Origin of the sequence: Asticcacaulis sp. YBE204 (assembly GCF_000495855.1) — a bacterium.
In the GTDB taxonomy this organism is placed as follows: Bacteria; Pseudomonadota; Alphaproteobacteria; order Caulobacterales; family Caulobacteraceae; genus Asticcacaulis.
Window position 1 is genome coordinate 1 of the sequence record NZ_AWGF01000003.1, and the last position, 114369, is coordinate 114369.

At 61.6% G+C, this 114369-nt stretch carries 106 protein-coding genes and 1 tRNA gene (1 of these 107 only partly in view); 30 read left to right on the top strand and 77 right to left on the bottom strand.

Annotated elements, in window-relative coordinates; all coding sequences use genetic code 11:
• The 12 genes from AEYBE204_RS26015 to AEYBE204_RS39390 all read right to left on the bottom strand — a co-directional run.
• Window positions 1-348 (bottom strand): DUF805 domain-containing protein (locus AEYBE204_RS26015; protein WP_023461361.1); only part of this gene is annotated, 348 nt, incomplete at its 3' end.
• A gap of 327 nt (window positions 349-675) precedes the next feature.
• Entirely contained in the window at window positions 676-2436 is a 1761-nt protein-coding gene (locus tag AEYBE204_RS26020) for a pilus assembly protein (protein WP_023461362.1), read from the bottom strand.
• Window positions 2437-2656: 220 nt separating this feature from the next.
• Window positions 2657-4063 carry a pilus assembly protein gene (locus AEYBE204_RS26025; protein WP_162148394.1) on the bottom strand — a complete coding sequence of 469 codons (1407 nt, stop codon included), beginning with the start codon at window positions 4061-4063 and terminating at the stop codon, window positions 2657-2659.
• Window positions 4064-4253: 190 nt separating this feature from the next.
• A complete protein-coding gene (locus AEYBE204_RS26030) occupies window positions 4254-5141 on the bottom strand; it encodes an RluA family pseudouridine synthase (RefSeq protein ID WP_023461364.1) in 888 nt (295 codons plus the stop codon).
• A gap of 39 nt (window positions 5142-5180) precedes the next feature.
• Window positions 5181-5639: a DUF805 domain-containing protein gene (locus AEYBE204_RS26035; protein ID WP_023461365.1), complete on the bottom strand. Its 459-nt coding sequence runs from the start codon at window positions 5637-5639 to the stop codon at window positions 5181-5183.
• Window positions 5640-6158 (bottom strand): hypothetical protein, encoded by a 519-nt coding sequence (locus tag AEYBE204_RS26040; RefSeq protein WP_023461366.1) that lies wholly within the window; start codon window positions 6156-6158, stop codon window positions 5640-5642.
• Entirely contained in the window at window positions 6158-6385 is a 228-nt protein-coding gene (locus tag AEYBE204_RS26045) for a hypothetical protein (RefSeq protein ID WP_023461367.1), read from the bottom strand. Before AEYBE204_RS26045 ends, AEYBE204_RS26040 begins: the two co-directional genes overlap by 1 nt.
• Window positions 6386-7741: a replication-associated recombination protein A gene (locus AEYBE204_RS26050; protein WP_023461368.1), complete on the bottom strand. Its 1356-nt coding sequence runs from the start codon at window positions 7739-7741 to the stop codon at window positions 6386-6388.
• A 95-nt stretch (window positions 7742-7836) separates the two neighbouring features.
• Window positions 7837-8259, bottom strand: a complete 423-nt coding sequence (locus AEYBE204_RS26055) for a hypothetical protein (protein WP_023461369.1) — start codon at window positions 8257-8259, stop codon at window positions 7837-7839.
• 196 nt (window positions 8260-8455) lie between these two features.
• Window positions 8456-8728, bottom strand: a complete 273-nt coding sequence (locus tag AEYBE204_RS26060; RefSeq protein WP_235068084.1) for a hypothetical protein — start codon at window positions 8726-8728, stop codon at window positions 8456-8458.
• A gap of 153 nt (window positions 8729-8881) precedes the next feature.
• Window positions 8882-9442, bottom strand: coding sequence for an HNH endonuclease (locus tag AEYBE204_RS26065; RefSeq protein ID WP_023461371.1), 561 nt, complete (start codon window positions 9440-9442; stop codon window positions 8882-8884).
• A gap of 173 nt (window positions 9443-9615) precedes the next feature.
• Window positions 9616-11544 (bottom strand): M48 family metallopeptidase, encoded by a 1929-nt coding sequence (locus AEYBE204_RS39390; RefSeq protein ID WP_023461372.1) that lies wholly within the window; start codon window positions 11542-11544, stop codon window positions 9616-9618.
• Window positions 11545-11624: 80 nt separating this feature from the next.
• Here AEYBE204_RS39390 and gluQRS point away from each other — a divergent pair, with 80 nt between their 5' ends.
• Window positions 11625-12458, top strand: coding sequence for a tRNA glutamyl-Q(34) synthetase GluQRS (gene gluQRS, locus AEYBE204_RS26070; protein WP_023461373.1), 834 nt, complete (start codon window positions 11625-11627; stop codon window positions 12456-12458).
• 122 nt (window positions 12459-12580) lie between these two features.
• Here gluQRS and AEYBE204_RS26075 read toward each other — a convergent pair whose 3' ends face one another.
• Window positions 12581-12784: a cold-shock protein gene (locus AEYBE204_RS26075; RefSeq protein WP_023461374.1), complete on the bottom strand. Its 204-nt coding sequence runs from the start codon at window positions 12782-12784 to the stop codon at window positions 12581-12583.
• A 451-nt stretch (window positions 12785-13235) separates the two neighbouring features.
• On the opposite strand from AEYBE204_RS26075, the gene AEYBE204_RS26080 reads away from it, so the two are divergent.
• Window positions 13236-14327: an alpha/beta hydrolase gene (locus AEYBE204_RS26080; protein WP_023461375.1), complete on the top strand. Its 1092-nt coding sequence runs from the start codon at window positions 13236-13238 to the stop codon at window positions 14325-14327.
• A 395-nt stretch (window positions 14328-14722) separates the two neighbouring features.
• Here AEYBE204_RS26080 and AEYBE204_RS26085 read toward each other — a convergent pair whose 3' ends face one another.
• Window positions 14723-16324 carry an AbgT family transporter gene (locus tag AEYBE204_RS26085; RefSeq protein ID WP_023461376.1) on the bottom strand — a complete coding sequence of 534 codons (1602 nt, stop codon included), beginning with the start codon at window positions 16322-16324 and terminating at the stop codon, window positions 14723-14725.
• Window positions 16325-16536: 212 nt separating this feature from the next.
• Here AEYBE204_RS26085 and AEYBE204_RS26090 point away from each other — a divergent pair, with 212 nt between their 5' ends.
• The 3 genes from AEYBE204_RS26090 to AEYBE204_RS26100 all read left to right on the top strand — a co-directional run bounded on the left by AEYBE204_RS26090 (window position 16537) and on the right by AEYBE204_RS26100 (window position 18056).
• The gene (locus AEYBE204_RS26090; RefSeq protein WP_023461377.1) at window positions 16537-16950 is read left to right on the top strand and encodes an RcnB family protein; all 414 of its coding nucleotides are present in this window, start codon (window positions 16537-16539) and stop codon (window positions 16948-16950) included.
• A gap of 194 nt (window positions 16951-17144) precedes the next feature.
• The gene (locus AEYBE204_RS26095; protein ID WP_023461378.1) at window positions 17145-17510 is read left to right on the top strand and encodes an RcnB family protein; all 366 of its coding nucleotides are present in this window, start codon (window positions 17145-17147) and stop codon (window positions 17508-17510) included.
• A 141-nt stretch (window positions 17511-17651) separates the two neighbouring features.
• The gene (locus AEYBE204_RS26100; RefSeq protein WP_023461379.1) at window positions 17652-18056 is read left to right on the top strand and encodes a hypothetical protein; all 405 of its coding nucleotides are present in this window, start codon (window positions 17652-17654) and stop codon (window positions 18054-18056) included.
• 24 nt (window positions 18057-18080) lie between these two features.
• On the opposite strand, the gene dxs is transcribed toward AEYBE204_RS26100, so the two are convergent.
• From dxs to AEYBE204_RS26125, 5 genes are all read right to left on the bottom strand, one after another.
• The gene (gene dxs / locus AEYBE204_RS26105; protein ID WP_023461380.1) at window positions 18081-20021 is read right to left on the bottom strand and encodes a 1-deoxy-D-xylulose-5-phosphate synthase; all 1941 of its coding nucleotides are present in this window, start codon (window positions 20019-20021) and stop codon (window positions 18081-18083) included.
• 122 nt (window positions 20022-20143) lie between these two features.
• The gene (locus tag AEYBE204_RS26110; protein WP_023461381.1) at window positions 20144-21472 is read right to left on the bottom strand and encodes a hypothetical protein; all 1329 of its coding nucleotides are present in this window, start codon (window positions 21470-21472) and stop codon (window positions 20144-20146) included.
• A gap of 74 nt (window positions 21473-21546) precedes the next feature.
• Complete coding sequence (locus AEYBE204_RS26115; protein WP_369751806.1) at window positions 21547-22410, bottom strand: polyprenyl synthetase family protein; 864 nt, start codon at window positions 22408-22410, stop codon at window positions 21547-21549.
• Window positions 22411-22464: 54 nt separating this feature from the next.
• Window positions 22465-22716 carry an exodeoxyribonuclease VII small subunit gene (locus tag AEYBE204_RS26120; RefSeq protein ID WP_023461383.1) on the bottom strand — a complete coding sequence of 84 codons (252 nt, stop codon included), beginning with the start codon at window positions 22714-22716 and terminating at the stop codon, window positions 22465-22467.
• A gap of 22 nt (window positions 22717-22738) precedes the next feature.
• Window positions 22739-23341: a histidine phosphatase family protein gene (locus AEYBE204_RS26125; protein ID WP_031230026.1), complete on the bottom strand. Its 603-nt coding sequence runs from the start codon at window positions 23339-23341 to the stop codon at window positions 22739-22741.
• A gap of 216 nt (window positions 23342-23557) precedes the next feature.
• Here AEYBE204_RS26125 and AEYBE204_RS26130 point away from each other — a divergent pair, with 216 nt between their 5' ends.
• Window positions 23558-25501 (top strand): hypothetical protein, encoded by a 1944-nt coding sequence (locus tag AEYBE204_RS26130; RefSeq protein ID WP_023461385.1) that lies wholly within the window; start codon window positions 23558-23560, stop codon window positions 25499-25501.
• On the opposite strand, the gene AEYBE204_RS26135 is transcribed toward AEYBE204_RS26130, so the two are convergent.
• Genes AEYBE204_RS26135 through AEYBE204_RS26150 form a run of 4 tightly spaced genes read right to left on the bottom strand, consistent with a single transcriptional unit; the run spans window position 25502 to window position 28543 of the window.
• Window positions 25502-26725: a cyclopropane-fatty-acyl-phospholipid synthase family protein gene (locus tag AEYBE204_RS26135; RefSeq protein ID WP_023461386.1), complete on the bottom strand. Its 1224-nt coding sequence runs from the start codon at window positions 26723-26725 to the stop codon at window positions 25502-25504.
• Window positions 26726-26782: 57 nt separating this feature from the next.
• A complete protein-coding gene (locus AEYBE204_RS26140; protein ID WP_023461387.1) occupies window positions 26783-27208 on the bottom strand; it encodes a DUF2177 family protein in 426 nt (141 codons plus the stop codon).
• A gap of 22 nt (window positions 27209-27230) precedes the next feature.
• Entirely contained in the window at window positions 27231-27884 is a 654-nt protein-coding gene (locus AEYBE204_RS26145) for a ChrR family anti-sigma-E factor (protein ID WP_023461388.1), read from the bottom strand.
• Window positions 27881-28543 carry a sigma-70 family RNA polymerase sigma factor gene (locus AEYBE204_RS26150; protein WP_155908272.1) on the bottom strand — a complete coding sequence of 221 codons (663 nt, stop codon included), beginning with the start codon at window positions 28541-28543 and terminating at the stop codon, window positions 27881-27883. Before AEYBE204_RS26150 ends, AEYBE204_RS26145 begins: the two co-directional genes overlap by 4 nt.
• Before the next feature lie 127 nt (window positions 28544-28670).
• On the opposite strand from AEYBE204_RS26150, the gene AEYBE204_RS26155 reads away from it, so the two are divergent.
• On the top strand, window positions 28671-30032 hold the full coding sequence (locus tag AEYBE204_RS26155; RefSeq protein ID WP_023461390.1) for an NAD(P)/FAD-dependent oxidoreductase: 1362 nt from the start codon (window positions 28671-28673) through the stop codon (window positions 30030-30032).
• A 169-nt stretch (window positions 30033-30201) separates the two neighbouring features.
• Window positions 30202-31035, top strand: coding sequence for a DUF1365 domain-containing protein (locus AEYBE204_RS26160; RefSeq protein WP_023461391.1), 834 nt, complete (start codon window positions 30202-30204; stop codon window positions 31033-31035).
• Between the two features lie 143 nt (window positions 31036-31178).
• On the opposite strand, the gene AEYBE204_RS26165 is transcribed toward AEYBE204_RS26160, so the two are convergent.
• Together AEYBE204_RS26165 and AEYBE204_RS26170 are read right to left on the bottom strand one after the other, a co-directional pair.
• Window positions 31179-34046, bottom strand: coding sequence for a TIM-barrel domain-containing protein (locus AEYBE204_RS26165; RefSeq protein ID WP_023461392.1), 2868 nt, complete (start codon window positions 34044-34046; stop codon window positions 31179-31181).
• Between the two features lie 158 nt (window positions 34047-34204).
• Complete coding sequence (locus tag AEYBE204_RS26170; protein WP_035441715.1) at window positions 34205-35860, bottom strand: DUF5597 domain-containing protein; 1656 nt, start codon at window positions 35858-35860, stop codon at window positions 34205-34207.
• Window positions 35861-36242: 382 nt separating this feature from the next.
• Between AEYBE204_RS26170 and AEYBE204_RS26175 the strand changes: the two genes are divergently transcribed.
• Window positions 36243-36953, top strand: a complete 711-nt coding sequence (locus AEYBE204_RS26175; RefSeq protein ID WP_023461394.1) for a FadR/GntR family transcriptional regulator — start codon at window positions 36243-36245, stop codon at window positions 36951-36953.
• Between the two features lie 232 nt (window positions 36954-37185).
• On the opposite strand, the gene cckA is transcribed toward AEYBE204_RS26175, so the two are convergent.
• The 8 genes from cckA to flgB all read right to left on the bottom strand — a co-directional run bounded on the left by cckA (window position 37186) and on the right by flgB (window position 44861).
• Window positions 37186-39336, bottom strand: coding sequence for a cell cycle histidine kinase CckA (gene cckA, locus AEYBE204_RS26180; protein ID WP_023461395.1), 2151 nt, complete (start codon window positions 39334-39336; stop codon window positions 37186-37188).
• 103 nt (window positions 39337-39439) lie between these two features.
• Window positions 39440-40507, bottom strand: coding sequence for a flagellar biosynthesis protein FlhB (flhB, locus tag AEYBE204_RS26185; RefSeq protein ID WP_023461396.1), 1068 nt, complete (start codon window positions 40505-40507; stop codon window positions 39440-39442).
• A gap of 3 nt (window positions 40508-40510) precedes the next feature.
• Window positions 40511-41236, bottom strand: a complete 726-nt coding sequence (fliR, locus tag AEYBE204_RS26190) for a flagellar biosynthetic protein FliR (protein ID WP_052019313.1) — start codon at window positions 41234-41236, stop codon at window positions 40511-40513.
• 306 nt (window positions 41237-41542) lie between these two features.
• Window positions 41543-41806, bottom strand: coding sequence for a flagellar biosynthesis protein FliQ (fliQ, locus tag AEYBE204_RS26195; protein WP_023461398.1), 264 nt, complete (start codon window positions 41804-41806; stop codon window positions 41543-41545).
• Between the two features lie 92 nt (window positions 41807-41898).
• Window positions 41899-43470, bottom strand: coding sequence for a hypothetical protein (locus AEYBE204_RS26200; RefSeq protein WP_023461399.1), 1572 nt, complete (start codon window positions 43468-43470; stop codon window positions 41899-41901).
• A 223-nt stretch (window positions 43471-43693) separates the two neighbouring features.
• Window positions 43694-44002, bottom strand: coding sequence for a flagellar hook-basal body complex protein FliE (fliE, locus tag AEYBE204_RS26205; protein ID WP_023461400.1), 309 nt, complete (start codon window positions 44000-44002; stop codon window positions 43694-43696).
• 3 nt (window positions 44003-44005) lie between these two features.
• Window positions 44006-44428 carry a flagellar basal body rod protein FlgC gene (gene flgC / locus AEYBE204_RS26210; protein ID WP_023461401.1) on the bottom strand — a complete coding sequence of 141 codons (423 nt, stop codon included), beginning with the start codon at window positions 44426-44428 and terminating at the stop codon, window positions 44006-44008.
• A 19-nt stretch (window positions 44429-44447) separates the two neighbouring features.
• Window positions 44448-44861, bottom strand: coding sequence for a flagellar basal body rod protein FlgB (flgB, locus tag AEYBE204_RS26215; protein ID WP_023461402.1), 414 nt, complete (start codon window positions 44859-44861; stop codon window positions 44448-44450).
• A 132-nt stretch (window positions 44862-44993) separates the two neighbouring features.
• On the opposite strand from flgB, the gene AEYBE204_RS26220 reads away from it, so the two are divergent.
• Together AEYBE204_RS26220 and fliP are read left to right on the top strand one after the other, a co-directional pair.
• Window positions 44994-45308, top strand: a complete 315-nt coding sequence (locus AEYBE204_RS26220) for a flagellar biosynthetic protein FliO (RefSeq protein ID WP_023461403.1) — start codon at window positions 44994-44996, stop codon at window positions 45306-45308.
• Between the two features lie 2 nt (window positions 45309-45310).
• Entirely contained in the window at window positions 45311-46099 is a 789-nt protein-coding gene (gene fliP / locus AEYBE204_RS26225; RefSeq protein ID WP_023461404.1) for a flagellar type III secretion system pore protein FliP, read from the top strand.
• Here the strand turns inward: fliP and AEYBE204_RS39860 are convergent, their stop codons facing one another.
• The 4 genes from AEYBE204_RS39860 to AEYBE204_RS26240 form a co-directional block, all read right to left on the bottom strand.
• On the bottom strand, window positions 46100-46267 hold the full coding sequence (locus AEYBE204_RS39860; protein WP_023461405.1) for a type II toxin-antitoxin system RelE/ParE family toxin: 168 nt from the start codon (window positions 46265-46267) through the stop codon (window positions 46100-46102).
• A gap of 112 nt (window positions 46268-46379) precedes the next feature.
• On the bottom strand, window positions 46380-46643 hold the full coding sequence (locus tag AEYBE204_RS26230; RefSeq protein WP_023461406.1) for a type II toxin-antitoxin system ParD family antitoxin: 264 nt from the start codon (window positions 46641-46643) through the stop codon (window positions 46380-46382).
• A gap of 134 nt (window positions 46644-46777) precedes the next feature.
• On the bottom strand, window positions 46778-47695 hold the full coding sequence (locus AEYBE204_RS26235; RefSeq protein WP_023461407.1) for a hypothetical protein: 918 nt from the start codon (window positions 47693-47695) through the stop codon (window positions 46778-46780).
• Between the two features lie 136 nt (window positions 47696-47831).
• On the bottom strand, window positions 47832-48713 hold the full coding sequence (locus tag AEYBE204_RS26240) for an SPFH domain-containing protein (RefSeq protein WP_023461408.1): 882 nt from the start codon (window positions 48711-48713) through the stop codon (window positions 47832-47834).
• Between the two features lie 481 nt (window positions 48714-49194).
• Between AEYBE204_RS26240 and AEYBE204_RS26245 the strand changes: the two genes are divergently transcribed.
• Complete coding sequence (locus AEYBE204_RS26245) at window positions 49195-49854, top strand: thioredoxin domain-containing protein (RefSeq protein ID WP_023461409.1); 660 nt, start codon at window positions 49195-49197, stop codon at window positions 49852-49854.
• Between the two features lie 2 nt (window positions 49855-49856).
• On the opposite strand, the gene AEYBE204_RS26250 is transcribed toward AEYBE204_RS26245, so the two are convergent.
• The 7 genes from AEYBE204_RS26250 to uvrC form a co-directional block, all read right to left on the bottom strand.
• Window positions 49857-52931 (bottom strand): lipopolysaccharide assembly protein LapB, encoded by a 3075-nt coding sequence (locus tag AEYBE204_RS26250; RefSeq protein ID WP_023461410.1) that lies wholly within the window; start codon window positions 52929-52931, stop codon window positions 49857-49859.
• Between the two features lie 263 nt (window positions 52932-53194).
• The gene (locus tag AEYBE204_RS26255; RefSeq protein WP_023461411.1) at window positions 53195-54040 is read right to left on the bottom strand and encodes a MotE family protein; all 846 of its coding nucleotides are present in this window, start codon (window positions 54038-54040) and stop codon (window positions 53195-53197) included.
• 21 nt (window positions 54041-54061) lie between these two features.
• Entirely contained in the window at window positions 54062-54883 is an 822-nt protein-coding gene (locus AEYBE204_RS39395; RefSeq protein ID WP_023461412.1) for a DUF6468 domain-containing protein, read from the bottom strand.
• Complete coding sequence (gene fliM / locus AEYBE204_RS26260; RefSeq protein WP_023461413.1) at window positions 54883-56055, bottom strand: flagellar motor switch protein FliM; 1173 nt, start codon at window positions 56053-56055, stop codon at window positions 54883-54885. The genes AEYBE204_RS39395 and fliM overlap by 1 nt, the downstream gene beginning before the upstream one ends.
• A gap of 36 nt (window positions 56056-56091) precedes the next feature.
• A complete protein-coding gene (locus AEYBE204_RS26265) occupies window positions 56092-56736 on the bottom strand; it encodes a flagellar basal body-associated FliL family protein (RefSeq protein WP_023461414.1) in 645 nt (214 codons plus the stop codon).
• Between the two features lie 399 nt (window positions 56737-57135).
• Entirely contained in the window at window positions 57136-57765 is a 630-nt protein-coding gene (gene pgsA / locus AEYBE204_RS26270; RefSeq protein WP_023461415.1) for a CDP-diacylglycerol--glycerol-3-phosphate 3-phosphatidyltransferase, read from the bottom strand.
• Between the two features lie 109 nt (window positions 57766-57874).
• The gene (gene uvrC / locus AEYBE204_RS26275; RefSeq protein WP_369751807.1) at window positions 57875-59782 is read right to left on the bottom strand and encodes an excinuclease ABC subunit UvrC; all 1908 of its coding nucleotides are present in this window, start codon (window positions 59780-59782) and stop codon (window positions 57875-57877) included.
• A 204-nt stretch (window positions 59783-59986) separates the two neighbouring features.
• Between uvrC and AEYBE204_RS26280 the strand changes: the two genes are divergently transcribed.
• Window positions 59987-61144, top strand: a complete 1158-nt coding sequence (locus AEYBE204_RS26280) for an acyltransferase (RefSeq protein ID WP_023461417.1) — start codon at window positions 59987-59989, stop codon at window positions 61142-61144.
• On the opposite strand, the gene AEYBE204_RS26285 is transcribed toward AEYBE204_RS26280, so the two are convergent.
• Complete coding sequence (locus AEYBE204_RS26285) at window positions 61077-61550, bottom strand: NUDIX domain-containing protein (protein WP_023461418.1); 474 nt, start codon at window positions 61548-61550, stop codon at window positions 61077-61079. The genes AEYBE204_RS26280 and AEYBE204_RS26285 overlap by 68 nt on opposite strands.
• Before the next feature lie 77 nt (window positions 61551-61627).
• Between AEYBE204_RS26285 and AEYBE204_RS40245 the strand changes: the two genes are divergently transcribed.
• Together AEYBE204_RS40245 and AEYBE204_RS26290 are read left to right on the top strand one after the other, a co-directional pair.
• Window positions 61628-61768 (top strand): hypothetical protein, encoded by a 141-nt coding sequence (locus AEYBE204_RS40245; RefSeq protein ID WP_155908274.1) that lies wholly within the window; start codon window positions 61628-61630, stop codon window positions 61766-61768.
• Complete coding sequence (locus AEYBE204_RS26290) at window positions 61761-62537, top strand: SDR family oxidoreductase (RefSeq protein WP_023461419.1); 777 nt, start codon at window positions 61761-61763, stop codon at window positions 62535-62537. Before AEYBE204_RS40245 ends, AEYBE204_RS26290 begins: the two co-directional genes overlap by 8 nt.
• Here the strand turns inward: AEYBE204_RS26290 and AEYBE204_RS26295 are convergent.
• Window positions 62513-63538 carry a polyprenyl synthetase family protein gene (locus AEYBE204_RS26295; protein WP_023461420.1) on the bottom strand — a complete coding sequence of 342 codons (1026 nt, stop codon included), beginning with the start codon at window positions 63536-63538 and terminating at the stop codon, window positions 62513-62515. The genes AEYBE204_RS26290 and AEYBE204_RS26295 overlap by 25 nt on opposite strands.
• Before the next feature lie 124 nt (window positions 63539-63662).
• Between AEYBE204_RS26295 and AEYBE204_RS26300 the strand changes: the two genes are divergently transcribed.
• A complete protein-coding gene (locus AEYBE204_RS26300) occupies window positions 63663-64433 on the top strand; it encodes a tRNA1(Val) (adenine(37)-N6)-methyltransferase (protein ID WP_023461421.1) in 771 nt (256 codons plus the stop codon).
• Here the strand turns inward: AEYBE204_RS26300 and AEYBE204_RS26305 are convergent, their stop codons facing one another.
• The 8 genes from AEYBE204_RS26305 to AEYBE204_RS26335 form a co-directional block, all read right to left on the bottom strand.
• On the bottom strand, window positions 64434-64715 hold the full coding sequence (locus tag AEYBE204_RS26305; RefSeq protein ID WP_023461422.1) for a type II toxin-antitoxin system RelE/ParE family toxin: 282 nt from the start codon (window positions 64713-64715) through the stop codon (window positions 64434-64436).
• Window positions 64702-65007, bottom strand: coding sequence for a type II toxin-antitoxin system RelB/DinJ family antitoxin (locus AEYBE204_RS26310; protein ID WP_031230043.1), 306 nt, complete (start codon window positions 65005-65007; stop codon window positions 64702-64704). The genes AEYBE204_RS26305 and AEYBE204_RS26310 overlap by 14 nt, the downstream gene beginning before the upstream one ends.
• A gap of 162 nt (window positions 65008-65169) precedes the next feature.
• Window positions 65170-67749, bottom strand: coding sequence for an ATP-dependent chaperone ClpB (gene clpB / locus AEYBE204_RS26315; RefSeq protein ID WP_023461424.1), 2580 nt, complete (start codon window positions 67747-67749; stop codon window positions 65170-65172).
• 129 nt (window positions 67750-67878) lie between these two features.
• Window positions 67879-68259 (bottom strand): type II toxin-antitoxin system VapC family toxin, encoded by a 381-nt coding sequence (locus AEYBE204_RS26320; RefSeq protein ID WP_023461425.1) that lies wholly within the window; start codon window positions 68257-68259, stop codon window positions 67879-67881.
• Window positions 68252-68431 carry a hypothetical protein gene (locus tag AEYBE204_RS0120010; RefSeq protein WP_155908276.1) on the bottom strand — a complete coding sequence of 60 codons (180 nt, stop codon included), beginning with the start codon at window positions 68429-68431 and terminating at the stop codon, window positions 68252-68254. The genes AEYBE204_RS26320 and AEYBE204_RS0120010 overlap by 8 nt, the downstream gene beginning before the upstream one ends.
• 124 nt (window positions 68432-68555) lie before the next feature.
• Window positions 68556-69527, bottom strand: coding sequence for an alpha/beta hydrolase (locus AEYBE204_RS26325; protein WP_023461427.1), 972 nt, complete (start codon window positions 69525-69527; stop codon window positions 68556-68558).
• 62 nt (window positions 69528-69589) lie between these two features.
• Window positions 69590-70111 (bottom strand): translation initiation factor IF-3, encoded by a 522-nt coding sequence (gene infC / locus AEYBE204_RS26330; RefSeq protein WP_023461428.1) that lies wholly within the window; start codon window positions 70109-70111, stop codon window positions 69590-69592.
• A gap of 205 nt (window positions 70112-70316) precedes the next feature.
• A complete protein-coding gene (locus AEYBE204_RS26335) occupies window positions 70317-71492 on the bottom strand; it encodes a glycosyltransferase family 4 protein (protein WP_023461429.1) in 1176 nt (391 codons plus the stop codon).
• A 43-nt stretch (window positions 71493-71535) separates the two neighbouring features.
• Between AEYBE204_RS26335 and AEYBE204_RS26340 the strand changes: the two genes are divergently transcribed.
• Window positions 71536-72309, top strand: coding sequence for a carboxylesterase (locus AEYBE204_RS26340; protein ID WP_035441741.1), 774 nt, complete (start codon window positions 71536-71538; stop codon window positions 72307-72309).
• Between the two features lie 37 nt (window positions 72310-72346).
• Window positions 72347-74089 carry a gamma-glutamyltransferase gene (gene ggt, locus AEYBE204_RS26345; protein WP_023461431.1) on the top strand — a complete coding sequence of 581 codons (1743 nt, stop codon included), beginning with the start codon at window positions 72347-72349 and terminating at the stop codon, window positions 74087-74089.
• 33 nt (window positions 74090-74122) lie between these two features.
• On the opposite strand, the gene AEYBE204_RS26350 is transcribed toward ggt (AEYBE204_RS26345), so the two are convergent.
• Genes AEYBE204_RS26350 through AEYBE204_RS26365 form a run of 4 tightly spaced genes read right to left on the bottom strand, consistent with a single transcriptional unit; the run spans window position 74123 to window position 77022 of the window.
• Complete coding sequence (locus AEYBE204_RS26350; RefSeq protein ID WP_023461432.1) at window positions 74123-74977, bottom strand: hypothetical protein; 855 nt, start codon at window positions 74975-74977, stop codon at window positions 74123-74125.
• A gap of 6 nt (window positions 74978-74983) precedes the next feature.
• Window positions 74984-75244, bottom strand: a complete 261-nt coding sequence (locus AEYBE204_RS26355) for a hypothetical protein (RefSeq protein WP_023461433.1) — start codon at window positions 75242-75244, stop codon at window positions 74984-74986.
• Window positions 75245-75300: 56 nt separating this feature from the next.
• Entirely contained in the window at window positions 75301-76581 is a 1281-nt protein-coding gene (locus AEYBE204_RS26360; protein ID WP_031230051.1) for a DNA-directed DNA polymerase, read from the bottom strand.
• A gap of 42 nt (window positions 76582-76623) precedes the next feature.
• On the bottom strand, window positions 76624-77022 hold the full coding sequence (locus AEYBE204_RS26365; protein WP_023461435.1) for a hypothetical protein: 399 nt from the start codon (window positions 77020-77022) through the stop codon (window positions 76624-76626).
• Window positions 77023-77197: 175 nt separating this feature from the next.
• On the opposite strand from AEYBE204_RS26365, the gene AEYBE204_RS26370 reads away from it, so the two are divergent.
• The gene (locus AEYBE204_RS26370; protein ID WP_023461436.1) at window positions 77198-78505 is read left to right on the top strand and encodes an MFS transporter; all 1308 of its coding nucleotides are present in this window, start codon (window positions 77198-77200) and stop codon (window positions 78503-78505) included.
• Window positions 78506-78638: 133 nt separating this feature from the next.
• Window positions 78639-78715, top strand: a tRNA-Arg gene (locus AEYBE204_RS26375).
• A 132-nt stretch (window positions 78716-78847) separates the two neighbouring features.
• Here AEYBE204_RS26375 and AEYBE204_RS26380 read toward each other — a convergent pair.
• Entirely contained in the window at window positions 78848-81400 is a 2553-nt protein-coding gene (locus AEYBE204_RS26380) for a DEAD/DEAH box helicase (protein ID WP_023461437.1), read from the bottom strand.
• A complete protein-coding gene (locus AEYBE204_RS39400) occupies window positions 81397-83250 on the bottom strand; it encodes a site-specific DNA-methyltransferase (RefSeq protein WP_023461438.1) in 1854 nt (617 codons plus the stop codon). The genes AEYBE204_RS26380 and AEYBE204_RS39400 overlap by 4 nt, the downstream gene beginning before the upstream one ends.
• A gap of 177 nt (window positions 83251-83427) precedes the next feature.
• On the opposite strand from AEYBE204_RS39400, the gene galA reads away from it, so the two are divergent.
• The 3 genes from galA (at window position 83428) to cobB (ending at window position 88432) form a co-directional block, all read left to right on the top strand.
• Complete coding sequence (gene galA / locus AEYBE204_RS26395) at window positions 83428-85929, top strand: beta-galactosidase GalA (protein ID WP_023461439.1); 2502 nt, start codon at window positions 83428-83430, stop codon at window positions 85927-85929.
• Between the two features lie 77 nt (window positions 85930-86006).
• Entirely contained in the window at window positions 86007-87725 is a 1719-nt protein-coding gene (ggt, locus tag AEYBE204_RS26400) for a gamma-glutamyltransferase (RefSeq protein ID WP_023461440.1), read from the top strand.
• The gene (cobB, locus tag AEYBE204_RS26405; protein WP_023461441.1) at window positions 87722-88432 is read left to right on the top strand and encodes a Sir2 family NAD+-dependent deacetylase; all 711 of its coding nucleotides are present in this window, start codon (window positions 87722-87724) and stop codon (window positions 88430-88432) included. The genes ggt (AEYBE204_RS26400) and cobB overlap by 4 nt, the downstream gene beginning before the upstream one ends.
• On the opposite strand, the gene AEYBE204_RS40250 is transcribed toward cobB, so the two are convergent.
• From AEYBE204_RS40250 to AEYBE204_RS26445, 10 genes are all read right to left on the bottom strand, one after another.
• On the bottom strand, window positions 88429-88851 hold the full coding sequence (locus AEYBE204_RS40250) for a hypothetical protein (RefSeq protein WP_155908278.1): 423 nt from the start codon (window positions 88849-88851) through the stop codon (window positions 88429-88431). The two genes, cobB and AEYBE204_RS40250, sit on opposite strands and share 4 nt — an antisense overlap.
• A 96-nt stretch (window positions 88852-88947) precedes the next feature.
• Window positions 88948-89505, bottom strand: a complete 558-nt coding sequence (locus tag AEYBE204_RS26410; RefSeq protein ID WP_023461443.1) for a hypothetical protein — start codon at window positions 89503-89505, stop codon at window positions 88948-88950.
• A gap of 19 nt (window positions 89506-89524) precedes the next feature.
• Window positions 89525-90688, bottom strand: coding sequence for a rod shape-determining protein RodA (gene rodA / locus AEYBE204_RS26415; RefSeq protein WP_023461444.1), 1164 nt, complete (start codon window positions 90686-90688; stop codon window positions 89525-89527).
• Between the two features lie 7 nt (window positions 90689-90695).
• The gene (mrdA, locus tag AEYBE204_RS26420) at window positions 90696-92678 is read right to left on the bottom strand and encodes a penicillin-binding protein 2 (RefSeq protein ID WP_023461445.1); all 1983 of its coding nucleotides are present in this window, start codon (window positions 92676-92678) and stop codon (window positions 90696-90698) included.
• The gene (locus AEYBE204_RS0120015) at window positions 92675-93295 is read right to left on the bottom strand and encodes a hypothetical protein (protein WP_023461446.1); all 621 of its coding nucleotides are present in this window, start codon (window positions 93293-93295) and stop codon (window positions 92675-92677) included. Before AEYBE204_RS0120015 ends, mrdA begins: the two co-directional genes overlap by 4 nt.
• A 4-nt stretch (window positions 93296-93299) precedes the next feature.
• Window positions 93300-94445, bottom strand: coding sequence for a rod shape-determining protein MreC (mreC, locus tag AEYBE204_RS26425; protein WP_023461447.1), 1146 nt, complete (start codon window positions 94443-94445; stop codon window positions 93300-93302).
• Between the two features lie 150 nt (window positions 94446-94595).
• Complete coding sequence (locus tag AEYBE204_RS26430; protein WP_023461448.1) at window positions 94596-95639, bottom strand: rod shape-determining protein; 1044 nt, start codon at window positions 95637-95639, stop codon at window positions 94596-94598.
• 328 nt (window positions 95640-95967) lie between these two features.
• Complete coding sequence (locus AEYBE204_RS26435) at window positions 95968-96738, bottom strand: TVP38/TMEM64 family protein (protein ID WP_023461449.1); 771 nt, start codon at window positions 96736-96738, stop codon at window positions 95968-95970.
• A 68-nt stretch (window positions 96739-96806) separates the two neighbouring features.
• Window positions 96807-97175, bottom strand: a complete 369-nt coding sequence (locus AEYBE204_RS26440; protein ID WP_023461450.1) for a hypothetical protein — start codon at window positions 97173-97175, stop codon at window positions 96807-96809.
• Between the two features lie 221 nt (window positions 97176-97396).
• On the bottom strand, window positions 97397-100639 hold the full coding sequence (locus tag AEYBE204_RS26445) for a TonB-dependent receptor (protein WP_081724590.1): 3243 nt from the start codon (window positions 100637-100639) through the stop codon (window positions 97397-97399).
• An 800-nt stretch (window positions 100640-101439) separates the two neighbouring features.
• On the opposite strand from AEYBE204_RS26445, the gene AEYBE204_RS26450 reads away from it, so the two are divergent.
• The gene (locus AEYBE204_RS26450) at window positions 101440-102645 is read left to right on the top strand and encodes a pyridoxal phosphate-dependent aminotransferase (RefSeq protein WP_023461452.1); all 1206 of its coding nucleotides are present in this window, start codon (window positions 101440-101442) and stop codon (window positions 102643-102645) included.
• A 166-nt stretch (window positions 102646-102811) separates the two neighbouring features.
• Entirely contained in the window at window positions 102812-103891 is a 1080-nt protein-coding gene (locus tag AEYBE204_RS26455; protein WP_023461453.1) for a glycosyltransferase family 4 protein, read from the top strand.
• Here AEYBE204_RS26455 and arfB read toward each other — a convergent pair.
• The 3 genes from arfB to AEYBE204_RS26470 form a co-directional block, all read right to left on the bottom strand.
• A complete protein-coding gene (arfB, locus tag AEYBE204_RS26460; RefSeq protein ID WP_023461454.1) occupies window positions 103888-104319 on the bottom strand; it encodes an alternative ribosome rescue aminoacyl-tRNA hydrolase ArfB in 432 nt (143 codons plus the stop codon). The two genes, AEYBE204_RS26455 and arfB, sit on opposite strands and share 4 nt — an antisense overlap.
• Window positions 104316-105020: a DUF2459 domain-containing protein gene (locus AEYBE204_RS26465; RefSeq protein ID WP_023461455.1), complete on the bottom strand. Its 705-nt coding sequence runs from the start codon at window positions 105018-105020 to the stop codon at window positions 104316-104318. Before AEYBE204_RS26465 ends, arfB begins: the two co-directional genes overlap by 4 nt.
• A 103-nt stretch (window positions 105021-105123) precedes the next feature.
• Window positions 105124-105588, bottom strand: a complete 465-nt coding sequence (locus AEYBE204_RS26470) for a Dps family protein (protein ID WP_023461456.1) — start codon at window positions 105586-105588, stop codon at window positions 105124-105126.
• 276 nt (window positions 105589-105864) lie between these two features.
• On the opposite strand from AEYBE204_RS26470, the gene nadA reads away from it, so the two are divergent.
• The 5 genes from nadA to AEYBE204_RS0120020 all read left to right on the top strand — a co-directional run bounded on the left by nadA (window position 105865) and on the right by AEYBE204_RS0120020 (window position 110516).
• A complete protein-coding gene (nadA, locus tag AEYBE204_RS26475; RefSeq protein WP_023461457.1) occupies window positions 105865-106980 on the top strand; it encodes a quinolinate synthase NadA in 1116 nt (371 codons plus the stop codon).
• A gap of 523 nt (window positions 106981-107503) precedes the next feature.
• Window positions 107504-109048, top strand: a complete 1545-nt coding sequence (locus AEYBE204_RS26485) for an L-aspartate oxidase (RefSeq protein ID WP_023461459.1) — start codon at window positions 107504-107506, stop codon at window positions 109046-109048.
• The gene (nadC, locus tag AEYBE204_RS26490) at window positions 109048-109896 is read left to right on the top strand and encodes a carboxylating nicotinate-nucleotide diphosphorylase (RefSeq protein ID WP_023461460.1); all 849 of its coding nucleotides are present in this window, start codon (window positions 109048-109050) and stop codon (window positions 109894-109896) included. The genes AEYBE204_RS26485 and nadC overlap by 1 nt, the downstream gene beginning before the upstream one ends.
• Before the next feature lie 111 nt (window positions 109897-110007).
• A complete protein-coding gene (locus AEYBE204_RS26495; protein WP_023461461.1) occupies window positions 110008-110265 on the top strand; it encodes a type II toxin-antitoxin system Phd/YefM family antitoxin in 258 nt (85 codons plus the stop codon).
• Complete coding sequence (locus AEYBE204_RS0120020) at window positions 110262-110516, top strand: Txe/YoeB family addiction module toxin (protein WP_031230067.1); 255 nt, start codon at window positions 110262-110264, stop codon at window positions 110514-110516. Before AEYBE204_RS26495 ends, AEYBE204_RS0120020 begins: the two co-directional genes overlap by 4 nt.
• Here AEYBE204_RS0120020 and AEYBE204_RS26500 read toward each other — a convergent pair.
• From AEYBE204_RS26500 to AEYBE204_RS26515, 4 genes are all read right to left on the bottom strand, one after another.
• Complete coding sequence (locus AEYBE204_RS26500) at window positions 110458-111597, bottom strand: acyltransferase (RefSeq protein ID WP_023461462.1); 1140 nt, start codon at window positions 111595-111597, stop codon at window positions 110458-110460. The two genes, AEYBE204_RS0120020 and AEYBE204_RS26500, sit on opposite strands and share 59 nt — an antisense overlap.
• A gap of 179 nt (window positions 111598-111776) precedes the next feature.
• Complete coding sequence (locus AEYBE204_RS26505; protein ID WP_023461463.1) at window positions 111777-112766, bottom strand: efflux RND transporter periplasmic adaptor subunit; 990 nt, start codon at window positions 112764-112766, stop codon at window positions 111777-111779.
• A gap of 14 nt (window positions 112767-112780) precedes the next feature.
• The gene (locus AEYBE204_RS26510; protein ID WP_023461464.1) at window positions 112781-113509 is read right to left on the bottom strand and encodes an ABC transporter ATP-binding protein; all 729 of its coding nucleotides are present in this window, start codon (window positions 113507-113509) and stop codon (window positions 112781-112783) included.
• Window positions 113506-114369, bottom strand: partial view of an ABC transporter permease gene (locus AEYBE204_RS26515; protein ID WP_023461465.1) — the 3' portion only. The gene runs 267 nt beyond the window's last position; the window shows 864 of its 1131 coding nt (coding positions 268-1131); its start codon lies beyond the right edge, outside the window — the gene reads right to left on this strand; it ends in the stop codon at window positions 113506-113508. The genes AEYBE204_RS26510 and AEYBE204_RS26515 overlap by 4 nt, the downstream gene beginning before the upstream one ends.

The window sequence follows — 114369 nt, forward strand, 5'->3', positions numbered from 1 at the left end:
GGGCATCAGGGCCAAGTCGATGATTGCCCAGCCCAGCACCAGCACGCCGACGAAATCGAACAGACCTTCGGGTCGCGGCCACGCCATCATGAAGCCCAGCAGGATCACCGCCGACCACCAGCCGGAGCGGCCCCGGTCGTGCAGGCGCTTCGACAGGACGCAGGCGGCGCAGAACAGCAGCACCGGATAGACGATCCAGCCGGTCAGAACGCGCGGCGCGCCGGTAATCGCCGAATCGTAGATGAAGAAAGCGATCAGCAGGACGGCCATAGCGATCAGAAACGGCAATTGACGCACGCGCCCCGTCGAGGAGAAGAACAGTTCGCTCCAGTCGATTTTCTGGTTCATGCGGCGGTATCCTGACGAAAAAAGCGCGGACACGTGCCCACGCTTTTCCGCTTAACATTCCTGCCCGTGACGGAAAAGGAATTACTTTGAATTTGTTCGCCGCGACGGACTGACGTGAAGGGGATATGCCACCTTTCATACTCCCCCAGTAAACTGGGGGAGGTGGATTTTTGAGCGACAGCTCAAAAAGACGGTGGGGGGCTCGCGTAGAATCCGAGCGTGAATCTGCGGGCCCATTTATCCGCTGTAACGACAGCGCAGGCCCCCTCCACCCCGCCCTTCGGGCGCGGTCCCCCTCCCCGGTACACCGGGGAGGCATTAGAGGAATTACTTCGTCAGCCGCGTCTTCTTGATCGCCTCGAACACGTCCTTGAGCGCCTGATTGAGCTGCGCCGCATTGGTCAGGTCGTAGTAATATTCGGGCTTGGTCGCGCACTCGCTGAGCAGGGTCGAATTGCCTTCCATGACCCGGATGACGAAGACGGTGATGCCCTTGGCCTTGGCCGCCTGACAGGCCAGCTTGGTGCGGGCATCGATCTGCGTCGTGGTGCTGGTCCAGCGGTTTTTCGTGTTCTGCCCGTCGGTGACGACGATCATGTATTTCAGCGTCACGTCGTCCTGAAACGCCACCCCGCCGGTCATCGGTTCCGTCGGCGACAGGACTTCCATGCCCCACTGCACCCCGATGGTAATATTGGTATAGGAGTTCGTCCCGCCCTCTTTCAGGGCCTGCACATAGGTCCGCGCCCCGGCGATATCAGTCGACAGCGGCCGGACGGTGCCGAGCGTCGAGGTGACGCAGGGTCGCGCCGGATATTGCGAGGCCAGCGCGGCACCGGGCGAGTCCGCCGACACGTCGTAGGGCTGGGTACGGTCAATGACGCAGCCCGTCCAGGCGGCGCGATTGGCCGGCACGGCGGGCCAGTAGATGGTGCGCGGCTTGCCGTTGGTTGTGGTCGTGGTCGTCGTCGATGGCTTGCCATCATAGCCGTTCGAGTAGCTGGCCGGATAGGTCAGGACGCTTGAAGCGGCATTGGTATAGCCCGCCGGGGCCGTATTGTAGTCGGTCAGGTTCGACTTGACGACGCTGGTGCCGCTTTCGCCGTTATAGGTCGTGGTCGTCACGTCGCGTGTGCCGCCGGTCGTGGTCGTACAGGCTCCGGTTTCCGAATTGCAGCTCGTCCCGCCGGAATAGGCCTGGCTCGTCGTGGTGGTATAGGTGCCTTCGGAATAGGTGCGGATCGTGTAGAGCGAGCCCACCTGCTCATAGGCATAGACCTTGACGTCGTAATTGGTTTTGCCGCCGCCGGTCGACGTCTTGTAATAGAGCTTCACCGTCGCCTTGCAGGCCTCGACATTGAGCGCGCCGGTGCAAACCTTGTCCGCCGCGTCGATCATGATCGAGCAGTAGTTGCCGTTCAGACCCGAACAGGACTGCGAGCTGGAGGCCTGTCCCCAGTCGATCCACGAATAGCCCGTCCCCGGCGCGACGCGGACCTGCGTATCGAACGGCACCATGCCGACCTTGGTTTCCGAGACATTGACCCCGCCTTCGAGCAATCCGGCCAGCACGGCATCGACCGACGAGCGCAGATTGACCATGCGCCCGTCCTTGGCCATAGACCCGGTCGAGTCGAGGACGAAGACGATTTCGGATTTGCGCATCTGCGCCTTGGCTTCGGCCATGATCTTGAGGTCGAAGGTGTTCATGCCGATCAGGCCGAGGAACAGGTTCTTGTTCGTCGCGGCGACATTGTAGGTCAGGCTGGTATTGGCGCCTTCGGTGACACGAACCAGGTTGCGCGACAAGATGTTCAGCCCGGCGCGGTTCATACCGACGGCGTTGAGATTGGCGTTGAAGGCCTGATCGGCGGCGGCCTGCTGTGCCGTGGCGGTCGTGCCGCGCGCCATAGTGGCAGCGCGCAAAACGGCCGCGTCCGAGGCGTCCTGAAGCTTGCTGCGGGCATTGAGCGCGCGCGTCACATCGACACCGCCGCCCACCGCCGCGACCAGCACGAAGGCGGTCAGACCAAAGATCATGGCGGTATTGCCGCCGCGGTCAGCACGGAATGTCTTCAGGATATTCATATCGCGCGTCTGCCTCTCACCACAGTTGCAGCGAGGATAACGCGAAAACCTTAAAATTCCGGCAAAACGGAAGCTTTCATCTCAACGAAAGCTTCCGCTTATCTTTTGGTGCGCTTAATCAGTCGCGCACCTGATCCAAAAACCGCTACACACTTTTTGGGGTGCGCTTAATCAGACGCGCACCTCATCCAAAAACCGCTACACACTTTTTGGGGTGCGCTTATTGCGTCAGTCGCGTGCTCTTGATCGAGTTGAATACGTCGGTCAGGGCGCTGTTCAGGTCGCTGGTGCTTTTCAGGTCGTAGAAATAGTCCGTCTTGCTGGCGCAGTTCTTGAGCAGGGTCGAATCGCCCTGAAGCACGCGGACCACATAGACCGTGACTTCCAGATCCTTGGCCCGCTGACAGGCCAGCGCGGTCCGCGCATTGATCGACGAGGTCGAACTGGTCCAGCGGTTCGAGGTGTTTTCACCGTCGGTGACGATGATCATGTATTTGAGAACCTCGGTGTCCTTGAACGCCACGCCACCGGTGTAGGGAGACGACGACGACAGGGTTTCCAGACCCCACTGCACGCCGATGGTGATGTTGGTATTGCCTGACGGATCGAGGTTTTTCACATAGGTGCGCGCCGCGGCGATGTCGGTGCTCAGGGCACTGACCGGCGACAGGCTGGGGCTGTCGACGCCGCTGTACGGATAGCAAGGACGCGCCGGATAAAGCGCCGTCGAACCCGAAGGCGTGGTTTCGTTGACGTCGTAGGACTGATCACGATCGACCAGACAGCCGTCCCACTTGGACTTGGCGTCGGCGATGGCCGGCATGGTGATCGTCTTGTTGTTGCCGTTCGGATTCTTGAGCGTCAGGCTGTAGGCCGCGCGCGCGCCGTAGCCGTTGTCGTAGCTCACCGTATAGGTGGTGTTCGAGCAGCTGGTATTATTGCACTTGATATTGACGTATTCGGCCTGACCGTAATCGACCCACGTATAGTTGGTCGCCGCCGCCACCTTCACGCGGCTGTCGAAGGTCACGATCGACACCTTGGTTTCGGACTTGTTGACACCGTTGTCCAGAAGATCGGCCAGAACGCTGTCGACCGACGATTTCAGGTTGGCCATCCGCGTCGCGTCATTGCCCATCGAGCCGGAATCGTCGAGCACCAGGGCGATCTCGGCCTTGCGCATAATGGTCTGGGCCTTAGCGACGGCGGTGATCTTGAGCGTCGACATGTTGACGAGGCCGAGGAACATCGTCTTGACGTTGGCCGTCCCCGTATAGGTGGCCGTCATCATATTGCCCGACGTCGTCAGGGCCAGCGAGCCGGTCGCGCCGCTGACATCGCTGCCGGCCAGGTTCTGCGTGAAGACCGTGTTGGCGGCGGTCTGAGCGGTGCTGGTCCCCTGCTTCGACAGCAGCGCCCCGCGCAACACGGCGGCGTCGGCAGCGTCCTGAAGGGCCGACCGCTGCGATTCCGCGCGCGAGAAGTCGATCCCCGCACCGGCCGCCGAGACGAGTGAAATGGCCGACAGGCCGAAGATCATGGTCGTATTGCCGCGTTTGTCGCGCCAAAAGCCGCGCCATCCGGCCTGCATGGCCTGCGCGCATTTACCCATGAAAGACTTGTTCATTTTCGACATCCGACCCCGACACACCCAATACACGGCGCTCATGCGGTGAATTTAATGAACAATGCTTAACAATAGGCGAAAGAAAAAAGGTCTTTTCGCGTCAAAATCACGTATTTTTGAATATAATTTTAACATTTGACGCAATCATGATTAACAACTTCATAGTAATCAGTGTTAACCGTCATTTACCTTAACCGGCACTTACCTTGAGCCCCAGCCCCTCGCACAGCGCGCGAATATCGTCGTTCAGGGGCGCTTCCAGCGTCTTGCGACCGCCATTCGGGTGCGGAAACTCGATGGCGCGGGCGTGCAACATCAGACGCGGCACCCTGATGCCGTCGAGGCTCAGCGCGCCGCCATAACGCACATCCCCGGCGATCGGCGCCCCCAGATGCGCCAGATGGACGCGAATCTGATGCATCCGCCCCGTAAACGGCTCGCACAGAACCAGCGCCGAGGTGTCGGTTCGATCCAGCACGCGATAGGTGGTCTTTGCCGTCTGGGCGTCCGGATGGTCCGGTGCGCAGACGCGGGAATAGCCCTCCTTGCCGATTTCCTCGCGGCGCAGCGGCACCTCGATCACGCCGCTATCGGCCAGTTTGTGCGGATTACCGACGACGCACAGATAGGTCTTATGCACGTCGCGACCGGCGATGGCCTTGCCCATGAAGGCCGCACCAGGCTTGGTCTTGGCCGCCAGAATGATGCCCGACGTATCGCGATCCAACCGGTGCAGCAGGCGCGGCTTCTTGCCGTTCGATTTGGCAAACGCCCACAGCAGGTCGTCGAGATTATGGAAATTGCCGCGCCCGCCCTGCGACGACAGGTTCGACGGCTTGTTGAAGCCCATGATCGCCTCGTCTTCATGGACGAGCATGGATTTCACCCAGTCGATAGCGTCCTGAGGCAAGGTGATCGGGCGGTCGATGGCCTTGGGGTTCTTCGGCTTTTGCGGCGGCTTGCCGCCGTTCGCCTCGCGACGCGCAATGGCTTCGGCGTGCTGTGGCGAATTTCGCGACGCCTTCTTGCGGTTGAACTTGTCGATGGTCTTATCGGTAAAGGTTTTACGCGGGCTCATGCGCGGGCTTTAGCGCATTCCGCACATATTGCCCAGACCTCAGTCGAAAACCTCGCTGACGGTCTCTTCGGGCTGTGACGCTGTTGCCCACATGAAGGTCAGCGGAATAATGCCCAGACCGAAACTCAGCAAAACCCACCAGCCCGACCGGTTGATATCGTGCAAGCGCCTGACCCCGACAGATAAGAGAGGGATCGCAAACGGATAGGATATATATACCAACCACGAAAGGTTCGTTAGGGCACCGATACCCGTCAGACCGATATTCAGTCCCGCATAAAACAGATAGAACCACCAGAACTCGGACCGCGACGCTCTGCCGTAAAAGATGGCGGACTTTTTCAGGCAGACCCAGAGCGCGTCGCTAAACTGAAGCGGCGACGGCATGTAGGGCGTGTAGCGATTGACACCGACAGGCCGTTTGATCAGCAACGGCAAAAAGGCCGGCAGGACCATAGTGGCCATTGGCATAAGCTGAAGCAGGGCTGAAAAATCCATCTATATACCGCGCCGCTTGCTGATCGCGTTGCGCAGCCGCTCCAGCCCCGTGGTGATCACCTGCGGGAAAAGGATGAGGATCAGGCCCGCGATCAGACGAATCCCTACGACGGCCTGCACCAGTTCACGAACACTGGGGCGTCTGTCCACGGTGGCGATCGCGCTCGCAATATCCATCCCCAAGCGATAGAGAAGATAAAAGCCCAGCAAAGTAAGAAGCCCATTTTGCCACGAATTTACTGACGGTGGCTCTGAATATTGCGCTTCGCTTTGTGCCGGTGGCACCAGACGCTTAGCCATAAACGGTGCGCCGAACCACGCCAGTGACGCGAAGACAAGCTGAGCCAAAGCCGCCGGGACAAGCACTGCGATCATAGTTTCCCGGTCGCTGTATGTGGGTGAAAAAACCTGCCACACCGTACCCAAAATCTGGAACAGATTGAACGCCGCATAGATCGCAAACAGCCTCAGGGCCACAAAGGCCAGACCATAGGCGGTCAGTGGTTTGGTTTCCGGCATTATTTCCCCTCTTTGCCCGATTTACTAAACGACCCGATCAGCGCCGTCAGGACGATGATCGCCCCGATCAGAAACGCCGCCCAGATGACCAGATCCTGAATGCCAACCGTCAGGTTCATGCCGCGCAAAAGCTTCACCAGAAGGCTCGGCTCATAGAGGGTCAGCAGCACGCCGATGGCAACTATACCCGCCAGAGTCCACATGACGATCCTGAGGATAGCCCGCATCTATTCCCCCCGCTGGCGCTGCTTGGTGTCGCGCAGTTGCGCCCAGTATTCAAGGCGTTGCTTCGTCTTGCCCTCGTGGCCTTCGCCCTTCGGGTCGTAGAATTTCGGGCGTTCCATCCCATCGGGGAAATAGTTCTGACCCGAAAAGCCGTCCGGATCGTCGGGATCGTAGATATAGCCTTCGCCGTACCCTAGTTGCTTCATCAGCTTGGTCGGCGCATTGCGGATGACTTCGGGCGGATCGAGGGTCGCGGTGTCCTTGGCCGTCTTCATAGCCGCCTTGAACGCCGTATAGACCGCGTTCGATTTCGGCGCCGAGGCCATGTGAACGAGGGCCTGAGCGATGGCCAGTTCGCCTTCGGGGGAGCCCAGAACCTCATAGGTTTCGCGCGCCGCATTGGTCATCAGCAAGGACATGGGATCGGCATTGCCGATGTCCTCGCTGGCCATGCGCTGCATCCGGCGGACGATGTAGAGCGGGTCTTCGCCGCCTTGTAGCATTCGCGCGAACCAGTACAGCGCCGCGTCGGGATCGGAGCCGCGCACCGACTTATGCAGGGCCGAGATCAGGTTGTAGTGGCCTTCACGGTCCTTGTCGTAGTTCGGGCGGCGCTTTTGCAGGTTTTGCAGCAGGGCCTCGGCATTGAGCGGCGCTTCGAAACCCATCGAATCCAATGATTCGATCAGGGTCAGCAGGTAACGCCCGTCGCCGTCGGCCAGCCCTTTCAGGGTTTCGCGCGCTTCCGGATCGAGCGGCAGCGGACGGCCCAGATGGTCCTCGGCCCGCGCCATCAGCTTTTCCATCGCCTCGTCATCGAGACGTTTCAGCACGAAGACCTGACAGCGCGACAGAAGCGCGCCGTTCAGTTCGAACGACGGATTTTCGGTTGTCGCGCCGATCAGGGTCACCACGCCCGCCTCGACATAGGGCAGGAAACTGTCCTGCTGGGCGCGGTTGAAGCGGTGGATTTCGTCGACGAACAGCACCGAACGGACGCCCTGATTGCGTCGCAACTGCGCGTGTTCAAAGGCTTTTTTCAGATCGGCGACGCCGGAAAAGACGGCGGATATCTGCTGGAACTCGTAGCCGACGCTGGCCGCCAGCAACCGCGCGATAGTCGTCTTACCGACGCCCGGCGGGCCCCACAGGACCAGCGACGGCAGGAACCCGCGCTCGACCGCTCGCGCGATAGCCCCGCCCGAGCCTAACAGATGGTCCTGACCGACGACCTCATTGAGCGCTTGCGGACGCAACCGGTCGGCCAGAGGCTTGAAACCTTCCGGCGCGGGGGTGAGCGTAGGCGCTTGCGGGGTCAGACCGGCGGCCTGAAACAGGTCATTGGGGGCAGAGGGCATGGGAACAGGTATAGAACAAACCCGTTCAGTGCGAAATAGGAAATGACAGGCATTTACGGCTTATGTCGTAAGAATTTTGACCACGAAACCAAAGACTACCCCGTCTTCCGATAAGGCGTACCGTCGGGCCATTTGCCGGTACGTGCCGCGCGCTGTTCGCGCAATTTCGCCTGTTTGTCGGACCAGCCCTTTTGCCATGCGGGCACGTCTAAAGCGGGCGGGGTTTGCGGCGGTGCCGCCCCCTCCGTCGGCTTCGTCGACACCTCCCCACTGCGTAGGGAGGAGGGAGCGCGATCGTCAGTCTCGGGGGAGACGGGAGCGGAAGGCACCTTGTCAGTAACCTTCGCCTTCGTCAGCGGCGTATGCAGTTGCCGGATCAGCCGCGTCGCGACGCACAGGGCGCTCAGAACGGCGACGATCTCTTTCAGCGTTGAGGGTTTGGCGCGCTCGATCTCGGCGAGCATGCGCTGGGCCTGAATCATCAGGCGGTCGTGTAAGGGGGCATATGTATCGGTCATACGCTCATGATGCGCACGGTTCAGAACAGCGGGGATAAGTGTCTCCCTCCTCCCTACGCCGTGGGGAGGTGGATGCGAACGCAGTGAGCAGACAGAGGGGTAATTACAAGCGTTTCAGCACGCACAAAGGCCTGGAGTCGCACCCCTCCGTCACGCCTTCGGCGCGACACCTCCCCACTGCGTAGGGAGGAGGGAGTCAAAGGCTCTCGAAATCTTCGCTCAGGCGCAGATGTTCCATGATCGTTTCGCGCGCCTCGTCGTCGACCACCGACAGGTCGAGCACCGCATCGCCGTTTCCGAGGACTTTCAACGGGATGATCTCACCGTGGAAGCTGAACCGCGACACCTTGGGGCCGAACAGACGCTCGCGGCGCGCCTCGATATTCACGTCGAGCGCGCGCGACAACGCGGCCTCGACCGGCTTCAGCGAAATGACGGTCTGCCCCTTTTCACGGGGAAACCGGATCACGCCGAAGTCCCGGCGATCCAACTCATAGCGCACACGCGACATGCTCAACTGACCCGAAAATCACCCATATACGACATTGAAGTGGTCGCGCATCTGATTCCGAAAACCGCCTGATACCTAACATAAGATAACAGGGCACTTTTCGGGATGCGCTCAGGGCTCCAATGGCGTATCCCAATACAGGTAGTCTACCCAACTTTCGTGAAGATAGTGAGGCGGAAAACGACGGCCGAGGTCCTGCAACTGATACATTGTTGGGCGGTGTGGGTTTTTTGTCAGGTTCATATGCGCCTGCTGGGGTGTTTTTCCCCCTTTGCGCAAGTTGCAGGGGGCGCAGGCGGTGATGATGTTGGTCCAGCTCGACCGACCGCCCTGCGACACGGGCAAAACGTGGTCGAACGTCAGGTCCGACCGGCACCCGCAATACTGACAGGTGAACTGATCGCGCAGGAAGACGTTATAGCGCGTAAAGGCCGGGGGACGGTTCTGATCGATGTAGGATTTCAGCGAAATGACGCTGGGCAGGCGCATCGACATCGACGGCGAGCGGATTTCCACGTCGTAGGTCGAGACCACATCGACGCGGCCTTCGAAGACCGCCTTGACGACCTCCTGCCACGGCTTGGTCGACAGCGGATAATAGGAGAGCGGCCTGAAATCGGCGTTCAGGACCAGGGCACGCCGGTCGGACGGCGGGTTTTTCAGGACCTGCATGACGTCCCTCCATGAGAAAGGTCAACATCAGGCGTAAGAGGATAAGCGTACCGGAAGACGAAGCTCCTTCTGCTGAAGTTTGCCGCAATCACGGCAAATGATCCACAGACCAAGTAAGAACCTGATTCCGGCAAAAGAATAGTGAAATTTGCATGACGGAAACGAAATTCGCCTCATCGCTTCCGGTCGCGGCGTACCTCCGTACCCTTGATCTTCATCAGCCGCTTGCGCAACCAGTCGCGGTCACGATCGTTTTCAAGCACCATGACCGCGCCCAGAGCCTCAAGAATTTTCAGCACATCGTCCATGAAGGTCTCTCGGGCAAAGGCCCCTTCGCGCCGGTTCCGGCTGACGAACAGGACGATATATTGCGCCACGGACGGGTCTTCCGGCATGGTCCGGCGACCGACCCACAACGACCGGATGCGGCTGTTCATGTCCAGCGCCCGTTTGAGCGCTGCTATAGCCGTATCGGGCAGGTCGGCGGCCTCGATATGCCCCTCCGGCAGAACCCGGGCGAGGAAGGTTTCGATGGCCGCTTCAAAACGCTCAGCCTCGGCCAGCGCTTCGAAGACCAGAGGTAGTTCCGGACTGTCGGGATCGAAGCGGACATAGTAGGCCGCAAGGGTTTGCAAGGCCGTCAGGCGATGCCGCCGCTCACCGCTGTCGCGCAGGGTTTGCAACAAGCCGAGGCCTTTCCGGTCGCCCTGATCGAGGTAGAACTGCGCCACGCGACCGCGCACGTCGAGACGCTCCGGATGAGCCTCGGCCCAGGTTTCGGCGAGGGCGTGGGCCGTGGCGACCTCCCCCTCGGTTTCAAGCAGATTGACGCGCTCCCAGTAGAGCGACTCATCGAGCGGCCCCTGCGTCGCCAGACCGTCGAGTTCGCGCCGCCGCGCCCGCATGAGCTCCGCCTGACGAAAATTCTCCTGCCAGATCGAGGCCACCGCCCCCCACCACTCCGTATCCAGCCGTTCGGTGAGACGCCCGATCAGGGCCTCGCCGAGAAATGCCGTGGCCCCCGACCGTTCCACCGGCCCCAGATCGGGCAAGGCTTCCCCCAGCGCCGTCAGGCGATCGGAGAGGCACGGATGCGTATTGTGGATATCGGTCGTCTCTCTCAGGGCGCCCGACAATATCCGCGCCCGGTCGGCGATTTCGAACGGCTCCGCAAAGCGCAGAGCCAACGCGGTATAGGGGCCCGCCGCAGGCGTCTCGGCCACCCGGTTATGGGCCATCAGGGCCTGCCAGTGCTGCTCGTAACGGTGACCCTCGACGCTGGTCCGGGCCAGAGCGCAGGCGGCGGTGTGGCTGCCGGCCACGCGGGCCGAGACGCGATCGGCCTCGTATTCGTTGGCGCGCGCCAGCACGAAGCTGTAGGCGTTGAACCACGGCCCGTACCAGCGGAAAAACCGTTTCAGAACAAACCCCATGCCGCCGCCGTCGAAGGCATAGGACAGGCGCGCCCAGGTCTGACGCACGCGGTAGACCCAGGCCGACAGCTTACCGTGCGCGCCGACCAGATGCCCGTATTCGTGCGCAACAACGGCCCGCACCTCATGCTCGTCCATCGCCATCAGGAACGGCAGACCCAGCAGCAGATAGTTGCGGTGCCACCCGAACACCCCCAACCGCGGCATCTGCATGATCGCCGCGTTGAAATCCTCGGTGATCAGCACCTTGCTGATGCGCGGGCCTCTGGTTTTCCGCCGGATATCCTTGAGCATGGCGTAGAGGGCGGGCGCGTCGCGCTTCTTTACCGGAATGCCCTTCGGCGGCTCGAACTTCACCCTGAGGGCGCGCAGCACGTCGAAGCCCATGACGAGAAAGGCAATCACGACCTGTCCCAGCACAAGGGCCAGAGACGTCGCGAACGCCACGACGACCAGAGCGACGGTCAGCACCAGAAGCCCGCCCAGCACCACGGCCAGATAGGCGTAGCCCAGCATGGCCCCCAACAGGACGCGTCGGCGATAGGCACCGGGCTTGTCGCGCGACAGGGTCTCCAGTCGCGCGATCATCGGGCGGTAACGGTCCTCGATCGCGGTCCCCCAACCCCACGGCGCCCTAGATGTCGGAATTTCGATAGCCTTGCGCGGCATGGCCGTCCCCCTGTCGCCTTCAGCCCCCCACAGGCCGCTTTTTCTTTAAGCTTAGTGGTTTTTTCTGGTAGATCAAGGGCATGACCTACCGCACGCGTTTTGCGCCCTCGCCGACCGGCTATCTGCACCTCGGCCATGCCTATGCGGCCCTGACGGCCCATGACGCCACGCGGGCCAATGGCGGGGATTTCAGCCTGCGCATCGAGGATATCGACCGCACCCGCTGCCGACCGGAATACGAGCAGGCCATCTATGACGATCTGACGTGGCTGGGCATCCGCTGGGATCGCGAACCCCTCCGGCAGTCCGGGCATCTGGCGGCGCTTGAGGCCGTTCTGGAGACGCTGAAACTGCGCGGGCTGGTCTATCCCTGCTACAAGACGCGCAAAGAACTGGCGCAGGCCGCGCAAGGCGCGCCGCAAGAGGGCGATCCCTTAGCGTCGGAGGATAATGAACCGACCTCTTTAAATCCGGCATGGCGTCTGTCGCTCGATGCGGCGCGCGAACAATTGGGCGCCGAGTGGAACGACCTCGGTTTTATGGAACTTGGGGCCGGTCCGAAAGGCGAGACCGGCTGGCAGGTCGCCCGCCCCGAAATTAATGGCGAGGTCGTGCTGGGGCGCAAGGATATCGGCGTCGCCTATCATCTGGCGGTCGTCATCGACGACGGGTTGCTGGGGATGACGCACATCCATCGCGGCCACGACCTGTTCGAGGCGACCCACACGCAGGTCCTGCTGCAAAAACTGCTGGGGTTGCCGACGCCCGTCTATTGTCACCACGCCCTATTGCTCGATGCCGAGGGCCGCCGTCTGGCCAAACGCAAGGGCTCGAAAGCGTTGCGCGATTACCGGGCGGAGGGGATGAGCGCGGACGAGGTCCGGGCCCTGATCGCAGCGGCGGCGAAAGCTTAACATCCTTCCCCGTTTACGGGGAAGGATGTTAAAGCCTTCTTGGCCCCGTAAACGGGGAAGGATGAAACAAAAAAAGCCGCCCGTGCGGACACGGACGGCTTAATCTCAGGATTTCAAAACCCTTACAGAACCTGGAGGTTCACCGCGGCGGTCTTGCCGCGCTCGGTTTGCAGCTCGTAGGACAGTTTCTGACCGTCGGCCAGACCCTGAAGACCCGCGCGCTGAACCGCCGAAATGTGCACAAACACGTCGTTGCCGCCTTCCGCCGGTTGAATGAAACCAAAACCCTTGGTGCTGTTAAACCACTTGACCGTACCTTCAGCCATATCGCTCTCCTTAGTCAAACAAAGCCAGTATCGAGGTGTTCGGGAGGACAATACCCCCTCTACAAGTCGTATCTCGGTAGCAGCAGTTTGATAGCGAGCGTGTCGGGCGTCCGTGACAGACGTACCTAACCCCGTTTAGTCGGCAGCCAGAATAACGAATTGCAGCTGAGAGTAAGCCGCAGGTTTCAAGAACCGTCAAATAAAAATCCCATATAGATTGCCCGTTAACCGCAAAAAATCGTCGTTATTACCGCTGTTGCGCATCACGTTCCTCGTGATCAAACGACATCGCGTCCATGCAACCGTTTGCACCTTCCGTCCGCAGTATAGAGGCGCATCTGTTCTTGAACCTAAGCTTCCGGACGAGGTATAGATGCAGATACCGTTAGCGGCTTGTCGCTGACCGTAAAGCGGCTTAACACTAAACGGGTTCATTTGGTCGAAGCCCGTCATGCCCCTGCCCTCCCTGAGACAGCCCCTGCCCCGTCAATCCGTCCTGCGTCGCTGGGGGCTCAAGGCGTTGCTGTCGCTGCCGTTCTCAGTGCTGAAATTCCTCTCGGGCGGCGGAGTGATCCATGTGCAGGGCCGAACGCTCGACACCCAGATCACCTTCCTGTGGAAGACCTTTTTCGCGCGTCAGGACCACCGCACGCCGCTGTCGCTCACCGGCACCTCGATCGAGGGTGCGCGCGAAGACTGGCACGAGGCGGCGACGCTGATGGACGATACCTCTGCGCTCAAGGTCAGGGTCGAGACGGTCGGCGACGGCGGCCTGATCAGCGGGCGTCTGGTGCGCCCGGCGCAGGTCGGCCACAATGCGCCGCTGCTCGTCTTTTTCCACGAGGGCAATGGCGTGCTCGGCGGGCCGGAACTGAGCCTCGCCTTTGCCGGAGTGCTGGCCGCCGAAGCGCGCTGCCTGGTGTTTCTGCCGGAATACCGTCTGGCGCCGGAGCATCGCTTTCCGGCAGGCTATGAGGATGCCCGCGCCGCTTTCGATTGGGCGTCGGCCAATCTGACGACGCTGGGCGCGTTGTCGGATCAGATTACGGTTGGTGGGGCTGGGATCGGCGGCAATATGGCGGCGCGGCTGTGCCTGGATCTGCGCCGCGATTTCAAGCCGCTGCCGGTCGCGCAGTTGCTGGTCTCACCTTTGCTCGACCTCGGCGATGCGGAGATTCGCACCAGCCCCTACGCCAAAAGCTGGCCGGTCAGCGCCGCGGGTGTCGACATCGCCATCGGCCACTATGCGGGCGCGGGGATCGATTTGAGCGATCCGGCGCTTTCGCCTTTGCGCGAAGGCCTGATCAGCGGTCAGCCGCGCACGCTGATCGTGTGCGGTGGGCTTGATCCATTGGCCGGTCAGGCCGAGCGCTATGTCCGGCGACTGCTGGAGGCGCGGACGCGGGTCGTCTATCGTCGTTACGACACCCTTCCGCTGGGGTTCGGGCTGTTCGCCGGGGTGGCCGAGCATGCCCTTGAGGCCACACGCGACATCGCCCGGCTATGGAGCGACCTGACGACGGAGATCGTGGCTGAGGATTGAAGGTTCTCCACAGATGGCCACAGATGCACACAGATGGCGTTTGCGACAACGGTCTTGTGTTTCGATCGTCGTTTGAGTTTAGCCCTCTGATCGTTTTGAGAACCACAGATTACACAGATTTCACAGATTATCTGGCGTCTGTGAGGCCGTTTGAGATCAGATGATCGACGCGCCTTTGGCGCATCATTGTCGCAAGACCCTTGGTGGTCGCATGCTTGGCGCGAAAACCGGTTTCCACTTTTTTGCAGCATGCTCTAACGGCCTCGTACGGTGCCGAAGACAAAAAAAATCTGTGAAATCTGTGTAATCTGTGGTTCTCCCCTTTCCAGCCATCAATGCAACGCGCTCGATTCATCTGTGTGCATCTGTGGCCATCTGTGGAGACTCTTCCTTGCTTACGGTGCCGTGTAATGCACTTGCGCACCCGGCCCCAGCGGTAAGTCTAACGCGACCCATGCCGCCGTCATGCCGATCCCCGCGACCATGAAACACAGGGCATAGGGCAGCATCAGGGCCAGCAGCGACCCTACCCCCATCGTCTTGTCCCAGCGCCTTGTAAAGGCCAGAATGAGCGGGAAGTACGACATCAGCGGCGTCATGATGTTGGTGTAGCTGTCGCCCATCCGGTACGCTGCCGTGGTCATTTCCGGCGAAATCCCGACCAGCATGAACATCGGCACCACCACCGGGGCCAGGGCCGACCACTTGGCCGAGGCCGAGCCGATAAACAGGTCGAGGATCGAGGAAAACAGCAGGACGCTAACCAGCAGCAAAGGCGTCGGCAAGGCCCAGGCTTTCAAAATCTCCGCGCCGTTGATCGCCGTGATCGGCCCCAGCCGCGACCAGTTGAACATGGCCACGAAGTGCGCGGCGAAAAACGCGAAGACCAGATAGGGGGCCAGCGAGCGGATACCTTCGCCCATCATCTTGACGACGTCGTTGTCGGATCTGATCGTACCCGCTGCCGTGCCGAAGGCGATACCCGCCGTGACGAACAGCAGGAAGAACCCGGCGATCAGCGCGCCGTAGAAGGGCTGCAATTGCGCCGGGCCCGTCTTGGTCTCGTCGATCAGCGGCGTATAACCCGGCCACAGGGCCAGCGCCGCAAACAGGGCGACGATGACCAGCGCCACCCAACCGGCGCGGCGCAGACCCCTGCGTTCATCGGCGGTGACTTCGGACTTGGCCAGTTCGGCCTGAAGCTCGGTATCGGGCGATCCGCCCCATTTCCCCAGACGCGGCTCGATGATGCGGTCGGTGACGAACCACGCGATCGGCGTGAACAGGCCGACAATAGCCAGAATGAACCACCAGTTGCCGACCGGGTTCATCGTCCAGGCCGGATCGATGATGCGTGCGGCCTCCTGCGTGAAGCCGAACAGCAAGACATCGATCTGACCCGGCGTCAGGTTGCCGGCATAGCCGCCCGATACCGCCGCAAACGCTGCCGCGATGCCGACCAACGGGTGGCGGCCTACCGAGGCGTAGATCAGGCCTGCCAGCGGGATGAACACGACATAGGCGGCGTCCGACGCGTGGTGCGAGACCATACCCGTGACGATGACGCACGGCGTCAGGATGGCGCGCGGGGCATTGCGCAGGGAGGATCTGATCAAAGCCGAGAACAGGCCGGAGCGTTCGGCCACGGCCGCGCCGTACATGACCACGACCACGACGCCCAGAGGCGCGAACCCGGTCAGGGTCTTGGGCATATCCACGAACAGGCGGCCTATATTTTCGGCGGTGAACAGGCTGGTCGCCGTATAGGTCACGACGCCGTTATCGAGCGTCGCCCAGTGCGGGGCTTCTTCACCGGTATAGGGGATCGAGGCCGACCAGCCGAGGCCTGCGCCCACCGTCGAGAGGATCATCAGGCCAAAGATCAGCCAAACGAAAATCATCACCGGATCAGGCAGCAGATTGCCGACGCGTTCTATGAGACCGAGAAACCCTTTGGCGCGGCGCGCGGCATCGTCGGTAAGAGGTGTATCGGCCATGCTGCGCCCCGAAATTCGATCCAGAACACCAGCCTTAGCCAAGGAATTCCGGCTGTAAATGGGGGCCACGAAATGCAATCGATGGCAGGCGCAAAACCGGCCGAAAATTGGTTACCTTTTGATTAAATCTGACAGCATGGTTCATGTCGGGTTCATGCCGAAGGGCGTATATTGCCTGTCACCGGGAGGGTTTAGCCTAAGGAGATTTTGGCATGAAACGCTTTGTTACCGCTTCTATTCTGGCCATGATGGTCGGTTCCGTCGCCATGGCGGATGTGGCTCAGGCCCAGCCGCGTCATGAACAGCAACGTCACGACCGCTACGATAGCCGCGACCGTTATGATCGTTACGACAGCCGCGATCGCTATGACCGTCGTGACGATCGCCGCGATAACCGCCGCTACTATCGCGACGGGCACCGTGACGGCTGGCGCGACCGTTCCGACTACCGCCGTGGCGGCTATGTCGGCTACCGTGACTGGGACCGTGGTCGCTACGTCGAATACCGCGGCCACCGTGGGCTTTACGCCCCGCCGCGCGGCTACGAATGGCGTCAGGTCGATGACCGCTACGTCCTCGCCGCTGTCGCGACCGGTCTGATCGCCGCGATCGTGCTCAGCCACTAAACTGGCCAAGGTCTAACGGAAACGGCGCCTCACAAGGGGCGCCGTTTTTTGTGTGTGTCTATGGCCAAATTGCGGCAATATTTCACCACCTTTACACAAGCAACACACTGATACCTTTAATCATTCATATAGAGTTCAGCGCGCGGGACGCATTCTGGGGATGTCGAAAAGACCTAACCAAAGGAGAGACCCTTATGAAACGCATCGCAACGGCTTCCATCCTGCTGATGATGACGGCCTCGCTGGCCACCGCTAATATCGCCTCGGCTCAGCCCCAGCAAAACCACGACCGCCCTTCGGCGCAAAGTCATGACAACCGCGGCAATGACAACCGCCGTAACGACGACCGCGACAATCGCGGCTGGCACAAGAAGTCCGATTACCGCAAGGGCGGCCATGTCGCCTATAACGACTGGCAGCGCGGTCGCTCGGTCGATTACCGCAAGGTCCGGGGCCTGTCCAAGCCGCCCAAGGGCTACGAATGGCGCAAGGTCGATAACCGCTACATCCTTGCCGCCGCCGCGACCGGCATCATCACCGCGATCATCCTGAGCAAGTAAAGCTGTGGCAGCATAAAACAAAACGGCGCTCTTTTCCGGGAGCGCCGTTTTTGCGTACCTGTCTTAATCCCCTCCCCCCCTACGGGGAGAGGGAATTAAGACAGGCTTGATTGAACGTTCGCTTTGTCGCATCCTATGCCCATGGACAAAGACCTGTTCGATGATGTGAAGCACAGTTTAAAGGAGGTAAAGGAAATGCTTGCCTCAAAGAAAGGCAATCCTCCGGCTCAACGCTCGCCGCAAGAAAAGAAGAAACTCAGCTACGCCAAGGACCGGCGAAATAACTATGGTGAAAGCGACAAAGCGTCTCGCAAAGCTATTCCGCTCCGCAAAGCGCGCGAAAGTCGCGATGATCGACGTAAAACACGCCAGATTGCCGGTCAAATAGAGCGGATGGATAGTGAAACCGCCGATAAGGCTGAAAGCAGCCTGAAACAAGACATAAACCGCGTTGGTGGCTGGACAAAATCTCCGGACCAGCCCCTTGGCGAACATGTTCAGGCGCAGAAGGAACGTTTTAATTTCCGACAGGCACCAAACAAATAGCGCTACGAAAAAACAACGTTTGAATTACCCCTTCACCGCCGCCTTGGCGATATCGGCCTCGCTGAAGCCCAGCGCCTTCATGGCCGACGCCGCGATGCCGTGGGCGTCGAGGCCCGCATCGGCGTACATTTTCTCCGGCTTGTCGTGATCCTGAAAGACGTCCGGCAGGGTCAGGGTGCGGATCTTCAGCCCGTGATCCAGCGCGCCTTCCGACGCCAGATAATGCAGCACAAACGCGCCGAATCCGCCCATCGCGCCTTCCTCGACCGTGATCAGGCATTCGTGGTGCTTGGCCAGTTGCCTGACCAGATCGCGATCGAGCGGCTTGGCGAAGCGCGCATCGGCGACCGTTGTGGACAGGCCCCGCGCCGCCAGCAGATCGGCAGCCTTGAGCGACTCCTGCAAACGCGCCCCCAACGACAGGATGGCGACCTTGGAGCCTTCGCGGACGATGCGGCCCCTGCCGACCTTCAACGGTTCGGCCAGAGCCGGAATCTCGACGCCGACGCCTTCGCCGCGCGGATAACGAAACGCCGACGGCCCGTCATCGTAGCTTGTCGCCGTGGCGATCATCGCCGCCAGCTCCGCCTCGTCCGACGCGGCCATGATCATCATGCCGGGCAGAGTCCCCAGATAGCCGATGTCAAACGTCCCGGCATGGGTCGCGCCGTCGGCTCCGACAAGCCCCGCCCGGTCGATGGCGAAGCGCACCGGCAAATCCTGTAGCGCTACATCGTGGGCCACCTGATCGTAACCGCGCTGCAAAAACGTCGAGTAGAGGGCGCAGAACGGCTTCATGCCGTCCGCCGCGAGGCCTGCCGCAAAGGTTACGGCGTGCTGTTCGGCGATGCCGACGTCGTAGGTCCGGTCGGGGAAGACCTCACTGAACCGGTCGAGCCCCGTACCCGACGGCATGGCGGCGGTGATGGCCACCACCTTCGGGTCGATATGGGCGCGCTTGATCAGTTCGGCGGCGAAGACCTCGGTATAGCCCGGTGCATTGGCCTTGGGCTTGGACTGCTCGCCGGTAATGACGTCGAATTTCGCCACGCCATGATACTTGTCGGCAGCGGTCTCAGCCGGGACATAGCCCTTGCCCTTTTGCGTCACCACGTGGACCAGCACCGGGCGATCGGTGATGTCGCGCACGCGCTTCAGTACCGACAGCAGGTTTTCCATGTCGTGGCCGTCGATCGGGCCGACATAGTAGAAACCCAGTTCCTCGAAGAAGGTGCCGCCGGTGACGTATGTGCGCGAAAACTCTTCCGACTTGCGCACCAGTTCGAACAGCGAGCGCGGCAGGCGTTCGGCGACGGACTTGCCCCAGCGGCGGACGGCTTGATAGGCACCGCCGGAGACCAGATTGGCCAGATAGGCGCTCATCCCGCCGACAGGGGGCGCGATCGACATATCGTTGTCGTTGAGGATGACGGTCAGGTTTTTCGTCGTCTCGGCGGCGTTGTTCATCGCCTCATAGGCCATGCCCGCCGACATCGAGCCGTCGCCGATGACGGCGATGACGCGGTTGTCCTCGCCCTTGAGGTCGCGCGCGGCGCAGAAGCCCAGCGCCGCCGAAATCGAGGTCGCCGCGTGGGCCGCGCCGAATGGGTCGTAGACGCTTTCCGAACGCTTGGTGAATCCGCTTAGGCCACCCCCCTGACGGAGCGTCCGGATGCGGTCGCGCCGCCCAGTCAGTATCTTGTGCGGATAGGTCTGATGCCCGACGTCCCAGATCAGGATATCGCGCGGCGTCTCATAGACGTGATGCAGGGCCACCGTCAATTCGACGACGCCCAGAGCCGAACCCAGATGCCCGCCGGTCTTCGCCACGACCTCGATGGTTTCCGTGCGCACCTCCTCGGCCAGCGTCTTCAACTGCGCGGGGCTGAGGTTACGGATGGCGGACGGCGTCTCAAGCGTGTCGAGAACCGGCGCGCCGGGAACGGAGGTATCGGGATGCGGCATAGACGGGTGCACTCATGCGCCGGCTCACCGGCAATCTTATTGTCTCTATAGCAACGGACATAAAACTGTGACGCTGTTTTGTCCAGAGCGCGCCGTCACGGGTAATTAAATCATGTCCGGGGTCAGCCCTTCGGTTTCGCCGGGGCACCGGACGCGCAGAGGTTTGACGACAGGTCCTTTGTCTGGGCGATCATGGTGCCGAGTTGTTTCCGACTGCCATCCAGCATCGTTTTGTCCTCGGCGCTCAGATGTTCGCCATCCAGCACCATGGCCTCACGCATGACCACATCGAGGCGCGTAAGACTTTTCAGGGCGCGCTGGCTGGCATTACAACCGGCCACCCGGTCCTTTGCCTTCACCGCGATTTGCAGGTCGGCCATCGCCTTTTCGTAATCCTGCATCAGTTGATCGCCCTCGGCCATCAAAGCCGTGGTGCGGCCGTCATTGGCGGAAACCTTGCAAGCCTTTTCCTTGGTTTGCGACATCTTCTGGCGCATTTCCATCGACGAGGTCTGAAGCGAACGCAGGGACGACACGTCGTGACCCTCACCCTCAAGCCGGGCAATATCGTCCTTGAGACCGGTATTGGCCTCTTCGATCAACCGAACGCTGGTTTTGGCGGCCTCGCACATGCCCGTCGCATCGCCAAGCGTAAACGACATCATCGCCGAGGTGGCTTTCAGCAACCGCTTCGTATAGAGGTCTGCGGCAACCTCGACCGGTGTCTGCGGGATCGGCGGCAAGGGCGGCGGCTCGGGCGCGTTCACCCTGGCGCAGGTCTCCCCGCTCAGGCGCGTGAGTTCGGTCGCCTCGGCTTTGGCGGCCGCATATCCCGGTTTGAACGGCGCCCACGATTCCGGCATCATCAGGCTGTAGACCTGCTCCAGAATCTCATATTTTTTCAGCCTCGCGGCATTTATCCGTTCGGCGCTGCGGATATCGGCACAGGCGTTCAGGTCGTCGCCGCGACCCTGCGACGTCTTGAAATCGGCGCGCGCCACGCTCAACGCCTCGGTCAGGGCCTTGAGTTCGGCACGCGGACCACCCAGTTTGTCGGGGCCTTTATCGACGGTCTTGCCGGCGCAGCTATCCGCTTGGGTTATCACCCCGCCGTCGGCGGCCTCGCTCAGGCCCAGATAGGCGTGGTGGATCAGGTCGGTGGATTTGCCCTGCGCCCGCAACGCCGTCAGAGCCGCGAAAGCCTCGGCCTTTGCCTTGCGATACCAGGCGATATCTTCGGTCGTGACGCGGCAATAGACGCTTGTGTCCCGTGCCTTGAAACCTGCTGTGATCTCGGCCTGTTTGGTCCGCGACGGGCTTTCGATATAGTAACGGTCGACCCGCTCGCTATAGGTCTTGACCTCGTCCGGCGTCAGCGGCGTCTGCGCCTGAACGCCCACGGCCAGCATAGCGCCGACCGTCAGCGCCAAAATCCCCAAAATGCGTTTCATATTCCCCCCGGATACAAGCGATATGCCAAAAAGTGTCAGCGGTTTTTGGCAATAATATCGCGACAAAACATCGCTTAACTCTGCCGTTTCAGCACGAAATCCACACTGTCGCGTAAAATCTGCGCATCGCTGCCGAACAGGTCCAGCCGCGCCTTGCACTGTTCCGACAGGAGTTGCACCCGCGCCTTGGCTTCATCCAGCCCCAGCAGGGTGACGAAATTGGTCTTGCCCTTGGCAGCGTCCTTGCCCCCGGCGGCCTTGCCCAGCAGGTCCGGGTCGCCCTCGACATCAAGCAGGTCGTCGGCGATCTGATAGGCCAGCCCCAGATCCTGCGCGAAGTGGACCAAGGCATTGGCTTCGCGTTCCGACGCGTCGGCGATGATCAGCGGAATTTCAAAGGCATAGACGATCAGGGCGCCGGTTTTCAGGCGCTGCATCCGCGCCACGCCGCCGAGGTCGTCGGACACCCCGATCAGGTCGATCATCTGCCCGCCGGCCATGCCCTGGGCGCCGGACGCCAGGGCCAGCCGCGAGATCAGTTCCACCCGCACCTGAGGGTCTTCGTGGGTGTCTTCCGAGGCCAGAATCTCGAACGCCACCGATTGAAGCGCGTCCCCGGCCAGAACGGCGGTCGCCTCATCGTAGGCGCGGTGGACCGTCAGTTGCCCGCGGCGGATATCGTCGTCATCCATGCACGGCAGGTCGTCGTGGACGAGGCTATAGGCGTGGATGCATTCCAGCGCACACGCGGCGCGCAGCACGGCTTGCGGATCGGCGTCGAACAGCCGTCCGGCCTCCATCGCAAAGAAGGGGCGCAGACGCTTGCCCGGCCCCAGCGCCGCGTAGCGCATGGCCTCGGTCAGGCGCGATTCGAAGCCATCGGCGCGCGGCAAAAGCTCATCGAGCGCCATGGTCACGAGGTCGGCCGTCTCCTGCATCCGTTGATGCAGCGGCGGCAGGTCGGAATTGGCGGCGACAGGGTTCGGCATGCGTCAGTTGAACTCCGCCGGGGCGACGGATTCGACCTGACCGGCCTTGCTCAGGGTGATCTTTTCGACCTGCAACCGCGCGGCCTCAAGACGTTGTTCGCACAGGGCCTTCAGCTTTGCGCCGCGCTCGTACAGCTCCAGCGACTTTTCCAGCGGTGCCTGACCCGATTCGAGCTCCGACACGATGCGCTCAAGCTGCGCCAGCGCGTCCTCGAAGGACAGCGTGCTCAGGTCGGGCGTTGCGGAATCGGTCATGGGAATCTCACTATTTTAAAGACTAGACGCGCTTCTCGTAGCGGCGGCAGCCCCAGTACTTAAACCCCTGCTCGCAGGTTTGGCTATAGCCTAATTTTTTCAGCTCCAGCGAAATGGTGAAGTTGAAATAGCCGTGCGCCAGAAGCAGAACGTCTTCGCCGGTCAGGGCCTTTTCGTGCAGCAGCATTGCCGCCTGACGCGCGCGCTCTTCGGCTTGAGCGCGGGTTTCCTCGCCCTGATGGTGATTGAAGGCCCACCACCACCAACGCGAAATCCCACCCCAGTATTTCGGCGAAAACTTCATGAATTTCGGGAACTTCGGCGGCGGTAGCGGCGCTTCGACGAAGACCGGCAGCGAGACGAACGGCTTGCCGCGCGTCACAGCGCGGGCGGTTTCGATCGAGCGTTGCAGCGTCGACGAGAAGATGTATCCGGCTTCCCTGGCGAATTGCAGCAGCATCGGCGGTGGCATCTGGCCTTCGAGCAGGCCTGCCTTTTCGTAGCGCGCCCACCAGTCGCGGTAGCCGTCGGAATCGAGCTTCACGCGGCGCGACAGGGCCGGTTCGCCGTGGCGCACAAGCGTAATCGCCCCTACTTTTTTCCGCTCGCTTCCACCCGTAGCCAAACCGACGCCCCGCCGCGAAAACCGTGCAAACGATTCCCGCCAGAAGTTAATAGAACAGGTGTGGTAGCCCGCCCGCCAGAGTGAGACAAGTGTTTTTAGGGTCACGCGGCGTGTCGCCTGTTTACGGAATGCCGCCATCATGCCTGACGGCATTTGTAATTGGCCGGGCTCGCACGTCCCGGATAATCTTAGGCCCTCGGCAAAGGGGAATATGACATGCGCCGTATGATCTTCAGTCTGGCTCTGACCGGGACACTGGCCAGCGTCGCCTTGGCAGACGTTCCCGCCAAGCTGGCGCCCGACCGTATAGAGCCGGCCAAGGCCAATTTTGTTGCCTATCATCTGGCGCGACTGGACGGAAACCCGCCCGAAGGCGACCGGGTCGAGGGGCTGGCGCTCAATGTGCTGATGGTCGATCCGGACAATGAACGGGCGATTGCGCGCTATGTCCACGCCGTGGGCGAGGACGCTGACCGCCGGATACTGGAACTCCATGCCCGCCACCCAGACAATCCGGAGATCAATTACGCCACCAGCCGAATCCTGTTCCGTGATGATTTCAGTGTTCTTGCCCTGTCGTATCTGAGGATCGCCGCCGACGCCACGCCGGGCAACCGCGAACGGCTGATGGAAACGGCGCTGATGGCCTATTTTGCCGAAGACTATGCGACCTGCGTCGCCTATTATGACCTCGCTTTTGCAGGCGGTGCGGCCTATTGGGGCGACCGGATCAAGCGCGGCGAATGCCACGCCTTTCTGGGGCACAAGGCCGAGGCCAAAGCCGATTTCGACAAGGTGGTCGCCGACAGCGAGGGGCAGAAAACGGCCTATTCGGTACGCATGTTCAGGGACGGCGTGTTCAACAGCTGTAAGGGCAATCCTGACGGCAAGGTCGACAGCGGCTGGCGCAACCGCCGCAGCGGCAAATATTACGAAGCCTACCGCGACGCGCATCTGGCCCTGATGTGCGATCCGAAACATATCGGCGCGCTGGAACTCAGGCTTGAGATCGAGAGCAATGACGGCAATCTGCGCCGACATCAACTCGCTCACGCGGTGGCGCTTGCCAATGTGAAGGACAACGGTACCACCTACCGCGACCGTACGGCAAAGCTTGTACCGCCCAAGCCGTCGGACACCCTGACCGAAGCCCTGGCCATCGATGTCGCGACCGGCGGGCGTGACGCCAATTTCAGACGCCGAAAGGCCGCCTATCTGGCCACCATCGTGCTTCAGGCTGAACCGGGCAACGCTCAGGCGCGGCTATTGCGGGCACGAGCCCTGACCAATATGGCGATCAGCAATCTGGAACCGCTGGCCTATGCCGACGCCACGGCGGCATTGACGAACCCGGCGACGGCGGCAGGGGCTCACAATGTGCGCGGTGTGCTGTTGTGGCGAAACAAGGCCAGCACCGAGGCGTTGAAAGACTTCGACACGGCCATTGCCCTGTCGCCCGGCTGGCTGCGCCCTTACGGTAACCGCGGGGTGCTGCGCGCCGAACTGGGTCAGACCGATGCTGCCCTCAGCGACCTCAATAAGGTCATCGCCGACGATCCATCCGAAGACTATCTACAGGTGCGGTCTCAGGTTTACCTGAAAAAGAACGAGTCCGCCCGCGCTCTGGCCGATGCCGAGGCCGTGCGCAAACTCAACAGCCGCAACCCCGTCGCCCGCCGCGTGCAGATCGAAGCGCTCGACCGCATGGGTCAGAAGGACAAGGCCGACGGGTGGCACATCGACTTCATCATAGAGGACGAAAAGGCTGCCCGCGCCGACGCCTATCTCAGCCAGCGCGACCCGACCATCTATGCCCGCGCCAAAGACGTCGACACCAAGATGCAGGCCTATCAGGCTGCCGAACGTATCCTGGCCACCACCGACGGCATGTTCGAGGACGTCGGCACCGTCACACGGTATCTTGAACGCGCGCGTTCGGCGACCTCGAAGGCGGGTGCCATCCGTCAGCTCAAGAGCGCGCAAAGTCTGGCGCAAGGCTGCGTCAATCGCGGCAAGTGGCTGCTCGAACGCGACGGCGCCTATTTCACCACCGACGACCGCACCCGCTACGATCAGGCCTTCGGTGCTTGCCAGAAGATGGCGACCGAACTGTCACCGATGATCGACCAGTTGAGCGGTAACGGCGACGATGACGACTGATCAGGGTTTCTGAACACCGTAATGCACCACGTCGGTGCGTCCCGTGCGGAAACCCGCTTCGCAATAGGCGAGATAGAACAGCCACATCTTGCGGAAGGCGGCGTCGAAGCCGGTGATCCGGCCCTCGCCCCACGCCGCCTCGAAACGCTGCGCCCACAATTTCAGCGTATGGGCATAGTCGTGGCCGAAGCCCATATCGGCGGTGACCGTCATACCAACCTTATTGGTCTGCTCGCGCAGCTTTTTCAGCGACGGCAGCATGCCGCCAGGAAAGATGTATTTCTGAATGAAATCGGGCCTTTGGCGATAGTCGTCGAACAGGTCGTCGCGGATGGTGATGATCTGCAAACCCGCCTTGCCGCCGGGTTTCAGGCAGGCCTCGACCTTGCGGAAATAATCACCCCAGAACTGCTCGCCGACCGCCTCGAACATCTCGATCGAGACAATGGCGTCGAACTGACCCTGCACGTCGCGATAGTCGAGCATCAGCACCTCGACCTTATCATCGAGCCCAAGGCGTTTCATGCGGTCCACTGCATAATCATGCTGAGCCTGCGAAATGGTCAGACAGGTCGCCCGCGCGCCGACGACCTTCGCCGCATATTCGGCGAATCCGCCCCAGCCGCAGCCGATTTCCAGCACGTGCTGACCGGCCTTGAGATCGACCATACGCGCCAAGGCCGCATATTTGGCGGTTTGTGCGGCCTCCAGGTTATTCGTATCGCGGAACAGGGCCGACGAATAGGTCATGGTCTGGTCCAGCCATTGACCGTAGAAGGCGTTGCCGAGATCGTAATGGGCGAAGATATTGCGCTTCGACCCTGCCTTGGTGTTCCGGTTGAAGAAGTGCGCCACGCGGTTGATCATCTGCACCAGCGGATTGCCGGTCAGGAACCGCTTCAGACGGTCGATATTGAGCGTGAAGACTTCGAGTAGCTCCGCCAGATCGGGTGTGTCCCACTCCCCGGCCACATAACCATCGCAAAAGCCGATATCGCCCGCCGCCAGAACGCGCTTGAGGAAACGGAAGTCGCTGACCTTGAGGACGCCCGCCGGACCCGGCTCCTGACCGCGGATTTCAAACACCTTGCCGTTGGGAAAGACGATGTCAAGACTGCCGCGATGCCAGTTGTGGCGCAGCACCTTCAACGGCTGCCGTAAGGCGGGCGGCACGATTTTCAAATCCGCCATCAGGCCCGTCGTCTCAAGGGTTTGCGCAACCATCCATCGTCTCCCGCCGTTCTGTTAATATCTATGGGAACGCCACTCGGTATAAAAAATCTATAGGCGGAAGAGTCGCGCGGCAAAGACCGCCGCATGGGCGCTCGCGGTCGTCAGGACCATGCCCCAGACCATATCTATAAGCGTCAGTTTCAGCGACCAGTCGCGGATCACCGCCAGCGCCGTCAAATTATAGGTGCCATAGGCCAGCAACCCCAGCAGAGCGGCATTGATCGTCAGGGCGACGCCTGCCGACAAACCGTTGGTGGGCAAGGTGCCGTTCAGCGCCGGAAAGACGAGGAACCACGTCACGCCGAACCCGTACATCAGGTAGAAGGTCACGGCGGCCACCATGTTGAACTTGTCGGCGAGCAGGTTCCCCATCAGCGGACGGTACAGGCGTCCGGTCATGGTCCCGAGCCACAGGGCGTCGAGAACGGCAACGGCGACAAGAGTGAGTACGAGGGCGATCAGGAACATCTTCATCTCACCTCTCCGAGGGTAAAATCTATATACGTGCGAAAGGCTTGAGCAGTTTACCCAAAAGCGTTTTTGGCGCGATCGGCGCGAGCGCCGCGATCAGGCACAGGCAGTCTTCGCCCGCTGCAATGGCCGGAGCATGGTGGTCGCCCTCGGTGCAGCTGATGCAGTCGCCGGGTTGGTAGACGCCGTTATGGTCGCTGAACGTCCCTGTCAGGACCAGAGTCATTTCCAGTCCCTCATGGTCGTGGACCGGCATTTCCATGCCGCCCTTGACGTGCATCAGATAGGTCAGCGACTTGCCGTCCTTGGGCGTATCGACATGCGCCATCCACACACCGGGCGCGGCCCAGTAGCGCTTCCTGAACGCCGTCTGACGCAGACCTGCCGGCAGGGCGATCCCTTGCAGATAGGCAGGCAGGACCGGTACGGCGGGGGCCGCAACTTCTTCCGGACGCTCGATCCGCGCCAGAGCCAGTTCCAGCGCGTCGGTGCGCATCGCTACCGGCGGCGTATGCTGCAACAGCGCCGCGCCGATGGCGTCGAACAGGCGCAGTTGCGAGCGGCAATGGCTGCACATCTCCACATGCGTGCCAACCAGCAGGCCTTGACCGGCGTTCAGCCGTCCATTGTGATAATCGAGCAGCAGCAACTCGTCAACGTGGTGGTTTATCTTAGTCATACGCGGGTACCTGTATCAAAAGCAGTGCGCAGGCGCATCATGGCCAGCCGAAGGCGCGACTTGACCGTCCCCAGCGGAATCGACAGCGCCGTGGCGATATCACCGTGCGACAAATCTTCAAAAAACGACAGTCTTATGACCTCAATCTGCTCCGGCGGCAGGGTGTCGATCAGGACGGCAACCGTGCGGGCGTCCTCGGCCCCGATCACCGCCACGTCGGCGGCGGTATCGGGCTCCTGAGCCCATAGATCCTCCGGCAAATCGCGGGCGCGCTTGAGCTTGCGTACGCCGTCGATATGCAGGTTACGGGCAATCGAATATATCCAGGTCGTCGCGGCGGCCTTCGACGGATCGAAATAGCTGGCCTTGCGCCAGACATTGAGCAGAGCGTCCTGCGCCAGATCCTCGGCCTCGTTCGGGCTGAGGCCGCGCCCCATCATGAAGGCCTTGAGCTTCGGCGCATAGGTTGTGAACAGTTGCGCATAGGCGTCGCGGTCGCGCGCCTCGGCAATGCGGAGGATCAGGGCTTCGGGCGATGCGGGCTCGTTTCGGCCCGCCGGACTGTGGTCGCTGACGATCATGCCGCCAGATGACCCCAGAAACGGTTCCGGGTCAAAAGCCTTTTTCGGTACAGCATGGGGGCTCGTTCGCGAAGTCATGCCGGTTCTACGCGACAGGGTCGAATATGGATCACAACTTTGAAAACAACTCTGTTATCGTCGCCTCTATGATCTGTCCCCGCCGTAAGGTCGTACCACTCGTATAGAGTCATCAAGAGAGTACCGCATGTACGACGCCCGCCCTTATTCTGGCCGCCCAAAGATCGCTATCGTCGGCACCGGTATTTCCGGCCTGTCGGCGGCGTGGCACCTGCATCCGCACGCGGATATCACGGTGTTCGAAAAAGACAACGCGCCCGGCGGCCACAGCCACAGCGTCAATATCGGCACCGACGCCGAACCGCTGTGGGTCGATATGGGCTTCATCGTCTTCAACACGCCGTGCTATCCCAACCTGACGGCGCTGTTCAACCATTTGGGCGTCAGACACCAGTTGTCGGATATGTCGTTCGGGGTCTCCATCGATGAGGGCGACCTCGAATATGCTTCTGTATCCTTGTCCGGCCTTCTGGCACAATGGCGCAATGTCGCCCGTCCGCGGTTCCTGAAACTGCTGTGGGATCTGCTGCGCTTTTATAAGCAGGCCCCGATCGACAAGGCCTCGACGGCCTGCGACGACCTGACGCTGGGGCAATATCTTAAGCAAAAGCGCTATTCGCGCGCCTTCGTCGAAGACCACCTTCTGCCCCAGGCCGCCGCCATCTGGTCGACCTCGGCAGCGGAAATCATGGACTACCCGTTCCGCGCCTTCATCACCTTTTTTGAGAACCACGGCCTGCTCAAGCTGACCGACCGCATCCATTGGCGCACGGTCACCGGCGGGTCTCAGGCCTATGTCAAAGCCCTGATCGCGCCATTCCGCGACCGTATCCGCACCGGTTGCGGCATTGCCTCGGCCACGCGTCACGCGGGCGGCGTGACCCTCACCGATCAGCACGGCGCGGTGTACGAATTCGATCAGGTCGTCTTCGCCAGCCACGCGCACGATACCCTGCGGATAATCGCCGACGCCGATGCAACCGAACGCGATATTCTGGGGCAGTTTCAATATACCGACAACACGGTCGTCCTGCACACGGACGAGGCCCTGATGCCCAAGCGTAAGCACGCCTGGTCAAGCTGGAACTATATCGGCCGCGAAGACGAGGTGAGCTCGGGCCGGATGCTGTGCGTCACCTACTGGATGAACCTGTTGCAAGGTATAAAGGGCAAAGACCTGTTCGTGACGCTCAATCCGGTGCGCCCGGTCGATCCGGCGAAAATCATCAAGACCATGCCATTCGACCACCCCCTGTTCAATCAGGCCGCCATCGCCGCGCAAGGCCGTCTGGGCGAGATTCAGGGTACGCGCAACACGTGGTTCTGCGGCGCTTACTTCGGGTCGGGCTTCCACGAAGACGGCCTGCAATCGGGCCTCGCCGTCGCCGAAGCGATCAGTGGCGTCGAGCGTCCTTGGGTTTTCGACTGGGGCCGCTCGCGCATCCATTGGCGTCCGGACATGCCGGTGCTGGCGGAGGCGGCGGAATGAAAAGCGTTATCGGGCCTCCCTCCTCCCTGTGCGAAGCATGGGGAGGTGTCAGCGAACAAAGTGAAGCTGACGGAGGGGGCGAAGCTTACAGTGTCCCCCCCCTCCGTCACGTCGCCGCTCACGCGCCGACGCGCCACCTCCCCATGCCTTCGGCACAGGGAGGAGACAGATGATCATCCCCGCCCTCTATGCCGGGCCGGTGATGCACCATCGCTTTGCGCCCAGGGTCCACCACCTCGAATATTCGATATTTCAGATCCTGCTCGACCTCGACACGCTCGACCAGACGATCAAACCGTTGAAAGCCCTCGGTCTGAACCGCTTCAACTGGCTGGGGTTTTACGAGCGCGACCACGGCCCGGTCAAGGGCGACACCACCGCGCCGTTGCGTGAGCGGATCATCGCGCTGCTTGCACCACAAGGCCTATACAAAGCCACCGACAAACTGTTCCTGCTCGCCATGCCGCGCGTGCTGGGCTTCGTGTTCAATCCCATCGCGCTCTATTTCGTGCAGAAGGCCGAGGGCGACCTGCGCGCCATCGTCTATCAGGTCAACAACACCTTCGGCGACCGGCACTGCTACGTCCTGCCGGTGCGCGATGACAAACGCATCCGTCAGGCCGCAGATAAGCGCCTGCACGTCTCGCCGTTCATGGATATGGACATGGCCTATCGGTTCGATGTGACGCCACCCGAAGACCGCTTCAGCCTGCATATCCAGCTGGAGCAGGTCACCGGCGACCGGCGCGACAAGATGCTGACCGCGACGTTTAGGGCGAAGCGCGAGCCGCTCACCGACCGCGTGCTGATGCGCTATTTCTTCGCGATGCCGCTGATGACGCTCAAGGTCGTCTGGGGCATCCACTGGGAGGCGCTGAAACTCTGGCTAAAGGGCCTCAAATACCGCCCCGGCCCGAAACAGACCCCCGAACCGTTCAGCGTGGGCGAAACCTCTCCCTCATACTCCCCCGGCGTGCCGGGGGAGGTGGATCGATGCCGATAGGCGGCGAGACGGAGGGGGGCTCGCGTAGATATCGCGAATAAATCTGCGGCCCGCTGCGAACTGTACAACGACGGCGAAGGCCCCCGCCACCATTCGTTTCACGAATGGTCCCCCTCCCCAGTAAACTGGGGAGGTATAAAGGGTTACGGCCGCTTCACTTTTAACGCATTGCCGGAATAGGCCACGTTGATCGCTGCCGCATCGAAGTCCGTCGTCTTGTCGCCGGCCTTGAGGAAGCGCACCTTGAACGTCCGCGCCGCGACCATTGTGTCGTACTGGCCCGTGCGTGCGCCGATGGTCAGTTCGCCGGTTTTATCGTCATAGTCGAACGGGATACGCGTAAGTTTGCCCTTCACATAGCCGTTCGACACGCCGTCATCCTCATAGAGGCTGTAGTTGCCGTCCGCACCGGTATAGACATTGATCGTCAGCGGCGCGTCAGGCTTTTCATCGACGTACTGAATGACCGGCCCCATCGGCACGATCGAGCCCGCACGGACAAACAGCGGCATCTGATCGAGCGGCGCGGCCACCGTCATGGTCTGCCCGCCCTTGACCACTGCGCCGGTCCAGGCGTTGTACCAGCTTGCCCCCGCCGGGAAATAGACCGCGCGCGACGTCGCCTTGTAACGATAAACCGGCGCGACGAGGAAGGCCTTGCCGAACATATAGGCGTCCTTGACGTCCTTGCCCTTCGCATCCGCCGGGAAATCGAGGGCGAAGCCGCGCATGATCGGGGCGGACTCGTAGTGGCTGTCGGCGGCGGCGCTGTAGATGTAAGGCATCAGGCGGTAGCGCAGCTCAAGGAACCACACCAGATTGGCGCGCATCGGCGACCCCGCCGGAGAAATTTCATGGATCTCGCGCTTGACGCCTTCACCGTGCGAGCGGAACAGCGGCGAAAAGGCCCCGAACTGGAACCAGCGCTGGTTCAACTCGCGCCACTCTTTCAGATCCTCCGCCGTGCCTTTGCCGCCACCGGCGCGGTTCTCCTGCAAACCGCCGACATCCGTGCCCTGAAAGCGCGTTTCCTGCGCGTAGCCGCCGATATCGTGGGTCCAGTTGGGCACGCCGGAAAAGCCCGTCTGAACCCCCGCCGAAATCTGATCGAAGAGGTTGGGCCACGTCCCCACCACGTCGCCCGACCACAGGGCCGCGGCATTGCGCTGCACGCCGCCGAAACCCGACCGCGTCAGGATGAACTGCCGCGTATCGGGCTGATCTTTTTTCAGGCCATCGTACATGGCCTGGGTGTTCATGGTCGCATAGGCGTTATGCACCAAGGCCCCCGGCCCCATCTGGGTCGGCGTGATGAGGGAGGCGAATTCCTCCGGCGAGGTGTTGGAGCGCACGTCCGGCTCGGTATTGTCCATCCACCAGGCGTCGAAGCCGTATTTGACGAGGCCCTCCTTCATCTGGCGGTAATAGATATCGCGGGCTTCCTGATTATAGGGCGAATAGTGGCTGTTGAGATAGCCCTTGCCCACCCAGTCCTTGGCCCCCAGCTCGACGTTCTTGCGCCACATATAGCCCTTGGCGTCCAGTTCCTTGTAGTTGTCGGTATTGGGGTAGAACTTGCCCCAGATCGAGATCATGATCCGCGCGTTCAGGGCGTGCACGCCGTCGACCAGACCCTTCGGATCGGGGAAGCGTTTCGGGTCGAACTGGTGGCTGCCCCACTGGTCTTCGGGCCAGTAGAACCAGTCCTGCACCATATTGTCGATCGGCCATTTGTTGTCGCGATAGGTCTTGAGCACCCCCAGCAACTGGTCCTGCGTCTCATAGCGCTGGCGCGACTGCCAGTAGCCATAGGCCCATTTCGGCATCATCGGCGGGGCGCCGGTGACGTGGTGATAGCCGCCGATAACGCCCTGCATCGAGTCGGCGCTGATGAAGTAGTAGTTAAGCCCCGTCCCGGCTTCCGACGCAAAACGCAGGGAATGTTTATCCGCCGCCGCTTCCGGATCGGAGTGATGCAGCGAGACCATGCCCCCCGACGGCACCCACTCGACCCTGACCGGCACCGGCTTGCCCTTGGCGAAGGTCTGCTCGAAATTGTGGTACCAGGGGTTCCAGCCCTGCCGCCAGATCTTGTCATAGACGACCTTGCCGCCGACGGTGAGCGTGGCGTAGTCCGACGAATAGAGCCGCATTCTGTGGACACCGGGTGTGTCGGACGCCATCGTCCCTTCCCAGACGACGCGAACCGTCTTGCCCTTGGTCGCGGCGGGCGTCAGGGCGGCGTCCTTCGGCCAGTAGGCGTCGACATCGGCGAGGAACTGATAGCGGATATCCGGCTCGACGCGGGTCAGGACCAGCGTGTCGTCGACATAGTATTTCGCCGTCAGACCGCGTGAGCCATCCTGTGCGGTGAGTTTCAGATCGCGCGAGGCCAGACCGAAGCGCACCGGATTGCCGAAGCGCGTGACGGAATTATTGTCCCACAGCACGCCGTAGTTCCTGTCCGACACGACGAAGGGGATGCCGATGTCCATATTATGCTGGCGCAGTTCGACGTCTTCGCCATTGAGGTTCATCTGGGCGTTCTGGTGCTGCCCCAGACCGTAGAAGGCCTCGCGTGTGTTGGTATTGAACTGCGCAGAAGTGGCGACGTAAGACTTGCCTTCGATGGTAACAGGCGTAATGGCGCTCCTGGCCTCGGTCAGGACGGCTTGCCCCTTCGCATTGAAGAAGGTGATCTTGCCGGTAGCGAGATTGACCTGCGCCGAGGCCTTGGCGGCTTTCAGCACCACGACACCCTTGCCGTCGGTGACGGTGAATTTACCTTCCGGTTTGGCGATGGCCATCAGCGACGGCAGTTGTTCACGCGCCGGGTCGTCGACCGCCACGACGTGGATAATCGAGTCGTTGATGACGTCGAGGCGAATTTCTTTGGGGCCGGTGTCGGGTTTGACCACAATGCCGGCGTCGGTCTTCGTATAGGTCCCCGCCAAAGCGGTCGACGCCATCAGCGTGGCAGCGAAAGCGGATGCGTAGATATAAGGTTTCATTGTTTGCTCCCTGATTTTTTTCTTCCCTTCGCCCCTACGGGGAGAAGGTGCCGCAAAGCGGCGGATGAGGGGGAGTCGGGAACTCGGACGGTTGCCCCCTCACCCCAACCCTCTCCCCGAAGGGGCGAGGGGGTTTATTTTTGCGACCACGGGGTCAGTCAATACGTCGCCAGCTTGACCTTCAAAATCGCCGGTTGCCCGATCAGGTTCAGACCGTAGTCCGTCTGGTCACCGTTCCACACGAAATCGACGACCCATTGGCCCTTGTCGAAATGCCCCTGTTCGACGCGATCAAAGATCAGGTTCTTGCCTTTATTCTTGGGCCCCAGCCCGAAATTGACGCGGGCATGGACGCCGGTCAGCAGAAACTCGTCCTCCGACAACTGCGCCACCACGACGCCGCCGTTCGGCTTTTCACGCCCCGGCACCGGATCGAAAGTCCCCAGCCATTTCCAGTCGGTCTGACCGAACTGCCATTCGCCATAGACGATATCGGCCTTCCACTTACCGCCCAGATCGATCGTCTGCGGCTTGCGGTCGTCGGCCTCGGCCACGCCCCAAACCGTGTTCTCAAAGGCCAGCTTCGCCCATTCGCGCGCCATCGGGGCGAAGACGGCGTATTTTTCGCGGAACGGCTTCAACCCCTCCGGCGTGATGTCGCGACCGCCCAGCGGATAGTTGGTATAGCCCGTATAGTCGATGCCGAACGGCGCGAAGCCGATCCCGCCGCGTCCGAAGACCGAGAAGATATAGCGCGCAAATTCGGTATCCGAGCCGGTTTCCGGCACGAACAGCGGGTTGTCGTGCCTGGTGTAAAGGTCGAGCACCGCCTCGTAATTCTTAGAATCGCGCTTGTAGATATCCGGGGCGATGATATCGATGGCGGGCGCCGCCGCCTGATAGATGTCGATGACGTTGTGCGTCGGGCCCCCCGACGAATAGGTCTCCGGCCCGACCTCGACCAGCGGTTCGCGCAGCGCCGCATTGACGTACATGGGCAGGTCGTAGACCTTGCGCCCGGCAGCGGCGACCTCGTTGATATAGCTGGCGATATGCCAGGCGTGGAAATATTCGTCGGCGTTCTTGCCGAAGACCTCGCTCCACGTCCCGCCTTTCGCAATGCCCTTCTTTTTCAGCAGGGCCTGCGGCACCTGACCGGCAAAGACCTTATTGGCCTTCGGGGAATAGTCGCGCACGCTGCCATAGGTGCCGGACTCGTTCTGCGGCTGGATCATGATCACGGTATGCCGGTCGCCGTCGATGGCTTTCAGGTGGGTCATCAGGGCGACGAAGGCCTTTTTGTCGGCCTCCAGAGTCGTGCGCTCCATCGGCGACAGGCAGTAGGACAGGGTCCCGTCCTTTTTGGTCATGCGCGGAAAGCGCTTGTTGTCGAGCTTGACCCACGCCGGCGCATAGTTCGGCGAGGTGTTCTTCCACGTCCCGAACCACAGAAGCACCAGCCGTACATCGTTGTCACGCGCCTGCCTGACCAGTTCGTCGACATAGGTAAAATCGAACTTTCCCTCTTCGGGCTCGATCTGTTCCCACGCCACGGGGATTTCCAGCGTATTGGCGTGGATGTCCTTCAGCGCCGGCCAGACCTTAGGTAATTGCGGGATATAGTTCGACGAATTATTGGCCTGCGCCCCCAGGATCAGGTAGGGCGCGCCATCGACCATCAGCGCCGTCTTGCCGTTCGTCTTGACGATATGCGGCAGGCTTGCGTCACCCGGGGCGGCCCCTGCGGGCATAGCCGCCAAAACCGTTGCGGCGACCGCCAGACACAGCCGTCGCGACATTGCAGATACAGACATAGCCACCTCCCTGAACCTTCGCGCGCCTTATGAATGGCGCGTCAAAACACAGGCCTCGCAAACGCGAAACCCCATTGTCCTTTTCACGGGGATGACAAGGTTCCGCGCGTTACGCGGCGGCGCCTCTGTCCGGCATTGTTCCCTATCCTGTCGGGCGGCTACTCAGGCCGTCCCGTTTATTATGTTATAAAAGACTATCGGCCCCGCCTCAAGGGCGCAAGCCTTAAATGATAACGCTATCAATTAGCGCCGGTGACACCCGATTATCGGGCGCTGCCTGACATAAATCTTTCGCCTTTTGCGTTTGGTACTGGACAATCACGGTAAAATTTGTCGTTTAAGACCAGATAAGAAGACTCATTTGCCTACAGGCTCCCGTTCCATGCGCACTTCTAAAGGCGTCAGCCTCACCTACGGCCTTCTGGAAACCCTGGGGCAATCGATCGTTTCCGGCTTTTACGACGGCAAGGGTTTTCCGACCGAGGCCGAACTCTGTACGCAGTTTTCCGCCAGCCGCACCGTCGCGCGCGAAGCGGTCAAGATGCTCACCGCCAAGGGCCTGCTCAGCGCCCGCCCGCGTCAGGGGACCAAGGTCGAGCCGGTCGGCAAGTGGAACCTGCTCGATCCGGACGTGACGCGCTGGCTGATGGAACGGCCGTTCTCGAACAAGATCTATCGCGAATTCAGCGAAGTCCGTCTGGCCATCGAGCCGACCGCCGCCTATCTGGCGGCCCGGCGCGGCGACGCGGCCGATATTCGCCGCATCCGCGACGGTCTCGACGGGATGAACACCCATGCCGCCGATCCGGAACAATCCCTGACCGCCGATATCGAATTCCACGTCGCCATCCTGCGCGCCTCGGGTAATCCGTTCTTCTGGCAGCTGCGCGAACTGATCAATACGGCGCTGCGCCTGTCGATCAGCATCACCAACCGTATTTCCGGTCATACGGCCTCGGTCCCGGCCCACGAAGACGTGCTGATCGCGATTGAAAAAGGCGACGCCGACGGCGCTCAGGCCGCCATGCGCGCCATCCTGCTGGAGTCTCTGGCCCTGATCGAGATCTACGATCCGACCACGGCAGCGGAGTAGGCAGGGGCAGGGTCCCCATTTTAAGATATTTGGCCCTGCACCCGTCAGTTGTACTCCCTCCTCCCTACGCAGTGGGGAGGTGGCATTTGAGCGTCAGCAAAAATGACGGAGGGGGATGACTCAGAACGTTTGTGCAGGCTGCGATCTTGGTTAGCGCTTCGCGCCCCCTCCGTCGTCTCGCTATGCTCGTCGCCACCTCCCCATGCCTGAGGCACAGGGAGGAGGGAGAGCGTTACGCCGCCAGTTGTTCCTTGACCTTCTCGGCCAGGGTCTTGATGTCCAACGGCTTGGGCAGGAACGACACCCCGATCTCATCTTCCAGCAGGTCCGAGAACTCGGCCTCGGCATAGCCTGAAATGAACATCACCGGCACATTCCCGAGATAAGGCCGCGCCTTTTTCAGCATCGACGGCCCGTCCAGACCCGGCATGATGACGTCCGAAATCAGCAGATCGAACTTGCCGCCGCCCTCGATGATATCGAGCGCCTCTTCGCCATCGCAGGCCTCGGTCACCTCGTAGCCGCGCTGACGCAGCAGACGGGCGGCGATACCGCGGACGATTTCCTCGTCTTCGACGAACAGGATGCGACCCGCGCCCGACAGGTCCTTGGGCGTAACCTTGACCGGCGCGGCGGGCTTGACCTCACCGGCAGGCTTTTCGACGCGGACCTTGACCGGCAGGAACAGCTTGAACGTTGCGCCGTGGCCAGGTTCGGGGGCCACCACCGACTGGATGACGATGTGGCCGTCGGCCTGATTGACGATACCATAGACAGTCGCCAGCCCCAGCCCGGTCCCCTCGCCCAGCGGTTTCGTGGTAAAGAACGGCTCGAAGACCTTGGTCATGATCTCCGGCGCGATGCCGGGCCCGTTGTCCGACACCTCGATCAGGGCTGCGCCCTGAACGGGGGCATCGGCCCAGCCCTGCGCCACCGCCTCGGCCTGTGACAGAGCCGCCGTCTTGATCTTGACGCGCCCGCCGCCCGCCGTATGCACCGCGTCGCGGGCATTGACGACGAGGTTCATCACCGCCATTTCCATCTGGCCCTTGTCGGCGTGGATGTCGGGCAGATCGCGGCCGTATTCGGTCTCCAGCTTGACGTCTTCGCGCATTAGGCGGCGCAGAAGCACTTCGGATTCGGAGATAAGTTCGCCCAGATTGTGCGTCACGCGCTTGACGGTCTGCTTGCGCGAGAAGGCCAGCAGCTTGCGCACCAGATCTTCGGCGCGGACGCTGATCTGGCGGATTTCGTTGAGCCCGTCGTAGGACGGATCGCCGAGCGGATGGTTATGCAGCAGGTCCTCGACGCGCAGCTTGAGGCCGGTCAGAAGGTTGTTCAGGTCGTGCGCCACACCGCCGGCGAACTGCCCGATGGCCTGCATCTTCTGGACCTGAGCCAGGCTCTGCTCCAGTTGTTTTTGTTCGGAAATATCGAAGACATACAGCATGTAGCCGCCCTCAGACGCGGCGAACAACACCTGCAACGGCAGATCCTTGTTGCCGTCGAGGCGCACCTCGAACGGGCCTGCGGATTTCAGGTCGAGCTTGGTCTGCATCTCTTCGCGCGCCGAAGCTTCCAGAAGGTCGCCCCACACCTTCCCCGTCAATTCGGACTGCGAGCGGCCCATCAGGCGGGCAAAGGCCGTATTGACGTGGACCAGCTCGCCGCCCAGCACAGTATCGCCGCGCACCAGCGCCTGACCGAAGGGCGCGGACGTGCCGTCGAAGGCTGCCGGGGCGATCTCAACCACCGGTGCGGGCGTGTCATCCTCGATTTCGGTGTCGAGAAAAGCGGGACCATTGACCGCTGCCGGAGCGACCTCGTGATTGAGCAGAAGCCCCGTGCCCAGAACGCCCTGCGATCCGGCGCGGACCAGTACTTGCTCGTCGCCCAGACGCGAGACCAGCATCTCGAAATCGAAACTGCCGAGACGAACCAGCGCCCGTCCCGCCCCTTGCGAACGCGCTTCGCGCATGGCGGTAAACAAAGCCGGAGCCTCGTCCCCCTGCGGCAGGCGGCGCAGATTGCCGCCCGCGTCGCGCCACGCCGGATTGGCCGACAGGATACGCCCGTCGAACCCGGCGATCGCCGCGGGCTCGGCCAGAGCATCGACCAGGTGCTGCGCCCCCAGACCGGTGTTGTCGTCTTCGGCATCGGTAGAAAAGGTAAACAAGCCCAGCGACACCACGATCCCCATGGCGATCAGCAAAATGGCCAGAATCACGCCCGCCGGAAGCTCGCCCGCGATGACCCAGAAGGCCGCGCACGCCACGACGACGCCCACCGCGACGGCGGCCAAGACCCACGGACTGGCGAACTCACGAATACGCTCGAAAGCTGACGCGCGCGGGACGGAAACGGCAGGAGACGACAGGGACAAGGCGGACCTCAGTGTCAAAGCCCTAAAGGGCAAACGAATCGGTCGATATTAACCTGTTTTGCCGTCCATGACTGCTTATTCTCTAACGCTCTAGAAAGGGTCGTTAAAAACCACGTTTTTTCTTCGCCATGACGAAGGAGATGATCTTGGCCACGGCCTGAAAATGGGCTTCGGGGATGATCTCGTCGACATCGATCGCGGCATAGAGCGCCCGCGCCAGGGGCGGGTCTTCGACGATGGTGATATCGTGTTCGCCCGCCACTTCGCGGATTTTCAGGGCCACCGCATCGACGCCCTTGGCCACGCAGGTCGGGGCCGGCGTTTCGTTATCGTAGCGCAAAGCTACGGCGTAGTGGGTGGGGTTGGTGATGACGACGGTCGCCTTGGGGACGTTCGCCATCATGCGCTGACGCGACTTTTCCATCCGGATCTGCTTGAGACGGCCCTTGACGTGCGGATCGCCTTCCGCCTGCTTGTATTCGTCCTTCAGTTCGGTTTTCGACATCTTCATCCGCTGCATGAAGCGGAACTTCTGGATGAAGAAATCGGCCCCGCCCTCCAGCGCCAGGAACAGGCACACCGCCACCGCCAGCGAGATGAACACCTCGCGCGAATAGGGCAGGATCAGCATCGGCGACGCACCGGTCAGGCCGTTGATATCGACCGCCCGCCCCTTCAGGATCAGATAGGTGATGAAGCCCACCGCGACCAGCTTGATCAGGGTCTTGGCGAACTGGATCAGGGCATCGACCCCGAACAGGCGCTTGAAACCCGACATCGGGTTGAGCTTCGTCCAGTCGGGCTTGAGCTTCTCGGCATTGAACATCAGGCCGGTCTGAGCAACATTACCGATCACGCCGCCCGCCGCCGCGACCAGCATGACCAGCCCGATGATCGGCAGCACGCGGAACATGACGGCGTTGGCGATGGTCACCCCGCCGTCGCCCTGTAGCGAATCCAGCAACTGGTGCGGCATGGCGATAAAGACCGTCAGGGTCTCGGTGAGGGACAGGGCGATCTTCTCGCCGTACATGATGATCACCGCGCAGGCGAAGATCAGCGAGAGCGCCTGCGGTATATCGCCTGACTTGGCGACATCGCCCTTTTTCCGGGCCTCGGCCAGTTTCTGGGCGGAGGCCTCTTCGGTTTTGTCTTCACCTTCCTCAGCCATATCCTACCGACTCCGGACAAATATGGTGAGGAACTCTTCGTAGTGGTCGATGAAGACCATGCCCGTTCCCCCCAGCCCGACGGCGAAGATGAACAGGCCGAAGAGGACGCTCAAGGGCGATACGGCGAAGAAGACCGGAAAGGCCGGCATGATGCGGCCGACGAATCCGGCGGCGATATTGAACACCAGCCCGAAGACGATGATCGGCGTCGACATCTGCAAGGCCAGCATGAAGGTGTCGGCCACGGTGCGGATCATCAGGCTGCCCGCATCGGCGACCATGACGGGCTTGAGCGGCGGAAAGACCGAATAGGAATCGAGCATGGCGGCGATGAACATATGGTGCAGGTTGGTGGCGTAGATCAGGACGAGTCCCAGCATGGACAGAAAGGTGGCCAGACTGGCGCTGGGCTGCGCCTGGGCCGGATTGGCGGTCTGGGCGAACGACAGGGTCGTTTGCAGCGACAGGATTTCCCCGGCGATGAGCAGGGCCGCGATGAAGGTCCGCATCAGCATCCCCAGCATCAGGCCGATCAGCACCTCGTGGATGACCAGCCCGACCATCGCCCCCAGGGTCGGCGGCAGGGCGGGCATCTGGGTCCGCAAGACCGGGATCAGCATCAGCGTAAAGACCAGAGCGAACGACAGACGGATGCGCGGCGGCACGGCCTGATCGCCCATCCCCGGCAACAGGGTCGCCACCGCCCCCAGCCGCACGAAGATCAGCATGGCCGTGAACACGGTCTGCGACGTCCCGAAGAAGGACGCCACTTCGGTAGCAAAATCGGGCGACGGGGCCGTGGGGATCAAAACTATTCTCCTCCCTGTGCCGAAGGCATGGGGAGGTGGCATTTGAGCGTAGCGAGAATGACGGAGGGGGCGAAGCTTACGGTGTCACCCCCCTCCGTCACGCCTTCGCTAAAGCGCCGGCGCGCCACCTCCCCATCGCTACCGCGACAGGGAGGAGAAACGTTCGCATTATATTTTGTGACACGCGCCATGATCGCCACCTATGCCGCGATTCCCGCGGCGGGCCTACATCCCGGCGATCTTGCCGGCGATCTCTTTCATAAAGCCCGTCAGCAGCGCCCCCATCAGCGGCAGAACCAGCAGCAGGGTCACGAAAACGGCGATGATTTTCGGGGCATAGATAAGGGTCTGTTCCTGAATCTGGGTCAGGGCCTGAAACAGGCCGATCACAACCCCGACGACGAGGCCGACGATCAGCACCGGCGCACAGAGCTGAATGGTCAGCCAGATCGCGTCACGCCCTACGCCCAGCACTTCGGTACCCGTCATCGCAAAACACCCTCAACTATCGGCGGCTTTACACCGCACCGTTAGGCATATTTTGCCGACCTCACGGTTAATTTGGCGTTAACCGCGCCGCATCAATTCACCGGCGTCACGCTCAGGGCGACGATATCGTTGGTCTTCATCGGAAGGGTCAGGCGCAATCGCCCCGATCTACCGACCGACAGGGTTGCGTCTGTTTCCGGCACATCGCGCGTCAGCCCGTGCATCTGCGCGATCTGCGCCGGCGACAGGTCTTTCGGTGCCCCCAGATCGATATAGGCCGAATAGGCGTCATTGGCGCGGTAGCCCGTCCGCCGAACCTGAACCCGGTACGTGCCGGGCTTGAGATGTTCAAGCGTCACGTCGATCGGTGCGGAGGGCGCATTCGGCACCAGACGACTGTAGAACGGCTTGTTGCTGACGCTCTGCACCGGTTGGCGGAAGTCCCAGAGGACCGCCGACACCGTCCCGCCCTCACCGGCAGCCCACAGCTGAGGATCGTCGGACGGAATGGCCTTGCCGCGGAGCGCTTTGAGGTACTTGTAGGCGAACCAGGCCGGCTTGCGGATGCCTTCGCGCGTCATCAGGCCGAAGCCGCCGTGGAACGGCGTCGGCGGCGGTCCCGGCTCCTCGAACAGGTCGGTATAGACCCAGTAGCTCATCCCCTGCACCAGACCCTGCGTCCCCTTAAGCTTGCTGAGGATATAGGGCGCGCTGATGTACGAATCGTGGACCAGATCGCGCGGCGTATAGCTGGTGCTCCATTCGGTGAAATAGAGCGGCAGGCCGGGATATTTCGAGGCCTCGATCTCGGCGCGGACCCTGCGCACGTCGCCGATGACGGCGTCAGGGGATGGCGACAGCTTCGTGTCCTGCTTGCCTTCTTCGTCTAGGAAGCCGCCGTCGACGCCATAGGTATGGGTGGTGACGAAATCGACCGCCGCCCCGCTTTTATGGACGTGGTCGAGGAATTCCGGCACCCAGGCTGCGCCCGCCGTCGATGGTCCGCCGACGCGCAGGGCCGGATCGATCGCCTTGATGGTATTGGCCGTCAGGACATAGAGGTCGAAATAGGCCTTCTGGTCGGCTTTTTCCCAGAAACCGTCAAGATTGGGCTCGTTCCAGACCTCATAGAACCAGGTGCGGATTTCCGCCGCCCCGTAGCGCGTCTGAATATGCAGGATGAAGTGGTGGATCAGGTCCTTCCACGCGTCGAATTTCGGGTGCGACGTATTGCTCTGCCACCAGAAAATCTTCTGGTCCGACGTCTTCATCGCCTCCGGCGTAAAGCCAAGCTCGACAAACGGCCTGATGCCTTTGGCCAGCAACTGATCGTAGAGGTAATCGATCTTCGTCCAGTCGTAGACGATCTTGCCGTCCTTTACCGTCACGGTCTTGAGGACATCGTGGAAGATGGCGTGAAAGCGGATATAGCGAAACCCCAGCTCATCGACCGCGGTTTTCAACTGCGCCTGACTGTCGTCGCGGATCAGGGTGCCGGGATAGTCCGAACCGATGGAGAGGTCGAAAAAGCGATCCAGCGGCTGCGTCGCTCTGGACAGGTCCAGCGTCACCTTGCGACGCGGTTCGGCGGCAAAAATCCGACCGGGAATGGCCGCGCCCATCCCGAGAGCCGCCGTCAAAGCGCGGCGCGATATGCTGATCATGATGTCCTGCCCTGATTTGTTTTTTTCAATTGATAACGCTGTCATTGCGCATAAGGCAAGCGGTCAAATGAAAAACAGGGTGTGTTGCAAACCACATATGGGTTTGAGTAAAAATCGTGAGATTTGAGTCAAGTGGCAGGAGGTTAGCGACGCCGGTACATTAGTACCGGCAAGCCCAAGATGGTATTTTGGCGACGCACCAATTGGCCAAAGACCGCGATTTTTAGATCGGCATGCGCAGGATTTCTTGGTAGGCGCTGATCACCTGATCGCGGATGGCGATGACGCTTTCCAAAGACGCTTCGGCCGAGGACACCGCCGTCACGGCGTCGATCAGTTCGGCCTTGCCCTGGGCGTGCATGGCCATCTGGGTTTCGGCGGTCTGGGTCGATTTGTAGGTCTGCTCGATGGCGCCTTGCAGAACCTTGGAAAAGTCCGCACCTGTGCCGGACGCAGCCTTGCCCTCGTCGTTGAGACCGGAAATCTGCTTCTGAACGGCCCCATAGGCGCGGGCGGCGAGTAACGGGTTCATCTATTACCTCTTCAGAATATCGAGGGTCTTCTGTTCCATCGAGCGCGCGGTCTCGATGACGTTCAGATTGGCTTCGTAAGCGCGCTGGGCGTCGCGCATGTCCATGGTTTCGATCAGGCTGTTGACGTTCGGACGCTTGACGTAGCCGTTGGCGTCGGCTGCCGGGTGGCTGGGGTCGTAATCCATCTGAAAGTCGCTCTGGTCCGGTTTGACCGAGGCCAGCTTGACGCCGGTCGCGCCGTCGATCTTCGAGGCTTCGAAGACCGGGATCTGACGGCGGTACGGCGTCGAGCCGGGTGTTTGGCCCGTCGAGTCGGCGTTGGCGATGTTTTCGGCGATGATGCGCATCCGCGCCTGCTGCGCCCTGAGCGCGCTGGCAGCAACCGTCATGGCCGGATTGGTTTCGGGAATCTTGTTAATGGGCATAATCTGTCACTCTGCTTTTTTAACGACCGGGCGGCTTGGCGGCCATGCGCAGCAGGCCGAGCGATTTCTGATAGAAGCCGATGGCGGCCTCGTACTGCATCCGGCTTTCGGCCATCTTGAGCATCTGCTCTTCCAGCACGACCGAATTGCCGTCCATGGTCGTTTCCGAGTCCGGTGTCACCACCGATTTCGGCGCAAACGTCCCCGCCCCTTCGACGTTCATATGTCCTGCACTGGTCAGGCTGAGGCCGAGACCGGTCTGCTCCGCCTCGCCCTTCATCATGCCGGCGAAGTCCATCTGCTTCAGATCGCGCGGCTTGAAGCCCGGCGTCGAGGCATTGGCCACGTTCTGCGCGACCAGCTTCTGACGCTGGGACAGCCAGCCCATCTTGCCCTTGAGCGCGCCGAGAAGGCCGATATCGTCGATACTCATCGCGGGCTCCTTCTGGCTTTGCGCGACTCACCTTAGAGACAGGTGCATCGGCAAATTATGCCCCCTTCTTGGTTAACGAGCCTTTAAGGTTTGCGGCGTAGCTATTTTCTGAGTTTTGTGAGGGGTGGCCCGATGGATTTCTTCCTGAGCCTGTTGCGCGCGGCGTTCGCGCTGGTGCTCGTGATCGGGCTGGTCGTCGGCCTCGCCTACGCGCTGCGCCGCTATGCGCCGCAACTGATGGCGAAGCTTCAGGCCCAACGCGGCGAGCGGCGGATGAACGTGGTGGAAACCCTCGTCCTCGACCCGGCGCGGCGGCTGGTGCTGGTACGCATCGACGACGAGGAACGCCTGCTGTTGCTCGGCGAAGGCCACGAACTGCTGGAGCCGAGACAGTTGCCGAAACCGAAGCCCGCGCCTGTGCCCGCTCAAAGCAAGTCGGTGATCTGAGCATGGACACGGTGCCTTCCGCCAAGCCCTCGAAACGCGCTTACGCCGCTGCTCTGATCGGCGGCATACTCGGCTTTGCCCTGCTGATCTTCCCCGTCGACGTGCTGGCGCAATCGATCAATCTCGATCTGGGGCAAGGCGGCACCCTCACCGCGCGCGTCGTGCAGATGGTCGGCCTGCTGACCGTTCTGTCGCTGGCTCCCTCGATCGTCATCATGACGACCTCATTCATCCGCATCGTAGTCGTGTTGTCGCTGCTCAGGACCGCGCTCGGCCTACAACAGAGCCCGCCCAATGCGGTGCTGATCTCGCTGGCCATGTTCCTGTCGGCCATCGTCATGGCGCCGACCTATCAGGCGGCCTACGATTCCGGTATCCGGCCCCTGATGGATCAGGAAATGGAACTGCCGCAAGCCTTCGATGCGGCGTCGGAACCCGTCAAGACCTTCATGCTGTCGCAGGTGGGTGCCGACGACCTCAACCTGTTCGTGCGCCTGTCCAAGGTCGAAAAGCCCGCCAATAATCTCGACCTGCCGGTGACGGTGATCACGCCCGCCTTCATGATATCCGAGCTGAAACGCGCCTTCGAGATCGGCTTTTTGCTGTTCGTGCCGTTTCTGGTGATCGACCTGGTCGTCGCCTCGGTCCTGATGAGCATGGGGATGATGATGCTGCCGCCGGTGGTGGTGTCGCTACCGTTCAAGCTGATTTTCTGGGTTCTGGTCGACGGCTGGCGGCTGGTCTGCGGCTCGCTGGTCGAAAGCTTCCAGCGCGGCGCTGGCGGGGGGTAATCAAAGGTCGCCGTCGTCGATATGACGCGCGCTGTGCAGGATGCGCAATATCTCAACATCGTCACCGACGCGATAATAGATATTGTAATAGCCGTAGGGTAAGATTCGCGTGCGCGCACTCAGTCCGCCCCTGACCGCACCACGATGGGGCGAATCCGCCAGCGACAAGCACTTTGCTCCAACTCATCCGTAAAACTTAAAGCGCGGCTTTCGCTATCCTCTGCGATATAAAAGGCGATATCTTCAACATCGGCGATGGATTGGACCGAAAACGCGACCTTCATCCGGCTTTGCGCCGCGCCTTATCGGCCAGCTTTTGCCTCAACTCGGCAAAGACCTGCTCGGCGGGAATGAACGGCCCCTCCATGCCCTTCTCGATCTCCGCGCGCAACGCGTCCAGCCGACGTTTCTTCTCGGCCTCGCGGTCTTCGAGCATGCGCAAGCCATCGCGCACGACCTCGCTGGCGTTGTTATAACGCCCCGAAGCCAGCTGATCCTTGATGAACTGTTCGAAATGCGCACCCAGCGCCACGGAGGTCGGCATGCGTGCCTCCACTAACTGTTATTAATAGATAGTAGCACGCCGCCTCGCGGTCGGCAATTGAGAGCGATATGTCAAAAAGTGTGAGCGGTTTTCGACATATCGCGACAAAACAAAAATTTAGATTTTCATTCGATCTAAAACACGCTGGCGGACGCGATCTTCTTGTCGGTCAGGGTCTGATAGGCCGACACCGCCGCGCCGTGCATCACCGCGTAAAACACCCCCGACAGAAGGCCGCCGACGATCAGCTGGATAAGGAAGCCTGGGGTTAGCAGCGCCGACAGGGAGGTTACATCCGGCTGGCTCATCTGCTGGATCGAGGACATGAAATCGCCGCCCGCACCCATGGTGATACCGAATAGGACGCCATAGACGACAATCATCACGATGATCGTGGCGAGGCCAAGCAGCAGATACCCGCCCAGCAAGGTCCAGCCATTGCCCTTGGTCAGTTTGAAGCTACCGAAGATGTCGATCTTTTCTTCGGCATAGCTCTGGATCATGACCAGCGACCAGCGACTGAGGACATACAAAAAGCCTACGAAGGCAGCGACGCCAGCGATGAAGATCAGCAGTCCGCCCAGAAAACCGTTGATCTGCGTGACGAGGCTCAGCAGCCCGACAGATATCCCGACCGCCACGGCGAAAAGGATGTAAAAGCCGATGAAGGCCAGAGTCCACAGGATCGTGGCGAAGATCTGCCGGACTTCGGCGGCGCCCAGTTGCAGATAGGCAAAGCCGCGCGCTTCGGGTTGAAGCTGACTGCGGAAGACGGCGCACTGGATGACGGCGGCCACCGTCAGGCCGATGACGATGCTGAGGATGAGCGCAGGCGCCATAGCGCCGATCTGACCGAACACGGCCATCGGATCGCTCGGCGGCGACTGTTCATAGCCTTGCAGGGTAGCCAGAGCCGAACCGGCCAGAACAATGGTAATCACATTGGTCACCAGACTGACCACCAGAGCGACCGCGCCCCAGGTTAGAACGGCGACGGGATTTTTCCGGATGATCGCGAGGCCCGCGAACGCAAAATCGATCGATAACTTCATGTGCCCCCTCCTTGGCATGCCGGGCCGAAGACGGTCCCGATGGGTAAAGCCTAGCGTAAAGCACCTGCCGCGACAAGCGCATCGCGGCAGGGAATACGGAGGAAGAACGTCTTGTGCTTCCTCCGCCAGTTGCGGATTAGTCCGCCTTTTTCAGGTCGATGAACGGCGTCGCCGAACCGGTGACCTGAGGCAGCTTGCCGTCCCACTTCTCGATCGCACGCAGTTGTACGACCTGCGGGCTCGACGCGATCGACTGAGCCAGCAGACGGTTGGCCTCAGCCTGACCGCGGGCTTCTTCGATCTTGGCGTCGGCCTGGGCCTTGGCGACCGCCACCTGCGCCTGAGCCGCCGACGCATCGGCATCGGCCTTGGTCTTGGCCTGGATCGAGTCGAGGATCACCTGCGGATAACGGATGGTGCCGATCCAGTCGAGCTGGCTGACATTGACGCCCTGCGGCTCCCATTTGCGGTTGACGCGGGCCAGGGCCTTCTGGATCACCTGCTGGCGGCCGCCGCGATAGAGGAACTCGACGCTGACCAGTTCGGTTTCCGCCGCAATGGCCGAACGCACGTCATTGCGGATCGGACCTTCGAACATCTGATCGAAGGTCAGGCGATAGCGCTTGTACAGCGCCGGGGCCTTGGCCTGATCGATGCGCATGACCAGCTGCACGTCGGCCGTCATCGGCAGGGCGTTGTTGTCCGAGAAGGTGACCTCCTCGTTTTCCGGCCCGCGTTCATCCTTTTCGCGCGTATAGGTATAGGTGCGCTGGATCACCGGGAACTCGGCGATGCGCTCGCCCGGCAGATTGATGTGCCAGCCCGACGGCAGCGGCGTCGGATCGACCCCGGCGCTGGGGCCCAGGGTGCGGATCTTGACCCCGACATTACCGGGCTGGATCGTCTGACCGCAGCTGGCCAGACCGAACAGGCCGAGCAGCGCGACGGCGCCGAGCGGGACAAGGAACTTCCAGCGCGTGGGGATCGACACCTTGGGGCGAAGGGTATTCATGTTCATATGGGTTTCCGCGGCGTGATTGCGCGGCCTTTCAGAGGTTAAGGTGGAAAAAACGCAAGGGGTCGCGCGCGTTCCAAATGGAACGTCAAAACGGTCTCAGTTTCGGGGGCTTGATCGCGAGTAAAGCAAATATGGGCTGTGGCCGAGTTTTCGACTACCGGACGGTCTGACAGAGATTTGGTAAACACCCTGACTCTTCGCCTTGATTTTGAGGCCGCGCGTCTAAACTTGCGGCGATGCTTTTTAACTGACGATCATATTCCTTCACTTGGTTCAAATTCTCCAAACCTTGGAGAATGAAGATATAATACATGGCCACATATCCGCCTTAAAGCGAAACCGGACAATGATCACGCGGATGTGATCCCTAACCATAGAGACAACCGTTTGCATGGGTTTTGCCATCCCCCACGTCGCGCCTTAATTCCGCCGCCTTGTTTTCGACTCATCCGATCCACACACCAACTGAGGATTCTCCGACATGAACACCCCGTTTGTCCGCCGCGCCGTCCTGACCGGTTTTACGGGACTGGCCGTCCTGGGGGTAGCTGCCTTGGGCCTGACCGCCTGCGGCCAGTCGGGCAGCACCGGCAAGGTCAGCGTTGGGGAAATCACGGCGGGTAAGGCCGATGCCCCGGTCACCGTGGTCGAATACGCCTCGGTCGCCTGCCCCATCTGCGCCGAGGTCAATGAAACCATCACCCCGGCCCTGATGACAAAATATGTCGAGACCGGCAAGGTGCGCTACGTCTATCGTCCGATGATGACCGGCAATGCCGCCGTGGCCGCCGCCGGACACATGCTGGCCAATTGCGTGGCCAAGGACAAGGCCCTGACCGTGGTCGACGCCATCATGCGCGCCCAGCGTGAGATGGATCAGGGCGGCGCGCCGGAACAATACGCCAATGCCCGCCCGGTTCTACTGCGCATCGCTCAGTCGACGGGGATGAACGAGACGCAGTTCAACGCCTGCGTCACCGATCCGACAGGCCTCAACGCACTCAACGACCTCAATCAGGACGCGCTCAATGCGGGGGTTACCGGCACGCCGACCTTCATGGTCAACGGCAAGATCGTCCAGATCACGCGCAACGACGCCAGCGAACTCGAAGCCGCCATCGAGCCTTTATTGAAGAAGTAGGCTTAGGCCTTCTTCGGCGCGGGTGCCGCCGCCGGGGCTTGCGCCTGTTGCGCGGGCGCGGGCAGAGCGGCGGGCGTCTTGCCCTGCTCGCGGAACTTCTGCTTCATCGAGGCGACCCAGCCCGTGAAGCTGTCGGTCTGCGCCGCCGCCATGGCGAAGTCCGAGGCCCTCAGCGGGCCGTTATCGAGTCCGGCCAGCGCCACCCGCATAGCGTCGCCGTTCTGCGCCGTCTCGGCGAACTTGCCGAAACGCTGCGACAGGCGGTCGAGCGATTTCTGATCGGAGGCCAGGCTATAGGCCACCCCCGCACGGATCAGGTTGGCCTCTTCGGCGAGGCTCAGATTGCCGTCCTTTTTCCAGCGCTCGCCCAGACGTTTCTCCAGCAGCGCCCCGGCCTTGACCCAATCCTTTTGCCGCCAGTAGATGTCGGCGCGCACGTCGAGCGCTTCGGGCGACATGTCGGTCCCCAGCACCTCAAGTGCATTGTCGGTACGGTTCAGATCGTTCAGCGCTCGCGCCTCCAGCACCCGCCGCTCGGCCATGACCGCTTTCGGCAGCAAGGTCGTGCGCGTCTTCCAGATCGCTTGCAAGGCCTTTTCCGGCTGACGGTTCATCAGGTGGATAGCGGCCAGATCGGCGGCGACCTGCGACTTGGCTACGCCCTGAAGGCGGTTTTCGACCTGATAGTCGAGCAGGTCGGCGGCCTGTGACAGCAGATCGACCTCGACCAGACGCCGCGCCATGCGCCGCACCATCAGGTCGCCGTCGGCGCCCACCGGCGTCAGGTCGCGGAAGTCGTTGAACAGGCCCAGCGCCTCGACCGGTTGCAGGCCGTCGGCCATGCCGTCGAGGAACAGGCTGCGGAAGGCGGCATTGAGCTTCTGGTTGATCTCCATCGCTTCGGGGCGATTGAAGAACGACATGCCGCCGCTTTTCAGCACCTCCAGCGCCTCGCGATAGCGGCCCTGGTTGAGGTAAATGTCACCGACTGTGCGGATCAGTTGCAGCTCGGTATCGTCGCCGCGCCAACGGAAACGCAGGCTGTTCATGATGGCGAGCGTCTCGTCGGGCTTGGCTTCACCCAATTCCAGTTTCAGCCGCGCGGCGTTCAGTTGCGCGGGCGTATTGAGGCGGTCCGAGGTCGATTTGGCGATGGCCGCATAGACGCGCATGGCCCGGCGCTTGTCGCCCTGAGCCTCGATGATCTGGGCCTGCACCAGTTGCGCCTCCAGCCGGTCGAGCGGCTGAACGTCCTGCGTCACCGCGTAACCGATGATCTGCGCCGCGCTGGCGATGTCCTTGGTCGCCAAGGCCGCCTGCGCATTGGCCGTGGCGAAGCGCGTGCGCCACACCGGCGGGAAGCCGTCCAGCGCCGGAGCGCCCGCCGCGAAGGCCTTGCGCGCCTCCTCATAGTGGCCGGTCTTTTGCGCGATATAGCCGCGCCACAGATTGGCGGCGGGATCGCTGATCAGGGCCGTCGAGTCGAGATCAGACTGCGCATCGGTCAGGCGGCCGGACATGACCTTGGCCACGACGCGCAGGCCGCGCATCTGCGGGTCGCCCAAGGATCGCGGATTGGTCTTGCCCAGCAGATCGAGGACGCCCTGCGCCTCGAAATTCATGCCCTGGCCCACCAGAAAGCGCGCCAGATCGAGCCGCGCGGTATAGGGCCCTTCGGCGCCCAGCCCCTGCTCGTCGGCGGCGCTGATCTGAAGGGCATTGTATTTCTTGAGAAAGCCCTCTTCCGGCAATTCGCCCCACGAGGCGTCCGGCGCGGTCGGAAACAGGGCGGCGCGGTAACCGGTCTGAAGGGTGCGCGCCTCGGTACCGTTGTCGTCGGACGACATGAGCAGCCCGCCCGGACGCGTCACCGCCACGCGGTCGCCGTCGAGCGTCACCGTCACATCCGGAGCCATGCGCTCGATCATCACGCCCTGCGCGGTCGAGCCGATCGAGGCCTGAACCGTCGAGCGATCGTCGCGGACGGCCTTGACCGGCCCCGGCGCGGTCACCACGGCGATGCGGTCGCCGACCATCGGATCGCGAATCCACGCCACCTTGCGCGCCCCGGCGAGGTTCAGCGTCAGGGTCGCCGCGCCCGACGTATCGTCGCGCTTGACGGCCACTTCGGACAGCGGCGCATCGAGCGCCTTGCCACCGACGCGGACGCGCCACAGCGCGCCTTCGGTATCGACCGACAGGCTGCCGCCGGCGGGGGCGATCAGGCGCAGGGCCGTGAAGCCGTCATTGCGCGCCCAGTTGGCCTGTTCGATCACGACGCCGTCTTTCAGGGTCGGCGGCAGGCGGAAATCGACCTCCTTGTCGAAGACCATCCACACAGCCTCGCCGCGCCGGAACACTGCGGCCCCGGTCACATCGGGGAAAGGGAAATCGATCTGAACCCCGTCTTCGAGCTTGACGTGCTTGAGCGCCACGACGGGGTAATTCGCCTTGGCGGGCGCCTGTTCGGAGACCGATGAAGAACTGCTGGACGACGCGGTTTCGCCCGCCCTTTGCATGATCAACCGGGCCGCATCGCCCTCGACGTCTTTGGTTTCGATCTGGACATAGACCGCGCCGTCCGAGCGCCCGAAGCGCGCCTTGGCCCCTTCGGCGAGGGTCATGACGATCTCGCTGGCGCGGCTGTCCTGACGGAGCGCGACCGCCGTCACGCCCATCGGCGGATTGGCGCGGAAATCGCCGATATCAGGCGTCTTTTGCCCCGGCAGACGGATGACCACCAGTTCTTCCTTTTTGGGGCCTTTTTCGCTGCGCACCGAAGCGCGCGACCCGACGCTGCCGTAGATTTCCAGTCGTCCCATCGAGGCGTTGCGCCCGACGCGGAAATCGATCTCGGACTTGGGGGCGATGATGCCTGAGGCTATTTCGGTCACGGCAGGCGCCGAGACGGCCAGCCCAGCGGCAGCGGCCCCCGACAGGACGGCGATAGCGGCCGTGGATCTGATGGCTTTCACTGACCAGCCTTGCGTCTCGCGCGCATCCTCGCGCCAGCGCGCCTGCGTTTCCGCATTCAACGCCGCTTTCAGACGGGACAGGTCGGTGGGTGGACGGGTCATGACGCCTGAATCCTTGCCTCGATTGGGCTTAAGGCGTGGTTAATAGGGAGGTAACAGGCATTAATTTTCCTGAAATCCGGCAATAATTATACCTCCCTGCGCTTGCGCGGGGAGGGGGACCATTTGCGGAGCAAATGGTGGTTGGGTGCCTTTCGCCAGATCAACTAGCCCTGTCACCCGTAAAAACACACCCCACCACCACATCTCAGGGCTAAAGCCCTTCGTGCGGTCCCCCTCCCCGCACTTCGTGCAGGGATGTATGATTATTTTTGGGGGGGGGTTTGAGCGTTGGCGGCAGGCTTGGGCGCGTTCGCCGCCTGATTGGCCGCGCCGGGCGCCGTGGCCTTGTCCAGCTTGTTTTGCAGGTCGTCGGCCTTCTTCATGCGTTGCGACAGCTTTTCGGTCAGGTCGCGCGCCTTGTCCGGCGTCATCTGCGCCAGAACGGCGGCCAGATTGCGCTCCTTCATCTTGGCCGCGATCGGCAGGCGCACATCGTCTTTCAGCGTCTCGAACACCTTGGCGGCGTCCTTCGGCTTCATCGATTCGTAGACCTTGACCATGCGCAGGACGTCCTGATCGCCGGTCTTGCTGGCCTCGTCCAGCAGCCCCTGCACCTGCCCCTTGAGGTCGGTCAGTTGCTTGATGCGCCCGTCCAGCTTGGCCTCGGCGGTGGCGATCAGTTGCTCCTGCGTGGCGATCTGCTTTTCGCGGGCGTCCAGTTCGGCACGGCGCTGGGCGAGGCTTTGCAAGACCTGCAATTCCGACGGCGACATCCCGGCCTGCTTGGCCAAATCCTCGACCGAAGTCGCGCAGACCGGGGCGGCCTTGGCCGCCGCCGGGGAGGCCATGTCGAGGATGCTCAGGGCGTCGTCGCCTGAGGCCGAACCGGCGTCGGCGGCTTCCTCGGTCGCGCCTTCGTCACCGACAGCCTTGGGCTCCGCCTTGGCGTCTTTTTTCGGTTCGGGCTTGGCCTTTTCCGCGCCTTCGGCCCAGGCGGTGGCCGACTTCAGAAAGGCGGGCATGGCTTCGATCGAGCCCACGGCGCGCACGGCGATAACGCCGCCCACGGCGACGGCGATCAGCGGCAAGAGGCGGAGATTATAGGCCATGAACTCTGTTTACTTAAGAATTTAACGGGTGCGCCGGAAGAGCGGGCGCGGCGGGGTGGGATCGGCGTCCTCGGCCCCCTGCCCTCCGAACAGTTCATCGTCAAGCACGGACGGCTGACGGCTGCGGGGACTGGCGGGGCGCGGGACAGTGTCCGGTCTGCGTTCTGGCAAGGGGTCGCGAGATCGCGACGCACCGGTCCCCTTAGGATCGGCGAAGGCCCTCAACATTTCGTTAATAGCTTGCAGCCCGAATTCGGAAACCTGTTCGGTTTCGGCCTTTGTCGGTGCGGGTTCGCGACGGCTGAGACGGTCGTTCAGATCGCGCAACCGGCGCGAGTCGGGCAGCGGCAATTCGTCGTCCTCGATCTCGTCATCGAAAGCCGGACGGCGGTTCCCGGCATAGGTTTGCCGCGCCTCGGCACCCCGGGCGCGTGACCATTCTTCACGCTGTTGCGTTTCGCGCTGGATGCGTAGTGGCGGCTCTTCGACGGGTTCCGGCTCAACCCGCACCGGCTCGACCCGCGCGGTGGCAATCCCGCTTTCCAGATCGCGCTGGGCCCGTTCGGCGCGGTTGATCTGGCTTTCCAGCTTGTTGAGCAGGTCGCGCGCCGCCATGATCCGCCCGTGCAGCAGTTCCTGCGACTCTTCGGCATTATGGTGCAGTTCGCGCAGGGACGCGTGGGCCTTTATCGCCGCCTGATCCAGTTCCCCCACCGCCTTGATGAAGCTTTCCTGCCCGTTGCGCAGGCTCTTCAGCCGTCCGTTCAGGCGCACGCCGAACCACAGGGCCGCCAGCAGCAGCCCCATCAGCACGACATCCATGATCAGACCGGCAGCGGTCATTATTTCTTCTTAAATTGCGTCAATCGGCGCTTGGTGGACGCCGCCAGGGGCTGATCGACCCGGACGGCGATATTGTGGCCCTTGCGCCCCATCCTTCCTTGCGTCAGCGGAATGTTCCCGCAACGCAGCTGGACCGGAGAATCAGCATTGGCATTGAGCACGATGGTCTCACCCACCTGCAAGTTCAAGACCTGAGACAGCGGCAATTGCTGTTCGTCGAGCACGGCGCGCACTTCCATCTGAGTCGTCCACAGTTCCGTGGCCAGGTGGCTTTCCCAGATATTATCGCGGCCGAACTTTTCGCCCATGAACTGCTGAAGCAGCATCTTGCGGATCGGCTCCAGCGTCGCATAGGGCAGCAGCAACTCGACACGCCCGCCGCGGTCTTCCATGTCGATGCGCAGCTTGACCAGAATCGCCGCATTGGCCGGGCGCGCGATGGCGGCAAAGCGCGGATTGGTCTCAAGGCGATCGAGGTTGAAATTGACCGGGGTCAGGGGCTCGAACGCCATCTTGGCGTCGTTGAGCACGACCTCCACCATCCGCTGCACCAGCACGCGCTCGATCGTCGTATAGGGTCGGCCTTCGATGCGGAGCGCCGCCGTGCCGCGCCGTCCGCCCAGCAGCACGTCGACGATCGAATAGATCAGGTTGGAATCGACGGTCAGCAGGCCGTAATTGTCCAGTTCCTCGGCGCGAAACACCGCCAGAATCGCCGGCAGCGGGATCGAATTTAGGTAATCGCCGAAGCGGATCGAGGAAATATTGTCGAGCGACACTTCGACGTTATCCGACGTAAAGTTCCGCAAAGACGTCGTCATCAGGCGCACGAGCCGGTCGAAGACGATTTCGAGCATCGGCAGACGCTCGTACGACACCATCGCCGAATTGATGATCGCCCGGATGCCGGAGCGCTCATTATATTCGTCTTCCGAGAGGTCGAAACCCAGCAGGCTGTCGATTTCGTCCTGATTGAGGATGCGTTCGGCGCCCGTCGGCACGGCAAAGCGCGCATCGCCGCCCCCGCCGCCGACCATGGCTTCCCATTCGGCGGCCAAATCGCCCGCACCGTCGCCGCCCCCGCCGCCGCCCCCGCCAGTCGAGGCCTCGGCCTCGGCGGCAAGTTCGGCCTCCCACTGGGCCATCATAGCTTCCTGATCGACGTCAGCCATTTACTCTTGTACTCACTCAGTGGGTTGAAGCAGGGTTTAGCTCACAAGCATTTCTTCGATCAGCACCGCATTGATCTTGTGCGGAGCCAGGACGAGATTGACGCGGCGCAGGATTTCCAGCCGCAACTGATAATTGCCCTGCGACCCCGCCAGATCTTCCGGGCGCAGTTCGCGCATGAACCCCTGCAACACATCGTCGATACGAGGCAGGTTTTCGCTCAGCAATTCGACCGTTTCATGGTCGGCGACCTCGAAGGTCAATTTAAGCTTGAGAACGGTCGTCTTGCCGGTCGGGTTTTGGATATTGGACAGACTGTCGGGCAGGGTAAAATAGGTGATACCGTCGGGCCCTTCGGAAATGACCGGCTGGGTCTTGGGGTCGACCTTTTCGCCGCCGCCGCCGTGACCGCCCTTCTCTTCCTTCTTCTTGCCGTGACCGTCGTCCTTTTTCTTCTCGCCGTGGCCGTCCTTGGCCGCTTCGCCGTGCGCACCGGCCTCGGCGGCGGGCTTGGGCTTGAGGAACAGGAAATAAGCCGCCGCCCCGCCACCGCCCAGCAGCAGAACGCCCGCGGCGATGGCGATGATCAGGATGGGCGGGCCTTTTTTAGCCGGGGCTTCGCCGTCGGCACCCTCAGCAGGCGCGGCGTCAGCCTCTTTCGCGGGTTTTTCTTTCTTGGCCATTATGCCGGGTACACTCGATCAGGCGTGGCATGGCCACAGACGTAAGGGATGCCGCATCCTCACAAACTATGGTTAATGAAGTGTTGGGATTTGGCCGCTGGCGTTAACCTTTCGCCAGATTCGCGAACCGGCGCGACTGAAATTCTGACTATGGCTGCTAAAATAGACTCTCCCTCCTCCCTACGTAGTGGGGTATAGCGCCAGCGAAAGTATATCTTTCGCAAGCGATGGGCACGCCGAAGGCGTGACGGAGGGGTACACCTCCGAAAATCCAGCGCGCTGAACGGCTTGGCATTATACCCCTCCGCCTCAACGCTACGCGTTTCGGCACCTCCCCATCTTCGATAGGGAGGAGGGAGACCTACAAGCGACGCCCTCATCGGCCAAGGATGGCGATTTTCAGAGCTGGTGCTTGGTGCCGATAAAGTAAGCTGCTCCGGTCCATACCGAAACCACTGCCGCCAACCACAAGGCGATATAGGCGCTTACGAAGAAGGGATCGTACCACAGCGGCATGACGTCCGTCAGTTTAAAGGCGGCCCAGCTTTCCGTGAGCAAAAGTGCGCCCAGCGCCACCATCTGCAAGGTCGTCTTCCATTTGGACAATAGGGTCACCGGCAGGGTTATGCCGCGTCCGGCGACCGATTCGCGCAGCGACGATACGGCAAACTCCCGGAACAGAATGATCGCGCCCGGCAGGACGAAAATCGGGTCGCCCTTGTGCATGGCGAACAGACCCAGAATGGTGCCGCAAACTAGAATCTTGTCGGCGATAGGGTCGAGGATGGAGCCCCATTTCGATACGGCATTGAGCCTGCGCGCCAGATAACCGTCGAGAAAGTCGGTCGATGCCGCGATGACGAACAGCACGAAGGCCCAGCGCTGAAGGCCGAAAATCATGTCGGGCATGACCGAAATCAGTGGGACCGCGTCACCTGAAATCGCCATGAGCAGGAACATAACAATGCCCAGCAGCAGGCGCAGGCTGGTCAGTATGTTGGGTATCGGGTTGACGTTTTCGTGGGTCATGCCGGATCGCTCCTTCGTCGCACCTCGCCTGAGGCTGCGCCTGTTTGGCACTTTTACCGCCAAATCTCAAAGGCAAAATGCGTTTATCCCATAAAGGGAAGATATCGACCTACCCGTGGAAGAAGTCGTAGATCTTCCGCGCCAGAGCCTCGTTGATGCCCTCGACCTTGCGCAGGTCCTCGATCTGCGCCTTGCCGACCTCGCGGCCTGAGCCGAAGGCGGCCAGCAGCGCGCGCTTCTTGCGCGGGCCGATGCCTTCGATTTCGTCCAACGGGTTCTTGGTGATCGCCGCGTCGCGCTTTTGCCGGTTGGCGCCGATGGCGTAGCGGTGGGCTTCGTCGCGCAGTCGTTGCAGGTAATAAAGCACCGGAGCCTTCGGCTCCATCATGAAGGGCGCGCGGCCCGGCATGAAGAAACGCTCCATGCCCGCGTCCCGGTCGGGGCCCTTGGCGACGCCGACGATTTTGATGTCCTCCATGTTAAGGTCGCGCATGACCTCCAGCACGGCGTCGAGTTGCCCTTGCCCACCGTCGACCAGCACCAGATCGGGCCGCCCGAAGCCCTCGTCGTCGCTGGCATCGGCGGCGCGGTTTTTCAAGCGCATGAAGCGGCGGCGGAAGACCTCGCGCATCATGGCGTAGTCGTCGCCGGCATTCATCTTGTCGAGGTCGCGGATGGTGAACTTGCGGTACTGGCCCTTCATAAAGCCTTCCGGCCCGGCCACGACCATGCCCCCGACCGCATGCGTACCGCCAAGGTGCGAGTTGTCGTAGACTTCAATGCGTTCCGGCGGTGCGGGCAATTCGAAAATATCCGCCACGCCTTTCAACAGCCGCGTCTGGGCCGAATGCTCGGCCATGCGCCGCCCCAAGGCCGACTTGGCGTTGTTGAGCGCGTGGGCCACGACGTCGGCTTTTTCGCCGCGTTTCGGATTGTGGATTTCGACCTTGCGGTCGGCGCGCAAGGACAGCGCCTCCATCATCAGATCGGGCTCCGACAACGGATGCGAAACGAGGATCAGCTTCGGCACCGGGCGATCCTGATAGAACTGCCCCAGAAAGGCGTCGAGGATCTCGCCCTCGCCGCTGTCGGCCTCTTCACCTGAATCCGGCACGCGCGGGAAATAGGCGCGGTCGCCCCAGTTCTGCCCCGCGCGATAGAACACCGCCTGCACGCAGGCCGAGCCGCCCTCGCTAACCACGGCGAAGACATCGGCCTCGGCCTCGCCCAGCCCGATCGAGGACGACATGGTGATGTGGTTGAGCGAGCGCACCCGGTCGCGCAGGAAGGCGGCTTTTTCGAAATCCATATCGTCCGAGGCGCGCATCATCTGCTTCGACAGGTCGTCGATGACGACACGCGATCGTCCTTTGAGGAAATCCTGCGCCTGTTCGACCAAAGCGTTGTAGTCGTCCAGGCTGATTACCCCCGTACAGGGCGCGGAACAGCGGCGGATCTGATGCAGCATGCACGGTCGGGTGCGCGAGGCATAGACGCTGTCGGTGCAGGTCCTGAGCAGAAACGCCCGTTGCAGCGTATCGAGCGTGCGATTGACCGCGCCGGTCGAGGCGAACGGGCCGTAATATTCGCCCTTGATCGAATGCGCCCCGCGGTGCTTGGTGATCTGCGCCGCCTCGTGATCCTTGCGCACCAGTATCTCGGCAAAGGATTTGTCGTCGCGCAAAAGCACATTGTAACGCGGCTTGAGCGCCTTGATCAGGCGCGCCTCCAGCAACAGGGCTTCGCCTTCGGTGCGGGTGCGGACAATGACCATAGAGCGCGTCAGATAGACCATCCGCGCGATGCGCTGGGCGTGGACGCGGCCCTGCGCATATTGCAGGATGCGTTTCTTGAGCGACTTGGCCTTGCCGACGTAGAGCACCTCGTCGTTCTCGCCGATCATGCGATAGACGCCCGGCTTGTCCTCGGCCAACCGCGCCTCGCGCAGGATCAGGGCCGCGCCGGTCAGCACCTCTTCCACGGCTTCCGCATCTAATATGGGTTGGTCTTCCGTCACCGAGTCACTCATGCCTGTACGCCTTATGTTCGCATAAATGCCCTCCTACGCGTCGGGATACAAGCACCGTTATCGAAAACTTTTAGTGCCCCGCCTTCACGCCCTGTAATGTTCGGTTGTCACAATTTTGTTGGCCGGACGTTCCAAATGAAATATGGAGAGCCAACCTCCCTTCATGTCGTTTCATAAAAAGTATCGCGTTCCATGCCGGACTCCGCCGTCCCCACCGCTGCCAAATCCGGTGAAATCCGCGCCCTGACGGGACTCCGCGGCGTCGCGGCGCTGTATGTCGTGCTTTATCACGCCACCGGCTATTTCCGTTTTCCGGAGCCGTGGCAGCACTATGTCAAGCACGGCTATATCGCGGTGGACCTGTTTTTCGTCCTGTCGGGCTTCGTCATGGCCATGACCTATGGCCGGATGTTCGAGGGCCGATTCGAGCCCAGAGCGTTCGGCAAGTTCATCCTGCTACGCGTGGCGCGCGTCTGGCCGCTGTTCGCCCTGATGACGGTGATCACCGCCCTGCTCATCCCCACCGTGCTGGGGACGCGCTACTATTTCGAAGACCTCGCCCGCGCCATCCTGCCCAACCTGACCATGACTCAGGCCTGGGGGCTGGCCAATTCCATCGTCCGTCCGTCGTGGTCGATTTCGACTGAATGGGCGGCCTATCTGCTGTTCCCGCTGATGGTCGTTGCCGCTCTAAGATGGTCGTGGCAAAAGGCCCTGATCGCCGCCGCCGTGGCCGCCGGCCTGCTGGCGCTAGTCGCCTATGGCCCGCTGTGGTTCGGTCAGGCGGCACGGCGCACCGGCCCGCTCGATATCGCGGCGTCCTATGCTACTGGCACGATGCTGCGCTGCCTGTTGAGCTTCTTCATCGGCATGGTCGCGTTCCGTTTCCGCGCCCTGATCCCGTCGCGCGCCGCCCTGCTGATTCTGGGCGTGTCGTTGCTGCTTCTGGCGTGGCGTCCGTCGGACCTGATCCTTGTCGGCCTGTTTGCGCTGCTGGTCATGGCGCTGTCGACCGACGAAGGCCCCGTGGCGAAAGCGCTCGGCAGCGGCGCGGCTTACAAGCTTGGCCTGTGGTCCTACGCCATCTATCTGATCCACGATGTCGTGCTGTTTGCCGTTTACCGCACCCTGCCGAAATTCGGTCTGGCCCTGCCGGGCGAACGTATCCACTGGCTCTGGGCGTCGATCGCAGTGACCATAGCCCTGTCGGCACTGGCGCATTACGGGTTCGAAAAGCCCTCACGCAACGGGCTGCGCGCCGTCATCGGGCGTAAAAAAGCACCTACCACAAAGGGTCAGGTGGAAAGCCTTGGGTCACTTCCTGTATCCGCCGCAGAGACCCCCCGTTAATATTATCCGGCAGGGCGTCGAAGTCGAAAAAGGCCGCCTGCTTGATTTCGCCGTGCGAGGTCAGGTCACCCTGTTCAAAGCGATCAACGCGATAGACCAGCACATGATCGCCGGGGAAAAAGCGCTCATTGGAATGGATCGACAGTAGTTTCGGTCGCTCAAGCGGCGTCACCCCGGCCTCTTCCTGGAGTTCACGTATGACGGCATCGCCGGCGGTTTCCATCGCATCCACGCCGCCGCCGGGCAGCCACCAGCCTTCGAGATAGGTGTGTTCGACCAGAAGGACGCGCTTGCCCTCTTCGATCACCATGCCGCGCACCCCCAGCGTCTTGCCGCGCGTTACGCGCGAATGCGCGAAAAACAGCGGCCGCGTATAGGGCTCGACAAGGCGTTTCCAGTCTTCCATGAGCTTAGAATGAACCTTGTTATACAATTTCTCAAGTCGTCATTGCGGCGCAGCACATTTTAATCCGGTAACGCCTCTTGAGTTGCGATCCGCACAAGGTTAAGCACGACGTACAGATTTATTTCGGAGCGTTTTCCATGCTGGCCATCGCGATCATGTTAGGTTTCCTCGGCGTCGTTGCCCTGATCAACTTCATCGATTTCGGCCGCATTGACTAAGAGTGCGCTCGTTACCGGCGCCGCCAAACGAATCGGTCGCGCCGTCGCCTTTGCCCTCGCGCGTCAGGGTTACGCCATCGGCGTCCATTACGGCACGTCGGATGCCGCCGCGCATGAGCTGGTCGGTGAATTACGCGCCCTGAGCGTCCGCGCCGAAGCCTTGCAGGCCGATCTTTCCGACCCCGACAGCGTCAAGGGTTTGATCCCGGCGGCGGTTGCCGCCCTTGGGCCGCTGAGCGTGCTCGTCAACAATGCTTCGGTATTTTTCGACGACCGGCTGGGCTCGATGACGGTCGAATGCTGGGATCAGCACATGCGGACCAACCTGCTGGCCCCGGTGCTGCTGGCGCAGGCCTTTGCCGCGCAAGGCGGGGTTCCCGACGGTGCCGCCATTATCAATCTGATCGATCAGCGCGTTCTGAAACCCTCGCCGCCGTTCTTTTCCTATGGTTTGTCCAAGGCCGGCCTGTGGCACGCCACGCGGACTCTGGCGCAGGAACTGGCCCCGCGCATTCGCGTCAATGCCGTGGGCCCCGGCCCGACCCTGCCGTCGATCCATCAGAGCGCCGAAGACTTCGAGTCAGAGGCCGCCTCGACCCTGCTGCAAAAGCGCGTGACACCGGACGAGATCGCCGAAGCCGTCGTCTATCTGACGCAGGCGCGCTCGGTGACGGGGCAAATGATCTGTGTCGATTCCGGCCAGCATCTGGGCTGGCAAACCCCGGATATGGAGGGGCTTTTGACCTACTTCGTGCGTTCGACGCTGTAATCGGCCAGAGCTTCCAGCGCAGCTTTCCACTCGCTCGCCTCGAACAGCTTCAAGGCGTCCTTGGCCTTGCGGGCATAGACCTTCGCGCGGTCGATCGTCTGCGCCATGGCACCCGACTCGATCATCAGGCTTTGGGCGCGCGCGAAATCGCCTTCCTGCTGCTGACGCAGAGACACCGTGCGGTGCCAGAAATCGGTTTCCGCCTCACCCGTCGCGGCAATGGCGAGGATCAGCGGCAGGGTCGCCTTGCCCTCGGCGAAGTCGTCACCGGCGTTCTTGCCCAGAGACGCCGCCGTGCCGCCGTAATCGAGGGCATCGTCCTGAATTTGAAACGCCAGACCGAGGTTCATACCGTAGTCGCGCAGCGCCTGTTGTTTGTCGCGCGACGCCCCCGCCGCCACCGCGCCGCTTTCGGACGCCGCCGCGAACAGGGCCGCCGTCTTGGCGGAAATGATGTCGATATAGACCGCTTCCGACAGGCCGATATCGTAGGCCTTCATCAGTTGCAGCACCTCGCCTTCGGCGATGACCCCGGCGGCTTTCGACAGGATACCCAGCGCCTGAAGCGAGTCGGTTTCGACCATCAACTCGAACGCGCGGGCGAACAGGAAATCGCCGACCAGAACCGACGACGGCGCGCCCCAGATCAGGTGCGCGGCGACCTTGCCGCGGCGCAACTGGCTGGAATCGACCACGTCGTCGTGCAACAGCGTGGCGGTGTGGATGAATTCGACGGCGGCGGACAGCTTGTGATGGTGCACATTAGTCGTCCCGGCGATGCGCGCAGCGGCGACGCAGAGCAACGGGCGCAAACGTTTGCCGCCGGCGCTGATCAGGTGCTCGGCCAGGGCCGGAATTATCGAGACATCGCTTTGCATCCGCTCGGTGATGGTGGCATTGACCGAGGCCATATCCGCTTCGCACAGGCGTACGAGGGCGTTGACGTCTGCTTTAGAAGACGTTTCCGCATAACGGGTTTTTTCGATATTGGCCGTATCCAAGACTACCTGCTCCGGCGGTACAAACACATGATTTCCCCACTTAAACCCGCTTTTCGCCTTAGTCCATGCCCGCGTTAAGACTTTGTGGTATATCGCGGTAAAAGTTGCCGTTACATCACCCTCTATGCACAGTCTCATTCCCCCTGCCCTGCCCGATATCGTCGAAACCACCCTGCTGGGCGGTCGCGTCAGGCTGCGTCAGCCCGCCAAGGGCTACCGTATCGGGATGGACGGCGCGCTGTTAGCGGCGGGCGCAGCGGGCATTCTGGCCGAACGTCCGGTAAAGCCGGTGAGCGTTCTGGAACTGGGCTGCGGCGTCGGCGGGGTGTTTTTATCGCTGGCCGCGCGATGCCCGCAGGTGACGGCGACCGGTATCGAGCGCGATGCGGCGACCTTTGTGTTGACCGAGGCCAATATCGCGCAAAACGGCGGCGAACACAGTGCGATCTATGGCGACATCGGCAAGGGTTACAAGAGCTTCGACCTGCCGCGCTTCGATATGGTGCTGAGTAATCCGCCCTATTTCGACGATCCGGACACCCTGCGCGCGCCGCACGAGTTGAAACGCCCGGCGTGGATCGCCGACGACGGCTTGCCCGCGTGGCTCGACTTCGCGCAGGCAGCGGTGAAGGACGGCGGCGAGATCGTCTTCGTCCACCGCGCCGATCGGCTGGGGGATATCCTTAGCGGCCTGAATAAGTGCGGCTCGTTCGTCATCCGCCCGATCCAGCCGTTCATCGACAAAGACGCCAAGCGCGTTCTCGTCCGTGCCAAGCGTCTGGGTAAAGCGCCGCTGCGGCTCTTACCTCCGCTGATCCTGCACGACGACGGCGACCGCAAACACACGCCGGAGGTCGAGACGATCCTAAGAGGGGATGTGGTTTTGGGGTGGTGATTAAACCTCAGGCCACTGCTGTGCGGCATGCAGGATGCGCACAATTTTAACCGCCTGTGGGGTCACGGCATAGATGATCAGGTAATTGGGATGCACCACCATTTCCCGTGTTCCCGGCACACGTCCTGCCCTATGGCGGTTGGGAAATTCAAGCAAAGTATCTGCCTGTGACTCTATCAAATCCTTTAACCGCTGCGCCGCGTCCGGATCATCGTCGGAAATATAATCCAAGATAGAGAGCAGTTCGAAGCGGGCGGTGGCTTGCCACTCAAGACTCCGCACGGCGTTTACGCTTGCTGTCGATCAAGGCCTGAGCCTCGGCCATAACCTGCGCGTGCGGCACTGACGGACGCGTATCTTCGAGAGATTCACGCACCTTTTCCCTAAACCACACGTCGTAGGCGTCAGAATCAGAGGTCAAACCCGGCGGCAATGCGCCCTCGCGCACGACGCGGGTCAGCAGGATACGGACGGCATCCGAAATGGTCAAACCGAACCCAGCCAAGGTTTCGCTGGCCTGAGACTTCAGTTCATCATCCACACGGATATGCAGCATCGAAGAGTGAGCACCCATATTCGCCTCCATTTTCATATAGATTGCATCTCAATTGAGACACAGGCAAGCGAAAACCCCGCCACGAGAACCGCGACGGAGTCATTTGCTCCAACTAACGGGTGCAGGGTCCGAGACCCTGCATCTTTCCAAAAACCGCTGCACACTTTTTTTGGATTGCGCTTAGTTGACCGTCGGGCGACCGATCACCAGATGATCACCGTCGAAGGAGACAGCTATCACGTCGCCGTCGCTGAATTCACCATTCAAAATCCGCTTGGCGATGGCATCGACCAGTTGCTTCTGGATCACGCGTTTGAGTGGCCGCGCGCCGTAGGCCGGTTCATAGCCCAACTCAGCCAGATGGTTGAGTGCCGCGTCGTCGATGGCCAGCGTCATCTCGCGGTCGCGCAGCAGCTTTTCCAGACCCTTGAGCTGGATACGGACGATATTGCCCATATTGGCCCGGCCGAGGCGCTGGAAGAGGATGGTCTCGTCGATCCGGTTCAGGAATTCCGGGCGGAAGTGGCGCTTGACCTCGTCCATGACCAGCGGGCGGACCTGCTCGATATCGGTGCCGTCGTCCATATTGACGAGGTACTGCGAACCGAGGTTCGAGGTCATGACGATCAGGGTGTTGCGGAAATCGACCACACGCCCCTGCCCGTCGGTCAGCCGCCCGTCGTCCAGCACCTGAAGCAGGATGTTGAACACGTCCGGGTGGGCCTTTTCGACCTCGTCGAAGAGGACGACCTGATAGGGTCGGCGGCGCACGGCCTCGGTCAGGGCACCGCCCTCGTCGTAACCGACATAGCCCGGCGGGGCGCCGATCATGCGCGAAACGGCGTGCTTTTCCATATATTCGGACATGTCGAGGCGGGTGATCGCCGCTTCGTCGTCGAACAGGAACTCCGCCAGGGCCTTGTTCAGCTCGGTCTTGCCGACACCCGTGGGGCCCAAGAACAGGAACGAGCCGATCGGGCGGTTGGGGTCTTTCAGCCCTGCCCGCGCGCGGCGCACGGCGTCGGAGACGGCGATCAGGGCTTCATCCTGACCCACCACGCGTTTACGCAGTTCGTCTTCCATGCGCAGCAGCTTGTCGCGCTCGCCTTCCAGCATCCGGTCGACCGGGATGCCGGTCCAGCGCGATACGACCTGCGCGATCTGCGAGGCGTCCACGACTTCCGGCGTCAGCGGTGCTTCCTCGGACTTGGTTTCGGCCTCAGCGACCTGCTTTTCAAGCTGCGGGATCTGGCCATAGAGGATTTCCGACGCCCGTTGCAGGTCGCCATTGCGCTGCGCCGCCGCCAGTTCGATACGGGCGCGGTCCAATGCTTCGCGGGCGCGCGAGGCGGCCCCGACCTTGTCTTTTTCGGCCTTCCAGCGCGCGGTCAGTTCGGCGGATTTGCCCTCCAAATCTTCCAGTTCGTCGGTCAGCTTTTCCAGCCGCGTCCGCGACCCGGCGTCGGTTTCCTTTTGCAGGGCCTCGCGCTCGATCTTCAACTGCACGATGCGGCGGTCGAATTCGTCGAGCTCTTCGGGTTTGGAATCGACCGCCATGCGCACGCGCGACCCGGCCTCGTCGATAAGGTCGATGGCCTTGTCCGGCAGGAAACGGTCGGAAATATAGCGGTTCGACAACGTCGCCGCCGAAACGATGGCGCTGTCGGAAATCTTGACGCCGTGGTGCAGCTCGTACTTTTCCTTGAGCCCGCGCAGGATCGAGATGGTGTCCTCGACGGTGGGTTCCTGCACGAAAACCGGTTGGAAACGCCGGGCCAAAGCGGGGTCTTTTTCGACGTGCTTCTGGTATTCATCCAAGGTCGTCGCGCCGACGCAGTGCAGTTCGCCGCGCGCAAGAGCGGGCTTGAGCAGGTTCGAGGCGTCCATCGCGCCGTCGGACTTACCGGCACCGACCAGGGTGTGCATCTCGTCGATGAACAGCACGATCTGGCCTTCGGCCTGAGTCACCTCGTTGAGGACGGCCTTCAGGCGCTCCTCGAATTCACCGCGGTATTTCGCCCCGGCTATCAGAGCGCCCATATCGAGCGACAGGAGCTTCTTGTCTTTCAGCGATTCCGGCACGTCGCCATTGATGATGCGCTGCGCCAGACCTTCGACGATGGCGGTCTTACCAACGCCCGGTTCGCCGATCAGCACGGGGTTGTTCTTGGTGCGGCGGGCCAGCACCTGAATCGTTCGGCGGATTTCCTCGTCGCGGCCGATGACCGGGTCGATCTTGCCGTCGAGCGCGTCCTGAGTCAGGTCGCGGGCATAACGATTCAGCGCATCGAAGCCGTTTTCCGACGTGGCGCTGTTGGCGGGCTTACCCTTGCGGAATTCCTTTTGCGCGTCCTTCAATTGCCCCAGCGACGTGCCCGCCGCCTTGAGCAGGCTGGCGCCATCGCTATTGTTCAGCGCCGCGACCAGCAGGCGGTCGGCGGTCACGAACGCGTCGCCGCCTTTATTGGCATCGGTTTCGGCCTCGGTGAACAGCTTCGCCGTGTCATTGTGCATATAGAGTTGCGTATTGCCGCCGGTTACCGACGGCAGCTTGGCCAGCGCCGCATCGACCGCGCCGATAAAGGCTTCGGGGCGGCCACCGGCGCGTTCCAGCAACGGGCGCGCCACGGATTCGCGGTCCTCGGTCAGGGCCTTCAGGATATGCAGCGGGGTGAAATACTGATGGTTGCGGCTCTGGGCAATGGCCTGAGCGCTCTGGATAAGCTTTTGCGTTTTCTCGGAGTATTTTTCGATATTCATAGTCTTGGGCTCCCCATTTCGGCGGATAAATTTGAGTGGCCCTTGCTCAGAAGCAGCCTCTCATGCTCATCGATATGGTGTGATTATTGCGCCACACAAGAGGCCCCAGCATGGGAATTTTGCCGCAGATCAGCGGATCAGCACGACCTGAAAACCGGAGAGGTTTGCCCATGCCGCATCCGCCGTCAGCACCGGCAAACCGCGCATCTGCGCGAGACCCAGACAGGCGCGATCACCCAATGACAAACCAAGCGCGCGGGTCACCGGACGCAGAGCACCCGCCAAAAACGCCTGTTCGACATCGTGGACGATGACCTGTATGCCCAAAGCTTCCACGGCTTGTCGCGCGGCGTCCGGCGGCACGCCTTTTTCTGTCAATTTGGCAATTACTTCCGAAAAATTGACAGCCGAAATCGCCGCATCGGGCAATACCGCTTGCACGCGATCGGCCCCGACCTCGTTGAACAGCAGGGCCAGCATCGCCGAACTGTCGAGAATATGATCACTCATGATCGGCGGCGGCGCGGCGATCCCGGATCAATTCATCGGCGACGCTGTCGGCCACGGTCGCATACTGCCTGACCAGCGCTTGCGCCCGCCTGACCGCCAGATCGACAGACTCAAGGATGACCGCGCCATCAATAAGCCGCGCTATGACCGGCCCGCCCTGAGGGAGGCCCATTTCCGCGCGCATCTGTGCGGGAATCACCAACCGGCCATTGGACGCTAAGGTTATATTGGCCTGATACATAGCACACCTCAAATGTCACATTTTTAAATAATGACATATCGGTAAAAAATGTCAATCAAACGCCGATCTTTGCCTTGTATTGCGTCATCAAAAACGCTGCCGTGCGCTCGATCGTGGGCGTAAACCACGGCTCGACCAGCCAGAACGGGTGCGGCGTGCCCTCTGGCATGTCGATAATCTCGGATACGATACCGAGCGCGTTGAGCCGTGCTTTCATCTCCGGGCGACCGGGCAGGATCGGTGTCGGGCGGTTGGAGTTGATGAACAGGGTCGGCGCGCTCTGGCGACTGACATAGGTCAGGGGCGACGCGGCGAACCACGTTTCGCGCCGCGTTGAATAGTTGCCACCCAGATAGCGCGAGGTCGCCCCCAGCCGCTCTTCCTCCCGCTTGATCAGCGCCGCATCGGGGAAGGACGCCGCGCCGTCGATATCGACCACAGCGTCGACACGGCTATCACCGGGTGCATCGTCGAACGCCGCCACGCCGTTACTGGCCCCCAGAAACGCCGCCAGATGCCCGCCTGCCGAACCCCCGGCAATGGCGACGAAGCGCGTATCTATGCCGTCGGCATCGGCGTGGGACCGCGCCCAGCGCACGGCGGCCTTGATATCGAGCACATTACCCGGAAACCGCCCGCTCTCGCCCAACCGATAGCCGACCGTCATGGCCACAAAGCCCAAAGCCGCCAGCCGCTGGCAGAAGGCGCGTTCCATCTGACGCGAACCGGATTCCCAGCCGCCGCCGTGAATCATCAGCACCGCCGGGTATAGACCGGCCTTTGCCGGACGATAGACATCGACCAGCAGTTTCTCCCCCGGTCGCGTCAGATAGACGATGCCTTCACGCTTGCGGATCGTGCCTTCCGGCGGCAGGTCCGGCGCGCGCACCTCGGGAAAGTCTTTAGCCTGCTGGCTGATCACGCCTTCGACGGTGAACGGCGACGACCCGGATACCGGTGTCTGCGCCGCCACGGCATTGGCCACGACCACACCGGCGGCCCCCATGAGCAGGGTGCGTCTGTCCATTTGTTTCTCCTGATATGCAAAAGGCTCCGGTTGAACCCGGAGCCTCGTTATTTTTCTAAAGCTTATTTCGGTGCCAGGATCATGATCATCTGGCGACCTTCCATCCGGGGCTCGTATTCCACCTTGGTGGTTTCCTCGAAATCCGTCTTGACCTTGTTCAGCAGCTTCATGCCCAGTTCCGGGTGGGCCATTTCACGGCCGCGGAAGCGGAGCGTCACCTTGACCTTGTCGCCTTCTTCGAAGAAGCGCGTCATGGCCTTGGCCTTCACCTCGTAATCGTGGATGTCGATATTCGGGCGAAGCTTGATTTCCTTGATTTCGACGACCTTCTGCTTCTTGCGCGCCTCGGCCTTCTTCTTCTGCTCCTGGAAGCGGAACTTACCGTAGTCGAGGATCTTGCAGACGGGGGGGTCGGCGGTCGGGGAGACTTCGACCAGATCAAGACCGGCTTCTTCGGCGGCTTCAAGCGCGGCGGAGGTCGGCATGATGCCTTGTTTCTCACCGTTCTGATCGATCAGGAGGACGCGGGGCACCTTGATGTCCTGATTGATACGGGGGCCGTCTTTAGCGGGCGGGGCTTGCATTGGGCGACGAATAGCAAAGTCTCCATGGACTGTTGATGGGGTTTGGACTCAGGAGTCCGAATTTGGGGCCTAATTATAGGAAGGGCATGGGGGTGATCAATCCCCTTTGTGGAAACGGCGATTTTAATTTTCGCCTGTTGCCTTTAAGCGCATCCCAAAAAGTGTGCAGCGGTTTTGGGATCAGATGCGCGACCAGCATAACTGCCTATGTAAGAAGGGAGCGATAAACCGCAAGGGTAGCCTCGCACATGGCCTCAAGGCTGAACCGTTCGCCTACCCGCGCCTGACCGGCGGCGCCCATCCCGGCGCGCACTTCGGGCGTTGTCAGGGTCGCCGCCTTCATGGCATCGGCCCAGGCCAGTTTATCGCCCGGCGCGATCAGCCAGCCGCTGACGCCGTCTTCCACGGTTTCCACCGTTGCGCCGTGTTTCGCCGCCAACACCGGCTTACCCATGGCCTGAGGCTCGACCGCCGTGCGCCCGAAGGCCTCCGGCTCCAGCGACGGGGCCAGCGCGAAATCGCACAGGGCATAGGCGGCGGGCATGTCCGAGCAATGGCCGACCAGCTTGACCGTATCTTCAAGCGCATACATGGCTATCAGGTCATCGAGTTGACGCCGGTACTCCGTGCGCCCCTGATCGTCGCCCGCCATAATGACTTCGACATGGGCACGTTCTACCAATTCGGTGTGCTGCGCCCACAGCGCTTCAATGATCAGCGCCTGCCCCTTCCAGCGCGTCAGGCGTCCAGCCAGCAGAAACCGCGTCCGGCCATCGGTCCGGTCAATGCTCCACGCCTTCGCCAGCTTGTCGATGCGCTTTTGATCAACATCGTTCGGGTCAAACTCAGCCGGATCGAACTTGCCCAGATCGATGCCTCGCGGAATAGCGATGACCTTCGCCGGATCGATATCGTAAGTTTTGAGGATATGGTCGCGCGTATAACTGGAATTGGCGATGGTCACGTCCGCCGTCGTCATGCGTCCGTTGTACCAGCGCTTCAACGCCGATCCGGCATTATAGATGCCGTGATAGGTGGTCACCGTCTTCACGCCCAGCGCCTTTGCGGCGGGAAGCACCGACAGCGCCGGCGCGCGCGACCGCACATGGACGATATCGGCTTTTTCTTTTTTGATCAAAGCCTTAAGCGCGAAATAGTTCCTCCACTGTATATAGGGGTTCTTGGAATGGACCGGTAAGCGATGCACCACCGCCCCGATCGATGTCAGATACCCCTCCAGCCGCCCGCCTTTCGACACAACGATGGCGCGGCCGCCCCCTTCGATTACCGCGCGGGCGATGTCGACCACGGTCTGCTCCACCCCGCCGGTGTCCAGTTCGGGCACGACTTGCAGCACGGTGTAGGGAAAGGCGTTCGGCATCGGGGCTTGTTCACGGGTGGCGTCAGGATTATGGCTTATGCGCATGACCGATAGCGCAAATCAAGACACCCCCAAAGACCTTCAAGCGTTTCTCACCGGCTCCGACGGGACCGGGATCGCCTACCGCCGCCTGACCGGCGACGGCCCTACCGTCCTGTGGCTGGGCGGCTTCAAATCCGACATGACCGGCTCGAAGGCGCAGGCCCTGGCCGATGCCGCCCGCAGCGAAGGCTGGGATTTTCTGCGTTTCGACTACGCCGCGCACGGGGCCAGTTCGGGCACATGGGACAACGCCCGCGTCGGTCAGTGGCGGCAGAACGTGCTCGATGTGGTGGACAATCTGACCACCGGCCCACTGGTCATCGTCGGCTCCAGCATGGGCGGCTGGATGGCGTCGCTGCTGATCCGCGACCGGCCCGAACGCGTCAGGGCCGCCGTGTTCATCGCCCCCGCCCCCGATTTCGCCACCGAACTGATGCTGCCGTCTTTATCGCCCGAAGACCGACGCGCGCTGGAGGTATCCGGGTTTTTCAATCTGCGCGGCTATGATTACGACGTGCCGATGTCGCAGGCCTTTTTCGACGAAGCGCGCGACCATCTGGTCCTCGATAAGCCCCTGCCCTTCGACGGCCCGGTGCAGATCCTGCACGGCCTGAACGATGAGGTTGTGCCGTGGGAGCACGGCCTGCGGCTGGCACGGCATGTCTCTGCTAAGGACGTGACCGTGACGCTGATCAAGGGCGGCGACCACCGGCTGTCGAGCCCGGCGGACCTGACGCGACTGGTGGACACGGTGCGCGGCCTTGCCAAATCGTAAAATCTGATACCACATGGATCAAACCGGAGTTTGACCCATGCACCGCCGCAGTTTCCTCGCTACCTTGCCGGCCCTCGCCACATCGCCCGCCTTCGCGCTCGATCCGCTCAAGGGCGGCGACCGTGTAACCGGCGCCCAGTTCGCCGGTCGCTCGACCGTCTGGGGCACGCAGGGTGCGGCGGCGACGGCCCACCCCATGGCCAGTCTGATCGGTATCGACATCCTGCGTCAGGGCGGTTCGGCCATCGATGCGGCCATCGCCATCAATGCGGCACTGGGGTTCCTTGAGCCGGTCTCGTGCGGCATTGGCGGCGACGCCTATGTCATGTTGTGGGACCCCAAGGTCAAAAAAGTCATCGGTTTCAACGGGTCGGGCCGCTCGCCTAAGGGGATGAGCCTCGAACACGTCCGCGCGAAGGCGAAAGACAACCATATCCCGTCCTGGGGAAGCGTCTCGGTTTCCGTACCCGGCGCGGTCGATACCTGGGGGCAAATGCACGCCAGATACGGCAAGCTGAAATTCGCCGACCTGCTGGCTCCGGCCATCGCCCTGTGCGAACGCGGCGTGCCGGTCGCGCAAACCATCGCCTATTACCTCAATGCCAGCTATCGCCGCTTCACCAATCCGACGTCGGGCATCGAGGAGGTGCAGAACTTCCTTAAGACCTATGCCCCCAATGGCCGCGCCCCGCGTGAAGGCGAGATTTTCCGCAACCCCGATCTGGCCGCGACCTATCGCGAACTGGCCAAGAACGGCCCGCGCAGCTTCTACGAAGGCCAGATCGCCGAGACCATCGACGCCTATTTCAAACGCATTGGCGGCCATCTGCGCAAATCCGATCTCAGCGCGCATAAGGGCGAATATTCCGAACCGCTGAAAACCACCTATCGCGGCGTCGAGGTGCTGGGGCTGGGCGCCAATACGCAGGGCCTGTCGACGCTTCAGATGATGAATATTCTGGAGAATTTCGACCTGAAAAGCATGGGCTTCCAGACCACCGCCTCGCTGCACACCCAGATCGAGGCCAAGCGGCTGGCCTTCGAGGACCGGGCGAAATTCTTCGGCGATCCGGATTTCTCGAAGATGCCAGTCGAGGCCCTGTTGTCGAAAACCTATGCGAAAGAACAGGCGGCAAAAATCAGGCAAGACACCATCCTGCCCCGTGTGGTCCCTTATGAGGCCCCGGCGCGCGGCGATACGACCTATTTCACCGTCTCGGACAAGGATGGCATGATGGTGAGCTGGATTCAGTCGAACTATCGCGGCATGGGCTCCGGCCTCGTCGCCGACGGGTTGGGCTTCATGTTTCAGGACCGCGGCGAACTGTTTTCCTTGCGCGACGGCTCGCCCAATATCTACGCGCCGGGCAAGCGGCCGTTCCACACCATCATCCCCGGTTTCGCCTGCAAGGACGGGCAGCCGTGGCTCAGCTTCGGCGTCATGGGCGGCGACATGCAGCCGCAAGGTCAGGCGCAGATCCTCGTCAACATGATCGACTACGGGCTTGGCTTGCAGGAGGCCGGTGATTCGCCGCGCTGGCACCACGAAGGCTCGTCCGAACCGACCGGCGAAATGGCCAGCGGCACCGGGACGCTCAATCTGGAAAACGGCGTACCGCTGGAGACGCGGGCGGGGCTGGAAAAGCTCGGCTGGGCGACAAAACCCGCACCCGGCGGTTACGGCGGCTATCAGGCGATCATGACGCAGAACGATCCGCTGGGCCGGGCCTATGGCGCGGCGACCGAAATGCGCAAGGACGGCTTAGCGCTGGCCTATTAAGCGCACGCCAAAAAGTGCCAAGCGGTTTTTGGATTAAGTGCGCGCCACCATGATGCGCCATACCTCGGTCAGCCCCTCACGATAGGTCGGGTATTGTGGCCGCCAGCCCAGTTCGGCCTTGGCGCGAGCGTTCGAGACGCGCTTGTTCTCGGCGTAGAAGCGCTTCATGCCGGGGCTTAGGGCCGGATCGTCGAAGACAATTTCCGGCGGCACGTCGAAACCGTAGGTCCGCGCCGCCCAGACCATGACCTCGTCCGCCGGGGCGGGTTCATCGTCGCACAGATTATAGATCGCGCCCGCCCGTGGCCGGTCCAGACTGCGCATCAGGGCGTCGGCGCAATCGGTATCGTAGAGCCGCGAAAAGACCTGTCCCGGCTTGTGGATGCGGCGTGCCGTGCCGGCCCTCAGGCGCTCGATAACGCTGCGCCCCACGCCGTACAGTCCTGGCAGGCGGAATACAGCGACATTATGCGGCAAGCCCCGCCACTGCGATTCGGCCACAACGCGGCGGCGACCTTCTGTGGATAACGGCGTCGGGGCCTGATCCTCGAAGGCCCAGCCGCCGGCCCGGTCGCCATAAACGCCGGTGGTGGACAGATAACCGATCCATTTGCGCGGCAGTGTCGTGAGCGCATTTGACAAGACGGCAAAGCCCGGACAGCCGCCATCGTCCGGCGCAGGCGTGATCAGGATCGCATCGGCGTTATGGGCGGCGACGGTCAGGGCCTGAGTGTCCATCGGATCGATGGCGACAACGCCCTGCGCGGTCAGGATAGCGCGTTTTTCCGCATCGCGGGCCGTGGCGCTGAGGGCATAGCCCTGCTTCCGGCACAGATCGGCAAAGGCCGCGCCAATGAAGCCGTAGCCGAAGATCAGGACAGATAGCATTCGCGTTTAGTTGGCGGGAACCGCAGAGGCCGCATCGCCTTCGCTTTGCGCCTGAGCGCGGGCGGCGCGCTCGGCGGCTTCCTCGGCGTGACGCTTTTCCTTGCGCTCGGCCTTTTCACGTTCGGCGCGTACCTGATCGGGCAGCTCGATCTCATGACCGAACGGCGCAGGCGAGCGGACGCCCAGCCCCTGCGGCCAGACGAGGCTGAGGGTAATCATGCCCAGCGCGATCAGCGCGGCGACGGAATAGAAGACCTTGTCGTTCATACCCTAGCTATAACCGGCGCATACGACCTTGAGAAGTCCTTCTTTTTGCAATGCACCTACTCCCAGAACTCCTCGACCTCCGGTACGCGATTGAAGGCGATCTTGGCGCCGACGAAATCGTGCAGTTTCGGGCGCGGGCCGATACTGACGCGATCCTTGCCAAAGCGCTCGTTCAACCCGTCCAGCGCCTTGAGCAGCTTCATGTGCCGCCCGTCCTCCTGAACCGCCGGACTGTAGCCGAACAGGTCCGGTGGCGTATCCGCCGGGATCATCTTCAGGCAGGTGACCGACACCTTCTGGATGCGCGGCTGGTTCAGCGTCCGGGCGCATTGCCTCCACATGTCGTCTATGGCTTCCAGCAGACGAAACGTATCCGACGTCGCCGGAAACACCCTTTCGGCCTGGGCGCGACCGGACTGAACGCCGCGAATCGACAGATGCAGCCCGCCGCATTTGAATCCCATTCGCCGCAGCCGCGTCCCGCACTTGACCGTCAACCGTCGCGCCACGGGTCGGGCGGCCTCCACCGGACGCAGTTCCGACGCCAGAACGTGCGAATGGCTGATCGAATGGCGCTCGGTGACGGTTTCCGGCGGATCGATCCCGTGCAGAGAATACCAGAAATTATCGCCGCCGATACCGCCCCACAGCTGCCGCAACCGCGACGGACTGAGGTGCCAGAGTTGCCGCACCTCCGAAATCCCGGCTTTGAACAGCCGCCCCTTCATCGCCGTCCCGATGCCGGGAAAATCGCCGACATCGAGGTCGAGCAGTGCTCCCGGCAGGGTATCCATGCGCAGGACCGTCATCCCCAGCGGCTTCATCATGTCGGCGGCCGTCTTGGCCAGCATGCGCGACGGCGCAATCCCGATCGAGGCGGTCAGGCATTCGCCGACCCGCTCCAGAATGCGCGTCTGGATGCGATGGCTCAGCGCCCGCGCCGCCGCCTCGTGCCGCTGCGGCCCCATCAGGCGGCAGGCGACCTCATCGATGGAGCACACCTTGTCCACCGGAATGACCGTGTCGACCACACCGAGGATGCGATGATGGATATCGACATAGAGGTCCGGCCGCGCTTCGATCTCCACCAGACCCGGACACATCTGCCGCGCCAGAGCAACCTGCGTGCCGGTTTTGATTCCCAGTGCCTTGGCTTCGGCACTGGCGGCAATGGCGCAGGTATAGGCGCTTTTCACCGGCACGACGATCAAGGGCCGACGCCGCAGTTCCGGTCGCATCTGCTGCTCGCAACTGGCAAAAAAGGCGTTCATGTCGAGGTACAGCCATTTCAGGCCACCCCCGTCGTCCCCGTCATGTCCTGAATCTGCCTTTTGCATATTCAGAACATAACAAGAACAAATTTAAGAAGTCAAGTCACCTTATTTGATGCAGCCATCGCCTTCGCTGACGCCCGCCGTGACCTGTCCGCCCGCGACGGTAAAGCGCGTTTCGCAGGTCAGCTTGATATTGTCCTTGCTGACCTTGGTGCCGCTGCCCGACGATTTGAGGCGCGAACCGGTCGAAAGCTCCTCGCTCTGCTCGGTGCGGTCGATATTGCTGGACGTCGTCGCCTTGCTGATCTCGCGCTTATAGGTCCAAACCTCGGCGCCGCCTTCGCCCGCGACCGTCGAGTCGGGCTTGCCCCACGAGGCCAGGACCGCTGCCGAACCCTGTCCGACAAAGCTTTCCGGCGCTGCCCGCAACGGTGCCGTCGCACACGCCGCCAACCCGGCCATCGCCAGCCCCAATACCACCACGCCCTTTATCGAAACCCGCATCGTCTTAATCCTCAGTGTAAATTTCCGGAAACAAAAGCGGTATCATACTGAACTATCGCCTGACAATCTCTGCTTGGGGGTGCGCGGAGACACGTGACCTTAACAACTGCGTGACTTTCGCCTGCCCCCGAAATCTATCGTTCGCAATCGCACACAAATGGACTATAGGGGTCAGATGTCAGTCACCCAGCCCCAGCCGCACACGCCGGAACCGGACGCCGAAACTTCGGACACCGAGCCCGCGCCAAAGACGATAAAAGCCAAGAAAACCTCCATAAAATCCGCCATTCAGGACAACAGCGCGCTGAGCGTCATGTTCGGCGTCGTCTTCATCAATCTGGTGGGTTTCGGCCTGCTCGTGCCGCTGTTGCCGTTCTTCGCTCAGCAACTTCAGGCCGACGCCTGGCAGGTGACCCTGATGTTCGCCGCCTATTCGCTGGGGCAATTTTTCGCCGAACCGCTGTGGGGTAGCCTGTCGGACAAGTGGGGCCGCAAACCGGTTATGGTCATCACGGTCGCCTCCAACGTCCTGTTCTATATATTGCTGGCCTTTTCGCCGAATATCTGGTGGGCGATCCTGATCCGTTTCTTCAACGGCATAGGCTCCGGTAACGTGTCGTGCATCCAATCCTATGTGTCGGACATGTCCGAGCCGCATCAGCGCGCCTCGCGCATGAGCCTGATCGGCGCGGCCTTTTCGCTGGGTTTCGTGGTCGGCCCCGTCATCGGCGGGGTGCTGGTCCACGAAGACGCCGGCATGGCCGGGTTTCAGTTGCCGTTATTCGTCGCCGCCGGTCTGTCGGCAGTCGCGACGCTGGGCGTGCTCTTCTTTGTCAAGGAAAGCCGTCAGCGTACACGCACCATGGCGCCGCCGGAAAAATTTCGTGAAACCTTCGCTCAGGCGCGCAGAAACCCCGTCATCAGCCGCGTCATCCTGGCCACCCTGTGTTACATGGCGGCCTTTGCCGGGCTTGAAGCGACTTTCGGCTTGTGGGCCAAGGCGCGCTATAACTGGCACGCCCACGAAATCAGCCTGATCTTCCTGTTTATCGGAGTCACCGCGGCCCTGATGCAGATGGTCCTCACCCGTCCGCTTGTGCGTCGCTATGGCGAGGCCCGCGTACTGGCGATGGGGCTGATTGTCTTCGGGTTGGGCTTTTTGCTGCAAGGCATCAACCGGTTGCCGTTCCTGATCACGCCGCTGGTCATGTTCGCGACGCTGGGTCAGGCGGTTATTTTTGCCTCGATCTCGGCCCTGATCTCCAAGGCCACCCCGCCCGACCGACAAGGTGCCATGCTGGGTCTCAACATGGCCACGGGGGCCACAGCCCGCATTGCCGGTCCGGTCATTGCCGGCTTTTTGTTCAGCCTGATCGGCCCGGATGGCCCTCTGTGGTTCGGGGCGCTGATGTGTTTCCCGGCGGCACTTCTGGCGCTCAAGGTGGAAAAGGTCGAACGACGGCTGGCGGCAGACACCGAATAAGGGGTTTTTACAAAAAAACGCAAAAACAGGGGAAAACTTGGTTTTGGGCCTTGCGTTTGAAAATCGAAAAGACTAATTGTCCGCCCTCGCCGCCGCTGAGGCTTCTCAATGAGGCGAGACACGGAAATGGTACGCACTCGTAGCTCAGCTGGATAGAGCATCAGACTACGAATCTGAGGGTCAGGAGTTCGAATCTCTTCGAGTGCGCCATCCGCTTTTCTGAATGAAATCAGGTCCTTCGGGGCCTTTTTTCTTGCCTGAAATCCTGAGATCTTCGGGCCGATTTACAGTCGTTTTACAGTTTGGTTTACAGGTCGCCGGTCACCCTTGGTTCCCGCCTGATCAGCACAGGTCGGCCTCGCTCAGGTGGCCGCGCGCCACGATGCGGCGCTGGTCTTCGGAATAGGACAGGCGTTCGATCCGGCTTTCGCTGTCCGATTTGGTCACCCACAGCACGTCGAGATAATCAACGTGCCCCGTCAGAACCTTGGTCTGGTTGAGCTGTGAATTGAGCGGACCCTCGACCCCATCGTCCTTGACCTCGACCAGCCGTATCGTATCGAGCGCCCTACGGCCTTCGACGGCGATGACGAAGTCGGGAAAGAAGCGCCGCCCCGTCGCCAGCACGATGCTGACCGGCCAACCCCACGCCGGATGATCGCCATTGCGCAACCACCATTTCACCCCCGGCGCGGTATCGATAAACTGAGCGAAGACCTGTTCCGGGCGGTTCATCCTCGACGGAAACACGCCGTAGGCCGCCTTTAGCGCCTCGAACAGGCCTTCGCGATCCTCCATCTGCGCGGGCAGCGGTTCGGCGTCGATGCTTTTGGCCTGGCGGCTCTGAGCGGTACGCAGGGCGCGGCGGATGCGGTCCTGATCATAAACCGCGATCTGATCGATCACCCGCCCCAACCGCGACCGGTCGATGCCGAAATCGCCACGGGTCTCCATCGCCTCGGCAAAGCGTTCGATCAGCCGCGCGCGGAACTGGCGCGGGTCGATGTTCTCGTTGAAATTAAACGCCCCTTGCGCGGCGCGGGCCAGCTTCGCCGGTGACAGCAGGGCGGTGATGGCCTCGGTGCGCTCCTGCTGCGACAGAAGCAGCTCTTTCAGCCGCAGTTCCGCCGCCACGCCCTTTTCGTGCAGCAAGGCGATGACCCGGTCGTCGATCTCGAAGGCTTCGGCGGCGGCGCGCGCCAGATGCGGTAGCTCCGCCGGTTCGGGCATCCGCTCGGTCTTCAGCCGCAACGGCATACCCAGATCGCGGCGCAGATCATAAAACCGATGGCCCGGCTTAGGTTCGCGGTCGCCCTCACGGCGTATCGGCTCTGGCAACGGCGCACCGAACAGGTCGAGGTCGAACGGCGAGGTATTTTCCTGTACGATTTGCCGTTCGTATTCGGCTTCAAGTGCAACGGTCAGGGTCTCCGCTGTCGTCACGCTGGCGGTTAAACGATCCGGCGCGGCCTCAGGAATGATCGGTGGCGTTCCCGGCGCGACGTTCGTATCCCCGTAGGCGAAGATCGAAATCTGGTCGCTGAGGGTTTCGATCCCCGACCGCAGGGCATTCAGCGTCGCGGCGGCGGCTTCGAGGCCGCCCTGCCGGCGGGGGTCACCGATAAAGACCTGCGCCCGGTCGAGCAGCATATCCTGCCCGTGGATCGGCCGGACCCGCGGATGGACGCGCATGATGCGGCCCACCACCTGCAAGCCGAACTCCGGCGACAGACTGGGGCGCAGGCTGGCCAGGGTCCAGGCGCGCGGGGCGTCGAAGCCCGTGGCGGCGGCGACTTTGAAGATCAGCACCTCGCAGTCCTCGTCATAGGCCAGACTGTGGAAAGCCGGGTCGGGGCTGCCCGAAGTATGGGTGCGGATGACGTCGTCCGGCACGCCGACCTGACGCAGGAGGTCGGCGACGGCCCGCACCGGGTCCGGCCCTTTCTCCTTCTGATTTTCGATCTGCACCAGCAGCAGCGGCGTTAGGGTGATGCCGCGCTCGCGCAGCCGCGCCTTGACCTTGAGGTGATGGACCCACGCCGCGCGCAGCAGCGTCGCATCGGCGTCGATGGCGGCGCGCTGGCTCTCATTGAGCAGCAGGGCGGCGGCAACCAGCCCTCGCTTGTTCAGACCCGCGCGGACCACTTCGTCGCGAGCGATTTCGATGCGGTTGGGTGGTCCCAAACCGGCGCTTTTCATAAAGGTCGAAAGCTCGCGATCCTTCGGCGTCGCCGTGGCCAGCAGTGTGATGTCCGGGCGCAGATGCTCCAGATAGAAGCTGGCGGCGCTCTTGGCGTTCATGCCGAAATTGACGTGGGCCTCGTCGATGATGCAACCGATGAACCAGCCGTCTTCGCGCAGTTGCGCGATCAGGTCGTCGAGCGACAGACTGCGTTCGCCGCTGCGACGCAGGCGGCGCGCCTCGCGGTTACTTGTAGCGACCGAGGCCCAGGTCGTCACATAGACGTCGCCGGGACGCCGCGCCGAGGGTTCGCGGTCGGCCATGATATCGCACGGCTTCAAGCCGGTGCAGTCCTTGCGCAAAGCGGTCTGCGTCTGGGTGACCAGCCCCGCATAGGGCGCGAACCAGAACCAGATCGTGCCCCTGAACCCGGCGGCGATGGAGGCGGCCTCCAGCGTCAGGGCCTCCAGTGTGCGGCCGAGAATCAGGGTCTTGCCGGAGCCGGTCGGCGCGGTCAGCAGGCTGACGCCGTGTTCGCGGGCGATGTCGAACCGTCTTAACGGCGCATAGGCGATTTCGCGCTGGGTCTTGCCGATTTCGGCGGCGAGGGTTTCCACCGCGCGGACCTGATAGGGCGCGAGGACGACCGGACTGCGGCGCGTAGTGCGCGGGACGTGGTCGGTGGCGGATTCGGTGACGAACGGCGGGCTCATACGGCGAACCGGTCGGTCAGGGCGGCAGGCAGTCGGTGGATCTCGGCCTCGACGCCATACAGCGCATCGCGCGCCAAGGCGGGCGTCCACGTATAGAGATGCAGCGGACGCGGATCGGCGGCGGCTTTCTCCAGTGCGCTCATCGCCCCGCTGACCGACAGATCGTGGACGTAAAGCACGCGCACAGCGTCGATCTCGTGTGTTTGCACCGGTTGCGTCGCCCCCCACGGGATCAGCGGCAAGCTGTGGATCGCCTGCACCGACAACCAGATGTCTTCGCCGGTCAGCACGCCCTCGTCGTGCAACTCATCGATGGGCCGTCGATGCGTGCGCAGATAGGCAAACGGCGCGACCGATCCTTTATCCAACGCCCGCGCGGAGTGATTGAGCAAACGGATGCGCTGCGCCGTGACATCGCGGCAGATATTGCGGTCACGGTCGGCCTCGGTCGCCTCGTCGTGGCTGACCATGATGAAGCGACGGTCGCCCTGATTTTCCGTATTGAGGTCGATCACCGCGTGGGCCGTAGTCGCCGATCCGGCGAAGAAATCGAGTACCGTATCGCCGGGGCTGGTCGCCTGCCGGATCAGTTCGCGGATCAGCGACAGGGGCTTGGGGTAGTTGAAGACCTTGGCCCCGAACAGGGCTTTCAGCGCCTTGGTCCCCTCGTCATTGGTGCCGCTGACGATGGTGTTGTCGGTGCCGCGCGTCTGGCTCTCCGAGGTCGGCGTGATCCATGACGATAGAGGTTGGGTTTCGTTTTTCAGATCGCCTTTGTAGCGTTTGAAGGCGGGCGTACCGAAGCCCACCGTCTTGCCGACCCAGAAATCGAGGTCCGGCATATCGGCCCAGATTTTCACCGTCGCCCCGGATTTAGGCACATCGCCGGAAGCTATGGCGGCCAGCAAATCGGCTTTGGTGGTCCAGACGGCGGTTTGTTGATTCACTGGAAAATGAATCTGGCCCTTGTCAATCCAGTCTTCCATGACCGCGGTTTTGACCTTCTGATCGGCCTTACCGAATTCCCGGCTGGCATAGCGCCAGACATTACTGGGGTTGGCGGGGTAATAGATGCCGGTTTCAGGGTCACGCAGCGGATAAAAAGCGTTAGGTCGTTCCTGATAACTCTTCGGTTGGGTCAGGTTATCGAGCCGATAGTTATCCTTTCGGACAGCGTCATATAACCGGTACATCTCGAACGTCTTTTCCGTACCCCCAAAGCGGAAACCGGGATTGGCATAGACCAGCACGTGCTCGTGATTGACCGAGAGGAACGGCCCTTCGGTATCGTTGCCGCCCGTGCGCGAGCGCCAGACAAGGCTGCCGATCTTCATCCGCGGCAGGGTCTGATCCAGCATCAGTTCCAGCAGGGCCCGGTTCTCGTCATTGATATTGACAAGGATCACGCCGTCTTCGGTCAGCAGGTCGCGCGCCAGAACAAACCGCCGGTGCAGGAACTCCAGCCACGTCGTGAAGCCGAAACCGCTTTCGCCGGGATCGAGATAACGGTCGTTATAGGCCCAGGATTCGCCGCCGGTATTGTAGGGCGGATCGACGAAGATACATTTCACCTGCCCCTTCATCGTCATGCGCAGCCAGCGCAAGGCGTCGAAATTATCCCCCTCGATGACGAGGTTCGCCCACGGCGACGCACCCTCGCACAGGGCTTCATCCAGCCGCAAAGTGACGAAATCGTCGTTGAAGGCCTGATCGCGTTCGGCCTTGTCCGGCGCCCAGTTCAGACCGATGCGCGCCCGGTCGCGGTCGCGCCGTTCCAGCAACGCGATCAGTTCGTCAGGCGACAGGTGGTCGTAGGTGCGCGCCTTTATGTCCGTCGATGTATCCGCCACGTCCCCACCCCTCACGTCCCGATCTTGTATTTCAAGATTAATCAACTTTTAGATGATTTGACAAGCCAATCGCCCAAAGATTGCAATCAATCGCTTGCGCTATCGAAGGGTTTCGGTTTCGCTTGAAGCTTGGGCGTGTTTATTTGTACGATAATGAAAACAGAGACAGGGACCGCCATGACCAGCCTGAACCGCCGCCATTTGCTGCAAAGCGCCGCCATTGCCGGAGCCGTTGTCGCGGCCCCCGCCGTCGCGGCGAACAGCGTTGCCCCCGCCGCCAAACTGCTCCCCGAAGACGACCTGGGCCCGCGCGAACGGATCAGCCTCGATTTCGACTGGCGGTTCCACTTCGGCCATGCGACCGACCTGAAAAAGGATTTCAAGTACGGCGCCAATCAAGCAACCCACGCCAAACAGGGTGCCAATGTCGCCGAATGCCTGACCGCCGATTACGACGATTCCGCGTGGCGAAAGCTGGACCTGCCGCACGACTGGGCGGTGGAACTGCCCTTCGTCAACAATCCCGACTACACACCGCAAAAGCCGGACGACCGCGATCCGCCGTCGGACCACGGTTATAAGCCCATCGGTCGTAACTTTCCCGAAACCTCCATCGGCTGGTATCGCACCGAGGTGCCGGTCTCACCCGCGGATAAGGGAAAGCGCCTGTGGATCGAGTTCGACGGCGTGTTCCGCGACTGCGTGGTCATGCTCAACGGCTTTATCCTGAAACGGCAGGAGAGCGGCTATACCTCGTTCAGCGTCGATATCACCGACTTCATCAATACCGACGACAAGCCGAACATTCTGGTCGTTCGCGTCGACGCCACGCAGGGCGAAGGCTGGTTCTATGAGGGCGCGGGCATCTACCGCCATGTCTGGCTGGTCAAGGCCAATGCCGTGCATATTCCGCAATGGGGCGTCTGGGTGCGCGGCCAAACTGACGGCACGGTCGAGATCGTCACCACGGTGCGCAATGCGGCAGACTCACCAAGAACGATTACCGTCTCGCACAGCACGGCTAGAGCTGGAAAACTGGATTTTACCGGTAGTACCGGGAATATTTCTCTGGACGCCAACCAAACCGACACGGTTGGACAGTCCCTGAGAATCGATGCGCCGAACCTGTGGTCACTGGAAGATCCGTATCTCTATCGGTTGGAAACAACTCTCCTCGAAGGTGAGAAGGTGATCGATACCCAGATCACCTGGTTCGGCCTGCGCGATATCCGCTTCGACGCCGAAAAAGGCTTCTTCCTCAACGACAAACCGGTCAAGCTCAAGGGCACCAACAACCATCAGGACCATGCCGGTGTCGGCGCGGCCATCCCCGATGCCCTGCAAATCTGGCGGCTGGAACGCCTGAAGGAGATGGGTTCCAACGCCTATCGCTGCTCGCACAATCCGCCCACCCCCGAAGTGCTGATGGCCTGCGACCGGCTGGGCATTCTGGTCATCGACGAGACGCGCAAGATGTCATCCTCTGAAGAGGGGCTCTATCAGCTTGAGGCGATGATCCGCCGCGACCGCAACCACCCTTCGGTCATCGCCTGGTCGATATGCAACGAGGAGCCCCTGCAAGGCACCGAACGCGGCATAGCGGTGGCCAAAACCATGAAGGCCCTGTGCAAGCGCCTCGATCCGACGCGTCCGGTGACGGCAGCGCTCGACAATTCCTACGGCAAGGGCATCACCTCGGTCGTCGACGTGCTGGGCTTCAACTACCGGCACGGCCAGATGGAAAAGTTCCACGCCGACTTCCCCAATATCCCGATCTACGGTTCGGAAACCGGTTCGACCGTCTCGACGCGCGGTGAATACGTCACCGACCGCGACAAAGCCTATGTCCGCGCCTACGACACCGAACACCCGTGGTGGGCCTCGACGGCGGAGGCCTACTGGCCTCTGTTCGACGAGAAGGCCTTTATTGCGGGCGGCTTTATCTGGACCGGCTTTGATTACCGCGGCGAGCCGACGCCCTATCCGCGCTGGCCGTCGATTTCCTCGCATTTCGGCATTATGGACACCTGCGGCTTTCCGAAGGACAACTATTACTATTACCGCGCCTGGTGGAAGGCCGAGCCCTTGCTGCACCTGTTCCCGCACTGGAACTGGGAAGGCAAGGAAGGTCAGACCATCCCCGTCTGGGTCCATTCGAACCTTGATGCGGTCGAGCTGTTCGTCAACGGCAAGTCGGCGGGCAAAAAGGACGTGGTGAAGAATCGCCATCTCGAATGGGACGTCGTTTATCAACCGGGGAAGATTCAGGCCTTTGGCTATAAAAACGGCAAGGTCGTGATGAAGCAGACGCGCGAAACGGCGGGCCCGGCGGCGAAGCTGGTGCTGACCGCTGACCGCACCGCGCTTTGGGCCGACGGGCAAGATGTCGCGGTCCTCAAGGTCGAGGCCTTCGACGCCAAAGGCCGTCCGGTGCCGCGCGCCGGTCATCTGGTCACCTTCGAGGTCAGCGACGCGGGCACGAACGCCGCGCTCATCATCGGGGTCGGCAACGGCAATCCGACCAGTCACGAGGCGGACAAGGCCTCGCAGCGCAAGCTGTTCAACGGTCTGGCGCAGGCGATCGTGCAGACCGGGCGCAGCGCCGGCGCCATTCGGGTCACGGCCTCTGCGGCAGGTCTGCGTTCGGCGACGATCGGCCTTGCGGCGTCTTATAAATAATCAGGGCGGGGTTTTTATTTGCCCCGGCAGCGGGGGCGCCTATATTGCACCTGATCGAGTTTTAAAACGAGGCCGCCATGCGCTCCCCCGCCTTCCTGACGCGCCGCCTGTTCGCCTCCGCCCTGCTGGTGCTGGGCCTGAGCGGCTGCGCGACCCTGACCCCAAAGTCCGAACCGGCGGCGTTCAAGCCGGTGGTCGCCGCCGCCAATCCGCTGGCGGCCAAGGCGGGTATGGACATACTGGAAAACGGCGGCACGGCCATCGACGCCGCCGTCGCAGTACAGGCGGTGCTGGGGTTGGTCGAGCCGCAAAGTTCCGGCCTCGGCGGCGGGGCCTTCATGGTCTATTACGACCACAAGACCGGCAAGACCACCGCCTATAATGGCCGCGAAACCGCCCCGAAATCGGCGACCGGCAAGCTGTTCCTCAAGGCCGACGGCACGCCCCTGCCGTTCAACGAGGCCGTCGTGTCGGGCCGCGCCACAGGTGTTCCCGGCGCCGTCCTGATGCTGGAAATGGCCCACGCCGAACACGGCAAACTCAAGTGGAAAGACCTGTTCGGTTCCGCAGAGACGCTCGCCGACGAAGGCTTCATCATCTCGCCGCGTCTGGGCAACTATCTGGCGTCGGCTGCCTTCCCGCAAAGCCAGACCCCCGACGTCATTGCCTATTTCGGCGATGGCAATGGCGGCTGGAAAAAAACAGGTGAGCGGCTGAAAAACCCGGCCTATGCGCAGACCGTGCGGACCTTGGCCGACAAGGGCGCGGTCATCTTCCACGAAGGCGCTTTGGTCGATGCCATCATTGCGAAAACGCACCAAGGCCCCCTGCCCGGCGACCTGCAACCCGACGATTTCAAGACCTATTTCCCGAAACAGGGCGAAGCGGTCTGCGACACCTACCGCGTCTATATCATCTGCGTCCCGCCGCCGCCGTCGTCCGCCGTGTCGCTGTTGCAGGCACTGAAGATCATCGAGGCTTTCCCGATGAGCGACTACGCCAACGACGCCCGCGGCTGGCAGGTAATCATCGAGGCAGAGCGCCTGATGTACGCTGACCGCGATCAGTATCTGGCCGACGACGACTTCGTCGACGTCCCCGTGAAAGCCCTGCGCGATCCGGCCTATATCAAAACCCGCGTCGCTCTGATCACCATCGGCAAGGCCTCGCCCGCGCCGACCTTTGGCGTGCCATCGAAGGCGGTGGTGTGGGCAAAAGACAATACGCATGAGCCTGCCGGGACGACGCACATGGTCATCCGCGACCGCTACGGTAACGCCGTGTCGATGACGACGACGGTCGAGAGCATCTTCGGCACCGGGCGCATGGTCGGAGGGTTTTTCCTCAATAATCAGTTGACCGACTTCTCCTTCACCCCGGTGACGAAGGACGGGCAAAAAGTCGCCAATGCCGTCGAAGGCGGCAAGCGCCCGCGCTCGTCGATGGCCCCGGTGCTGATCTTCGACAAGAACAAGAACTTCATCGGCATGGTGGGTTCGCCCGGTGGCACCTCGATCCTGTCCTATAACCTCAAGGCGCTGGTGGGCGTCCTCGATTGGGGCTTGCCGATGGCCGACGCCATCGCTTTGCCCAATGTCGTGGCGCGCGGCGACGCCATCCGCATCGAAGCGCCTCTGATGAAGCCGGAAATTCTGCAAGGGCTGAAGGGCATGGGCTATACGATTCAGGAAGTCACCGGCGAAAACTCCGGCCTGCATGGTGTCATGTTCCGCGAGGGTAAGATCGATGGCGGGGCCGATCCGCGCCGCGAGGGCGTGGTGCTGGTGGGCGAATGAGACCAAGCATCGTCATCCTGACGGGGGCGGGGATTTCGGCGGAATCGGGCGTGCCGACGTTTCGCGCGTCTGACGGTCTGTGGTGCGGCCACCGCGTCGAAGCCGTCGCCACGCCGGAAGGCTTCGACGCCAATCCGGTGCTGGTGCACGACTTCTACAATCAACGCCGGGCGCAGTTGAAAGACGTCGCCCCCAATGCCGCGCATGAGGCTCTGGCGCGGCTGTCGGCGGCGTATGATGGCGACGTGCTGCTGGTAACGCAAAATGTCGATGACCTGCACGACCGGGCGCATCGGAATGTTGTGCCAAAACGCGGCTTCGGCCTGATCCATATGCACGGGGAACTGCTCAGGGCGCGCTGTGTCGAAACCGGCAAGAGTTGCGACTGGTCGGGCGATATGCTGATCGACACGCCTTCGCCGTTCGGTGAAAGCGGTTTGCGACCTGATATCGTCTGGTTCGGAGAAATGCCGTTCGAGATGGACCGCATCTACGACGCCCTGTCGGGCTGCGGCCTGTTTATCTCCATCGGCACGTCGGGCAATGTCTATCCCGCTGCCGGGTTCGTTCAGGAGGCCCGCCGGGCCGGAGCGCATACGGTGGAGTTGAACCTCGAACCCTCGCAGGGCCAGAGTTTGTTCGATGAGAAGATCTACGGCCCGGCGACCGAGGTCGTTCCGGCGTTCGTCGAACAGTTACTATCCTAATCACATCTGATTAAGGTCAGTACCTTAAGGACCGGTGCGTCAGGTGTACTGGCCTTTTCGTAGACCTCTCCCTTTTCGCCGACATATTTGTACGTCATCATTTTTGATCTGTTAAATTCTATAAAATACGCATCGTTTTCCATGCTGGACTTCGCCCGCATTTTTCCTTCGGAACCTGTCTGCGACAATTCTGCTATTTTAAAATATATGTACTTATGAGCCGTGCCATTTGCCGTGATCAAACTGATCCGGCTGCCAGAAATTTCAAAAGATTGTTCGCCTTTACAACCTTTCGACGCTGATGCCCATTTACCTGCAATACCGGCCTTTTCCGCAACGCCGGAAGACTGACCAGGTGAGCAGCCCGCAACCGCAAGCGACACTACCAAATTTATAACTATGTTTGAAAACTTGACCACGTGCATCCCCCGACTCAGCAGACGTCACGGATACAACTTCAGGCGTTAAAAATACAAAAAGCCTTGGGTATAGTTACACCTTTTTCCTCCTGTGATTCAAAACACCTTCACGCCCGTGCAGCCGTTCATCTCGATCAGCAGCAGCAGGTCGATCAGGGCCTGAACCGGAGCCGTACCGAAATCGACGTGCAGATTGTCCCCGTCGATGATCAGCGAATGGATATGGCCGGAAAAGCGTGAATCGAGATCGACATTGACGTCGTCCGGGTCGAACCAGGTCTCGAACCACGCCTCGATCCCCTGTACGCCGCCGCCTTCGTGCGGCATGGGCGCGTCGGCCAGCGTCAGGTTCATGTCGTGCCAGCTTAAGGCCTCAACCGTCATCTCCATTTCGCCCAGAGTCACCTCGATCGGTTCAAAGGTCACCTCTTCTTCGGGGGCCAGTTCGATAATGCGCGGCGATTCCGACTCTTCCGGATCGACGGTGATGAAGTCGGCACAGTACAGGCCGCGATAAAGACCGGAGTCCTCGGCGACCATGACCTTGATTTCCGGCGTCCCCTCCGGATAGGCCTTCAACTGCGTGTCGGCAAAATTTACGAACTGCCCGACATAGGAGTCGCGCGCCAGTTCGATCAGTTCCTCAAACTCCATAACGACCTGCTCGACCAACCTATTCAAACTGCGCGAAGAAGGACTGCGACCGCGGCAGTTCCTGATAGCGGTGGACCTTGACGCCCATGACCAGACCGAAGCCGATCATCACCGTCATCATAACCGAGCCGCCGAACGACAAAAGCGGCTGCGGCACGCCGACGACGGGGGCCAGTCCCATGACCATCGCCCCGTTGATCAGCACATAGAGCGCGAAGGTGGCGGTCGTCCCCGCCGCCGCCAGCCGTCCGAAGTGGCTGTGCGACAAGGTGGCGATGCGCAGCGCCATATAGATCGCTGCCGCATAGAGCGCAAACACCGTAAACCCGCCGACGAAGCCCAGTTCCTCGCACACCGCCGCCAGAATGAAGTCGGTGTGCTTTTCCGGCAGGAAGCTCAGTTGCGACTGCGACCCCAGCCCCAGCCCCTTGCCTAAAAAGCCGCCGGAGCCCATGGCGATCTTCGATTGCAGGATGTGATACCCTGCCCCCGACGGATCGGCTTCCGGATTGAGGAAGGTCAGGACGCGGTCGCGCTGATAGTCGTGCATGACGAAGATGACGAAGAACGGAATGGCCACGGCGGCGGCGGCGGCCGCGGCCCCGATGATGCGCCAGTCGAGGCCCGCCACGACCATCACCGTCACGCCCGTCAACAGGATCAGCATGGCCGTCCCCAGATCCGGCTGGTGCGCCACCAGCAGCACCGGCACCAGAATCATCGACAGCGGGATGATCAATTTCCACGACAGGGTAGCGTCCTTGATCCCCGCTTCGTGGTACCAGCGCGCCAGCGCCATGACGATGGCCAGCTTCATGAATTCGGACGGCTGGATGTCGGTGATGCCGATGTCGAGCCAGCGCTGGGCGCCCATCTTGACCTCGCCGAACAGCTCGACCGCCACCAGCAAGAGCAGCGAAATGGCATAGGCCGGGTAGCACAGTTGCAGCCACCAGCGCAGATCGACCAGCGACAGCGCGATCATCAGCACGAAGCACAGGCCGAAGCGCAGCAGGTGGTTATAGGCCCACGGCTCCCACGACATGCCGCCGACGCTGTAGAGCACCAGCGCCCCGATCCCGGCGATCAGCGACAGGACCAACGCGAAGCCCCAGTCGACCTGAAGCAGTTTGACATCGTAACGTTCGCGTTCGCCCCGCCGGGTCATTGCGCTTTCGGCCATGATGTCCTCAATCGGCAGGTGGAATGGTGGGGTCGGGGTTCGGCACATCGACGATGTCGGGTACCGGTCCGGCGGCAGCGGCGGCGGCGTCTTCGACCGGCACGGGTCGCACGATGCGCGCCTGCATGGCGGGGTCCTTGAGCAGCGCCACCTTCATGATCTCGCGCGCCTTGGGCGCCGCGAAGGCCGCGCCGCCGACCCCGTGCTCCAGCACCACGGCCAGGGCGTATTTCGGATTATCGGCGGGCGCGTAGCAGACGAACAGGCCGTGGTCCTTGAACTTCCAGATGCTGGCCTTACGCGTCTTGGCGTTGTCGTAGGAATGGACCTGCGCCGTACCGGTCTTGCCGCACAGTTTGATGTCGCCGAGATTGAGCTGGGAATTGCGATAGGCCGTGCCGTCGGCGTCGTTCGACACCATATACATACCTTCGCGCACGACCTGAAGATGTTCAGCCGGAATATCGATCGGTTTGAAGACAACGTTCTTGTCCACCGCACCGATTTTCTTGATCAGGTGCGGCGTCACCGCCTTGCCACCATTGGCGATGCGCGCCGTATAGACGGCCAGTTGCAGGGCTGAAACGTTGGTGTAACCTTGCCCGATAGCCACCGACAGGGTCTCACCCGGATGCCATTTCGGATCCTTCGGACGCAGGCGGGAACTTCCGTCGAAATAGGTGCGCTTCCACTCTGTCGTGGGCACCAATCCCTTCTTTTCGCCGGCGATCTCAAGATCGAACAGTTCGCCCAGACCCAGCTTGTGCGCGGTGTCGTGGATGCGGTCGACGCCGGCACGGTTGCACATATGGTAGAAATAGACGTCACACGAATATTTCAGGGCGTGGCGCATATCCACCGACCCGTGGCCGCTCTTCTTGTGGCAATAGAAGGTGCGGTTGCCGAAGCGGTAGGAACCGGGGCAATGGACGCGCTCTTCCGCCGTCACCCCGGCGGCCAGCAGCGCCAGCGCCGTGTTCATCTTGAAGGTCGAGCCGGGCGCGAAGGTCGAGCCGATGGCCTTGTCGAGCAAAGGCAGGCGCTCGTAATCGGCCAGCAGGCGATAGGCCTTGCTGGAGATGCCCGACACGAACAGGTTGGGATCGAAGGCCGGGGCCGAGGTCATGCACAGGATTTCGCCGGTATGGATGTCGAGCATGACGGCACTGCCGGAATCCTGCTCGAAGACCTCTAACGCGCGCGCCTGAATCTCGGCATCGAGCGTCAGGGTGATGTCCTCGCCCGGCGTCGGCGGCTTGGTGCCGTTGGGGTCTTCGGCGACGATATTGCCGCGGGCATTGACCTCGATCTTCTGAGCGCCCGCGACGCCGCGCAGTTGCTTCTCAAACGCCTTTTCCACACCCTGTTTGCCGATGCGGAAGCTGGGGTGGAGCAGCAGCGAGTCGGGGTTTTCACCCTCGGCCTTGACGTCCTTTTCCGACACCTTGGACACGTAACCGACGACGTGGGCAAACGCCCCGCCGTAATGATAGACGCGGATTTCGTCCATCACCGCCTGCACGCCGGGGATTTCGGAGGCGTAGAGATTGACGCGCGAAAAGTCTTCCCAGCTGAGGTCCGACGCCACCACCGTCGGCACGAAGCGCTGCGACTGGCTGACGTCGCGCACGATGCGGCGGCGATTGGCCTCGGTCTGCGGCAGGACGTAGGAAATCTGGTCCAGCGTCTGATCGAGGTCTTCGATTTCGTTGCGGATCAAAAGCACACGGAAGCTGGGGCGGTTGCCGGCGATGACATTGCCGTTGCGGTCGAGAATTTGCCCACGTGGCGGCGGCAGGATGCGGAAATTGAACTGATTGGCCGCCGACAGCTTCTTGTACTTTCCGCCCTGCACCAGTTGCAGCAGGGCCAGTTGCCCCTGCAAAGCAAATATGCCGAGCGCCGTCAGCCCGCCCATCAGGAAGATGCGGCGGTGAAACGTCCCCTGCTTCTCGTTGACGTCCTCGAAAAAGATGGAAGGTTCGCTCACGTGAACCTCACATCGGCGTGCAGGAAGCGCTCAAGCAGGGCGTGGACGAAGAAAACCAGCACCCCGGTCGCCAGCATCTGCTCGAAGACGCTGATCAGGCGCGGCACCATACCCGTATCGATGACGGTCAGGATCGTGCCCAGGGTGAAGAACAGCAGCACCGCCAGCCCGTAGGCGACCGTCACGACCCACAGGTCCTGACCGACGATATAGCTGCGGATCAGAAGTGTCGCTCCGTATACCGCCATCAGGCACAGGACGTAGAAGCCGAGCGGTGCGCCCCAGAAATAGTCGAGGAAAAAGCCGAGCCCGGCCAGCAGCAGCGGCGCGATATAGCTGGGGCGGATCAGCGGCCAGCTGAAGGCCAGAACCATCGGCCACACCGGCTCCGGCAGGTCCCAGCCGAATGGCAACGGAATGTCGGTGGCCAGAATAAAGGTCGCGACGACGCACAGCACCGCCGGGATCAGCAGCCAGTCCTGCGGCCCGATCGTGCGGCCGCCGCTGGTCCGGCGCGGCGGGCGTTTGTCGAACACCGCCTTGGCCAGACGCGCGCGACGCAGGGCGCTCTGGTTGCCCCGGCGCGTGCGGCTGGTGTTGTTTCGGCTCTGGAGCACGGTCCTAGCCTCCGCTGGCCGCGCTGGCCGAGGTCTCAGCGGGCGGTGGCGGCGGGGCCGGATTGCTGGCCGACGACGACGCGGCGGCGTTGGTCACCGGGCGCGGCTTCGGGCGATTGACGGGTGCCTGTTGCGACGACGACGAGGCAGAGGACGACGCGCCATTATTGACCGGCGTCACACCCGGCGCGGCGGCGCTGGAGGCCGAGGCGCTCGACCCGATCCCCGTGATCTTTACCGGCGGCGGGGGCGGCAGGACATCGGTGACCAGCGGCGTGCGCAGGACTTCGTCGGCGCGCGGCAGTTGCGAGAAATCCTCGAATTTCAGCACCTTGACGATGTCGATGGGGGCGCGGTTGGTATAGAGGTCGACGCGCCACACGCCGTCGACACCGCGCCGCGCTTCGCCCACGGGCAGGCCGCGCGGGAAGATACCGCCGTCGCCGGAAGTCAGGATCTGATCGCCTTTTTTCAGGACGTCCTTGCCACCGCGCACGAATTCGAGGCGCGGGAAACCACCGCCGTCGCCGACCATCATGGCGCGGGCGTCGGAGCGGGCAACCATGACCGGGATGCGGCTGACCACGTCGGTGACCATCAGGACGCGGCTGACGTCCGGGCTGACCCCCACGATGCGCCCGACGAGACCGTGTTCGTTGATCACGGGGTTGCCGAACCTGATCTTCTTGGACGCGCCCGCATCGATCAGGCGGTTGTTGTTGAACGGCCCGCGCGACACGGACACCGAGCGCGCCGTCACCGTGTCGACCGCCGGTTCGGTGCGCAGGTTGAGCAGTACCTCGTAACGGCGGTTGAGTTCCTTGGCCTGAATATAGGAGTCGCGGTACTTCTCCAGCTCCGCGACCTTCTTTTTCAGGATGCGGTTTTCATCGGCGGCGAAGAAATAGTCGTCGAGCCAGTTGGCCCCGTCGCCGACCACGTGCGCCGGGGTCGAAAGCAGGTTGTTGCTTTTGGCCGCCACGCCGTCGAAGCCGCCGCGATTGCCATAGGACGCCGCATCCAGACCGCCGCGCTTGTCGCCGAGAAACATCAGGGCGCCGACCACGCAGACCCCGGCGACGATGATCATCACCCCCCAGGTCAGCGGGAGCTTGAGGTTCTCGAATGGCTGGTTATCCCCGTATGACACGCCGGTTTCCTCAAGAGCCCACCCAGACTCTTATTACAGACTCGATATTGCAGGTTTCCGACCACCAATATCAAGGACATTTTCGTCAATTGAATGACGGCGCTAAAACCGCTGGACGATGCCTCAGAACATCCCCGAGCCGGTCACGGCTCAGAACATAGTCGAGTCGAGAATGCCCTTCATCCAGCGCGGATGCTCCAGCACCTTGCCGCAGCCGATGGCGACGCACGACAGCGGGTCTTCGGCGATGGTCACCGGCAGGCCGGTCTGATCGCGGATTTCCGAGTCGAGGCCGCGCAGCAGCGCGCCGCCGCCGGTGAGCATGATGCCCTTGTCGGCGATATCGGCGGCCAGTTCCGGCGGCGTGGCTTCCAGCGCGACCTTGACGGCCTCGATGATCTGGGCGACCGGTTCGGCCAGGGCTTCGGCGGCCTGACGCTCGCTGATGCGGACTTCGCGCGGCACGCCCTGCATCAGGTCGCGGCCCTTGACTTCGATGGCCAGGCCTTCGCCGTCGTGCGGGACGCGGGCGGTGCCGATGTCCTTCTTGATGCGTTCGGCAGTCGTTTCGCCGATCAGCAGGTTGTGGTTGCGGCGCATGAAGTTGGTGATGGCTTCGTCCATCTTGTCGCCACCGACGCGGACCGACTTGGCGTACACCACGCCCGACAGCGACAGGACGGCCACTTCGGTGGTGCCGCCGCCGATATCGACGACCATCGAGCCGGTCGGCTCATGGATCGGCAGGCCGGCGCCTATGGCGGCCGCCATAGGCTCGGGCAGCAGGCCGACGCGGCGCGCGCCGGCGTTGAGGCACGAGTCGTTGATGGCGCGGCGCTCGACGGCGGTGGCGCCCGACGGTACGCAGACGATGACCTTGGGGTTCACGAAACCCTTGCGGTTATGCACCTTGCGGATGAAGTACTTGATCATTTCCTCGGCGACTTCGAAGTCGGCGATGACCCCGTCGCGCATCGGGCGGATGGCTTCCATGTGGCCCGGCGTCCGACCCAGCATCTGCTTGGCCTCTATGCCCACGGCGTGAACGACCTTGCGGCCGCCGACGTTGCGCAGCGCCACCACCGACGGCTCGTTGAGTACGATGCCGCGCCCCTTCTGATAGACCAGCGTGTTAGCGGTGCCGAGGTCGATCGCGATGTCGTTGGAGAAGCTGCCGAAAAAGGGCTTTAACATTGGGCACTACCGATTGAGAAATTCTGTCTTTGGGGCGCCGGACGGTCCGGCATACGGCGGTTCGTACAGGCAACGCCCTTCGTATCCAAGCCCGGACTGTACGGAAAAACCCCACTTGCCCTTATCTGGAGTCAATTTCAAGGCCCCAAGACGACTATGGGTAAAAAACTTGGATTCAACCCCTTGGGGAAAAAAACAAGCTATTGATTCGTATTGAAATTACCCTTCGGGACAGCGTACGATCACACAAAATGTCATCGCCCTTGCGCGCCTGTTTGCGAAATGATCGCAAATGCGGCAAAACCTTGTCCTTAAATGACTTAGACGGTTAATTCCGGCGTTCCTGCCATTTGGCGATCAGGTGCCGTGCGGCCACGACCAGCCCCAGCCACAGGAGTCCGATCACGGCGATCAGCAGCGTCCCTTTCCAGTCGCCGCCTTCGGTCACCCGCGTGAAGAAGGTGCCGAAAATGGCGACCAGCGCCGTTTTGGGGATCGACCCCAGCCCCATGCCGAGCATGAAACCGACGAACGGCGCCCGCGACACGCCGAACGCCATATTGACGATGATGAAGGGGGCCGACGGCACGTTGCGCACGATGAACGAGGCCGAGAACGCGTTCTTGCCGATATATTCCGACAGGCGCTGCATATGGCCGCCGCCGATCTTGGCAAAGGTCTCTGCGCCGACCAGTCGCCCGACATAGAAGGTCACGGCCCCCGACACGATGGTCGCGACCCACGAATAGACGAAGCCCCACCACGGCCCGAAGGCCACGACGCAGGCGGCGATCAGGACGAACTGCGGCGCGCCGATAAAGGCCGACAGGGTAAAGACGGCGATGACGATGAAAATACCCCACGGCGAGTCGCGGTATTCGGCCATCCAGGCTTCGAATTCGTGGGTGACCTCATGGCCGAAGTCTGTCTTGCCGATCAGGAAGATGACGCCGATCATGGCGAACAGGGCCAGCGTCACCCAGATGGCGCGCATGGTCTTGGAGTCCATCTCGACGAGGAAGTCGTAGCCGCGCCGCCACAGGGGTATTTGGGCGGGCGGTTTGCTTTGCGCGTCGGAAGGGTCGGGTGCGTCGGTCATCGCCGCGATATGTGCCTCTCGCGTGTGCTGAAATCAAGACAAGAGATGTAACGGATGTGCAAGACTCGCTACTCCACGCCCGCACATTTTTTCGCCAGGCCGTCCTCCGTCTTCGCAAGAAAGCCTGCCATTTGTTCGAGCCCAGCATCGCCGCCAAGACGTGATTTATAAAAAGCCGGGTCAGCCGTCTTTGCCTCCAGCATAAGCTCATACATGCGCATTATCTTCAGGCGCATGGCACGAATTTCACGACATCCCGCTGGCGTATCTTTTCTTGCCGTCTCCTCGGACAGGGCTTCTGTATGAGGATTCAGCGACTGCGCCACGGCAACGATTTCCTCATAGATGGCCTCACCCTTCCGAGCCTCGGCAAACGAGGCCCCGAACGACGATATTCCCATCACCAATAAAAGGCATGTCATGGATTTCCGCATCATAGCCCGTCACCCCCTCTTTTAGACTTTCGGCGAGCATAACGCTTAACGGACACAGCGTGTTTTGTCACCTCGCCTGACTTGCACTTCAGCGGTTTGGGCACAAACAAAAAACCGCCGCCCCGGAGGAGGGGGCGGCGGCAAGGCGGTTCTCTTGCTAAGGAGATCGAGCGCGTCCAAAACGTGGGTAGCGGGTTTTGGACTCAAATGCGCGACAGGGACACCTATTCGAACTTGGCGCGGAAGCCGATATAGAAGCGGCTGCCGTTGTCAGCCGTGTCGTAGGTGATGGGGATCGAACCCGACTCGTTGAAGCTCAGATAGTCCGAGTTGTCGCGGCTGATGACTTCGCGCGTCAGGTTCTTGCCTTCCCAGAACAGCTCGATCGTGCGGTTGACCTTATAGGCGACGCGGGCGTCCAGATAACCGGTGGCCCGGCGGAAGATCGGCGAACCCGGATAGAAGGTGGTGGTGACCGATGCGCCCGATGTTCCGGTAAGCGGCGTCAGACCTGCCGCGTTACGCACGCCGCTGAAGCCGGTGCGATATTCGGAACGCGCCTGCCATGCGATACGGGCGTTGAGGCGACCGTCGTCGTACCACAGGTTGATGTTGTAGTAGTATTTCGACTGCGACAGCAGCGGCAGATCGCGGCCCGTCAGCGGGTCCTTGTCGACCGAGCTGCCGGCAACTTCCGATGTGCCGAGGTTGAAACCACCGCCGGTGTAACGCAGCTTCCACGGCAGGTAGGTGAAGGCCGTGCGGGCCGCCACTTCGTAGCCTTCGGTGATGCTGCCCGGACCGTCGGCATAGGTCGGAATGTCGTACTTCTTGCCGTTATACTCCATATTGTAATAGGTGACGGCGATCGGCGCGCCGACGCTGGTATTGATGCGGAAGACACCGAAGCTCAGTTGGGTGTCCTTGTTCGGATACCATTCCAGCGACAGGTTGGTGGTGCGCGCCTTGTAACCCTGCAAGTCGGGATTGCCGAGGCGACCGGAACAGGTCGAGTCGATATCGTCGCCGTTGGCATCGGTCAGCTGCTCATACTGCGCGGCGATTTCGTTACAGGTAATGACCGCGCCGCCGGTGACCTGCGTCATGCTGGGACGGGCCGCGACCTTGGCCAGCGAATAGCGGACGGCCAGCTTGTCTTCGATCGGCCAGACGGCCAGGTTGAAGCTGGGCAGGACGTCTTCGGTGCTGCGATCCGCCGAACGCTTTTCCGTCGACTTGAGCGTGTAGGTATAGGTGTAGACGCCCGCCGTCGCCGTTGCGGTCGGCACAGCGTCCCGGAAGATGACGTAGGTGGTGCCGGTGACGTTCCACTTGTTATAGCGAACGCCGAGGTTGCCGGTCACGTCCATGCCCAGAACGCGTTGCTCGAAATTGCCCATCAGGTAAGCGGTCTGGGCCGATTCCTCACCCGAATAGTAGGGCTGTTCGTAGACCTTGCCGTCCGAGGCGGTGCAGGACTTGAGGCAGTTCATGTTGTAGTTGTTGAGCCCGAACCAGTCCTTCATCATGCTGAAGGCCTTGTTGACGTCGATCGAGGTCCACGTCGTCGGCAGCGAGCCGCGGTTCGAATAGCCCGACATGAAGTCCTTGCCCGGCAGGTCGATCAGAGTATTGGTGACCAGCGACAGGTACTGATCCGACGTCAGGGTATAGACGCTGCGCAGCGAGCTGGTGCCCGTCCCCGCGGTCGTGCCGTAAACGCAGGGTACGGTCGTCGTGGCATAGGCGGTGTAGCAGGTGCGGAAATTGTCCTGAAGGATGGCGGTCGGCAAGGTGACGCCGTTGCCCAGCTCCGCGCCGACGCCGCTCCAGGCCGTGTTCTGGTACTTGCGCGCCTGAACGCCGAACTTGATGCTTTGCAGCGGCCCCATCGACTCGAAGGTCTTGGTGAAATCGAGCTGCGCCACGTCTTCGGTCGTTTCCGACATATAGGGCGTGTAATCGATCCGCACATTGGACGAATAGGGGTTGCGCGCCGTGCCGACGCCCGCCGGAGCCACCGCCGCCGGCATATAGAGCGCCGGATTGCTGGTGTTTACCGACGACGGCAGGGTGTAGGTCCACAGGCCGTTGGTCGGATCGACCTTCCACGAGATCGAGGAAATGCCCGAGATCGAATAGGAGATGACGTTCGATTCGGACTGATAGTCCGCCGAGGAGCGCCCGAAGCGACCGGTGATCAGCCAGCCGTCTTTCTTGTAGTCGAAGCCGGTTTGCAGATAGGTCGTACCGGTTTCCGCCGAGAAATCGCGGTTCTGGGTCGTCAGGCCGGCATTGGCGATATCCGCCGACATCAGGAAGTGATTGTCGCTGAACGTCATGTTCGTCATGGTCGTTTGCACAACACCGGTCGAGACGAGCGTGGTTACAGGCGCGGTCAGGCTGAAATTGTTGTCGTTCAGGCGACGTTCGATCTTGTTCGGGTTATAGTTCAGGAACACCGTCAGGGCGTCGTTGACCTTGTAGTCGAGACGGATCTGAAGGGACTGACGCGTGTCGTAACGCAGCCAGCGGCTGTAGCGCGGCAGCGACGGGACGTAGTCGTTCCACTGGTTATAGCAGTTGGCGCGGCTGTTGGTGGCGCCGTTCGAGGTGCTGTTCGACAGGGCGGCACACCCTGCCTTGGTGGTGACAGCGGCGGCGGCGGCGTCCCACGACGCCGGGATGGTATAGGTCTTTTCCGCCGAACCGTCGAGGTCGGCCGTCTGGATATAGCCTTGCTGATTGTTCGAGGTGCGGGCGATATCGCCGCCGTAGACCGTCTTGTCGTAGCTGTAATTGACCAGAACGCCCAGACGACCGTCGAGGAACTTGCGCGAGGCGACGATGGTGGCGCGCGGCGTCCAGCCGTCGATCAGGCTCATCTGCTGGTATTGCAGATTGAACTGGACGTAAGGCTTCTTGAAGTCGAGGCCGTTGCGCTGCTCGATGCGTACCGTGCCGCCGATGCCGCCGGACGTCATGTCCGCCGTCTGGCCCTTGACCACGTCGACGCTCTTGATGAGGTCCGACGACAGGTCGGTCAGGTTGGCCGAACGCCCGTCCGCCGATGCCGCGCCGAGCGTCGACATGCCGTTGACTTCGATGCGGACCAGATCGGCACCCATGCCGCGGATACTGATGCCGCCGGTCGCCCCGTCTTCGGCACGGTCAAGCGCCACCCCGGCGATGCGCGAAATGGCTTCGCCGACGTTCTTGTCCGGGAATTGCGCCACGTCGTCGGCGACGATCGAATCCTGGGTCGTCGCGGCCTTCTTCTTGCGCTGAATGGCCGACTGTTCGGACTTGCGGACGCCGACAACGACGACGTCGGTGACTTCTTCACCTTTGGCCGGTGTCGCGGTTTGCGCCTCGGCGATGCCGGACGCGCCCAGAATAGCGATCAGGGCCAGCCCCGTGCCGCTCATCAGATATCGGGCGAAGGCGCCTCTGGATAATGTGTGCATTTATATTCCCTCTAATACGCCGTCTGCGCGGCGTGCCTCTAAGCACTGCCCACAAAATGCAGGAAGGACGCGACAGCGACCCTCAGGGCGCACGTTCTCAGCCCGCAAAAGCAGGTCACGAAACGCACACGACCGGCACACCACAAACGGGGGCACAACGGTCGTCCTGTTCAGAATCGCTGGTTAACTTCACTCCCCTGCCAGGGCCCTTGTTTTTATGCGGGCCTCAGGCTGACACACCTTGTCGGATAGCCGTGATCATTATTGATCGAATTTGAAATCGTCAAGCTACACTTCAACCAAATTCGGCAATAATATTACAGATAGTACAATTGAAATTGAAAAGTGATGAAAATAACACAGACAATACATGTAAAAAAATTGAATTAATACGTCAATATTGAAATAAAAATATATTATATATTCTATTTCAACTTAGAAATATTTTTGCCTTTCTATATTTCAAACTTGAAATAAATCAAATCAGTTTCAATAAATTCAAGTTACTGGCTTATCTTTCATTATCTTGAATTTAAATTTTTTCGCCACTTTCGTGATTGATAATGATCGATTTGACAATTCTTATCCCCGCAAAGCGATACGCCGTGCCTCGACATCGCCCCTCTGGATACAACGGAAACCATTTCCTCACCGGTCTCCGCTGCCGCATAGCCGCCCTGGGGCCACTACCTTGAGAAAATGTCGCAAAACCGGTGTAACAAGGCTGGACAAACCTCTCCGCGCGCGCAAAAGAGGGGGCACTTCCCGTTCATACTTCCAGCAGCCAAGAAGCGAAGCTCATGACCTTCCTCGAATCCGATACCCTCAAGCGCGTCAAACCGTCCCCTACCCTCGCCGTCACCGCCAAGGCGCGTGAACTGGCCCGTCAGGGCAAGAAGGTCATTTCGCTGGGCGCGGGTGAGCCGGATTTCGACACGCCGGAAAATATCTGCGACGCCGCCATCAAGGCGATCAAGCGCGGCGAAACCCGCTATACCGACGTCGACGGCATCCCCGAGCTCAAGGCCGCCATCGTCGAGAAGTTCAAGCGCGAGAACGGCCTGACCTACAAGACGACGCAGGTTTCGGTCTCGCCGGGCGGCAAGCCGGTCATCTATAACGCCATGATGGCCTCGGTGAACGTCGGCGACGAAGTGATCATCCCGGCCCCCTACTGGGTGTCCTATCCGGACATGGTCCTGCTGGCCGGCGGCACGCCCGTCTTCGCGGTCGGCGAAATGGCCGACGGTTTCAAGCTGAAGCCGGAAACGCTCGAAGCCGCCATCACGCCCAAGACCAAGTGGCTCATCCTCAACTCGCCGTCGAACCCGTCGGGCGCCGCCTATACCGAGGCCGAACTGAAGGCTTTGGGTGAAGTGCTGAAAAAGTATCCGCACGTGTGGATCCTCACCGATGACATGTACGAGCACCTGACCTTCGACAACTTCCACTACACCACCATCGCCCAGGTCGTGCCGGAGCTTTACGACCGCACCCTGACCATGAACGGCGTGTCGAAGGCCTATTCGATGACCGGCTGGCGCATCGGTTACGCCGCCGGTCCCGAGCCGCTGATCAAGGCGATGTCGAAGATCATCTCGCAATCGACCTCCAACCCCTGCTCGATCGCGCAGTGGGCCGCCGTCGAAGCCCTCAACGGGCCGCAGGACTTCATCCCGCAGCGCGCCGCCGTGTTCCAGAAGCGCCGCGACCTTGTCGTCGCCGGTCTGAACGCCGCCGAGGGTATCTATTGCCCGGTGCCGGAAGGTGCCTTCTACGTCTATCCGTCGATCGAGGGCCTGATCGGCAAGACCGCGCCGTCGGGCAAGGTCATCCAGACGGATGAGGACTTCGCCTCGGAACTGCTGCAAACCGAGACCGTCGCCGTGGTGCATGGTGCGGCCTTCGGCCTGTCGCCGTTCTTCCGCATTTCCTACGCGACGTCGGAAGCCGTGCTGACCGAAGCCTGCGAGCGCATCCAGCGCTTCTGCGCCTCGCTGAAGTAAACTTGCCCCCCCTTCCCCCTCTCCCCCACGGGGAGAGGGTTGGGGTGAGGGGGAGTCTTGGAACTCCGACCTTTTACTTCCTTACCCTTGCCCCCTCACCCGGCGCTTCGCGCCACCCCCTCCCCCCAAGAGTCAAGAATGGGGAGAGGGGTTTTGAGGTGCGCCCATGATCGAAGTGTGGATCGTACCGCCCCTGATCCTGTTCGCGGCGTTCGTCCTGTCGGCCCTGCTGGCCGCCGGGTTTACGCAACTGGCCATCCGAGGCGGGCCGGTCGACATTCCCCGCGACCGCGGCGCGCACAAGGCCCCCACCCCTACCAGCGGCGGGCTGGCCGTCATGGCCGCGGCCGGTTTAAGCCTCGGCCTGCTGATCTGGCTCTGCGTCCCCGGCAAATCCGACAGCGTCCATTCGGGTGCCCTGCTGTTCATCTTCGCCAGCCTGGCCGGTCTGTCCGGCGCGATCGACGATTTCATGGACCTGCCTGCCAAGGCACGATTGTTGTTTCAGATATTGCTGTGCCTCGGGTTCGCGTGGTTGTTTCCCGCACGCGAACTGGTCTTCGGACCCGGCCTGGCGCTCGTCCTGCCCCTGCCGGTCGGCGTGATCGGCTCAGCCCTGTGGCTGGTGGTCGGGCTGAATGCCATCAACTTCATGGACGGTGCGAACGGTCTGGCCATCGGCACGCAAATCGTCTGCCTGCTGATCTTTGCCGGGTTTATCGTCGTGCTGGGACCGCAAACCTATTCAGGTCTTTTGATGAGCGGCGTGCTGCTGGTCTGCGTCACTGCGGCGGGCGCATTTACAGGTCTGTTGCCGTTCAACCTGCCGCTGGGCCGGGTGTTTCAGGGCGACGCCGGATCGCTGTTCGGCGGGGCACTGGTTACCGGCAGCGTGCTGGTTCTCAACACGCATGAAATCGCGTCGGTGTGGCTGGGCGGTTTTTTGCTGGCACCGTTTCTGGTCGATGTCATCCTAACGCTCATATGGCGCGCGCAACGGAAAAAAGACCTGTTCACCGCGCACAAAGACCACCTCTATCAGCAGTGGCTGATCCATCGCGATCCCAGCCATTTCCGTCTGGCACTGCGCGTGTGGGCCCTCTGTGCCCTGTCGAGCGCCATCGGCGTCGGGGCTCGGATATTGGATGAAGCGCTCCATACCGATCTGCGTTTTACCGCGCTGTGTCTGGTGATCGCGCTCTATACGGCGGGCTGGTTCTGGGTGCGTAAACGCTTAAGCGCCTAGTCTTCGTCTTCACCCGTCACCCGGCCGCGATTGGATTTCACCGTCGCGCGGATCGACTTGGCGACCAGACGGCGGCGCACGGCCCCTTGGGTCGGCTTGGTCTTGATGCGCGGTGGCGGCGGCGGCGCAGCGGCCTTTTGCAGCAACTCGACGAAGCGTTCGCGGGCTTCCTTGCGGTTCATATCCTGCGTGCGGTGGGTCTGAACGAACAGAACCAGCATCCCGTCCTGCGTGACGCGGCGACCACCCAGCTTGATCAGGCGCTCTTTCACGTCGTAGGGAATGGTCTGGTTTTCCCAGATGCCGAAGCGCAGTTCGACGGCGGTCGAAACCTTGTTGACGTTCTGCCCACCCGCGCCCGATGACCGGACGAAGCTCTCGCTCAGTTCGGCCTCGTCGATCGAGATTTTGGGCGTGATGAAGATCATTCCGCCTTGTGGGGGATTTTAGCTGTGGCTTCAACCCCGCTGCGCCATTTCAGGTCGAGCATGAACAGCGGCGCCAGACCATCGATCATCGGCGTCGTGGGCAGACCCGCCGCATCAAGCTGATCCGCCGTCCAATGGTTGCACAGACGCAGGATGGAAAAATGCCCGGTACTGTCGAAGAAGGCATCGCTATTAGCGACGTTCGCCCGGATAGGCGCGCCATTGGTTTGCGCGAAGGACGCTTCCATGCGCTGCGCCAAAGCGTCGAAACCGGCTTGCGAGATCATGACCGGGACGACTTCGGCATCGAAGGCCTCATCCGGGCGGCGGCTGACGCCAAATACGCGCACTACCGATGGATTGCCCGGTTTGAACAGGGCCCGCATACCGTCGAACGCGCGTGCCACCGAAAACCCTTTGGTCGTATAAAATCCGGCATCGCCCCAGCCATAGACGACCCACGCCTTATCGCCTGCCGCCCGCCCAGCGGACGCCAGAAGCCCGCCGCGCGCCTGCACCGCTTCGGCCGGTAAGGCAATGTCCGTATGGAAACCGTTATTGATGACATAGATGGTCACGTCGCCATTCGACGGCGGATAAAGTCCCAGATCACCCGACCGCGATGTCAGGATGACCGCCGCAAAAAACAGACCGAAAACGATCACCAGCGCCTTGCCCGTGCGACGATAAAAAAGCTTCATCTTCCCCTCCCAAGGTATACCCCCTATCGATATCACGAAACCGTGATCAAAATTAAGGCAATAAAAAACCCGCCGGTTAAGGCGGGTTTTCATCTGATACAGCTTAATCTTCCAGCGTCGCCGAAATCATCCAGAGGAACTTTTCGTGCGCGGCGAGGCGCGTGGTCAGCAGATCGACCGTCGGGTCGTCACCAGCGTCATCGGCGACCTTGAGCGCGTTCTTCAGCGTGGCGATCAGGGTCTTGTGCCCTTCGGCCAATTCTTTCAGCATGGCGTTGGCCGAGTTGGTTGCGTCGCCTTCCTTGATCGAGGACAGGTTGCCAAACGCCGAGCCCGACATGGGGGCCAGTTCGCCCAGAGCGCGGATACGTTCGGCGATTTCATCGAGTGCGGTCCACATTTCGGTATATTGCGCCATGAACATGGTGTGCAGGCTGTTGAACTGCGGCCCGCGCACGTTCCAGTGATAGCCGTGCGTCTTGAGATAGAGGTTATAGCTGTCGGCCAGGACCTTCGACAGTTCGAGACAGACAGGGGTATCGGCCAAATTTTCAGACGCTTTCGCCATAATGAATCCTTTTGAAATAGAGCCCTGCTGATATGAGCAGAGGCCCATAAACTTTCAATGATAATTCCGGCTTTCACGACATTTTGTCGCGGGTAGATGGTGGCAGTATACCCTCTCGCCCCTCACCGATCCTCCGTATCCGATACAATAGGTGATCACTTTTTTATCGCCGTCCTCTTGCATTAACCGTCCAAAAGCGTATTTTAATGCCACTTATGCTGAATTTGAGCATAAGGGTCGAACGCAAAGACGAACGACCGTACAGGAGACGAAGACATGCTGCACAGCAAAAACCCGATCGTGGACGAAGCGCTTGGCGCGCTGAGCTTCACCGCCGATGTCGAGGCCGAAACCGCCGGCATCTACGCGCGGTTGAAAGGCAAGATTTCGCCGATCGAATGGCAGCTTCAGGCCCCGCTGATCGCCGCGATCAATCGCAAGAAGCGCGAGCTGAACGCGGTCGTGCTGGCGCACAACTATATGACGCCCGAGATTTTCCACGGGGTCGGCGACTATGTCGGCGACAGTCTGGGCCTCGCCCGCGAAGCCGCCAAATCCGACGCGAAAATCATCGTGCAGGGCGGCGTGCACTTCATGGCCGAAACCTCGAAGATTCTGGCACCGGAAAAGACCGTCCTGATCCCCGACTTGCGCGCCGGCTGTTCGCTGGCCTCAAGCCTGACGGGCGAGCAACTGCGCCTGATCAAGCAGCGCTATCCGGGCTTGCCGGTCGTCACCTATGTCAATACCACCGCCGACGTGAAGGCCGAAACCGACATCTGCTGTACGTCGGCCAATGCCGTGCAGGTAGTCGAATGGGCTGCGAAAGAATGGGGCGTCGACCGCGTCATTCTGGTGCCGGACGAGTTCCTCGCCCGCAATGTGGCGCGGCAAACGAACATCGGCATCATCGCCTATAAGGGCTCGTGCGAAGTCCACGAACGCTTCAACGCGCAGGATATTCTGGACGTCAAGGCGGCAAACCCCGGCGCGGTGGTGCTGGGCCACCCCGAATGCCCGCCGGACGTCATCGCGGCCTGCGATTTCACTGGATCGACGACGGCCATGGCCGACTATGTGACGCAGCATAAGCCGAAGCAGGTGGTTCTGATCACCGAATGTTCGATGGCCGACAACGTCACCGCCGATGCCGGTCCGGACGTCGAGTTCCTGCGCCCGTGCAATCTGTGTCCGCACATGAAGCGAATCACGCTGGAAGGCATCTATGCGTCGCTTCTGACCCTGACGCATGAGGTGACGGTGGACGCGGCGATCATCGACAAGGCGCGCCTGTCGGTGCAGCGGATGATCGACATGCCGCCACCGGCCAAGCCCGCGCGCTACGACATGATCAAGGCACGGCACCATGTCGATGTCGAGTTGATCTCATGAGCGGGGACGCACTTACCGTGACCATTTCCTCAAAAATGATCCGGATAAAGGCCACCGATCCCAAAACTCTGGAACGCGCCTACGAGGAAATTAGAGGCATCAACATCTTGAAAAATTACTCTCCAATCTTTTCGGAGGTGGTGTTTTTCAAACGAACCCGCACTGACATAAGCATCGAAGCGCTTCCTCATGGAAACAATACACTTTGGCACGCATGTTATTTTTCGTTCCTAAGTTATGCTGAACACCTTAGGCAGAAAGATAAACCATTCACACCGTCTGACTTACGCATGTGTGTATGGAGTATTGCCGACAGAGTGCTTAAAACAAACGAAGCACATAAATATTACTACGATGTCACTCACTAACCCTCTCCCTTCGCCCCTCAATTCTTAACTTCCGGGGGGGAGAAGGTGGCTGACGCGCAGCGGAAGCCGGATGAGTGGGAGTCCGGGGCACAAGTGTTGCCCCCTCACCCTAACCCTCTCCCCACAGGGAGAGGGGATTTAAGAAAGGCGCTAAAATGCCTGAAGTCTATATCCATAACGGTCCCCTCGTCATCGGGGCGGGTCTTGCCGGGCTCTCGGTCGCGCTCAATACCGCGCCGCAGCCGACGCTGGTGCTGGCCCCCGTCGCTTTGGGCGTGGCCTGTTCGTCAGCCTGGGCGCAGGGCGGGATCGCCGCCGCGCTCTCCGATCAGGACTCCCCCGCCGCGCATGCCGAAGACACCATGGTCGCCGGCGCAGGCATCAACGACGCCAATGCGACGCGCCTTTTGACCGAGATGGGGCCGGGCGTCGTCCACCGCCTCAACGACCTCGGCGCGCCGTTCGACCATAATGCCGACGGGACTTTCGTCCTCAATCGCGAAGCCGCGCACGGGCTGGCGCGCGTCGCTCGCGTCGGCGGCGATCTGGCGGGCAAGAAGATCCTCGAAGCCGTGGTCGCCAAGGCCAAGGCCGCACCGCATATCGACATCTGGGAAGGCGCGATCGCTTCGGGCCTGATCAGGTCCGACGCCGACACGGTGATTGGCGCGGTCGTCGAGCTGGGCGGCAAAGTTATCGAGGTCTTTGCGCCGGTCGTGGTGCTGGCGTCCGGCGGGTCCGGCGGGCTCTATGCCGTCACCACCAACCCGGCCAATCTGCGCGGCGAAGGCATGGCCATGGCCGCTCTGGCCGGGGCCGAGATCGCCGATCCGGAGTTCGTGCAGTTCCACCCCACCGCGCTCAAGGCCGGGATCGACCCCGCGCCTCTGGCCACCGAAGCCCTGCGCGGCGAAGGCGCGACCCTGATCACCAAGGACGGTTACCGCTTCGCCTTCGACGATCACCCCGACGGTGAGCTGGCCCCGCGCGATATCGTGGCGCGCGCCGTGCATCGCGCCAATCTGACGCTCGGCGGCGCGTATCTCGATTGCCGCGAGGCCATCGGCGCGCACTTTCCGCACGAGTTCCCGACCGTCTTCGCGTCGTGCATGGCGGCGGGCATCGACCCGCGCGTCGAGCCGATTCCGGTGGCACCCGCCGCGCACTACCACATGGGCGGCATCCGCACCGACATCGACGGCCACACCAGCTTGCGCAACCTGTTCGCCGTCGGCGAATGCGCCTCGACCGGCGTACACGGGGCCAATCGCCTGGCGTCGAACAGCCTGCTCGAAGCCGCCGCCTTTGGCGAACGCGTCGGTCACGCCGCCGCGCGTGAGCTTGTAACCTTCACGCCCGACACAGTAAACGCCCTGCGTCCGGTCACGCCGCCGCGCCTGACACCTGAGGCCGTGCAAACCCTGCGCGACGGTATGGCGCAGCACGCGGGCGTCATCCGCGACGCCGAGGGCCTCGAACACCTGATCGAGCTTATCGGAAACCTCGAACTTTCGTTCAAAGGTGCGTTACCTTTGGTCGCGGCGCGCCTGATCGCCGAATGCGCCTTGCAAAGGCGCGAGAGTCGCGGTTCTCATTACCGTCAGGACTTCCCCGCCACCGCGCCCGAGGGTCACCGCACCTTCGTCCGCCTGAAAGAGGGTCGCCTTATACAGACGGAAATGAACAGAGAGATTGCCTGATGTACATCACCGGACTGCCCGACATCCTTGTCGAACCTGTCGTGCGCGACGCCCTGCGTGAAGACCTCGGCCTCGCCGGCGACGTCACCGCCGACGCCGTCATCCTGCCCAAGGCGCGTTTTCGGGCCGAGTTCAATGCCCGCGAAGCCGGGATCGTGGCGGGGCTCGATTGCGCCCGCATCGCGATGAACCTGATGGACCCGCACGTGCGTTTCGAGATCGTCAAACCCGACGCCTCAGAGGTCGTGGCCGGTGACGTCATCGCCCGCGTCGAAGGCAATGCCCGCGCCATTCTGGCGGCCGAGCGCGTGGCGCTGAACCTGCTGTCGCACCTGTCGGGCGTCGCGACCCTGACCCAGACCTACGTTAAGGCGCTCGACGGCCTGCCCGCGCGCATCGCCTGTACGCGAAAGACCCTGCCCGGCCTGCGCGGCCTGCAAAAGCACGCGGTCAAATGCGGCGGCGGGCACAATCACCGCTACGGCCTCGACGACGCCATCCTGATCAAGGACAACCACATCGCCATCTGCGGCGGGGTTGAAAAGGCGCTGGAACTGGCCAAGGCCGCCGCCGGTCACACCATGAAGATCGAGATCGAGGTCGACTCGATCTATCAGCTCAAACAGGCCCTGCCGTTCAAGCCTGATGTCATCATGGTCGATAATTTCGATCTGGAGACCCTGCGCGAAGCCGTCAGCATCGCCAAGGGCAAGACGATCCTCGAAGCCTCGGGCGGCGTCAATCTGAGCACCGTGCGCGCCATCGCCGAAACCGGCATCGACGTGATTTCGGTGGGCGCTTTGACACATTCGGCACCAGTGTTCGATATCGGGCTGGACGCGGTGTAAGCAAGCATATCCCAAAAAGTGTGCAGCGGTTTTTGGATCAGATGCGCGCCAGACCAAAATATGGACATTTGAGAGATTTATTGTACAAGTATGCGTACAAGGAATTGCCTCATGAGACACGTTACCTATTCCGCGTTCCGCGCCGACCTCGCCAGCCATATGGACAAGGTCAATGAAGACCATGCACCGCTGCTGATCACGCGTCAGAATGGCAGCCCCGCCGTGCTTATTTCGCTTGAAGACTTCAGCGCCTGGCAGGAAACGGCCTATCTCAAGGCCAGTCCGAAGAACGCTGCGCGGCTTGACGCGGCGATCAAGGAACTGCGTGAAGGCCGTGGCATCGTGCGCGACCTGATCGAAGACGAATGAAAATCGTCTTTTCAAGTCAGGCGTGGGACGATTACCTTCACTGGCAATCGACCGACAAGGCTATGCTCAAACGGCTGAACGCGCTGATAAAGGACATCACGCGGCATCCCTTCGAGGGCATCGGACAGCCGGAACCATTAAAGCACGAGTGGTCGGGCTACTGGTCGCGACGGATCGATCAGGAACACCGCATCATCTATCGGGTAACGGACGACGCCTTGCTGATCGCGCAGTGCCGCTACCACTACTGAGCCGTTGCGATACCCACTGACTTAAAGGCGTATCGATCAGGGCATCGAAAAGAAACGCCACGACGATCGCCGCAACGATCGACGTACCCCATAGGCCCCAGTGTACGACCGGGTCGATGCCGATCCGCGCCATCAGCATGCCGTCGAGGCCCAGCGCGATCGCGCCTACCAGAGAATGTGTCAGGAACAGCGAAAACGAGGCGCGGCCCATGCGCTTCGTCAGGTGATTTTCGTGCAGAGTGACGCTGGCCGACACCGCCAGCACGACGGCCAGCAGGCTCAGGATCAAAATGTCGCTGACAGCGTGACGCGGCAGGCTGGCCAATCCCGCAATGGCCGTCAGGCAAGCCAGCATACCCGCGGCATAGACACCTTTTGACACGCGGATATTCGCTACCAGTCGTTCCAGCAGACTACCGACGATGAACAGGGGGATGGCGCGCACCAGCCCCCAGCGGAACGGCAGATCGACAAAGGCGTGGCCAGCAAAGGTGGCGATGGCGTATCCGGCTCCCAGCACGGCCACTATCCCACCGGCCAGCGCCCATGGTCTCCAGCGACGCACCCACGGCACATAGAGCGTGAACAGCGCATAGCACAGGATCAGGGCCGACAGGGTCCAGGTCGGAACGTTCCAGCCGGGTTCTTCGCTCAGGCCCCAGCCGTGGATCAGAAAAAATTGCTCCCAGAACGACCACACGCCGTATTTTTCCATATGCCCCGGCGGGTGCCCTTTCAACGTCGCCAGAGTCACCACGACGAACATCAATAACAGGACGGCGACGTGCGACGGCCACAGACGGAAAAAGCGTTTCTTGACGAAATCGAATGGCGACACGCGCCCTTCCTGCAATCTCGGCCCATAGGCGCGCATCAGGATAAAGCCCGACAGCATCAGGAAAAAATCGGTCGCCAGCCAGCCTTGCGCCAGTACCGGCGACATCTGATGCAGGTCGCGCGGGGCGGATTCACCGAAATGAAACAGCAGGATAAACCCGGCCGCCATAAACCGCAGCACGTCGAGGCTGGCCCCGCCCGCGCGCGGCGTCACAGTCTGAAGAGGGTGTTGCGGGGCAGGCACGCGGGCGAAATCCTTGGTCTTGGACGATGATACTTACCGCCTGCGGGTTAAGATTTCCCTTGTGGCGCAAGGCTTTCATAGAGAGGTGAAGCGACCACCCGATGTCCGCCCTGACACAAAACGCAAAAAACCCCGGATCATCTGCACGATCCGGGGCTTTGACAGGCAGTACAGGCTACCTATTTCTTGGCGGGTGCGACAGGCTTGGGCGCCTCGCGCTTGATGCCGGCCTTTTCGCCCGGCTTCATGAACTTGACCAGCACGCGCTGCCCGATCAGCAGCGGGGCGTCGCCGGCGGTCACCACGACCTCGACCACGCGTTCGTCAGAAGCCTCGTTGCCGGAGTCCGAGATCAGCTTGCGGGCGCCGAAGGTGGCGGCCACGCGCTTGACCGTGCCGACAAAGACCTTGGTCTGGTCGGTTTCGGGGATGATTTCGACCTCCTGACCGGGGGTCACGTCAGGGATCGAGCTCTCGACGATTTCGGCGCGGATGATGCGCTCGGTCTGCGGCTCCAGATCGAACATGGTCGAGACGTTGAGCGTCGAGGCCCCCGATCCCGGATTGGCGTAGCGGCGGACGATGCGGCCGTCGAGCGGCGCACGAACCAGGGTCTGTTCCAGATCGAAATTGGCCTGAGCCAGCGAGGCCTGCGCTGTCTGCACCGAAGCCGCCTGAGCCGCCAGACGGGCCTCGGCTTCGCGGATGGCGTCGCGCTGCTGATCGAGCTTCTGACCGGCGACGAAATTGGTCGCCGCCAGCTTCTCATAGCGTTCGTATTCGCGGCGCGCGGTGTCGAGATTGACCTGGGTCAGGCGCATCGAGGCTTGCGCCTCGTTGACATTGGCGCGGGCGCGTTGGACCGACAACTGCGCGGAATCGGCTTCCTGTCGGGCGAGGATCTGGCCCTTTTTGACGACATCACCTTCCTGAACCAGCACTTCCTGCACCACACCGGCGCGGCGGGCGGCGACCTGAATGACGCCGCCTTCGACGTCGGCCTTGCCGTTGGCGATGGCCGCGTAGGGCGACGGCGGGGCCTTGACCTCGGCGACGGCGTCTTTCTTGGCACCGGGCTTACCGGGTTCGCCCGGCTTGCCGCCGCAGGCCGCGAGCGACAGAACCGCCGGAAGCAGGACCAGAGCGAGAAGCGATTTTTTGTATGACATGGGTATTTCTCTGATCACGAAACAGGCGTCTCAACGACGTCTTGAGGTTGATTGACGAAATGATCGCTGAGGATCTTGCCGTCTTCCATATGGATGACGCGGTCGGCATAGGCTTCGAGGCGCGGGTCGTGGGTCACAACGATCACCGCCGCCCCGTGTTCCTTGGCGGCGCGGTGCAGGAGCTTGATGACCACCTGACCCGACACCGAGTCGAGCGCCGAGGTCGGCTCGTCCGCGAACAGCAGTTGCGGGTTTTTCGACAAGGCGCGCGCGATGGCGACACGCTGCTTTTCCCCGCCGGACAAGGCCGATGGCGTCTGCTTGAGGCGCTTTTCCAGCCCGACCTCGGTCAGGGCGGCAACCGCGCGTTTCTTGGCTTCCGACTTCTTGACCTTGCAGTACTTCAGCACCTGCTCGACCTGTTGGGTGGCGTTGAGCGCCGGGAACAGGTTGAAGCCCTGAAAGATGAAGCCGCAGTGATCGAGGCGGAACTTGTCGATCTTGCCTTTTTTCTTCTTCCACAGGCTTTCGCCCAAGGCGATGACCTCGCCCTCGTCGGGCTTCATCAGGCCGGACAGGGCGGCGATCAGGGTCGATTTACCCGATCCTGACGGCCCCATGACCATGGTGACCTGCCCGTGATAGGCATTGAAATCGACGTCTTTCAGCACCGCCTGCTTCTGCTTGCCGATCTTGTAGGCCTTCGACAGGCCCTTGGCGTCTATGGCTAGTTTTCCACTCATCGCAACAGATCCGCAGGTTGGCTCTTTTTCAGGACACCGAGCGACAACAGGCCCGACAGGACGGAAATAATCAGGAGCATGATGGCGATGGTGATCACCGACCACAGGGGATAGAACATGGTCAGGCCCATCGCCCCGGCCAGCGCCGTAACGCCGACCAGCAGGATCGCCGTCATGCCGAGGCCCGCGACGCCGACCCAGAAACTCAGCTCCATGATAATCAGGTTGAGGCTGCCGATCGATACCCCCAGCGCCCTCAGCGAGGCGAACTCCTTGATATTGGCCAGGATCGCCCCTTGCAGGGTCTGCCACGTAATCACCACGCCGATGAAGACGCCGACGACCAGCATGAAGCCGAGCAGGATCGAGATGAACGAGTTCTTGAACATCGATTCCTGATTGCGCTTGGACAGTTCCGGCTTGGTCCACGCCTTGAACTGACCCTTGCCGATGACGTTCAGTTCGGCGGCCACGGTATCGGTGCGCGCCGGGTCGCTGACCTTGACGAGGATAGCGCCGACGCGCGGCCCTTCGCGGACGAGGCCCAGAAGCTTGGCCGACTGACGCGAGGTGAAGATCATCGAGTTGAACAGGCTGGGGTAGCCGCTGATGGTGGCGCGCACGGTGACGGTACGGCCGTTGATCTTGGCCTTGTCGCCGACCTTGACGCCCAGCTTGTTGAGCGAGGTCACGTCGAGGATGACCGAATAGGGCTCCTGCAAGGCCAGAATCACGTCTTCGGGGAAGTCGGTCGGCAGGGTCACCGCGCCGGGGATCGGGTCGACGACGTAGATCTGTACGCCTTCACGAACGGCCTTTTGCTCGCCTTCGGGGAAGTTGGTGAACTGCCCCCAGGTGAC

Coding starts and splice junctions, on each gene's coding strand:
- AEYBE204_RS26085 (WP_023461376.1), bottom strand. CDS start 16,324: ATGGCCGATACACCTCTTACCGACGATGCCGCGCGCCGCGCCAAAGGG.
- nadA (WP_023461457.1), top strand. CDS start 105,865: ATGCTGCACAGCAAAAACCCGATCGTGGACGAAGCGCTTGGCGCGCTG.
- AEYBE204_RS26145 (WP_023461388.1), bottom strand. CDS start 27,884: ATGACTAAGATAAACCACCACGTTGACGAGTTGCTGCTGCTCGATTAT.
- dxs (WP_023461380.1), bottom strand. CDS start 20,021: ATGCCGCATCCCGATACCTCCGTTCCCGGCGCGCCGGTTCTCGACACG.
- AEYBE204_RS26470 (WP_023461456.1), bottom strand. CDS start 105,588: ATGGCGAAAGCGTCTGAAAATTTGGCCGATACCCCTGTCTGTCTCGAA.
- AEYBE204_RS26240 (WP_023461408.1), bottom strand. CDS start 48,713: ATGAACATGAATACCCTTCGCCCCAAGGTGTCGATCCCCACGCGCTGG.
- AEYBE204_RS26140 (WP_023461387.1), bottom strand. CDS start 27,208: ATGAAGATGTTCCTGATCGCCCTCGTACTCACTCTTGTCGCCGTTGCC.
- AEYBE204_RS26320 (WP_023461425.1), bottom strand. CDS start 68,259: ATGAGTGATCATATTCTCGACAGTTCGGCGATGCTGGCCCTGCTGTTC.
- AEYBE204_RS26135 (WP_023461386.1), bottom strand. CDS start 26,725: ATGGTTGCGCAAACCCTTGAGACGACGGGCCTGATGGCGGATTTGAAA.
- cobB (WP_023461441.1), top strand. CDS start 87,722: ATGAGACCAAGCATCGTCATCCTGACGGGGGCGGGGATTTCGGCGGAA.
- fliE (WP_023461400.1), bottom strand. CDS start 44,002: ATGAACCCGTTACTCGCCGCCCGCGCCTATGGGGCCGTTCAGAAGCAG.
- AEYBE204_RS26200 (WP_023461399.1), bottom strand. CDS start 43,470: ATGATCAGCATATCGCGCCGCGCTTTGACGGCGGCTCTCGGGATGGGC.
- AEYBE204_RS26465 (WP_023461455.1), bottom strand. CDS start 105,020: ATGAAGCTTTTTTATCGTCGCACGGGCAAGGCGCTGGTGATCGTTTTC.
- AEYBE204_RS26430 (WP_023461448.1), bottom strand. CDS start 95,639: ATGTTAAAGCCCTTTTTCGGCAGCTTCTCCAACGACATCGCGATCGAC.
- AEYBE204_RS26505 (WP_023461463.1), bottom strand. CDS start 112,766: ATGTCATACAAAAAATCGCTTCTCGCTCTGGTCCTGCTTCCGGCGGTT.
- AEYBE204_RS26040 (WP_023461366.1), bottom strand. CDS start 6,158: ATGCCGGAAACCAAACCACTGACCGCCTATGGTCTGGCCTTTGTGGCC.
- AEYBE204_RS26110 (WP_023461381.1), bottom strand. CDS start 21,472: ATGAAACGCATTTTGGGGATTTTGGCGCTGACGGTCGGCGCTATGCTG.
- AEYBE204_RS39395 (WP_023461412.1), bottom strand. CDS start 54,883: ATGACCGCTGCCGGTCTGATCATGGATGTCGTGCTGATGGGGCTGCTG.
- AEYBE204_RS26265 (WP_023461414.1), bottom strand. CDS start 56,736: ATGGCCAAGAAAGAAAAACCCGCGAAAGAGGCTGACGCCGCGCCTGCT.
- flgB (WP_023461402.1), bottom strand. CDS start 44,861: ATGAGTATCGACGATATCGGCCTTCTCGGCGCGCTCAAGGGCAAGATG.
- AEYBE204_RS26285 (WP_023461418.1), bottom strand. CDS start 61,550: ATGGAAGACTGGAAACGCCTTGTCGAGCCCTATACGCGGCCGCTGTTT.
- AEYBE204_RS26310 (WP_031230043.1), bottom strand. CDS start 65,007: ATGGGTGCTCACTCTTCGATGCTGCATATCCGTGTGGATGATGAACTG.
- AEYBE204_RS26230 (WP_023461406.1), bottom strand. CDS start 46,643: ATGCCGACCTCCGTGGCGCTGGGTGCGCATTTCGAACAGTTCATCAAG.
- AEYBE204_RS26435 (WP_023461449.1), bottom strand. CDS start 96,738: ATGACCGACGCACCCGACCCTTCCGACGCGCAAAGCAAACCGCCCGCC.
- AEYBE204_RS26380 (WP_023461437.1), bottom strand. CDS start 81,400: ATGAGCCCGCCGTTCGTCACCGAATCCGCCACCGACCACGTCCCGCGC.
- AEYBE204_RS26165 (WP_023461392.1), bottom strand. CDS start 34,046: ATGAAACCTTATATCTACGCATCCGCTTTCGCTGCCACGCTGATGGCG.
- AEYBE204_RS39390 (WP_023461372.1), bottom strand. CDS start 11,544: ATGCCGCGCAAGGCTATCGAAATTCCGACATCTAGGGCGCCGTGGGGT.
- AEYBE204_RS26160 (WP_023461391.1), top strand. CDS start 30,202: ATGATCATCCCCGCCCTCTATGCCGGGCCGGTGATGCACCATCGCTTT.
- ggt (WP_023461440.1), top strand. CDS start 86,007: ATGCGCTCCCCCGCCTTCCTGACGCGCCGCCTGTTCGCCTCCGCCCTG.
- galA (WP_023461439.1), top strand. CDS start 83,428: ATGACCAGCCTGAACCGCCGCCATTTGCTGCAAAGCGCCGCCATTGCC.
- AEYBE204_RS26485 (WP_023461459.1), top strand. CDS start 107,504: ATGCCTGAAGTCTATATCCATAACGGTCCCCTCGTCATCGGGGCGGGT.
- ggt (WP_023461431.1), top strand. CDS start 72,347: ATGCACCGCCGCAGTTTCCTCGCTACCTTGCCGGCCCTCGCCACATCG.
- AEYBE204_RS26055 (WP_023461369.1), bottom strand. CDS start 8,259: ATGACCGATACATATGCCCCCTTACACGACCGCCTGATGATTCAGGCC.
- fliQ (WP_023461398.1), bottom strand. CDS start 41,806: ATGACGGGTACCGAAGTGCTGGGCGTAGGGCGTGACGCGATCTGGCTG.
- fliR (WP_052019313.1), bottom strand. CDS start 41,236: ATGCTGATCTTCGTGCGGCTGGGGGCGGTGGCGACCCTGTTGCCGGGG.
- AEYBE204_RS26335 (WP_023461429.1), bottom strand. CDS start 71,492: ATGCCGAACGCCTTTCCCTACACCGTGCTGCAAGTCGTGCCCGAACTG.
- flgC (WP_023461401.1), bottom strand. CDS start 44,428: ATGCCCATTAACAAGATTCCCGAAACCAATCCGGCCATGACGGTTGCT.
- AEYBE204_RS26410 (WP_023461443.1), bottom strand. CDS start 89,505: ATGGAGTTTGAGGAACTGATCGAACTGGCGCGCGACTCCTATGTCGGG.
- AEYBE204_RS0120020 (WP_031230067.1), top strand. CDS start 110,262: ATGAAAATCGTCTTTTCAAGTCAGGCGTGGGACGATTACCTTCACTGG.
- AEYBE204_RS26170 (WP_035441715.1), bottom strand. CDS start 35,860: ATGTCTGTATCTGCAATGTCGCGACGGCTGTGTCTGGCGGTCGCCGCA.
- AEYBE204_RS26045 (WP_023461367.1), bottom strand. CDS start 6,385: ATGCGGGCTATCCTCAGGATCGTCATGTGGACTCTGGCGGGTATAGTT.
- AEYBE204_RS26120 (WP_023461383.1), bottom strand. CDS start 22,716: ATGACCGATTCCGCAACGCCCGACCTGAGCACGCTGTCCTTCGAGGAC.
- AEYBE204_RS26065 (WP_023461371.1), bottom strand. CDS start 9,442: ATGCAGGTCCTGAAAAACCCGCCGTCCGACCGGCGTGCCCTGGTCCTG.
- pgsA (WP_023461415.1), bottom strand. CDS start 57,765: ATGACCCACGAAAACGTCAACCCGATACCCAACATACTGACCAGCCTG.
- AEYBE204_RS26235 (WP_023461407.1), bottom strand. CDS start 47,695: ATGAAGTTATCGATCGATTTTGCGTTCGCGGGCCTCGCGATCATCCGG.
- AEYBE204_RS26175 (WP_023461394.1), top strand. CDS start 36,243: ATGCGCACTTCTAAAGGCGTCAGCCTCACCTACGGCCTTCTGGAAACC.
- AEYBE204_RS26075 (WP_023461374.1), bottom strand. CDS start 12,784: ATGGCTGAAGGTACGGTCAAGTGGTTTAACAGCACCAAGGGTTTTGGT.
- AEYBE204_RS26445 (WP_081724590.1), bottom strand. CDS start 100,639: ATGCACACATTATCCAGAGGCGCCTTCGCCCGATATCTGATGAGCGGC.
- AEYBE204_RS26245 (WP_023461409.1), top strand. CDS start 49,195: ATGAACACCCCGTTTGTCCGCCGCGCCGTCCTGACCGGTTTTACGGGA.
- AEYBE204_RS26370 (WP_023461436.1), top strand. CDS start 77,198: ATGTCAGTCACCCAGCCCCAGCCGCACACGCCGGAACCGGACGCCGAA.
- AEYBE204_RS26365 (WP_023461435.1), bottom strand. CDS start 77,022: ATGCGGGTTTCGATAAAGGGCGTGGTGGTATTGGGGCTGGCGATGGCC.
- AEYBE204_RS26250 (WP_023461410.1), bottom strand. CDS start 52,931: ATGACCCGTCCACCCACCGACCTGTCCCGTCTGAAAGCGGCGTTGAAT.
- AEYBE204_RS0120010 (WP_155908276.1), bottom strand. CDS start 68,431: ATGGGCCTCCCTCAGGGCGGGCCGGTCATAGCGCGGCTTATTGATGGC.
- AEYBE204_RS26155 (WP_023461390.1), top strand. CDS start 28,671: ATGTACGACGCCCGCCCTTATTCTGGCCGCCCAAAGATCGCTATCGTC.
- AEYBE204_RS26030 (WP_023461364.1), bottom strand. CDS start 5,141: ATGAGCCCGCGTAAAACCTTTACCGATAAGACCATCGACAAGTTCAAC.
- fliM (WP_023461413.1), bottom strand. CDS start 56,055: ATGGCTGACGTCGATCAGGAAGCTATGATGGCCCAGTGGGAGGCCGAA.
- AEYBE204_RS26440 (WP_023461450.1), bottom strand. CDS start 97,175: ATGATGCGGAAATCCATGACATGCCTTTTATTGGTGATGGGAATATCG.
- AEYBE204_RS26510 (WP_023461464.1), bottom strand. CDS start 113,509: ATGAGTGGAAAACTAGCCATAGACGCCAAGGGCCTGTCGAAGGCCTAC.
- AEYBE204_RS26255 (WP_023461411.1), bottom strand. CDS start 54,040: ATGGCCTATAATCTCCGCCTCTTGCCGCTGATCGCCGTCGCCGTGGGC.
- AEYBE204_RS26100 (WP_023461379.1), top strand. CDS start 17,652: ATGGACAAAGACCTGTTCGATGATGTGAAGCACAGTTTAAAGGAGGTA.
- AEYBE204_RS26150 (WP_155908272.1), bottom strand. CDS start 28,543: ATGACTTCGCGAACGAGCCCCCATGCTGTACCGAAAAAGGCTTTTGAC.
- AEYBE204_RS26350 (WP_023461432.1), bottom strand. CDS start 74,977: ATGCTATCTGTCCTGATCTTCGGCTACGGCTTCATTGGCGCGGCCTTT.
- AEYBE204_RS26455 (WP_023461453.1), top strand. CDS start 102,812: ATGATCGAAGTGTGGATCGTACCGCCCCTGATCCTGTTCGCGGCGTTC.
- AEYBE204_RS26050 (WP_023461368.1), bottom strand. CDS start 7,741: ATGCCCTCTGCCCCCAATGACCTGTTTCAGGCCGCCGGTCTGACCCCG.
- AEYBE204_RS26300 (WP_023461421.1), top strand. CDS start 63,663: ATGCACAGTCTCATTCCCCCTGCCCTGCCCGATATCGTCGAAACCACC.
- flhB (WP_023461396.1), bottom strand. CDS start 40,507: ATGGCTGAGGAAGGTGAAGACAAAACCGAAGAGGCCTCCGCCCAGAAA.
- AEYBE204_RS26020 (WP_023461362.1), bottom strand. CDS start 2,436: ATGAATATCCTGAAGACATTCCGTGCTGACCGCGGCGGCAATACCGCC.
- AEYBE204_RS26450 (WP_023461452.1), top strand. CDS start 101,440: ATGACCTTCCTCGAATCCGATACCCTCAAGCGCGTCAAACCGTCCCCT.
- AEYBE204_RS26095 (WP_023461378.1), top strand. CDS start 17,145: ATGAAACGCATCGCAACGGCTTCCATCCTGCTGATGATGACGGCCTCG.
- AEYBE204_RS26355 (WP_023461433.1), bottom strand. CDS start 75,244: ATGAACGACAAGGTCTTCTATTCCGTCGCCGCGCTGATCGCGCTGGGC.
- infC (WP_023461428.1), bottom strand. CDS start 70,111: ATGCAAGCCCCGCCCGCTAAAGACGGCCCCCGTATCAATCAGGACATC.
- rodA (WP_023461444.1), bottom strand. CDS start 90,688: ATGGCCGAAAGCGCAATGACCCGGCGGGGCGAACGCGAACGTTACGAT.
- AEYBE204_RS26220 (WP_023461403.1), top strand. CDS start 44,994: ATGGATTTCTTCCTGAGCCTGTTGCGCGCGGCGTTCGCGCTGGTGCTC.
- AEYBE204_RS26080 (WP_023461375.1), top strand. CDS start 13,236: ATGCCCCTGCCCTCCCTGAGACAGCCCCTGCCCCGTCAATCCGTCCTG.
- arfB (WP_023461454.1), bottom strand. CDS start 104,319: ATGATCTTCATCACGCCCAAAATCTCGATCGACGAGGCCGAACTGAGC.
- gluQRS (WP_023461373.1), top strand. CDS start 11,625: ATGACCTACCGCACGCGTTTTGCGCCCTCGCCGACCGGCTATCTGCAC.
- AEYBE204_RS26495 (WP_023461461.1), top strand. CDS start 110,008: ATGAGACACGTTACCTATTCCGCGTTCCGCGCCGACCTCGCCAGCCAT.
- nadC (WP_023461460.1), top strand. CDS start 109,048: ATGTACATCACCGGACTGCCCGACATCCTTGTCGAACCTGTCGTGCGC.
- AEYBE204_RS26090 (WP_023461377.1), top strand. CDS start 16,537: ATGAAACGCTTTGTTACCGCTTCTATTCTGGCCATGATGGTCGGTTCC.
- AEYBE204_RS26325 (WP_023461427.1), bottom strand. CDS start 69,527: ATGGACAGACGCACCCTGCTCATGGGGGCCGCCGGTGTGGTCGTGGCC.
- AEYBE204_RS26035 (WP_023461365.1), bottom strand. CDS start 5,639: ATGGATTTTTCAGCCCTGCTTCAGCTTATGCCAATGGCCACTATGGTC.
- AEYBE204_RS26360 (WP_031230051.1), bottom strand. CDS start 76,581: ATGCAAAAGGCAGATTCAGGACATGACGGGGACGACGGGGGTGGCCTG.
- AEYBE204_RS26025 (WP_162148394.1), bottom strand. CDS start 4,063: ATGAACAAGTCTTTCATGGGTAAATGCGCGCAGGCCATGCAGGCCGGA.
- AEYBE204_RS26280 (WP_023461417.1), top strand. CDS start 59,987: ATGCCGGACTCCGCCGTCCCCACCGCTGCCAAATCCGGTGAAATCCGC.
- AEYBE204_RS26130 (WP_023461385.1), top strand. CDS start 23,558: ATGCGCCGTATGATCTTCAGTCTGGCTCTGACCGGGACACTGGCCAGC.
- clpB (WP_023461424.1), bottom strand. CDS start 67,749: ATGAATATCGAAAAATACTCCGAGAAAACGCAAAAGCTTATCCAGAGC.
- AEYBE204_RS26340 (WP_035441741.1), top strand. CDS start 71,536: ATGACCGATAGCGCAAATCAAGACACCCCCAAAGACCTTCAAGCGTTT.
- AEYBE204_RS26115 (WP_369751806.1), bottom strand. CDS start 22,410: ATGCAGGAGACGGCCGACCTCGTGACCATGGCGCTCGATGAGCTTTTG.
- fliP (WP_023461404.1), top strand. CDS start 45,311: ATGGACACGGTGCCTTCCGCCAAGCCCTCGAAACGCGCTTACGCCGCT.